The sequence below is a fragment of the Herbaspirillum sp. FG34 genome (genome assembly GCF_057809315.1).
This window is the reverse complement of record NZ_JBMDJS010000006.1, coordinates 111,086-226,428: the sequence shown is the minus strand read 5'-3', so window position 1 is coordinate 226,428 and position 115,343 is coordinate 111,086. Positions and strand designations below refer to the sequence as shown.

Genomic DNA, 115,343 nt, shown 5'->3' with positions numbered 1-115,343 from the left:
AGAGTCCGCATTGGAAATGTGGCCGACTTTGACAAAATAAGGACGATTGGGTTGTCCGTAGATGTTCTTTAGTTCTTTTTCAGAAACCAAATGTACTTCGTCACCTATTGTCGGATATTGGGACAAGCCTCGTTGAAATAGGCCGTTACGCTGGGCCTCTCCGATGAGTTGAATGGTCATCCATCGATTCCCATGATCCGCAATGTCAGCTTGAGCTTGAGGGATTGCGCTGGCACCCACCTGACTAACAATTCCGAACAAGTCTTGGAAACCGATTGGAATTCTTACAAAACTGCCAATTTGCCCTACACGATATCCTTGCCCATCAATATAGATAAATCCAGTGAGGGACTTTTTGGAAATAGATATGCTAACGGTGGTGCCATTAACATCTTGAACTTCGCCGAGATAGGTCTCTTTATTCATTCGAATCGTCCCTAGATCCAATGATCGCTTTTAAAAAATCGGTAAAGACAGCGAAGTCACCCATTTTTATATTGCGGCTGTTTAATTTCGGATCAAGGTCTGGACTGGCAGTTATAAACCGCCGGAGATCCGCATCAGCTTCTTCTTGAGGATTAGACGGGAATCTCCACTCTCCAATATTAGTGCCGATGATGGCTTTATCAAAAGCCCAGATATTTAGATTATGTTGATTTTTTGCGAGACGGTAAGCTTCCGGATAGCGCTCTTGGGCGGGCTTTGCATCAGTAGCTTCGGACTCGTAGCTGCCGTACATCAATCCGAGCGCCATAGCTGTAGGATTCGACTTCAGCGCGTTTACGATTGCATCGTTTAGATGTCCGTCATTGAAGGAGTAACCAGACAAGATAAGAAGTGCAGATTTCTTTCGGAGGAAACGATTTAGTTGATCAATCAATGCCAAATAAGGCATCTTCCGACTTTCCTCATATTTCAAGTGAGACGGGTAAATGAGATGTGAAGCATCGATTTTTACGTCGGAAGATCGATAAACTTTCTTGTGTTTATCATCGTTCTCTTGATACCAATTTATTGAGCCGTGGATTTTCCAGAGACGTGTCCAATGAACTGGAATGAGATTGTCTTCAACCGCGCGTAGGTCAAAGAATGCGCGTCGGGACCCAATGAAGCCATCAAAGTATGGAATCTCAAGATCGTCTAGAGCCTGCTCCATCAACAAGTCGTAGTTTGTCGTAAAAATCTCAATCGCGCTCTTCCTGTCAATGGAGCGAATCCAGTTTCCCAGTTTGTGATACGGAGTATCTTGGTTCGGCAAATCCACATTCAACTTGCTCACGATTACAGAGCAAATATCTTTCTGCAGCTGGATCAGATCGTTTTCACCCAAGCCTCTAACGTCCCCACCTTTGGCGACAGCCAGCATTCCACGTAAGAAGCTGAGCGTATCTTCAATGTTTTCTATATTTTTTTCGGCCTTTTGCAGCTCTTTTAGTAAGAGGGAAAAACTGGCATCTGTAGAGAGCTCTTGATTGATCGCTTTTGTCAGCGTCGCCACATCAGGAATCAGTGGCCAAGCATCTGCGGTCATTGGAACTGATAAAGGACAACCTGCGGAAAGAAAGAAACCTACAGAGCCTGCATCTTGAGACAAAGATTGACGCAAGTAACGTAAATGTCGAATTGGATCGTGACCAATGCTCATTTAATCCCCCAAGAGTTTTTTGAATTCTTCGACTCACAACTGGCGATAAAGTATAGTACACGGCAGCCAATCTTTCCGATTCGGCACTATGCAGTTAAATTTTTACTTGCGTATTTGTGCTATGAGTTAGCACATGTCCAGCTCTTTCCTATCAATGCGCCAAGGTTGGCAAGCGGCCAATTAAAAAGCGAAAATTACTATCGATAGACTCTTCCCAATCGAGACCAGTTTTTCTCGGCCGCGAACAACGACATTTCAGAAAGTGAAGTATCCAGTGAACCCTTGCTAACGCAAGCGTGGGCTCAGGTAAGGCCGATAACACGGCCAATACTCACGTCATTTTGCGAGCACCTAATCGGCATCACGCAAGAAGAAGTCAATCAGGCTCCTCTTTTTCCTATCGCCAGACCCATGCAGGAGCAGGGCAGATGCATGTTCGTTTATGTGCAAGTCGGGCATTGTCCGATTCGCAGCGGTGTGTGAGACCTCCAAAACAGTTGGACTACTAAGCTGTATTTTTATACAGTAGAATGTAAGCTCGACAGTTGAGCGGAGGGCTTATGCAGCGCAAGCAGCCGATTCGTAACACCAGCGATATTATTAAGCTTCAGTTCTACGTATCTAAGTTTGATGTCACGACAACCCCTATCATTCGTATCGTAGATTCCTACGATATCCGTCCGTCCAGTATTCGTTGTTCCCTTTGCGGCAAGGAACATCATGACGGCCGGATTGTTGAGTTAAGGGGTGGTAGTGTAAGCAACATTGGTCATATTTGTGGCAAGCGATATGGCGGGAAAGGCTATGGAGATGCGCTTGATGCCTATCTTTCTGCCATGAACCTTCCTCAGTTGAAGGCGCGAATTCGCGAAGGAGGCCATAAATTAGAATCTTTCCGTGTCCAAATAGGGGCTCTTCACGACAGCTGCCTGGAATTGCGCCGCTACATTCAAAGCTTCCAAAGCAGGTTTCCCGATACCTTCAGAGAATTGCAAAGAATGGCTATGGAAAACCGCCCCGAAGTCTTCGAATCGGTAGAAAGAACTGATGCACAAATCGCAGATTTAATGGCCGCGAATCCTCGGCAAAATCGCGAGGCGCTAAAGTATGGGCGGGTGTCCATCGGCGCGATCTCTGGCTATCGATTTGCCGCCACTGACTGGGATCCAACACACGGACTGATGAAATTCTTCAACGAAGTTTCTGAATTCGAGAAGTTCCAAGGGAGTGATCTCGGAAAAATGCGTCGATGGGCTAACTGGGTTGATGATTTGGAAGAGAATATGCAGCGACTCGGAGCAGTAGTACAGGATGGCTTTAGGTTCTTTTCCAGCGGGAACTTCAGACTGTTTGCTCACTTACCGGCCCCGCTCGCATTGCGGCGGCAGTTAGAAACCTTAACGATAGGGGATCTAAGAATGAGCGACAGCGGTAATACAAAGGTAAAACCGCAATCAGTGCTACCGGTTGGAATTCAGCGTGCTCGCAAAGCCAAGCCGACGGCGACAGCTAGAGAGCTGAGGAATCTGACAGGCGATAAGAAAATGCGTTGGTGATTGGACCTTTGTATAGGGCTAGGTTCTATTCAAAAATTGGTGCCGGGCGCAGAGGCTGGGAATCTCTGCGCTCTTCCAGATCTTTAATGCGTTCTTCAATCTGCTGGCGGCGATCCCACTTGTCATCAGAGTGCGGCAACGATGGCAATCCCACCGACGTACGCAAACGAGAAGCCATTTTCGCCACGTCTTGCGCTAGACAAGCGTAACCATACTGCCGTTCCCAGAAGGTTTCAGCAAAATCTGGTGGCAAATCATTTTCATTGACCGCGCTTAGCTTTTGCTTAAGCCGTTCTGTCCGATAAGGCAGGGACAAAATTTCATCCATGAGATCGGGTTGAAGTGTTTTCCAATTCACATCCAAACTTAGTGGGTCGATAGCGGGCGTGGGTACAGTGGCCTGGTGATAACCCGATTCTGCGTCAGCAGGACGGCCGTACTCAGTTCCATCATCGTACATTACTGCTACACATGCATTTGCAAAGTCTTCAAGGTACGAGCCAACGATGATAGCTAAATATATTGCGTCTTTCTTCTCTTGCTTAGCTTCTTTGTCCAACTCACGCCTTGCGGTCAACCCAGCCCCCCAACGCATTCCAATTAATCCTGCGCCAGCCGAGATGACAGCATTGATCACTCCCCAGGCGTTATCCATCTTTCCCTCCAGTTTTACGTGACATCTTCTTCGCGTCGCGTTTCGTCCGGATGACTGGGCTACTGCTACGAGTGCCGCGAAGTCGAGACCGAGTTGTTACGCTGTAGGCACAGGTGCATTTTTCGCAGATGACTGATCGTGAGCATCCGTCACATCGCAGCTCGCTTTATGCAATCGCTTGATCTCAGTGCAATCAGTCTCATCAAATATCACTACGTCCCATCCATCGCCTTTAGAACAATATCAGCCGACACAAAAAATGTGCAAATCAAACTCCCTTGGGTGTGCTTCTAGTAGCGCATGTAGTCTTCCAGTTTTTCAATTGCGTAGAGTGGCGAAGGCACTTTCACCCATATGTCTCCCCGCGCTTGCGGTACACCTACGCGGAGCATTTCGCAATAAGTTGCCAATCGATGCAGGTCATCCCCCGGACCAGCCTGAAGAATTACAAACTCGGTGCCTCTAGGAGTCTGATGTTGACCGTAATCTGGGGAAAAGAGCTTGGCCCCACCCTTTTGGTCTGGAAGCATCATCGGACGATAGCAGCTTGCCCCACGTTTATGTTGGCCGATTGGTGGTCCGAACGACCAATATGTGGGTGCGGTGGCATCGGAGACGGCGAAAAGCCTTTGAACAGAAGTGGAAACGCGTAATCTCTCCCCATTTTCAAGAGCATGATCCAGCGTTCTGAGGTTGACCATTGTGGGCGCTTGCTCCCGGACGCGGATAATGCGCAGGTTTCCCCAATGCTGGCGGGTTGATTGCTCGGAATCTAGAGTTTGCTTTCCAAATTCGCAGTTCTTGTCGGCAAGTCGTTTCCACAGTCCAGCGCTTCGTGTCGACTCAATGAAAACGACAGCGTGAGGATCTATCGCAGCGGCGTCATCAAGGACTTCCCCGATGAACTTCTGGTAGAACGCAGCAGCCTCTTTTTGAGCTGGGATGCGCAAGCTGGAACGCTTTGCGACATACGCTAAAGCTTCTTCGAACCGCATCCATGGTGTGTAAATAGGTTCGGCCTCAGCATGAGCCAAACGAATCTGCGGGCGGCCTGTTGTACTATCCACACGTGTAGCGGCGACGATTGTTCCAAGATAATCTCCCATAGTTACTTGGAGAGAGCCAATTGCGACTACTTGTTTAGGGCAGGTCCTTGGGTCAGCGAACGCTGCCGCTGCGGCATTTGCTAGGCCAAGCATAATGCCGGAGTGACCGTATACCAAGTCAAGGATGGCGGCCTGAAGGCGCATCAGATAATTGTCGAGTTTCTGAGCCCGTGCTGGCAGCAAGTATTGAACTGTGGCTCCAAGTTCTGACGCAAGAGCGCGACGAGCTGCAATCTTATTCACGGAGTCGTCCGGCATGCGCCGTCCGTTAACGTCATACCAGTCGTCAGCCTGAATTAGGAACATCGGATTTGGAGCAAATCGATTGCTCTTTGCGAACGCGTTCCAAGCTTGCATTCTTGCCGCCATACGCACCGGTTTCGAGTCACTCGAGTTTGGCAACTGAGACGAGTGTCCATGGACGTTACGCGGCAATTCACCAACAATCAAGTTTACAGAATCGCCCAACATTAAGCGTACTACAGCCTCAATCCATTGCTTTTCTGTCGTGGATTGTACGAGGATATATAAAGTACGGCGTTCCGTTTCAGAGTCAATGCCGCTGCGTTTGACAAGGTCGTTGACCACCCCCGCCAAATTTCCATATCGACGATCCAGTGTTGGTGTTTTTTTTCCGAACCAATCTCCCAATGAACGTTTGGTTAGTGCCACAACGTCCTGTTCAATACGCTGCAACGTTGGCAGTTCGTCGAGCTCCTCCTCATCCATATCAGTTTGACTAAGCAGCTTTGATAAGACGACTTGAGACCGGATGACGCTAATACGGGGAAGCTTTGGTGCTTTACGTGTGACCTCGGAGAAATTGCTCAGCTGTTTGAAACCAATTGGTTTCAATAAGTGGACAATGTTGCGATAGGCCGCCAGTTGATCTGCGATGGCCACGCCCGCCTTGATCATGGAACCCTTTGCTTCAGCCAAACCTGCCACATGCATTATCAGCGCGCCTGTGTCGGCTGTACGAGGATATCTTACGATGTGCTCGTTTGCGTAGCCGTGCTCCAACCCTAAAGCCAGCTCGATTTCGGTATAAGCTTGGGTTGAGGTCCAGCTAGATGTCTTGTAGTCGAAATCGAGGTCGAACCGGAATGCTAGTTCTGGATTTCGAATGCTAGAGTATGCAAAACCGCCAACCCGTTTCGCTCGAAACGGATTGGCTACGAGTGACGTTGCCCAGCGACGGCGAGTGAAATTCAAGAATATGAGGGGTTGCTTGGACCCAGGTAGTGTTTGAATAGAAAGCTTGCATACCAGACTAAAAGTGTCCGTACCTACTGAAATAGGCCGAGTCATTAGTTCGGCAGAATTACTATCGGGCGTATCGATGACGCGCATCATTGGTCCCAGCTCTGGGAACAGTTCCTTGCCAGCCAATAGTCGAGCAATTTCTCCCGCAGTCACTTGATACACACTTGGTGCGCCAGATGATGCGACGCCCCAAGGAAATAGTTGCACTTCTGAAGCACTGGTGGTCAGTAGCTGATTACTGGAGACTAGCTCGCGCATGCGTTGCAATGCATCGAGGCTGACTTCAAATTTCTGAATGTAATGCGTTAGCGGCCCATCGATCCAACGAGCTACTACGTCATTGAGTTCCGGCGCAAGCATTTGAGGCATGTGAAGGTAGCCGAAGACCAATGCCTTTGGACCGTTTGATTTCGAGATTCGTCCCATTCCTAGATCGCGGGATAGCGAAATCCATTGCGGTTGGGTTAACTGAAAACGTGCCCAGAGTGAGACGAACGGTAGATGCAAAGATGCATCCTCTTTCGATTTTCGGAGGGTCTTCACTGCTTGGTTGGCAATCCAATTAAGTGTCTCTGCTGCCTTGTCAGTCCAGCCTACGCTTACAAGCTCAGTAGAAAGTGGGGAGCCGGTGTTATCAAACTGCAGAGCCATCGCTATATGTTCGAATTCTGCTGCCATTTTTATTCCTCTCCTTCAACAGGACTGTCGGCCGCCCAAAGCGGACTTGCCTCAACATAATCGTCTTCTTCAGAGGGTTTCCGGTCCATAGAGTTAAGCCCTTTAACTTCTAAAAGGGGTTCTAGGAACGGACCGTAAAGTTCTTCGAATAACAATGCCACTCGCTTGTCCTTGGACTGAACACCTCGTTCAATAATCTTACGCAGTTGAACCAGCATGCTGCTCGATTCGTCATCTTGTTCGCCGATGCTGGATTTTTCTGCCCAAGCGCGATCTACAAAGAAGCACTGTACTGGACAGCCGTTTCGCATCCCTCGGCCTATTGTCTGCAATAAGGGAACAGCGACGTTGGCAGTAAATGGGGTAAACAAATCCGGCCCAAGAGAGCGGGCGTACAGCGGATGACGCAGAAGGTGACCAACTAATTTATATAGGCGTCCTCTTGCATACCGTAGCTCTTGCGTGAATTCATCGAGCCGATCAAACAAGCCGAGGTCGCGCTGGTCGAAGTCCATCGTCGCTCTGGCTCCCAAGCTAACGAGGAATCCTAAATCATCAGGCGATGGATGTGGGCGAGTAAGGAAGTAGAGAGTTCCAATGGTTGCATCGCGTTGGCGGGGCCCGCCGCTATATACAACGTTGGTGCCGCGACCTAGGGCTCCCATAGGGAAGATCAGAAGATCCCAATTTGGGTTGTCGCCTAGCGCCTCCACCATGCTTGGCGTCACATATCCGCCAAGTGCACCAGGTGGTATTTGGTCGACGACTGCGATTGTGCGATCACGCCAACTGGCAAACCGCTGGTCAATGAATTGTTTGATCGCCAGGCAATGAGCGTAGCTATTGACGACGAATGCTGCTTTGCGACCAATACCTTCCTTAATATCGAAATCTCGGCAATCCTCCGCAACCTTAGAGGAGCTTCCGCCTTCCAAGAGAAACGCGGCCATTTTCTGCAGGTTGTTGAGTCGAGCTCGTTCCGAGCGAACTCCGCTGTAACGGAGCGGCTCTCCATCGACAGAATCACGATCGATGATTGGCCGAAACGCGTATATAGATTTTTGCTTGACTGAGGCTGACGTCCTCGCGGGGCGGTGGAGAAGATATGATGGTTCTACGTCAACATGAAACGCAGGACTATCGGGCATGTAGCTAGTCGCACTGGTGAGCAAAACGGCAGGCCCCCCTAATGAGCCGTCCGGTCTGGTTACCCATTCGTGCAAGTGATACATAAATGCTCTTGGCGCACCAGAGAACACGATGTATTGCAATTGAACGTCGTGGTCCCGATCGTGCGCTGCATTTGCTCGCACTTCGGTGAAGAAGCGAACGCCAGATAAGCTACCTAAAAGATTGTCCGGGCATCCGATAAGGAGATCCTCAGAACAGCGCTCATCTACGCGTACGGCCCGAATCACACTATCTTTTTCGAGCTCATGGAGCCGCGCCACCATTCTACGATACGATAGTACGGTAAAGGTGACGGTGATGAGTAGCCGGACAAGCATCTTGATCGAACCGGGATCTGTAATCCGCAAGTAGGGCACAAGCAGCTGTTCAATAGCTTCCTCATGCTCCGTTCGGTCTCGGTTGGTCGCAGCGTTGAGCCAGATTGCCAAATAGCTTTGTAAGGCTGTAGCATCCTCAGCTAGTTTTTCCAATGGCTGTTGTAACGCTTCTGCGGAGCGACGCCACTGATCCATGCTCTTGGTTGATCTATCAAGCACTTCTCTACGCGATTGAAATGCTCTGATCGCAGCATACTCCCAAACAAAAGCGAGAGCTGCTTTCGCTCGAGCTTTTGTATCTTGGGTGTGGGCAGCATCGGACGAAGGATTCTTCCTCTTCGGTGTCAGCCAATCACCGATTAACCTTAGCGGGGTGAGAAGCAGTCCACTCAAAGAGTTGCGGTGTCCCTCATCGAGACGGTGAATCGCCGAAATTAGGTGAATATTTAGCTTTTCAAATTCGGCGCACTCCAGCGAGAATTGAACGAACGATTCATTTCGAAGCCTCCCGTTAGATCCTACCGCGATATTTTGCAGAGTCTCTTGCTGCACTTGCTCGTGAAATGAGGATTTGTACCCGGATAGTTTCAACTGCGAGATGCCACTCATATCTAGAGATTGCTGCGCATTGTCCGCCTCGTCAAAAATGACGACATCAAATTCCCGTGCAATGAGATCAAAATAGCGTTCATTGTATGGTGTTGAATGCAGGGGAACTTGGGTGTCTGCTGAGCGAATATGGCCCAACCAGATGGCTGCGTTTGGCAACTCACGTGCCGCTTTGTTTCTTGAGCAAAGAGACCAGACTGGGCACAATTTGTCCTCGAACTTTCGATCTTTCTGGCCCCCTAGGCCTTTATCGCTAGATTGCTTTATGTTGCGACAGAAGTGATCCTCAACGGAGAACGCGTCGGACGGCGCCGTAGTCAAACGTGGAAGTGCGCATACCCCTTCAAATAGGTCTGCCGAAGGCGCTGTTAGGCCGAATCCACGTAGTGGATCGTCGGTGGCTAGGGATTCAGCTAGTTTTAGCGCGTGCTTTTGCTTTGTATCTCTACCTTGACCAATCAGTAGTCCCGGCCTTACATCGTAGCGACGCAAATCCTCAAGGTACTGTCTGCAAACTTCTATCGATGGAAAAAATACAGCGGTCTTTATCCCTCTAAGGCCAAGGTATCTCAAAAGGCAGACTAGTAAAGTCGTCTTGCCGGCCCCCGGTAATCCAATGAGGTGCTTGAGACCTTCCAAGGTAATAGTCGATTCATCAAGAAGCTCTCCATTTTTCCCTGGTGATTTCAGCGAAGTTGCTCGTAAACGCTGCACCCAATTGCCGGGACGGGAGACTTTAAGCGCCATATCGATGGCATCCATCTGTTCGGCTTCCATCAAGAGATCAGTCCAACGGATCTGCAGCGCAGTTGTGCGACTTTTCTTTGATTTGTGCAACGTGGGCTTTGGAAGGTCTAGGGGGAGATGGTCGATGGCATATCGCTTTGCCTCCCCTTCATGCTGGATGCTGATGTGTATGGGCCGTTCAGTATCTGCCAACTGAAATTCGTGCGGTCGCGGCTGCGGAGGCTTGTGAAGCTCTTCAAGAGCTGCCTGCAATTTTTCACTGATAAGGTGGAACGTGGGCGAAAAGTCCAGAGTCTTTTCATTGATTTCAAATCGACATACAGTGTATCGCGATGAAGATAGCGCAATATCGTTGTAGCGACTGGCTGCAGCGCGAAGCGCAGCCAGCGTACCCAAGCCATGGCAGCAACGGCGGAGGTTTGCTAGCGCAGTACGCTTGCCTTTTAGCAGTGCGCTGCGCGCGACCGATTGGTAACCCATCAAAAGTGCTGGGGCATGAATGAGTGAATTCACGCCCAGCTCATGGTGCATAAAGGCGCAGAGTAAATCGAGGCGCTGCAGTCCAAGTTCTTGAAGACGTTGGGGTGTCAAAATGGTCGCTCCAATGTTTTGAGGAGCTCGCGGACGGATATGAATTCAAGCGTCAGGTCGCCTGTATACTGGCGACGCAGCACCTCTAAGTAACCGGAGAATCGCGAGATCGCTTGATCGTTAATTGCAACTATGCGTCGGCTGTAGATGGCAAGCCCTTGGGCTGAACGATTGAGCCGATCGGCCAAGATAAATGGGCTCGCGTAACTCTTGACGTCAATTCCTATGTTTCGACCGTCTAAACTTAAATCGCAGGCATCTTTAGCTGGGTACAGCCGTACCTCGTACTCATTTGCCGTTGCTGCGCGATAGAGGGTCAGTTCATCCAGTCCCGGTCCGATCCAGTAGGTCAGAATGGCTGGCTTGGCTATAAGCGTGTTGTCTCCAAATTGTCGCGGTAGCGTTTCCAAGGGACGGTCGTAGGATTTGCATTGCGGGGTTCTGCACGCAAGAAGGTGCTTGTCTCCGCTGGCGCGACGCATCGGGGTCCCACAGCTTTCGCATACATACAATTTTCCGTCTACTAGATGGTGGGGCTGAACTGCTTCGTAGCAACTACTCAGAAAGCTTGCAGCTAACTGCAAATTTTTCGAGCGTTCAAAATTCTGCATGTCCTGCACAGAGGTAATCGGAGTTTCGGTAACCCACAAACGAAGATCGGTATAAGCTTGCTCCTGGCGGCCAATGAACTGTTCGCTGGTGCTTCGCAACGACTCGAACGCCAGCTGCTCGCGAAGATCAAGTTCAGACTGAGTTTGACGAGCCATTTCCACACAGTCCAGCGTTGGAATTCGTCGATCTGGATCTAACAGGGTGATGCCATGGTATGGAAAGGTCGGGTCCGCAAAAGCAGGTAAATTCCAATCGTTTCGACCCAACGGCTGTCGGCACCGTTGTAGTATTTCGTGAACAGAGCCCCCGTGATCCTCCTTACCCGCCGAAATGTATAAACTGGCTAGAAGCATTAGTGCTTGCGCTAGTGGTCCGCTCATCGTCACGTCATGCACTGTGGGGATGCCGCTGCGTGCGAGGCGATATTGGGAGCAAACACCTGTTGCAAGCATTCGAGCGGCTGAGACCGCCTCTTCATTTTGAAAAATGGACGATAAAGGGGCTTCCGCTTGCGATAGTTGATCTTTAAGTGCGTCCTCGAGTGAATCCAAATGTTCTGCTAGGTAATGGACGGGGAATGTGTGAACTCGCTTGGCAATCGTATCTCGACTCCACCCTGCGGAAACGAGGGCTCGGGAGGCAATTAGTTGGACGAGGTGGTCCCAGATAAAGCGCTTACCCTGAGGAGGAGATAAGATCTGACGTGACCTGTAACTCATGACTAACGCTTTGGAGGTCACAGGCAAATGAAAGCCTGGTCGAAGCTCGTACGCACTACATAGAGAGGTTGCTTTGTCTGCGAGAGCGGACATTGAACCTGTCCAGTCCCGCTCCCGCAGCAATGCCTGTACTAGAGAAGTCATGAATAAGAGGCGAGTAGAATATATTACTCTCTACAGTAGAATATTTTACTTTCGTTGTAAAGGGCGAGGTCATCTTACATTTTATTATCAAACTTATAATAAAATAGATCTCCAGTTCATCCTTCCAGGTGCCCCCCCCCTCTCCAATTACTGATTGCAAACAAAGCGGCATCTTTCGGGATGTTGGGATTATTCGCTCAGCGCCTTCCGAACGTTGTGTCGAGGATGCCATTTGGAACGTGAGCGGGTGGAAATTAGAATGGGCATATTCATGGCAACGCTCACACAAATGGATCTGGACGCGCTTAGAAGCTCTCTTGGCCATGGCTTCTATTGATTCAGCCCATTGCAGTAATCGAGCTTCTTGCCGCGTTAGGGCTGTGAAATTGATGTCAAGCGATGTCAAGCGATGGCAAGTGCCATTCCATGATGGTCAAATGCAAAAAACCCAGCAGAAGCTGGGTTTTTTTGGAGGCCACTTAGGGCGGCGGTAATACCAAGGCCTCAAGGGCACGGCTATGACTGTACTTGAGAATCTACTCCTGGTCAATTCAAGCAAGTGTGGCAACAAAAGACACTCTCAAAGAGGGCGGAGGACGCAAATATTTCCAAATAAGTCCGCCGCTATTAATTCCCGTTTTCCACTTGGCCATTCGCGCACCATGGACCCGGAATAGTTTGGGTCGCGATATGTAATCCAGCGACCAGCCTCTAGATGCAATCTCGCTGCGGCCCCGTCGTCATGCTCAAGCTCTTCTTCAAATCCGAGCTCAAAATCGTCTTCAGGCGAGGCTGGCTTACCGACGTTGTATCTAGTCACTTTATCCCCTTAGCGTTACCTGCCCTTCAAGAACTCTCTCGAGCATCAGCCTTTGAGTAAATGAGCCTCCAAGCCTGAGTATATAAATGCACTCGTTTTCGAAATTGAGAAACTTCCTTCTGGTTTTTTGCGTTCGGAACAGGAGCATACAGCGGATGTAATGCAAAACAAAAGTGTAGTCCGTATCGTCCTTCGAGTATTCGAAACATTTTTTTCACGCGCAACTCCCAGGAAACGATTTGCCCGTTTTCTTCGGGAGCGGCAAGCTCATTTAATAAGAGACTGGATTCTATAAACTTCTCCGTCTCAATGTAAAACACGTATCCCTGCCATACGACAAGAGTAAATATCCTCTCGCTATAAAGCTGAACCAGTGAATCGGCTATTTTTCTCCCTTGGAATGCCGCTGCTAGCATAAGCAACACTTGGTACACGCGCAATGAGATTTCAAAGGCCAGCCTTTCTTCGCGAAGATAAGCTGCTTCTCGCAGAAGGATCGTGAGGCACGCTAAGCTGTCGAGGCTACATTTTTGAGCAATGACATCTAACCGTGTGGTATTGATTTGGGAGCGAACTCTTTCTCCTTCAGTGTCCGTGGTTCGAAAAACAACAGACTGGACGCACGGCGCTAGTTGCTCTAGCAATCGGCGGATGTTTTGAGGCGTACATCTGAATTTAGAGTGTAGCGATTTCCAGAGCACATGATTAATCTCCTGCGCAGATCCCGCATAAGCCAATTCGACAGAAGCTATCTTGCCTGACGAAGGCGTATGTTTTCCCAAGACATATTTTTGCCACTTACTACTGCCATAGCGGACGCCATCCTTCATGCCAAAAGTATGTGGATCAAACTTTTTGGCCAGATGGTATGCCGTTTTTCTCTCCGTTCTCAGTAGCAATCCCTCACACCAAAATATCGTCCGCAGTACATCCGTGACGTCCCGGCGGCGTCTGACTGCTATTAAATGGAGCTTTGCAGAGATCTGACTAAAGCCAGGCTGTGTCACATTTTTCCTTTCTAAATCAGGCATCTACCATTCGCAAAGCGAACGACTAAAGCCTCGCCCATGACTATCTTGGCGGCCATACCGCACTTGGATAGAGTATCAGGCGTAACGGCACGTGACGGAGATGGGATGACTACACAACCAAGTGACACGCTTGCAGGGGTCTTGGAAGAAGAGCTTACGCTTCGCTATGGGCCTCTTCTTTCAGGCGAAGCCCTAAGGCAAGTTTTGGGCTATACATCCAGTGAAGCGTTTCGACAAGCACTGTCCAGAAAGACGATGCCAATTCCTGTTTTTTCCATTCCGAATCGAAGAGGGAAATTTGCTTTAGCAAAAGACGCCGCCTGCTGGCTGGCCTCTCAGCGTGAAGCTGCTGCGAAGAAAATGACAAGGGGCTAAAAGCTAGGCGGCGCGGCACAGCCGCGATGCATCTCCAGTTGGACAACTAGCGGAGGAAACGCGATGAAACAATAAAAATTTATTGGCGCAAAAAGCACAAAACCCGAATTCCTTTGGCGAGGAGATTCGGGCCGTAAGTGTGCACAAGTGGGAACCTGTGCATCTATTTTGCTGAGCAGGCAGGACGGTGTCAAGCGAATTTTGGGTTCGAGGGCATTGCTTTGTCTCGCGTTGCGCCAGTTGGCAATTGCCAACATTCAGGAGGGCCTCAGTTCATTTGGCCTGGCCGAAAAAACCAAGCTCATGGAGCATTGGATGGCGCAGCATTTTATGCAAAGCAAAGCGTATCGAGATCTGTCCGATGCGGCAATTGCCGATATGACAGAGGACGAAGCTTGGGAATGGTTCTGCAATGCGCGTTGGGGCGGCAGCACTTGCGTAGTCTGCCCAACATGCAACCGACAAGATAAACATTATCCTATTCCAAAGCGAAAACAATGGCGCTGCAAATATTGCTATCGCCATTTCAGTGTTACCTCTGAAACTCCATTCGCGAAACGAAGATTATCGTTCAAAAAACTCGTACAACTGATTTATTGGGTCGCGATCGAGCCCCAAGGGCATTCATCTAACAAAGTGCCAGGCAGATTAGGAGTGACCTTTCGAACAGCATGGCAGAACATGAACAAGATCCGAGAGGCCATGTTTCATGCGCAAGACCGAACGAAAATGGCTGGTGTCGTACATGTGGACGGTGGTCATTTTTGCGGAAAGCCGCGCCGCCCCAGGGTACGACAAAAAATGACTAGCGATATTGCAAACAATCATTTGAAAAATCGTAAAGCCAATATTATTCCACCCAATGCTGGATATTCAATTACTTCAGCGAATAGAGAGCGGTTGAAAAAACGCCGAATTTTATTGGCGATTGTGCAAGGCATTCCGGGAGTTGGGTCACAAAGAACTATTACGTGCGTCTTGAAGGCGGAAAGCGAGAAAGAAGTCCTAGCCGCAATTCTTCGTAACGTATCGCCTGGCACGGTGATCTATACCGACTCAGGAAACGCCTATTCGTCGCTAACGGCCGCAGGATACAAGCATGAAGCTGTAAATCATTCCAAGGAATATGCGAGGGAGGATGGGGTTAACAATAACTGGGCAGAGGCGACTATTTCGCGTCTTCGGCGGGCAGAATACGGGATCTATAATGGGATGCGCCCGCAGTACTTTGCATTTTATTGCGCTGAAATGGCGTGGCGCCAAGATACAAAACTCCTATCGATAAAAACAAAGGTTTTATCGCTGATGAAATGCATTCTTTCTGCAGATCTCTCTCAAGCGTTCAGAGGCTATGCTCAAGGGCAACGCTTGGGTTTTGAATACCTTGGGTGAGTAGCGTCGATAATGACCACAAGCCTTGTTGCATCGAGGTCTTTGAATGATGTCGTTCAATTTTCCCTTCCCTGCATAGATTCTTTAGGCGATGGTGTATTCGGCGAGAGAGTTTGCTTTCGTACTTTACGCCTTCCTTTGCGTCGTTCTCTTGCAAGAACGGATGCCGCAGAATGACGAAGTCATTAATTTCCCTGGTAGAGACAGGAACGCCGTTTCCCATTCTTATTCTCTGGTAGATGAGCCTGGTCAGCTCACCATAAGGCAACTGAATTCTGTGCTTTTTTGAGTAAATAACAGGAATATTCGAAGGGTCGATTTGCACTTCGTGCAAGGACAAGGTGTGGTCAATCGCGAGCATTGTTGCCTTTAAATGAACAAGTTCATCGTTCAGTTCTTTGAACTTTTCAAATATACGTCGATGACGTTCGAAATATTTTTCAATTCTTTGAATTTCACCGTCAACACGGCCGCGATGGTCGGTTAACCAGACAAGAGAAGGAGGGAGTCTTAGCATAATACTGAGACTACCTCTTTTTTATTTTCAAAAAAATTGCAGTGGCGACATAAGAGCGGCCGATCAACAAAAAACCCGCAAGGCAGCTTGCGGGTTTTTTGTTGTCTGCGCGGCGCCGCGATCAGTGCTGGGCGCGCTTGAAGAAGAACAGGCCGGCGCCCACCAGCATGAGCACCCCGCCGAAGAAACGGTTCTGCGCCTTGATCGCCTTCTGGCTGCGGAAGAAGCGCTGCAGACGGCTGGCCGCGAAGGCATAGCCGTGCATGACCACCAGATCCACCGCCACCATGGTCACGGCCAGCACCAGCAATTGCAGCCACAGCGGGCGCTCGTGGTCGATGAACTGCGGCAGCACCGCCACCATGAAGACAATGCCCTTGGGGTTGGTGGCGTTGGTGAGGAAGCCCGTCATGCAGCGCTGCCACCAGTGCTGGCCGCGCTGGGCGCGGGCCACGGCATTGGCGGCGTCGATGGCTTCGCCTTCCTGCTCGGAAGGCACGTGCGCGCGCCACTGCGAGAAACCGAGATAGATCAGGTACAGGGCACCGGCAATCTTGACCACGTTGAAGGCGGTTTCGGAGGCCACCAGCAACGAGCCCACACCGGCACCGGCGATGATGAGAACCACCACCAGCGCAATTTCCAGTCCGAGAATGGTGGCCGTGGTGCGGCGCAGGCCGTAATTGAGACCGTGGCTCATCGACAGCACGGCGCCCGAACCGGGCGAGATGGCAATGAGGCAGGCAGCGAAGAAAAAGGTGATCCAGGTTTGATAAGCCATGAAGAACTCGGTCGGAGGGCGCAGCGTGGAATGGGGAGTCGACCATTATAAGCAAAGCTGCAACGAATGCTTACAAATACACGATGAATTGAAACACTTTGACGTCGTCCTTCAGGTCGACGGCTCGTTATAGGAAGCAAGGCGACACGAAACGATGAAGCGATTACGCAAAATCAAGCGCCGAGCGTAACAACCACTTTCTAAAGGACATTGCCATGAAAACCAAATCCGTCATCGTCGCTTCCCTGCTGACCGCACTGGCCCTGCCGGTGTTCGCCCAGACCGGCAGCACTGCGCCGGCCGCGCCAGCAGCAGCCACGGCCAAGGCGGAAGCCGGCAAGACCGACACCGCACACAAGGCCAAGACCAGCCATCACGCCAAGCACAAGAAGTCGGCCAAGAAGTCCGAAGCCAAGACTGAAAAGAAGGACGCCGCCGATACGGCAGCCAAGACCAAGTAAGACTGTACCGGGCCACTCCCGGTACACCTGACAGACACGCAGCACACACCGTACACACAGTACTACTGACGCAAACAGACACTTGTCTCTGAAAGGACATCACCATGAAAACCAAGACCATCATCCTCGCTTCCCTGCTGTCGGCCCTGACCCTGCCGGTGTTCGCCCAGACCGGCGCAGCAGCGCCCGCCGCTGCCCCGGCCAAGGCCGAAGCCGCCAAGACCGAGACCGCGCCGAAGGCCAAGGCGGAACATCACGCCAAGCACAAGAAGTCGGAAAAGAAGGCTGAAGGCAAGACTGCGAAGAAGGCAGAGAAAAAGGCCGAGAAGAAGGAAGCCGCCGGTACTGAAGCCAAGCCGGCAGCTGACGGCGCCGCCAAGTAAGCCGTCCGCAAGGAGCACCACCCCGGGCGCCAGTGTTCTCTGATGCCCGGACATGTCAGGGATGACAGGAGTATCGCCCCCGCACCACGAGGTACGGGGGCGATATTTTTTATATCATTTGGCGTTGTTGATCCAGGCAGCGCTTCGCATCACCGACTCGACTCAGTCCTGCTGCCAGCGCAAGGCGATGCGCTCCGATGCGGCAGCGGCGGCAATGTCGGCAAAATGCTCGCAGTCCATGCCCACCCCGGCCGCAAACAGCAAGGCTTCACCCGCCCATACCAGCGGCAGATAAGGGCGTTCCCAGGCGGGCACATCGGCGCTCTGGTACTGCTGCTTGAGGCTGCGCGCCGGACGGTTGACGGCCAGCCTGATGCGTTCGCCACCGCTGCGCCCGCACACCAGCAAGGATTGGGCACGCAGCCAGTGCGCATCGAAACCGGGCCGCGCATCCCCTGGCGCAATCGGGTCGAAGTGCAGCGTGCCGTAGAAGGCCGGCACCTGCACCTGCGCTTGCCCGCTCCAGCGCAGCGACAAGGCCGCGCCCTCATCGGGCAGACGGCGGCGCGGTGCCAGGAACACGCGATCGCGATAGCGATGCACTTCGCCATCGGGGTGGGAGACGCACAACTGGGCCTCCACATCGGCCTGCAGCAATTGCGTGCGCATCTCCTGCATCCACGCCGCCGAGGGCATGCGCATGCCGCGCAGCCCGAACCAGTGACGCATCAGATTGAGAAAGCGCTGCTCGCTCAAGGCGCGCAGCGCTGGCATGCGCAGATGATCGTCCTGGCGACATTGCGCCAGATCCTCTTGGGCCACTTCGCGCAGCAATACCTGCGCACCCTGCGCGTGTCCGGCGGCGCGTGCCAGACGTTGCTGATATCCGGGGAAGACCTGAGCGAGCGCGGGCATGACCTGATGACGCAAGGCATTGCGGGTGTAGCGCGGATCGCTGTTGGACTCATCCTCGATCCAGCTCAGCGACCAGGCACGAGCACACGCTTCCAGCTGCGCGCGCGCAAGTGCCAGGAAGGGCCGCGCAATCATGGTCTGCGGATCGCCCAGCAGCGCCGCAGCGGTACTGCATTGATCCATGCCCGACATCCCCGCCAGGCCACTGCCGCGCAGCAGTTGCAGCAGCACGGTTTCGGCCTGGTCGTCGAGATGATGGGCGGTGAGCAGCAGACGTGCGCCGTGCGCCCGGCACAGCCGCCCCAATGCAGCGTAACGCGCCAGCCGCGCCGCTTCTTCCACACCGCTGTCGGCTACCCGCTCCAGCTGCACACGCTCATGCGCGCAGGTGATGCCATGCCGCGCACAACGATCCTCGACATGGGCCAACCAGGCATCCGCATGGGGCGAGAGCCCATGATGCACATGCAGCGCCACCAGTGATGCACCCTGCTCACGTTGCCACTGCGCGGCCACTTCCAGCAAGACCGTGGAATCGAGCCCGCCGCTGAAGGCCACGGCCAGCGTGTCCCGCGCGGGATCGAAACCGGCGGCAGCCAGCGTGGCCTGCAATGCCTGCAATACCTGTGGCAGCTTGCCCGGGGAGGGAGAAAGAGAGGGATGATCGGACATGAGAAAAAGCGGTGCCGGAAAAGACAAACGCCAGCGAAGCAATCGCTGGCGCCTGCAATGACGTGAACGGAACGCGGACGATTACTCGGCCGAATTGAGTTCCTTGAACTTGCCATAGGCCATCAGCTTTTCGTGACGCGCAGCCAGCAGGTCCTTGGTCTTCATGCCCTGGAACTGGCGCAGCGAATCCGACAGCGCGCGCTTGAGCAGTCCGGCCATCTGCTTGGGATCGCGATGGGCGCCGCCCAGCGGCTCGTTGACGATCTTGTCGATGAGGCCAATGGCCTTCAGGCGATGCGCGGTCAGGCCCAGCGCTTCGGCCGCATCGGCGGCGCGGTCGGCGGTCTTCCAAAGGATGGAAGCGCAGCCTTCCGGCGAGATCACCGAATAAGTCGCATATTGCAGCATCAGCACCGAGTCGCCCACGGCGATGGCCAGCGCACCACCGGAACCGCCTTCACCGATGATGGTGGCAATGAGCGGCACCTTCAGCTCGGCCATCACGTAGAGATTGTGGCCGATGGCTTCGGACTGGCCGCGCTCTTCGGCATCGATGCCGGGGAAGGCACCGGGGGTGTCAACGAAGGTAAAAATCGGTAAACCGAACTTTTCGGCGACCTTCATCAGGCGCATCGCCTTGCGATAGCCTTCCGGCTTGGGCATGCCGAAGTTGCGCATGGCGCGTTCCTTGGTGTCGCGCCCCTTCTGGTGGCCGATCACCATGCAGGCCTGGCCGTTGAACCGGGCCAGACCGCCGACGATGGACTGGTCGTCCGCAAAGGTGCGGTCGCCGTGCAGTTCGTGGAAGTCGGTGAAGATCTCGCGCACGTAGTCCATGGTGTAGGGACGCTGCGGATGGCGCGCAATCTGGGAAACCTGCCAGGGCGTGAGCTTGGCGTAGATGTCCTTGGTCAGCTGCTGGCTCTTCTTGACCAGGCGCTCGATCTCTTCGGAGATGTCGACGGCCGAATCGTCCTGTACAAAACGCAACTCTTCAATCTTGGCATCCAGCTCGGCGATGGCCTGCTCGAAGCCCAGAAAAGTCGTTGTCGATTTACTCATTGTGTTCCTTTTTCAACAAGTCCGATCATGCGGCGAGAATCGCTGAAAACGCCGGCCCGGTGCGGGTTGCGGCTCGATGATCCCCGGATGTATCGGTTTGCCTTCAAATCTTGGGAGGTGCGGAGTATACACCAGCGCAGACCCTGCACGGCAGGTCTGCCCGCGCCCTCTTCCCCTTGGTTCAATAATCGGAGGGCACCGGATCGAGGCTGCGCCACAGATACCAGGTGGCCACGGTGCGCCACGGTTCCCAGTTCGCAGCGACTTCCCGCGCATCGCTGCGCGAGACCGGTTCTCCCGAGAAATAACTGACGCTGATGCCCTTGAGCAATCCCAGGTCATCCAGCGGCAGCACGTTCGGGCGCAGCAGATTAAATATCAAAAACATCTCGGCTGTCCAGCGGCCGATCCCGCGGATCTGGATCATCTCGGCAATGACGGCTTCGTCTTCCATCTCCGCCCATTTGTCGGGATGCACCGTCTTGGCCTTGAAATGCGCTGCCAGGTCGAGGATGTATTCGGCCTTGCGCTTGGACAGACCGCAAGTGGCCAGTCCATCGGCTCCGGTACGCATCACCTGGGCCGGCGTGCAGCGCGGACAGGCTTCCAGGAAGCGCTGCCAGACCGCATTGGCGGCCTTGGTCGAGATCTGCTGGCCGATCACCGAGCGCGCCAGCGTGGTGAAGGCGTCGCCGCGCACCGTCAGTTGCAGATCCCCGAACTGCGGGATGATCTTGCGCATGATGCGGTCACGCTTCATCAGCTCGGCCTTGGCCTCTTCCCAGTAGGCCGGCACGATCAGGCTGGGGTCGGCTTCGCTGGCTTTTCGGTTGGTATTCAAATCAAGCTCTCCGCCATTCGGTCAGGCCGCCCGGTTTGTCTTCCAGAATGATGCCGGCCTCGGTCAGCACGGCGCGAAGTCGGTCGGCTTCGGCGAAGTCCTTGCCTGCCTTGGCTGCCTTGCGCGCTTCAATCAAGGCTTCGATCTCGGCCTGGCCCAGACCGTCGGCCGCCGCCACGCCACCCTTGAGGTACTCGTCCGGTGCGCGCTGCAACAGGCCGAGGATACCGGCCAGCGCCTTCAACTGGCGCGCCTGCACCGGCGAACGGTCACGGTTGACTTCATTGGCCAGCTCGAAGAGCACCGACACCGCCATTGGCGTGTTGAAGTCATCGTTCAGGGCCTCTGTGAACCTTTGTGCATGGGACTCGTCGGCCAGCAGGCCGCCCGCTTCCGGCGGTACATCCTTCAAGGCCGTGTACAGGCGGGTGAGCGCCTGGCGGGCATCGTCCAGATGCGCATCCGAGTAGTTCAGCGGGCTGCGGTAGTGGGCGCGCAAGATGAAGAAACGTAACACTTCCGGGTCGTACTTCTTGAGCACGTCGCGGATGGTAAAGAAGTTGCCCAGGGACTTGGACATCTTCTCGTTGTCGATGCGCACGAAGCCGTTGTGCATCCAGTAGTTCACGAAGGTGTGCTGGTGCGCCCCCTCGGACTGGGCGATCTCGTTTTCGTGGTGCGGGAACTGCAGGTCCTGGCCGCCGCCGTGGATGTCGAAGTGGTCGCCCAGCAGATCGCTGGACATGGCCGAGCACTCGATGTGCCAGCCCGGACGACCGCAACCCCAGGGCGAATCCCACTTGGCCTCGTCCGGCTCGCTGGGCTTGGCCGCCTTCCAGAGCACGAAGTCCAGCGGATCGCGCTTGCCGGTGTTCACATCGACCCGTTCACCGGCGCGCAGGTCGTCCAGCGACTTGCCGGAGAGCTTGCCGTAGCCGGGGAAGTCACGCACCGAATAGTTCACATCGCCATCGCTGGCCTTGTAGGCCAGGCCGTTCTTTTCCAGCTTGCCGATCAGGTCCAGCATCTTCGGCACGTATTTGGTCGCACGCGGCTCATGGTCGGGACGCTGCACGCCCAGGGCGGCGGCATCCTCGTTCATGGCATCGATGAAGCGATTGGTCAGCTGGGCGATGGTTTCGCCGTTCTCGGCGGCACGATGAATGATCTTGTCGTCAATATCGGTGATGTTGCGCACATAGGTCACGGCATAGCCGCAGGCGCGCAGCCAGCGCTGCACCATGTCGAACACCACCAGCACGCGCGCATGGCCGATATGGCAATAGTCATACACGGTCATGCCGCACACGTACAAGCGCACCTTGCCGGGTTCGATCGGGGAAAAGGTCTGCTTGTCACGCGCCAGCGTGTTGTAAATCTTGAGCTCGCTCATGGGATGGGAATTCTGGGGTTGGCGTTGCCGCAACGGGCGACGGGTTCATGCAGTTTGCGTAGGGCTGACACCGGCATGAAGCGCGGCGCTGGCAGGCCCCTGCCTGGGATTCATTGTTCTAGCAGCAATTGCAACATGAACGGATCACGGTAGCCAAACCTCTTTTTGTATTACTTGTTTGATATAAAATGCCAGCTTTCTTCGAATTTCTTCGAGTATAGCATCGATAAAACCATGGCCCCAGAATCACAAGAACAGACATCCATTCATGGTTTGCGCGGTTTGATCAGCAAGACTGCCCACAAGACGGCAGTGTTGTCCAGCCTGGTGGCGGCCCTCTTCGGGGTGCCCGCCACGCTTGCGCATGCCAGTGAAATGTCTGACATCAACAAGCTGATGCGGGCCGGACAGTATGCCGAAGCACTGACCAAGACCGATGCCGTACTGGCCAAACACCCGCGCGATGCGCAACTGCGTTTCACGAAGGGACTGATCTTAGCAGAACAAAACCGTTCTGCCGAGGCCATTGCCGTGTTCACCAAGCTGACCGAGGACTTCCCCGATCTGCCCGAACCGTACAACAACCTGGCCGTGCTGTACGCGGCCGATGGCCAGTACGACAAGGCGCGGGCTGCGCTGGACATGGCCATGCGCACCAACCCGACCTATGCGACGGCACTGGAGAACCTGGGCGACGTCTACGCCAAGATGGCCAGCCAGGCCTATGACAAGGCCTTGCAGATCGATCCGGGTGCCAACGTCCCGCAGCCCAAGCTGACGCTGTTGCGCTCGCTCAACGGCAACACCACCGGTGGCACGGTACCACGCCTGGCCTCGGCCGCCTCCGCCCAGCGCGATGCCAAGGCCAAGGCCGACGCCAACGCCGCCGAGCAGCAGCAGCGCGCCAAGGCCCTGGCGGCCGAGAAGCTGGCCCAGCAGGCCGCCGCCGACCGCGCCGAGGCCGAGAAGACCGCCATCGCCAAGGCCACCAGCGAAAAGGAAAAGGCCGCAGCCGACAAGGCGGCAGCGGAAAGAGCCGCAGCCGAGAAGGCCGCGGCCGACAAGGCTGCTGCGGAAAAGGCGGCCGCCGAGAAGGCCGCCGCCGAGCGCGCCAAGGCCGAGAAAGCCCGTGCCGAGCAACTGGCCGCCGAACAGGCGCAGGCTCAGAAGGCCGCGGCCGACAAGGCTGCCGCCGAACAGAAGCAGAAGGAACTGCAAGCCCGCAAGGACAAGGAACAAGCCGACAAGCTGGCACGCGAGCAAGCCGCCCGCGCCGAGAAGGAAAAGGCCGCCCAGGCTGCCGCCGAAAAAGCCAAGGCGGACAAGCTGGCTGCGGCCGAGAAGGCAAAAGCCGAGAAGCAGGCTGCGGCCGACAAGGCCAAGGCGGAGAAACTGGCCGCCGCCGACAAGGCGCGTGCCGACAAGGCCCACGCCGACAAGGAAAAGGCCAGCGCCGAACAGGACAAGGCCGCCGTGCTGGCCGCTCTGAGTGGCTGGGCCAAGGCCTGGAGCGACAAGGACGTGCGCGGCTATCTGGGCCATTATGCCGGCGACTTCGATACGCCCCGTGGCGCCTCCCGCAAGGAATGGGCCGAAGAGCGCCGCGCCCGCATCGAGGACAAGGGCCACATCAGCGTCAAGGTCAGCAATGCCTCGGTCACCATCAATGGCAACACCGCGACCGTGCGCTATCGCCAGATATATAATTCGGATCGGCTGACGGTGGACAGCCGCAAGACCCTGATCTTCGTCAAACAGGGCAATCGATGGCTGATCAAACAGGAACGATCGGGAGGGTAATTGGTGGCTAGCGCTTTGCAAGGGCGTCCCGCGCGCATGCTGGGACGCCTGTTGATGTTGTGCCTGGCAGGTCTGCCTGCCATGGGCAGCGTGGCATCCTCGTCGGCCCTTGCGCCGCCCGCCAATACGGTGGGCGCAGCGGCCATCAAGCCGGATCCGGAAGCCCTGCTCATCGATATCTACAAGGATCTTGGCGCCGACCGCCTGCACCAGGCGCAGGCCAAGGCCGACGCCTTGGTCGCGGCCTATCCGACCTTCCGACTGGGCCACCTGGTGCGCGGCGATCTGCTGCTCATGCACGCGCGTCCGGTGCGCAATTTCGGCGCCATGGCCGATGGCCCCAGCGACAAGCTCAAGGAACTGCGCGATGAAGCCATGGTGCGCATTCGCTCGCTGCAGGAAAAACCGGATCCCGCGCTCATTCCCAAGCCCGTGCTGCAGCTGGGCGAGGACCAGAAGAACGTGCTGGTCGTCGATACCACCCGCTCGCGCCTGTATGTGTACGAGAACCAGGGTGGCGACCTGAAGTATGTGAGCGACTACTACATTTCGCAGGGGCGCCTGGGCGCCAACAAGACCAAGTCCGGCGACCAGCGCACCCCTATCGGGGTGTATTACATCAACAACCGCATCCCCGGCCCCAAGCTGCCGGACTTCTATGGCACGGGTGCGCTGCCGCTGTCCTATCCCAATGAATGGGACAAGCGCAATGGCCGCAGCGGCTACGGCATCTGGCTGCATGGCACGCCCTCGGACAACTTCAGCCGCCCGCCGCTGTCTTCGGATGGTTGCGTGGTGCTGGCCAACCCGGACCTGCAGAGCCTGTATTCGACCGCCGAGGTCGGCAAGACGGTAGTGGTCATCAGCCAGCACGTGCAGTTCGTCAACAAGGATGCGCTGATCAAGGAACGTGACGCCGCCTCGGCCATGCTGGAACAATGGAGCCAGTCGCTGGAAGATGCCGATGCCGAGAAGGTGCTGTCGTATTACTCGCCGGAATTCCGCTCGGCCCAGGGCGAGAACCTGGCCACCTGGTTCGGTCGCCAGCAGAAGAGTCTGAACGGCGCGCGCTATACCAGTGTCAAACTGCGCGATGTCAGCCTGTTCCGCTATCCCGGCGCACCGGAAGACATGATCGTCAGCACTTTCACCCAGGAAAGTGCGGTCGGCAAGAGCAAGAACGCGATCCGCAAGCGCCAGTACTGGGTGCGTGAAGGATCGCAATGGAAAATCATTTACGAAGGCAACGCATGATCCTCTCCCGTCGTCATCTGCTGCGCATGGCAGCAGCGTTTTCCCTGTCGGCCACGCTGGCCGCGCCGGTCCTGGCCGCCAATGCCCCGCGCGTGCTGCTCAAGACCAGCATGGGTGACATCACCCTGGAACTCAATCCAGAAAAGGCCCCGGTCTCGGTCGACAATTTCATCAAGTACGTCAAGAAGGGCCAGTACAACGGCACCGTGTTCCACCGCGTCATCAACGGCTTCATGATCCAGGGCGGCGGCTACGACCAGAACATGCGTGAGAAGCCCACCGAGGCCCCCATCAAGAACGAGGCCAATAACGGTTTGAAGAACGAGGTTTATACTGTGGCGATGGCGCGCACGTCGGCACCGCATTCGGCCACGGCCCAGTTCTTCATCAATGTGGCGGACAACCGCTTCCTGAACTACCCCGGCCAGGACGGCTGGGGCTATGCCGTCTTCGGCAAGGTCATCGCCGGCACTGACGTGGTCGACAAGATCAAGCAGGTGCGCACCGGCGCCGGCGATGTGCCGGCCACTCCCGTGGTGATCGAGTCGGCCACCCTGCTCAAGTAAGGCTGGCGTCGCGCAGCCAAGGCGGGCCCAAGTCGCCCGCCGTTTTTTTTTATTTCCCCCACCAGCAAAGGAATTCATCATGGCAGTTCTGCTCACCACCAACCACGGCGCAATCAAGATCGAACTGGATGCGGAAAAAGCCCCCAAGACCGTTGAGAACTTCCTGGCCTACGTCAACGCCGGTCACTACAACGGCACCATCTTCCACCGCGTCATCGACGGTTTCATGATCCAGGGCGGCGGCTTCGAACCCGGCATGAAGCAGAAGGAAACCCGCGATCCGATCGAGAACGAAGCCAAGAACGGCTTGAAGAACGAGCCCTACACCCTGGCCATGGCACGCACCGCCGCCCCGCACTCGGCCTCGGCGCAGTTCTTCATCAACGTCAAGAACAACAGCTTCCTGGACTACCCGGGCCAGGACGGCTGGGGCTACTGCGTCTTCGGCAAGGTCGTCGAAGGCACTGAAGTGGTCGACAAGATCAAGGGTGTCAAGACCACCCGCGCCGGCATGTTCGCCGACGTCCCGGCGGAAGATGTGGTGATCGAGAAGGCAGAAGTGGTCTGAGCCTGACCCCGACCGCTGACTTCATCGACCATGACTGATTTCCAGTTCATGCAGAAAGCGCAACCGACGGTTGCGCTTTTTGTTTCCGACCTCCATTTGCAGGCCGCCCTGCCCCGCACCACCGAGGCTTTCCTGGCCTTCCTGCAAAACCACGCGGTACAGACGCAGCAACTGTACTTGTTAGGTGACGTGTTCGAGTACTGGGCCGGTGACGACGACCGTACTGCTCCCTACAACCAACTGATTGCTGATGCACTGAGAACTGTACAGGGCCACGGCGTGCAACTGTACTGGATGGCGGGGAACCGCGATTTCCTGGTCGGACAGGATTTTGCCGATGCCGCCGGGCTGACGCTGCTGGCGGACCCGCACGTCATCACCGTGGCAGGCCGCACCCTGGCGCTGGCACACGGCGACGCGCAATGCACCGATGACCAGGCCTACATGGCCTTTCGCGCGCAGGTGCGCCAGCCGGCCTACCAGCAGCAGTTCCTGTCCATGCCGCTGGCGCAGCGCAAGGCCATCATCGAAGGCATCCGCAAGAACAGCCAGGACGCCAACCAGAGCAAGGACATGGCGATCATGGATGTGAACGCCGGCGCCATCGATGCGCTCTTCGCGCAGACCGGCACCGACGTGCTGATCCACGGGCACACGCACCGCCCTGCCCTGCATCGACTCGGTGATGGCAAGCTGCGCTATGTCTTGCCGGATTGGGAATATGACGTGGAGACGCCGCGTGGCGGCTGGATCAGCCTGACAGCCGATGGCGTACTGCATCGGCATGGCGTGGACGGACGCGAGATCGCCTGATCCCGCGTTGCACTTCATCGCAGCCGGATTGTACCGGCTGCGCTTTCCTCATCAATCGACCAGCCGGTTCAGTTGCGCGGCGTCGAATTGCCCAGCCTCTTCCAGGCGTCGACAGCCTATCCCCGCACCCTGCAAGGCGGCCAGCACGGCTTCCAGTTGCTGCTCCTGGGCGGCGACTTGATTGATGAGTCCGTGCAATGCCTTGGAAAGCGGATCATCGCCATTGGGCATCACCCCGTAGGCTGCGAACAGGCGGGCTGCCGCCTGTTCACGCGCGGTCGGCGCGGCATTGCGCTCGACGATGCGCGCCGGGTTGCCTACCGCCGTCGCTCCCGCCGGCACTTCCTTGGTGACCACCGCATTGGAGCCGACCTTGGCGCCATCTCCCACCGTAAAGCCGCCCAGCACCTTGGCTCCGGCACCGATGATGACGCCGCGTCCCAAGGTGGGATGACGCTTGGCGCCCTTGGCCAGCGACGTCCCGCCCAGGGTCACACCCTGGTAGATGGTGGAATCGTCGCCGACAATGGCAGTCTCGCCGATCACCACGCCCATGCCATGGTCGATGAAGACGCGGCGGCCGATGGTTGCGCCCGGATGGATCTCGATGCCGGTGAGCGTGCGGCCGATCTGCGAGATGAAGCGGCCCAGCCATTTCAGATCGGCCTGCCAGCAAGCCTGGGCCCAGCGATGCAGGATCACCGCGTGCAGACCGGGATAACAGGTCAGCACCTCCCAGCTGTTGCGCGCGGCGGGATCGCGCTCGCGGATGCTGGCGATGTCTTCTCTGAGTCGGCTGAACATGGTGTGTTTCCTGAAACGTTGAAAGAAAAAGTGCTGCAAAAAAAAATCGCCGGACGCAAAGTCCGGCGATGGTGTCATGCGGGGATGACCGGACTTACCTGGGCAAGCGCTGGCGTCGCGCCTCGTACAGACAGACGCCGGAGGCCACGGAGACGTTGAGGCTCTCGACCGAACCGAACATGGGGATGTTGACCAGCACGTCGCAGGTCTCACGGGTGAGACGGCGCATGCCTTCGCCTTCGGAGCCCATCACCAGTGCGGTGGGGCCGGTGAAGTCGCCTTCGTACAGCCCCTTCTCGGCATCATCCGTGGTACCGATGATCCACACGCCGCGCTCCTTCAGGTCGCGCATGGTGCGCGCCAGGTTGGTGACGGTGATGTAGGGCACGGTGTCGGAGGCACCGCTGGAGACCTTCATGGCCGTGGCATTGAGCCCCACGGCGCGGTCCTTGGGAGCGATCACGGCATGCGCGCCGGCACCGTCGGCCACGCGCAGGCAGGCACCCAGGTTGTGCGGATCGGTGATGCCGTCGAGGATCAGCAGCAGCGGCGGACCGACCACGGCGTCCAGCAGTTCATCGAGGGTGCGCGCCAGCGACAGCGCGGCGGCCTTGGCCACCACGCCCTGGTGACGGCGCGTGCCGACCATGGCGGCCAGGCGCTGGTCGTCGGCCTGGATGATGCGCACATTGGCTTCCTTGGCGGCATGCAGCAAATCCAGCATGCGGCGGTCGCGGCGCTCGGCATCCACGTAGATCTCTTCCACCGAGGACGCCTCGTGGCGGATGCGGGAGGTCACGGCATGGAAGCCGAAAATCATTTTGCTCTTCATAGATCCTGCTTGTGTCTTTCGTCTTGCTTGGGGCATCTGCCCATCGTTCCATCAAACCCGGCCTGTGCGGTACCCAAGACCGGGGACATGCTCATCGCTTCTTCTTGCCCTTGCTGTAAGCCTTGGCGGCTGCGCGCTTGCGGTCAGCGTCGCCAGGACGTGCCGCGCTGGTGCGCGCCGCACCGGCCTTGGCCTTGGCACCGCCCTTGGGCTTGCTGCCGGCGGCGGCGGCGGCCGGCTTGGCCGCCACGCCCTTCTTGCCGCGCGCGGCGGGCTGTGCGGCGTCCTGGGCCTGCCTGCTGCCACCGGACTTGCCACGCGCAGCGTTTTCGGCGCGTTTGGCTTCGTTCTTGATCAGCGTGCGGATACCCGGTTCGTTGACCAGGGCCAGATCGATCTTGCGCGCATCCAGATCCACCCGGCTGACCTGCACGGTGACGCGGTCGGTCAACTGGTAGCGGATGCCGGTACGTTCGCCGCGCAGTTCGTGGCGCGCCTCGTCGTACTGGAAGTAATCGGCGCCCAGTTCGGTGACGTGCACCAGACCCTCGATATACAGCGCATCGAGCTGCACGAAGATGCCGAAGGTGGCCACACCGGCGATGGTGCCGGTGAACTCCTCGCCCAGCTTGTCGCGGATGAAGTAGCACTTGAGCCAGGCTTCCACGTCCCGCGAGGCCTCGTCGGCACGGCGCTCGTTGGCCGAGCAGTGCAGGCCCAGCGCTTCCCAGATCGCCAGCGCGCTTTCGCCGCGCGGCTTCTTGCCGGCCGCCTTGTCGGTGGCACGCTGCAGTGCCTGCGCCTTGCGCGCCGCCGTTGAGATCGAGGTGTTGAGCGCACTGCTGTCGATGCCCTTGGGCTCGTAGCGCTTGCCTTGCAGCACGGCCTTGATGGCACGGTGCGTCAGCAGATCGGGGTAGCGGCGGATCGGACTGGTGAAGTGCGCATAGGACTCATAGGACAGGCCGAAGTGACCGATGTTGTCGGGGCTGTAGACCGCCTGCTGCATCGAGCGCAGCAGCATGGTCTGGATCAGCACTGCATCCGGACGCGCCTTGACCTTGGGCATGAGCTCGGCATAGTCCGACGCGCTGGGGGTGTCGCCACCGCCCAGAGTCAGGCCGACCTGCTTGAGGAAGGTACGCAACTGGGTCAGCTTTTCCTTGGTCGGGCCGGCGTGGATGCGATAGAGCGCCGGGTGATCGTGGCGCTTGAGGAGGTCGGCCGCACAGACGTTGGCGGCCAGCATGCACTCTTCGATCAGGCGGTGTGCATCGTTGCGGGTGCGCGGCAGGATCTTCTCGATCTTGCCGGCGGCGTTGCAGACGATGTAGGTCTCGGTGGTCTCGAAGTCAATGGCACCGCGCGCCTGGCGGGACGTCAGCAGCGCCTGGAAGACTTCGTAGAGGTGCGTCAGGTGCGGTACCAGACCGATGCGGCGCGCCGCTTCAGGGCCCTTGGTGTTGGCCAGGATGGAAGCCACTTCGGTATAGGTCAGGCGCGCTGCCGAGTGAATCACGGCCGGGTAGAACTGATAGGCCTTGATCTCGCCCTTGGCGGTGATGACGGCATCGCACACCAGGGTCAGGCGGTCGACGTCCGGGTTCAGCGAGCACAGGCCGTTGGAGAGTTTTTCCGGCAGCATCGGGATGACCCGGCGCGGGAAATACACCGAGGTGCTGCGCTCCAGCGCATCCGCGTCGAGGGCGTCATTGGGCTTGACGTAGTGGCTCACGTCGGCAATCGCCACGATCAGGCGATAGCCCTTGGTGCGGCCGATCTTGACCGGTTCGCAGTAGACTGCATCGTCGAAGTCGCGCGCGTCTTCGCCATCGATGGTGACCAGTGGCACGTCGCGCAGGTCGACGCGATCCTTGAGGTCGGCGGCCTTGACTTCGCTGGGCAGCTTGGAAGACAGCTTCTTGGCGGCTTCCGAGAATTCGTGCGGTACGCCGTACTTGCGCACGGCGATTTCGATTTCCATGCCGGGGTCGTCGATGTCACCGAGGATCTCGACGATCTTGCCCACCGGTTGCGTGTAGCGGGACGGATGCTCGGTCAGCTCCACGCTCACCACCTGCCCGGCCTTGGCCTTGCCGGGGGGGCCGGCCAGCAGCACATCGTGGCCGATGCGCTTGTCTTCGGGGGCAACCACCCAGACGCCGTTCTCATTCAACAGGCGGCCGATCACGTGGGTATTGGCGCGCTCGACCACTTCGACGATGGTGCCTTCGGGGCGGCCGCGGCGGTCGGTGCCGGTGATGCGAGCCTGCACGCGGTCGCCGTGCATGACCTTCTGCATTTCCTTCTCGGGAAGGAAGAGGTCATCGGTCCCTTCATCGGGCAGCAGGAAACCGAAGCCATCGCGATGGGCCGAGACGCGGCCCAGGATGAAATCGGGCGAGTGGGTCAGCTTGTAGTTGCCGGCGCGGTCCGGCTTGATCTGGCCGTCGCGTTCCATGGCGTTGAGGCGGCGCGTCAGGCCATCCATTTCTTCAGGCTTGACGCCAAGCGCAGCGGCCAGTGCGGCAACGTTTTGCGCGCCCGAGGAAGTACGCAGGATGCCGAGGATCTCTTCCCGGCTGGGAATGGAATAGGGGAATTGGCTCAAAAGTTTCGTTTCGCGCAATTGTTATAAATGCCGAGGCGAAGACTGCCCAGGCGAACGGAAGTCCTTAGTGTAACGGAGTTGCGCCCATTTACCTAACCGCAATACGGGGGTAAAAAGCCGGGTCGGCATCGTATTGCAACGAAATTTGCGTCATGGGGATGAAAATGTTGTTGACAGCAGCTTCAGACCGACTATAATCACGGTCTTCGCTTTACAGCGCAGCCCACGTGGCGGAATTGGTAGACGCGCATGGTTCAGGTCCATGTGCCGCGAGGTGTGGGGGTTCGAGTCCCTCCGTGGGCACCAAAATAGAAAAGGTCGATTGATGAAAATCAATCGGCCTTTTGTATTTTGGGGACCGCGAGCAAAGGCCCCCACCCTCCCCACCCCATCTTCATTACGAATCCAAGCAGTCCGCGTCAAAGCAGGTTCATCGCCATCTCAGGCAAATTGGCGGGTGCGAAATCTTTTATCATGCGCAAGGTCTGCCCATGGCAGCGGCACGCTCTTCGCGTCCGCTCATCCTGCGACACACCGCCAACTCTGATCGCCACGCAATGCCCCAATTCGACAAGTCCCTGGTCTGGTTCCGCCGTGACCTGCGCCACACCGATCATGCCGCCCTCTACTATGCGCTCTCGCAGAGCCGCTCCGTGTGGTGCGTGTTCGTCTTCGATACCGACATCCTCGATGCACTCAAGGCCGAGGGCGTGGTGCAGGATCGCCGTGTCGATTTCCTGCTGGCCAGCGTGGCCGAACTGGACCAGGCCCTGCAGAAAGCGGGCGGCGGACTGATCGTGCTGCATGGACCGGCCGCCAGCTGCATCACCAACCTGGCTGCCGAACTGGAGGTGCAGGCAGTCTTCACCAACAGCGACTACGAACCCGCCGCGGTAGAACGCGATGCGGCGGTCGCCCAGGCCCTGAAGAAACAAGGCGCACAACTGCTCAGCTACAAGGATCAGGTGATCTTTGAAAAGGATGAAGTGCTGACGCAGTCGGCCAGGCCCTTCTCCGTCTTCACGCCCTACAAGAACGCGTGGATGGCCAGGCTGGCCGCGGCGGGCGGCGACTTCTACCTCAAGCCCTACCCGGTCGAAAAATACTTCAAGGCGCTGGCCAGGCCAGCCGCCAAGACGCCCCACGGGCTGCCCTCGCACGAGGCACTGGGCTTCAGGCCCAGCAATCTGGACGAACTGAAGATTCCAACCGGCATGTCCGGTGCCGAGGCCCTGCTGGAGGACTTCCTGGGCCGTATCGGCGCCTATGGGACGGCGCGCGATTTCCCGGCAGTGAAGGGTCCTTCCTATCTGTCGATCCACCTGCGCTTCGGCACCGTCTCCATCCGCACCCTCGCGCGTGCGGCGATGCAGGCGATGCACGCGGGACAGGGCGCCGCCGGCGCCGCCGTGTGGCTGTCGGAACTGACCTGGCGCGACTTCTACTTCATGATCCTGCATCATCATCCGCGCGTGACTGCCCACGCTTTCAAGCCCGAGTACGACGCCATCCGATGGGAGCAAGGCCAGCACGCCGAGGAACTGTTCGCCGCCTGGTGCGAAGGCCGCACCGGCTATCCGCTGGTCGACGCCGCCATGGCCCAGATCAACCAGACCGGCTACATGCACAACCGTCTGCGCATGGTGGTGGCCAGCTTCCTGACCAAGGACCTGGGCATCGACTGGCGCCGCGGCGAAAAATATTTTGCACGCCACCTCAACGACTTCGACCTGTCCGCCAACAATGGCGGCTGGCAGTGGGCCTCGTCCTCAGGCTGCGATGCCCAGCCCTACTTCCGCATCTTCAATCCGGTCACACAGTCCGAGAAATTCGATCCGGATGGCAAGTTCATCCGTCGCTATCTGCCGCAACTGGCCAGGCTCTCCGACAAGCGCATCCACGCGCCCTGGACGGCCACACCCGATGAACGCCTCTCGGCCGGGGTGACACTGGGGCAAAACTATCCGCGTCCCATCGTCGATCACGCCGAGGCGCGCGAACGCACGCTGGCACGCTATGCGGTGGTCAAGAAGTCCGAACCGGCAGAGTAAGGGGGATAAAAAAACGGACTGCACCCAGTCCGTTCCTGACCGCCATCGCAACAGGGCCGCCAGGCAGCCGAGCCGCCGTTCATTCCGACATCACCGGCTCCACCTTCTTGTCCTGGTCGAAGCGGATCGGCGGCACCCGGCGAACCATCCACAGTCCGACCAGCGCGGCCACGATGGCAATGGCGATCCCCATGTGAATGGCACCCACCAGTGCCTCGCGCGCGGCTTCCAGCAGGGCCGAGCCATCATGTCCGGCCTGCATCAGCCGGGCCAGCAGCACCGACTGGATGTCATGATTGACCAGCACTTCGGGGTCACTGAAGTCCTTGAGCCATTGTGCCGCGTGATCCCCTTCCAATGCCTTCTGCACGCCCGCACCATACATCTGGCTGACCAGCGTGCCGGTGATGGCCGTACCCAGCATCCCGCCGATCATGCGCAGCGATTGCAGCAAGGCCGTGGCGATACCCAGATGTTCGCGCGCGGCGGCCTGCTGGGCAAATACGGTGAGATTGGGCAGCACCAGTCCCAGTCCGAAACCACCGGCCAGCATCACCACCAGCAGGAAGGTATTGCCGGTGTTACGGTCACACAGCACCACACCCAGACAGGATGCGGCGATGAGCGCAAAGCCGAGATTCATCATCAGGTTGGGATTGGGAATGCGCGTGATGATGCGACCATTGACGATGCTGGCCACGGTGATGCAGGCCACCAGCGGTGTAATGAGCAGGCCCGCCTCGCGCGGACTCAGGCCGAATCCGCCCTGAAACAGCAGCGGCGCATACATCAGCAAGGAGAACATCGCAAAACCCGCCAGCACCGACAACACGAACAGGCTGGCCAGTGCCTTGTCGCGCATCATCTCGAAGGGCAGGATCGGTTGCGCAGCGCGCTGCTCCCACTTCCACAGGGCATAGAAGGCCGCCACCGAGACTGCCAGCAAGACCATCATGCCGCCGGTGATGCCGCGCTTGGGCAGCAGTTCCACCAGCAATTGCAGGCTGCCCAGCGAGAGCGAAATCAACAGCGCACCGGGCCAGTCCAGCCGCATCTTGCCGGCGTGCTGCATGTGGCGGATGTGCGGCACGAAGCGCCAGACGAAATACAGCGACAACACGCCGATGGGCAGGTTGCAGTAGAACACCCAGCGCCAGCCCAGCCCCTGGGTGAGGAAGCCGCCGAGCGAAGGACCGACTGCAGTGGCGATACCGAACGAGACCGACAGGATGATCTGCCAGCGCAAGCGCACGCGCGGATCGGGGAACAGGTCGGCCACGGAAGCGAAACAGGTCCCCACCAGCATGCCGCCACCGATACCCTGCAAACCGCGCGCGATGACCAGGAAGAGCATGCTGTTGGCCATCCCGCACAAGGCGGAAGCGCCGACAAAGACGATGATGGAAGCGATCACGAAGGGCTTGCGGCCGAAGTAATCGCCCAACCGCCCGAAGATGGGCACGGTGATGACCGAGGTCAGCAGATAGGCCGTCGCGACCCAGGCATAGAGTTCGAAGCCCTTCAGTTCGGCCACGATGGTCGGCAGCGCGGTGCCGACGATGGTCTGGTCCAGGGCCACCAGCATGATGACGAAGCAGATGCCCAGAGTGGCCAGCAGGGATTCGCGAAAAGGCAGGACTTGGCCGCTGGAGTGAGCGGCATCGGTGTGTAGGGCCATGTTGCGGGGAGCGGATGTCCGAAGTTGCGCGTATGCGCCAAACCATCATTTTAGCGCTGCCCGGCCGGGCCTGCCGTGTGCCCTACAAGAGCAGTTCGTAACGCTGCTCGTTGAGCTTGACGCCCCAATGCGAGCCGATGCGCTCTTCGGTGAGGACGAAGCCGTGGCGCTGATAGAGCTTGTGGGCCGCGTGCAGTCCCTCGAAGGTCCACAGGTAGATCGAAGGGAAATCACATTGCGCGCAGAAGCGGACCGCTTCGCTCAGCAGGGCATCGCCCACGCCGCGTCCGCGCAGTTTTTCGGAAGCGATGAACCAGCGCAGCCAGGCACCTTGCTGCTGCGCATGCTGGCCGTCGATGGTCAGCGAACCCTCGACGCGACCATGCACGGTGGCGGTCCAGAATCCGTCGCGACTGTCATCGTAGCGGCTCATGAAGGCTGCCAGTTCAGTGGCGATGCGCGCTTCGAAGTACACCCCGAAGCTCCAGTTCTCGGTGTAGTAGGCCGCGTGCAGTTCGGCTACACGCCCGATGGCGCCTGGCAGATAGCCGCGCCGGATGTGGATGTCGTCCATGGCTTGCCTCCCCGGGTGGGCAGCGCTGGCCGTGGCGCCGCCGGTCTCCCGGCGGCGTGCGGCACGATCAGTCGCCAGCGATGGTCATGTTTTCCAGCAGGATGGAACCCGTTTCCTTGGTACCGCGAATGAGCGTGTCATTGCCCACGGCCACGATCTGGCGCAGCATGTCCTTCATGTTGCCGGCGATGGTGATTTCTTCCACCGGATACTGGATCACGCCATTCTCGACCCAGTAGCCCGAGGCGCCGCGCGAATAGTCGCCCGTCACGTAGTTCACGCCCTGCCCCATCAGCTCGGTCACCAGGAGGCCGCTACCCATCTTCTTCAACATGCCCCTGAAGGTATCGGCCTTGGTGGTCAGGTCTGAGCGCAGCGTGAGGTTGTGCGAGCCCCCCGAGTTGCCGGTGGTCTGCATGCCCAGCTTGCGGGCCGAATAGGTCGACAGGAAGTAGCCCTGCACTACGCCATCCTTGATCACCTCACGCTTGACGGTACGCACGCCTTCTTCGTCGAAGGGAGCCGAACCGACACCGCCGACCACGTGCGGATCTTCCAGGATCTGGATGTGCTCGGGGAAGACCTGCTGGCCCAGCGAGTCAAGCAGGAAGGTCGACTTGCGGTACAGCGCACCGCCCGACACCGCCTGCACGAAGGCACCCAGAAGACCCGCCGCCAGCGGGGCTTCGAACAGCACCGGGCACTTGCGGGTCGTGAGCTTGCGCGCGTTCAGGCGCGCCAGCGCGCGCTCGGCGGCGTAGCGGCCGATGGCTTCGGGCTGGGCGAGTTTCTTCGGATCGCGTTTGGAGGAATACCAGTCATCGCGCTGCATGCCCGCGCCCTTGCCGGCGATGGGCGCCACCGAGATGGTGTGGCGCGAGAACGGGTAGCCGCCCATGAAGCCACGACTGTTGGCCGCGATGAAATGCGAGTGCTGCACGTAGACGCCGGCCCCCTCGCTGTTGGTGATGCGCGGGTCGGTCTCGAGGGCGGCAGTTTCGCAGCGTTGGGCCAGTGCAACGGCTTCTTCGGCGGAAATGTTCCATGGCGAAAACAGTTTCAGGTCGCGCGGGGCCATTTCCAGCATCTCGGCGTCGGGCAGGCCGGCGCAGTCATCGATGGCGGTGAAGCGGGCGATGTTGTAGGCCGCCTCGACGGTTTCCTTCAACGCCTGCTGCGAAAAGTCCGAGGTGCTGGCGTTGCCGCGCCGCACCTGGCGGCCTTCTCCGAGGAACACCGTCACGCCGATGCCCTTGTCCTTGTTCTGCTCGATGGTCTCGATCTTGCCCTTGCGCACCGCTACCGACAGACCACTGCCCTCGCTGATGTCGACGGCGGCGTCCGAGGCGCCCTTGTCCCGGGCATAACGCAGGACATCCTGCGCCAACTGCTTCAACTGGTCCTGACTGTGCGTGAATGGGGTATCGCTCATGAGCCTGTTTTCTCTGAAATGCGGGTAAAACGGTTATCATAGCAGCCGTTAAGCTTTATTTCTCGACCTCACGATATGCCCAATGCCAACCGCGGTGCTGTCGGATTCCAATCCAGCGAATTCGAACAGGAATACGACCGCCCCTCCAAGTCCCAGCTCAAGCGCGAGATGGATGCCCTGCAAAAGCTGGGCGAATCGCTCGTCGCCGAACCGCGCGACCGCGTCAAGCGCGTCCCGATGCCCGAAGATGTGCGCGACGCCATCCTCGAATGCCAGCAGATCAAGGACCACGAAGGCCGTCGCCGCCAGATGCAGTACGTGGGCAAGAAGATGCGCACCCTGGAACCCGACGAACTGGCCATCATCCAGAAGACCATCGACAGCTGGCACGGCGCCTCCAAGGCGGAAACCGCCGCCATGCACGCCCTCGAACGCCGCCGCGAAAAGCTGCTGGCCGACGACCAGGCGCTGACCGAACTGCTGAACCGCCATCCCGAAGTCGATGTGCAGCACATGCGTACGCTCATCCGCAATGCCCGCAAGGAGCAGGCGGAAAACAAGCCGCCCAAGGCTTACCGCGAAATCTTCCAGATCCTCAAGCAGTTGCAGGCCCAGGCCGCACGCGCCAAGAGCGAAGCCGCCGAGGATGAGGCCCACGAGCAGGATGACGATGAGCGCTGAGGCCGTGACGCCCGTCGCCCGTGAAGTGCTGCGGGTCGGACTGGTCTCCGTCTCCGACCGCGCCTCCGGCGGCGTCTACCAGGACCAGGGCATCCCTGCCCTGCAGGAATGGCTGGGCAAAGCGCTCACCAGCGCCTTCGAAGTCGAGACCCGCCTGATCCCCGATGAACGCGCACAGATCGAACAGACCCTGGTGGAACTGGTCGATGTGGCCCGTTGTGACCTGGTGCTGACAACGGGTGGCACCGGCCCGTCGCGCCGCGATGTCACGCCCGAAGCCACGCTGGCCGTCGGTACCAGGGAAATGCCGGGCTTCGGCGAACAGATGCGCCAGATCAGCCTGCAGTTCGTGCCCACGGCCATCCTCTCGCGCCAGGTCGCCGTCATCCGCGAGACCGACGACCATGCCGCGCTGGTGCTGAACCTGCCCGGCCAGCCCAAGTCCATCCGCGAGACGCTGGAAGGCTTGAAGGACGAGGACGGCAAGGTCAAGGTACCGGGCATCTTCGCCGCCATCCCCTACTGCATCGACCTCATCGGTGGCCCCTACATCGAGACCGATGACACCGTCTGCAAGGCCTTCCGCCCCAAGTCAGCGATCCGGCCCGCCAGCAGATAAGCCATCTGCGGGCCGCACTGCGATGCGCGCCCGCCCTCCCTCCTTCAGTTCGGACACTTCCCCTCATCCGGTCCGCCGCACAGCGTGGCTGCATTGAGCAGATCCAGGTACTGTTGCAGTCCGGCCGGCGAGATCCGGTAGGGATATTGCCGGAAACTGTTTTCGGTCGGCGGACGCCAGCTGAACTGCACCACGAACAGTTGCTGCTTGCCCTGATACACCGCCAGTACAGTTCCCTCGCCATAAGGCGCAACTGGACCGGTACGGTCGCAGAAGCCACCGCTGACAGAGACCGGAATGTTGTTGGTACTGCCGTCCTTCTGCGCCATGGCCACGAAGCGGCCCGGGCAGTTGCGCTGGGCACCCTGCATCACTTCACTCAGGGCCACCTGCGCCACGCTCAGGTTGCGCGCCTGGATGTTGGCCAGCAGGCCGGCTGCAGGAAAGCCGCGGCGCTGTACGCCCATGTAGCCCTCGCGCCAGGAATCGTGGGCTTCGTTGGGCGGCAGGAAATCGACCACGTAATTGCCGTCGGGATCGCCATCCATGTAGGCCAGGCGCCAGCCGGGTGGCGGCGAGATCATGAGGTTTTCGCCGCGTGGCTGGAACAGCCGGCCCTCGGCCTCGGCGTGACCGGCCAACGGTGCGAAGGCCAGTGCAGCGGCCAGTAGCGAGGACAATAGCGACGACGCCGACAGGCGGCGCGATGGAATGCGGATCATGGGTTTTCCTTGTACGGCACCGCCATGAGGGCGGCGTTCATCGTATGATGTCAGCCCATTGCAGCACAGACGCTCTGCATGACAAGGGGCAAGGCCGTATTGTGCTCCCGCGCAAGGACAGACACAAATGCCGCGCCCTGCCCTTCCCTACAACGACCGCAACAGGAACCGCACATCCATGTCCGCTCCCCTCGAGACGATACAGATCGATACCGCTCCCAACCCCACCGCCTCCGTCATCTGGCTGCATGGCCTGGGCGCCGATGGCTCGGACTTCGTGCCCATCGTGCGCGAGCTGGACCTGTCCGGCTGTCCGGCGATCCGCTTCATCTTCCCCACTGCGCCGACCATGCCGGTGACCATCAACGGCGGTTACGTCATGCGCGCCTGGTACGACATCTTCGCGCCCGACCTGGTGCGTCGTGAAGACGAACCCGGCCTGCGCGCCTCGCAAGCCGCCATCGAAGCGCTGATCGCCCAGGAGCGCGCGCGTGGCATCCCCGCCGAGCGCATCGTGCTGGCCGGTTTCTCGCAAGGCTGCGCCATGACGCTGCAGACCGGCCTGCGCCATCCTGAGCGACTGGCCGGCCTGATGTGCCTGTCCGGCTATCTGCCGCTGGCCTCCACCATCGAGGCCGAGCGTCACGCCGCCAACCACGATACGCCGATCTTCATGGCCCACGGCACCATGGACCCGGTGGTGGTGCTGGAGCGCGCGCTCAAGTCACGCGAGCTGCTCACGCAACTGGGCCACAAGGTGGAGTGGCACGACTATCCGATGCAGCACTCGGTGTGCGGCGAGGAAGTCGAGGATATCGGCACATGGCTGACCAAGGTGCTGGCCTGAGTCCGATTACCCGGCGCCTGCAACTACACTGGCAATGACAACGCCCCCGCACGATGCACGCGTGCGGGGGCGTTGTCGTTTCTCCTGCGCCAATGCTGGCACAGGAAAATCTTGCGATTACTTCAGGTGGAACTTCAGTTCCTCGCCAGCCTGGCGCATCGCGGTCTGCACGGCGGGCACCTTGGCCAGCACGTTCAACAGACCGAAGTCGTGGATCATGCCGTCATAGCGCACCGTGGTCACGGCCACGCCAGCGGCTTGCAGCTTGCGGCCGTATTCTTCGCCTTCGTCACGCAGAACATCCTTTTCGGCGGTCTGGATCAGGGTCGGCGGCAGGCCGGCCAGTTGGGCCGGGGTGGCGTTGAGCGGCGAGGCGGTGATTTCCTTGCGTTTGGCGGCATCGGTGGTGTAGCTGTCCCAGAACCACTTCATCATGTTCTTGGTGAGGAAGTAGCCATTGGCGAACTGGTTGTAGGAGGCCGTTTCGAAGTTGGCATCGGTCACCGGCCACAGCAGCACTTCCGAACGCAGGGCGGGGCCGCCCTTTTCCTTGGCCATCAGCGCCACGACGGCGGCCATGTTGCCCCCGACGCTGTTGCCGGCCACGGCCAGGCGCTTGCCGTCGACCTTGATTTCACGGCCATGCTCGGCCACCCATTTCGTGGCAGCGTAAGCCTGATTGATGGCCACGCCGTAACCGGCTTCCGGCGAGGGGGTGTAGTTCACGAACACGGCCACCGCACCGGAGTTGGCCACCAGGTCACGCACCAGGCGCTCGTGGGTCGGGAAATCGCCCAGCACCCAGCCGCCACCATGGAAGAACATGAAGGCCGGCAAGGTCTTGGTCACACCGGCCGGACGCACGATGGTCAGCTTGATCTGCTGGCCGTCGGCGGTGATGGTCTTTTCCGAGACGTCGGCCTTGGGCAGGTCCAGCTTCACGCTGGCTTGCGCACCGACCAGGACGGCGCGCGCATCCTGTGGCGAGAGCTGCTCCAGGGGCTTGCCACCGCCGGCTTCCAGCGCCTGCAGGAAGGCTTGGGTGGTCGGTTCCACGCCGGCGTCACCGGCAGCGTAGGCGTTGCCAACAACCAGGCCGATGGCGGCGACGGTAGCGAGTTGCTTGAACGAGGTCATGATCTTCTTCCTTTTCTCTGATGATCGGATCGGTGAGGTTCACCGGGTAGGTGCTGCGAGGGAACTGCTTTCGTATTGCGTGGTACTGCGGTGCTGCCCTGGCGTACGACGCCAGAAAATCGCGCCTTGCGGCAATAAACATAAAACACTATTAAATAGCAAACTACTTATTTGATGCTATTGGCTCTGCGTATAACGGTGCATTCAGGCGATGCCACCTGACCTGCATGCCGGGAGCGAAGGTTTTCCCGCATCGCTCCAGTCACAATAACTTAATAAACTATTTAATAGCGCACTATATATTCAATTTTCAAAAAGGGACTCGGCTTGGCCACCTCATCCCTTCAAACCACCCTGCTCACTCGCCCGTATTCTTGTGCAGGCGGGCACGCAGGGCCATCAGTTCTTCCTTCATCGCTGTCAGCTCGGCGGTGCTCGACTCGGTGGCGCGCAAGACTTCGCGCGGCAGATCGGCTGCCTGTTCACGCAGCTTGTCGCCCTCGGCGGTGAGCGAGATGACCACCTGCCGCTCATCGCTGGCGGCGCGTTCCCGGCTCACCAGGCCCTGCGCCTGCATGCGCTTGAGCAGCGGCGTGAGCGTGGCCGAATCCAGCACCAGGCGCTCACCGATCTCGGAGACGGTCAACTCATCCTGCTCCCACAACACCATCAGCACCAGGTACTGCGAATAGGTGATGCCCATGTTGCGCAAGAGCTTGCGATAGAGCTTGCTCATCGACAGCGAGGTCGAGTACAGCGCAAAACACAACTGGGCATCCAGCAGCGGGGCCGACTTACGTTTGTCTGTTTTCGAATTCATGCAGCGCAGTTTAGCGAGGCCAAAATTAAATAGCAAGCGATTTAATTAAAAATGGATGGACAGCCGTCGCGGCAGCGCCACGTCCCGTCTTGGGGCCAGCCACTCCGCCCGTGTGCACCTTCACTGGGCATGCCTGCCCCGCAAGGTCGGGGCACGCCCGCCATCGGGGCAGAAGCAAGGCGTGCACCCCATCCTCAAGGAGGACCCAGTCCATCACTTTCCCAACCGGCGATACACCCTTGCCAACTGACGCGACGCTGACGCGATGGCACGCTTCCTGCATGTCTTCTTTGTTGTATACATTGACGTATCCGTCCTTGCCTTCACCGTTTCCATCGCCTAAGCTGGCCCGATGGCCGCGGCAGGCGGGCTTGCCGCCCAGGCCGGTTGCGCTCCATCCGTGATGACTTCTGAAAGGAAAAACGAATGAACCAGCGTGTCTCCCGTTTCCTGCTGTCCGCGATGTCCTCGGCCGTGCTGGCCACCTGCGCCCTGCCCGCGCTGGCGGTGACGCTCAACATCTCCCTGGATGCCGATCCCGGCAAGCTCGACCCGACGCAGTCATCCATGCTCAACGAGCGTATCGTCTACCAGAGCATCTTCGACAAGCTGCTGGACCTGGATGGGGAAGGCAAGATCGTTCCCATGCTGGCCGAGCGCTGGACCGTCTCCGACGATCAGAAGACCTACACGCTCTACCTGCGCAAAGGCGTCAAGTTCCAGGACGGTACGCCCTTCGATGCCAAGGCGGTGGAGTTCAATCTGCTGCGCGGCCAGGAGAAGACCTCCCTGCGCCGCAACGAGCTCAAGTACATCAGCAAGATCACGGTGGTGGACGAGCACACCATCAAGCTGGATCTGTCCACGCCCTTCGCCCCTTTCCTGTCCGTTCTCACCGACCGTTCGGGCATGATGTCGTCACCGGCCGCCGTGAAGAAATACGGCGAGGACTACGTCAACCATCCGGTCGGCACCGGCCCCTTCATCTATGAAGGCCGGCTCAAAGGCGCCACCATCACCTTGAAGAAGAATCCCGACTACTGGCGCGCCGGCCTGCCCAAGGTGGATGAAGTGGTCTACAAGATCATGCCGGACGTCAATGTGGCCTTCAACAACCTGCGCAGCGGCCAGGTCGACATCAGCAACCGCTTCCCCTACAAGGAAATCACCAACGTCCCGGCCAATGCCAGCTACACGGTACTGAACAAGCCGTCGCTGGGCTTCCGCGGTTTCTACATGAATACCGCCAAGCCCCCGTTCGACAAGAAGGAAGTGCGTGAAGCCGTCGACATCCTGATCAACCGCAACGCCATCGCCAAGGTGGTCTACAACAATGCGGTGGCACCGGGCCACTCCCCCTTCTCCAAGGCGCAGTTCGCCAACGGTCCCAGCGATGTGCCGCCCAAGGTGGATGTGGCCCGCGCCAAGGCCCTGCTCAAGGCCGCCGGCAAGGAAGGTGGTTTCAGCTTCAAGCTGACCCTGCCGACCACGCCCGATGAATTGCAGGTCGGCCAGATGATCCAGGGCATGCTGCGCCCGGCCGGCATCACCGTCACACTGGAGAAGACCGAACTGGCGACCCAGATCGAGGCCGGCAAGACCGGCAACTTCGAGGGCCTCTTCGTGGGCTGGAGCGGACGTCCCGATCCGGACCAGAACATCTATGACTTCGTCACCACCAATGGCTCCCTGAACTACTCCCACTTCGGCGCCAAGGAAGTGGACGACCTGCTGCAGCAGGCCCGGGTGGAAGGCGACCAGGCCAAGCGCAAGACGCTCTACGAGCAGGCCATGGCGATCCTGGTCAAGGAAGTGCCCTACATCTACATCGTGCATGACAACGTGCTCTTCGGCATCGCCAAATCGGTCAAGGGCTTCCAGTACGTGCCCGATGGCGTGATCCGGACCGCCACCGTCTCCAAGTAAGTCATGGCCAGCTCGCTCAAGCCGCTGGCGTTGCCGCGCCTGCCCAAGCTGGTCCGGCGACTGCTGCTGTCAGTCCCCACCCTGCTGCTGGTGAGCATGGTGGTGTTTTCCCTGCTGGCGGTGCTGCCGGGCGATCCGGTGGCCGCCATCCTCGGCATGGAAGCCACGCCGGAAGCCGCAGCCGCCCTGCGCCTGAAACTGGGGCTGGATGATCCGCTGCTGGTGCAGTACGGGCACTGGCTGTGGGCGGTGCTGCATGGCGACCTGGGGCGGTCCTTCATCGACAACACCCCGGTGGCCGATGCCCTCTGGCAACGCCTGCCGGTGACCATCGAGCTGGCCATCGGCAGCTTCCTGGTGGCCGTGCTCATTGCGGTGCCGGCCGGCATCCTGTCGGCGGCACGTCCGCGCGGCTGGGCCAATGCCATCGGTACCTTGATTGCATTGTTCGGCATGTCGGTGCCGCACTTCTGGCTGGGCATGCTGTTCATCATTCTGTTTGCGGTCAAGCTGGGCTGGCTGCCCGCCTCGGGCTTCGTGCCGCTGTCGGTGGACTGGCATGCCAACCTGATTGCCATGATCATGCCCATGGTCGTGACCGGCCTGCGCGAATCGGCCATCCTCATGCGCATGGTGCGCAGCAGCCTCCTGGAAGTGCTCAACGAGGATTACATCCGCACCGCCTTCTCCAAGGGCCTGCGCGACTGGCAGGTAGTGCTGGGCCATGCGTTGCGCAATGCCATGATCCCGGTGGTCACCGCCAGCGGACTGATGGTCTCGGGCATGCTGGGCGGGCTGGTGATCACCGAGAGCATCTTCGGCATTCCCGGCATGGGCAAGATGATCGTCGATGCCATCTTCCAGCGCGACTACGTCACGGTACAGGCCGGTGTACTGGCCGCAACCGTCATGGTGGTCATCGTCAACCTGTGCGTGGATCTGCTCTACAGCGTGATCGACCCGCGCATCGCCCGCTGACTGTCTGCTGCACGCACCCAACCATGACGTCTCCCGACATGAACCCTCCCTCTCCTGCACAGGCCCTGCCAGCGCTGCCGCGCTGGCGCACCCTGCGCCGCTTCAGCCGCAACCGTCTGGCGGTGATCGGTGCGGTGATCATCACCGTACTGGTCCTGTTGGCGATAAGTGCACCGGTACTGGCCCGGTACGATCCGATTTTTGACCAGGACTACGGCAATCTACTGTCTGGTCCCAGTGCCGCGCACTGGCTCGGCACCGATGACCTGGGCCGCGACATCTACACGCGCATGCTCTACGGTTCGCGCATCTCGCTGCAGGCAGCGCTGATCTCGGTCGGGCTGGCCTTTTCGCTGGGCGTGCCCATCGGCATCGTCAGCGGTTACTATCGCGGCGCCGTCGATGCCATCGTCATGCGCGTGGTCGATGCCCTGCAAGCCTTTCCCTCGCTGATCCTGGCGCTGGCCCTGGCGGCGGCGCTGGGTGGCGGCTTCTACAATGCCATGGTGGCGGTGGGCATCGGCTTCACCTCTTCCTTCGTGCGCCTGGCGCGCGGCCAGGCCATGACCATCCGCAATCTCGACTACGTGATGGCGGCGCGCTCCATCGGTGCCGGGCACCTGCGCATCATGTGGCGCTACATCCTGCCCAATTCACTGGCGCCATTGGTGATCCAGGCCACCTTCGCCATGGGCACGGCCATCATCGCCGAAGCCGGGCTCTCCTATCTCGGCCTGGGCGCCAAGCCGGAGGACCCGAGCTGGGGGTCCATGCTGCATATCGCACAGGGCTACCTGAACACCACGCCAATGCTGGCCATGTGGCCGGGGCTGGCGATCTTCCTGGTGGTGCTGGGGTTCAACCTGCTGGGCGACGGCATCCGCGAAGTGTTCGACCCTAAACTGAGCCGCTGAGGAACACCCATGCTCACCATCGAGAATCTCAAGATCGAATTTCTCAGCCACGGCCGCCGCGTTGCGCCGGTTGACGGCGTGTCCTTTTCTCTGGGCCAGGATGAAACCGTGGGTCTGCTGGGGGAATCCGGCTGCGGCAAGAGCGTCACCGCGCTGTCCATCCTGCGCCTGTTCCCCATGGCCAGCCAGGCCAGGTTGTCGGGGGCCATCCGCTTCGGCGAGCGCGATCTGCTGCAGGCCGATGAGGCCACCCTGCGCGGCATCCGTGGCAAGGAGATCGCCATGATCTTCCAGGAGCCGATGACCTCGCTGAACCCGCTGCATCGCATCGGCGACCAGCTGGGTGAAATGCTGCGCATCCACACCCCGTTGCCGCGCCAGGAGATCCACGCCAAGGTCATTGGCATGCTCGAACGTGTGGGCCTGTCCCGTGCCGCACAGCTGGTGGACGAATATCCGCACAGCCTCTCGGGCGGCATGCGTCAGCGCGTCATGATCGCCATGGCCCTGCTGTGCCAGCCCCGGCTGCTGGTCTGCGACGAACCCACCACGGCGCTGGATGTGACCATCCAGGCGCAGATCCTGGACCTGATGCGCGACCTCAAGCGCGAGCAGAAAACCTCCATCCTGATGATCACCCACGACCTCGGCGTGGTGGCCGAGATGTGCCAGCGCGTGGTGGTGATGTATGCCGGCCAGGTGGTCGAACAGAGCAGCGTGGAGGACCTGTTCGACCGTCCCGCCCACCCTTACACGCACGCCTTGATGCGCGCCCGTCCCGCCCTGGACGCCACGCCCGGCGCGCCGCTGACGGCCATTCCCGGCAGCGTGCCGCCGCCCGGCACCGTCACGCAAGGCTGCCGCTTCGCCGCCCGCTGTAGCCGCGCCCAGGACATCTGCCGCCAGGAGATGCCAGTGCTGGAAGATCTGGGCAATGGTCACAGCGTGCGCTGCTGGTATCCGCATTGAAGGCGAGAACATGACCCCACTTCCTCCCCTGCTCGAAGTCCACGGACTGAAAAAACATTTCGCCGCCGGTGGCAGCATCGTCAAGGCAGTCGACGACGTCTGCTTCAGCATCGCCGAAGGCCGGACCCTGGGCCTGGTCGGCGAATCCGGCTGCGGCAAGTCCACCACCGGGCGCAGCGTGCTGCGCCTGATCGAACCCAGCGAAGGCAGCGTGCGCTTCATGGGCCAGGAACTGACCCTGCTGCCCGAAGGCCAGCTGCGCGCCATGCGGCGGCATATGCAGATGGTGTTCCAGGATCCGTACGCCTCGCTGAACCCGCGCATGACCATCGGCGAAGTGCTGGAAGAACCGCTGATCGTGCACAAGCTGCACGACCGCGCCACCCGCAAGCGCAAGGTGGCCGAGGCGCTGGAGATGGTCGGCCTGAACCCGGCCTACGCGGCGCGCCATCCGCATGAATTCTCCGGCGGCCAGCGCCAGCGCGTGGGCATCGCCCGCGCCATCATCACGCGGCCCAAGCTGGTGGTGGCCGATGAAGCCGTGTCGGCGCTGGACGTATCGATCCAGGCGCAGATTCTCAATCTGCTGCGCGAGCTGCAACAGGAACTGGGCCTGACTTACCTGTTCGTCTCGCACGACCTGGCCGTGATCCGCCATGTCAGCGACAGCATCGGCGTGATGTACCTCGGTCGCATGGTGGAATCGGGCACATGTGAAGAGGTCTACACCCAGCCGCGCCATCCCTACACCCAGGCGCTGCTCTCAGCCATTCCACGTGAACATCCGCGCGAAAAACGCGAACGCATCGTCCTGCAGGGCAGCATTCCCAATCCGGCAGCGCCGCCCACAGGCTGTCATTTCCATCCGCGCTGCCCGTCCTGCATGGAGGTATGCAGGACCGAGACGCCACCGGCAGTGAAGATCAGCCCCACCCATACCGTGGCCTGCCATCTGAGCCGGCCTGAGTTGACGCTGCGCCCGACATGAGGCGCGAGCGCCCCGCTAAAATACGCCCCTGAACCAAGAACGAGAGACTGCCATGCCCGCCTTCCCCGACTTCAGCAGCAACCACTATCCCTATTTCTCGCGCCGCAGCGCCGTCTATGCCCGTCGTGGCATGGTGGCGACCTCGCAGCCGCTGGCCGCGCAAGCGGGCCTGGAAGTCCTGCAGCGCGGTGGCAATGCCATCGATGCGGCCATCGCCGCCGCGGCTGCGCTGACGGTGGTCGAACCTACCGCCAACGGCATCGGCGGCGATGCCTTTGCGCTGGTCTGGCATGGCGGCAAGCTGCATGGACTCAACGCCAGCGGCCCGGCGCCACAGTCGATTTGCGCCGACAAGCTCACCGGTGCCGGCCTGAAGGACGTCCCGAAATATGGTGCCCTGCCCGTCACGGTGCCCGGTACGCCCAGCGCCTGGGCTGCCATGGCCAGGCGCTTCGGCAAGCTGGCCCTGACCGATTCCATGGCCGGTGCCGTCACGCTGGCGCGTGAGGGCTTCCCGGTCTCGCCGATGGTGGCGCATGCGTGGCAGGTGGCGCAGCAGAACTTCAGGCGCGAATTCAAGGAAGCGCATTTCCAGTCCTGGTTCGACACCTTCTGCATCGATGGGCAAGCCCCGCAAGCCGGCCAGCTATGGCGCTCGGCGGGTCATGCCGCCACCCTGCAGGCGATTGCCGAAGACAACGCCGAGAGCTTCTATCGCGGTGCCCTGGCAGAACAGATTGCCGGCTTCGTGCAGCAGGCCGGAGGATATATGCAGGCCTCCGACCTGGCGGCCTTCCAGCCGGAGTGGGTGGACCCCATCGGGGTGAACTATCGCGGCTATGACGTCTGGGAAATTCCGCCCAACGGCCACGGCATGGTGGCCCTGATGGCGCTGAACCTGCTGAAGGCCTACGACTTCAGCGAACGCGACACCCTGACCACTTATCACCGCCAGATCGAAGCCATCAAGCTGGCCTATGCCGATGGCCTGGCCCACATCGCCGATCCGGCGCACATGAAGGTGACGGTGGAGCAATTGCTGTCGGACGCCTATGCCGATGAGCGCCGCAAGCTGATCGGTCCGCGCGCCACGCTGCCGGTGGCGGGCGACCCTTCGCGCGGCGGTACGGTGTACCTGTGCACGGCCGATGCCGAGGGCAACATGGTGTCCTTCATCCAGAGCAACTACATGGGCTTCGGCTCGGGCCTGGTGGTGCCGGGCACGGGCATCGCGCTCCACAATCGCGGCAACAATTTCACGCTGGAAGCCGGGCATCCCAATGTGCTGGCACCGGGCAAGCGACCGTATCACACCATCATTCCCGGCTTCATGACACGCAATGGCCAGGCCGTCGGCCCCTTCGGCGTGATGGGCGGCTTCATGCAGCCGCAGGGCCATGTGCAGATGGTGATGAACACCGTCGACTTCGGCCTCAATCCACAAGCCGCGCTGGACGCACCGCGCTGGGAATGGGAGAAAGGAAACAAGGTCAGCATCGAGCACACCACGGCCGAACATCTCTTCCGTGGCCTGGGCGGGCTGGGACACGAAGTGTCGTGGTCGGGCAACCAGCTCGGTTTCGGTCGCGGCCAGATCATCTGGCGCAATGATGAAGGCGTGCTCTGCGGCGGGACCGAACCGCGTACCGATGGCAGTGTGGCGGCATGGTAAGAAAGTCTCCATCGTGAAAAGCCTGGCTGCCTCCACCACCGAACCCGCTGCTGCCGCCCTCGTCCCCGACGCCGAGGGCGAGGAGGCACAGGTGCGCAATGGTTCCCTGCCCGAATATGTCTATGCGCAACTGCGCCAGGACATCTTCGACATGCGCCTCTTGCCCGGTGACCAGATCACCGAGACCGAGATTGCGGCGTATTTCAAGGTCTCGCGTACGCCGGTGCGGCAGGCGCTGCAACGCCTGCAGAACGATGGCCTGATGCAGGGCTACGTGCGCGGTGGCTGGGAGGTGGTGCCGATCGACTTCAAGCGCTTTGCCGATCTCTACGAAATGCGCAAGCTCATCGAGACCCACGCCGTGCGCCGCCTGTGCACGCAGGCAGGTGACCAGAGCGTGCTGGCCGGTCTGCGCAGCACCTGGTGCGTGGCCGCCGGCTTGCGCGAACTGGATGGCCCCAAGGCCGCGCAGCTCGATGAGGTCTTTCACCAGACGCTGGTGCGGGCGGCCGGCAACCAGGAGATGGCCGAAACCTTCGACCGTCTCACCGACCGCATCCGCATCGTGCGGCGGCTGGATTTTCTCTATGGCGATTGCCTGCATTCGACCTACGAGGAACATGCCGCCATCCTCGACTGCATCGCCGCAGCAGACGCCGATGCAGCGATGCGTCTGATGGGTGAGCACATCGATGGCAGCCATGCCGATGTCAATCAGATCACCCTGCACCGCCTGCACAGTGCGCGGGCCACGGCCACTACCAAGCCGCCTGCGTATGTGTCGGTGCGGGTGCGGCGGTCTTTCTAGAACCCATTTCATCAATAGGCGTGAGATGCGTTCTGTCCAGAAAGGGCGCTGGCAAGGCGCGCGACGCGTCGTGTGGCGGTGCCACACGCAAGGAGCGCAACGCGGCCAGCGCCCTTTCTGGACAGAACCCGGAGGGAGCGGCCCGTTTGGGCGAATTGCTCGCACTCACGCCTATTTATGAAATGGGTTCTAACTTCAAAGTGCGACTACCAAGCGGCGTCGCACGTCTTCTGCATCGGCGCAGTATCGCCTCGTGGTAGCTGACTACAAGCGGCTACTAGGGCCTGTTCACATTAAATCTGCGAGATGCGTTGCCTGCCGTTGTTGCAGCTCCTTGCCGTGGCACCACCACGGCGCGTCGCCGCGCCTAGGCAGTCAACGCTTGGCGACCTCTCGCACTCGCAGATTTAATGTGAACAGGCCCTAGGGTGACATACAAAACTTTCGACTTCCTCCCGTGTATTTGCTCCTCGATCGTGAACGGCCCTTGAGACAGTAGTAAGGTCACCAAGCTCGCCGGCCTGTGGCGAGGGTTGGGCACAAAGCGGTTCCGCGAACACGAGAGGTCAAGATCATGTCTGCAGATGAAAAGAGCAAGAGCATCAATGACGAATTATTCGGGCTCTGCGAGAAGCTGTATTTCCACGAAGTGGATATTCGGGACAAGGTAAATGCACGGCTCCAAATGCCATTCGCCATCGGGGTTGCGATGGTCGGCATCCTGGGCTTCATGCTGCAAAATCTTGATCGGACCGCCTCTGGAACCTGGCTCCATGTTTTTTACGGATGTTATTTTTTCTCAGGCTCTTTCATCTTTCTTGGCACCTCGTATTTCATCAAGGCTGCATGGGGAACCGAGTATCAATTCGTAGCGCCTGGCGTGTTCTGGACTCGCTACAAATCAGAATGTTACGGCTTCTATCAGCATCTCGAAAACGCTGACGAGCTTGCCAGAGACGCGTTTCGCTCCATGTTATCCGAACAATACGGTCGCACATCGTCAGCCAATGCGATCGCCAACGATACGAGGGCTTATCATCTGCACCTCACGCTGAAATTTCTCATTCATGCCGGAATGTATGCCACGTTTGCCCTGATGGTGTTTTACTTTTCCGGATTGAACAAGCAGGAAAAAGACTCACCCGTACGTGTATTGATCACCGCACCCATCAAACTGGAGAAGTCAATGAGCGAAACAAAGAAGATTCCACCGCCCCCGCCCCCGCCGCCCATTCGATACGTTCAAGATAATCGACCACCTGCTCCACTCAAACCGGTGCCGTCCGAGCCTTCTTCGTCGGGACGATAGACCTTCGTCGGGTGCGTCCTCGGTCTGCTCACGTGAAGATTGGCCTGAGCTTTATCGATGCAACGACAGCTGTCTGACTCCCGGCACGCCCCTCTCCCCTGTCCAATGCTGACCCGCCGCTGAAAGCGCGCCGGTGCTGTGTTAGGCTTCCCGCCTGACTTCAATTTTCCAGGCAGGGAGACACACATGAAAGTAGCCGTGATGGGCGCAGGTGCCGTGGGATGTTATTTCGCCGGGATGCTGGCGCGGGCGGGACACGAAGTGGTCCTGATCGGCCGGCCACAGCACGTGGAAGCCTTCAACACCAAGGGCTTGCGACTGGAAGCCAGGACCTTCGACGAGACCATCCCCGTCAAGGCCAGCACCGATCCGGCCATCGCAGCCGGGGCCGATCTGGTCCTGTTCTGCGTCAAATCCCCCGATACCGAAACGGCCGGCGCGCAGCTGCGAGCGCACCTCGCGCCCGACACGCTGGTGCTGACATTGCAGAACGGCACCGACAATGCCGAGCGCCTGCGCACCGTGATCCCGCAACCGGTGTCGGCCGCCGTGGTCTACGTTGCCACCGAGATGGCCGGCCCTGGCCACGTCAAGCACCATGGCCGTGGCGAACTGGTGATCGAACCCGCTGCACGCAGCCAGCAGGCAGCCGATGCGTTCATCGCCGCCGGTGTGCCCACCGAGATTTCCGACAACGTGCGTGGTGCGCTGTGGCTGAAGCTCATCATCAACTGCGCCTACAACGCCCTCTCGGCCATCACCCAGCTGCCTTACGGCAAGCTGGTCGAAGGCGTGGGCGTGCTGGAGGTGATGGGCTACCTGGTAGCCGAATGCAAGGCCGTGGCGGCGGCTGAAGGCGTGACCCTGACGGGCGATGTGGACGTGGCCGTACGCAAGATCATCGAGACCATGCCCGCGCAGTTTTCTTCAACGGCTCAGGACGTGGCGCGCGGCAAGCCCAGCGAGATCGATCACCTCAACGGCTACATCGTGCGGCGCGCGCAGGCGCATGGCATCGCTACCCCCGTCAACCTGACCGTGCATGCGCTGGTCAAGCTCATCGAGAGCAAGGCACGCTGACGACAGAAACGGGAAGACCGCTCAGCCGAACAGCCGGGCGTCAAACCGGAACGGCTTCTTTTCCAGCACCTTGACGCTCGCCATCTGTGGATGCAAGGGATTGAGCAAGAGATTGAAATCGGTCGGGCTGACCACCGAAGGCAGCTTCATCACCAGGTGCTTGCCCTGTTCGATCCAGTGCTGGCCGAGGGCGGCCGTACTGGCCGGATCGCGCGCGATATCGGCCCAGTCCGGCGGCAGGCCTGGCACGTAGGCCTTGCGCACCTCGGCATCCGGGACTTCCAGCACGACCAGGCAGTAATGCGCCCGAGGCATCAGCCCGGCCATGTGCACCAGCGATTCCAGCAAGGCCGTCGACGCGCTGCAGCAGGTGTAGAGCACGCGCGATCCGCGCGGATTCCAGCGCCCGCCGCTCAAGGCAGCGCCATTGCCGGACAAGTCATCGGCAGCGTAATGCCCCGGCTTCTCCTTGGCCAGGCGATAGACTTTCAAGCGGCGATCCCGAAGGCAATGCGCGACAGAATGTCACGGACCCGGTCATAACCCGGCTGGGTATCGAGCACTTCCAGCGGCGTCAAGCCACCGAGCGCGGCATTGGCGCGGCGCATCCATTCTGCAGCCAGGCCCTCATCCTCGAACACATCGGCCGCCTGCTCGCGGATGTAGAGCACGCGGGCGATACGGTCCGATTCCGAACCGGACAGCCGTTCCTTGCGGGAAATCTTGCGCAGGATGGTGGAACTGGGCAGGCCCAGGCCAGCCAGCAGGGTCTGCAAAGGAATCTGCAACAGCTCCCGCGCCACGCGCTCGGCGATGATGGCGTCCATGCCGTCGCGGATGATGCGGCCCTGGCTGATCGGGTCCATCCGGGCGAAACGCTCGAAGTCGCGCGGCTTGGCCCCCAGGCCGGCAGAACGCTTGCTGGCAGCGGATGCGACAGCGGCGCGTGTTGCCATGATCAACCTCTCATTTGGTCAGGTTCAGACTCTCATCTTAGAATCTTCCCAAATGAGCGTCAACGTCCCATCAAATGAGAGTTGACGTGATCAGCGCAGCATGGCCGACATCGCCGACAAACTGTTGAGCACACGCACCGCATATTCCGCAGTCGGGGCATCGAATTCGACGGTGACGTTATCGCTGCGCTCCAGGATCGGCAACTGACTGAAGAGATCGGCCTGCGCCACCGTCTGCGTCTGCAGGCGGCAACGCAGCGGGCCGCGCAGGGGCAACACCGGCATGGCAGCCGGGTTGGCAACCAGTGCGGCCACCGCCTGGCGGGCCCGCTCTTCCAGTAGCACGCAGGATTGCTGCGGCGTGAGCGAGTCGCCACTGTTGGCGCCGTAGGCCTTCTTGGTCTCGGCAAACACCGCATGCGGGAACAGGGGCTGGTTCTCTTCGATGAAGGCATCATCGCCGCTGCCAAAGATCACCGGCACGCCATGCTCGGCGGCCAGCGCACCGTAGAGCCCGGCCTCGCCCAGCTCCTGCCCGTCCAGCCAGACGCGGGCAAAGGCGAAGCTGTTGGTGGTGTGCGCCAAAATGCCGCGCCCCTGGGCGCGCGAATGGTAGCCCACCAGCATGACGGCATCGATCTCCTGATCCACCCCGCCCATCATGCCCAGCACGCGCGGCTTGCCCAGCACCATGCGCGCCTGCGGGTGCAGCAGGTCGGGCAAGAGATTGCGATAGCCGCCGTGCGCGTCGTTGACCTTGATGGCCGTGGCACCGGCAGCCAGCGCGCCACGGATGACGGCATTGGCTTCCTCGGTCATCCAGCGGCGCGCACGTTCATATTCGCCATTGCCGGTGCGGGTCTGCTCGGGATGGAAGACCCCCGCCACGCCTTCGATGTCGACGGAAACCAGGATGTTGACGCGTTTGTTCATAGAGAGGTTTTTCCAGGTAAATCGGGGTGCTCAGCCAGCCGATCACGCAGGCTGATCCGCACGTTGCCATCGCGCCCGCGCACCGTCTCGGCCGCGAAGAGCGCATGCACGATGGCCTGCTCCACGCTGTCGGCGGCGGCATGGAACAGCGGGTCCAGCAGGTGATCGGCCAGCAGGGTCATTTGCAGGCAGTCGGCATCTGCCTCGATGCGTTGGGCGGTCGAGAAGGCCAATGCGATATCGCCGCTGCCATGTCCATAGGCCGATCCGGTCCGCGCCAGACCGGCACCGGCGCGGGTGGCCAGGCGCTTCAGCTGCCGTGCATCCAGCGGCGCATCGGTCGCCAGGACCATGATGATGGAGCCCTTCTCGGGCGCCGCATCGGGCGTTTCGGCAGCGGCCAGTCGCGCGCCGAGCGGATCACCGGCCAGGATCAGTTCTGACAGGCGGCCGAAGTTGGACAAGACCATTGCCCCGACGGTATAGGTCTGCGACGAAGCACCGGGACTGGCCACGCGTGAAGCCGTCCCGATGCCGCCCTTGAGACCGAAGCTGGACATGCCCCGCCCTGCCCCGACCGAGCCTTGCATCACTTCAGTCGACAAAGCCTGCAGGGCCGCCTCGAAGTGCGCGGGCTGTACCGCCATGGCCTGCAAGTCATTCAGATAGCCGTCATTGCATTCCAGCACCAGCGCATTGACCGTAGGCAGGCTGCGCCCGCATTCAGGATTGGCCCGCAGCGCATGCGCGATCTGCGCATTGAGCAGCGCACCGACAGCAAAGGTATTGGAGAGCGCAATGGGCGTTTCCAGCAAACCCAGCTCCTCCAGCTGCACCAGCCCGGCGCTCTTGCCGAAGCCATTGATGACGGCCGCAGCAGCGGGCAGCTTGTGGGTGAAGAGATTGCCGCCATGCGGGGCAATCACGGTCACACCGGTCTGCACTGCACCGGCCGCCAGCGTGCAATGACCGACCGTGACGCCGGCCACATCGCAGATGCTGTTGCGTGGACCGGCCGGCAGTGGGCCGATATGCGGGACCTGCAAGTTCATCATCAACGCTGGTCGATCTTGGGATCAAGCGCGTCACGCAAGCCGTCCCCCAGCAGATTGAAGGCCAGCACGGTGAGGAAGATGGCGATGCTGGGCACCAGCGCCACGTGCGGCGAGGTGACCATGTCGGCACGGGCTTCGTTCAACATCAACCCCCATTCCGGCGTCGGCGACTGCGCCCCCAGGCCCAGGAAGGACAGGCCGGCCGCGGTGATGATGGAGGTACCGATGCGCATGGTGAAATACACCACGATGGCCGAGATGGTGCCGGGGAAGATGTGCTTCCACATGATGGTCATGTCGGACGCGCCGATGCTGCGGGTCGCCTCGATGTAGGTGAGGTTCTTCAGTTGCAGGGTATTGCCGCGCACCAGGCGCGCAAAGGCCGGGATGCTGAACACCGACACCGAGATGATGACGTTGATCATGCCACCGCCCAGAATGGCAACGATGCCAATGGCCAGCAGGATACCGGGGAAGGCGAACAGCACGTCGCAGATACGCATGGTGATGCGGTCCCACCAACCTTCGTAGTACCCGGCCAGCAAACCGAAGACGGTACCGATCACCGCGCCGATGGCCACCGAGAAGAAGCCCGAGGCCAGCGAGATGCGGGCTCCCATCAGGATCCGACTGAAGATGTCACGGCCCAGCGAATCGACGCCGAACCAGTGGACCCAAGTGGGCGGCGAGTTCAGTGCATCGTAGTCGAAGAAATTCTCGGGATCGAAGGGAACGATCCAGGGCGCGATGATGGCGACGAGGATCAGCAGCAGGATGAACACGCCCGCATAGACAGCCAGGCGCTGCTTCTTGAACTTGCGCCAGAACTCGCGCCAGGGAGTGCGAATCTTCTGGCCGGAGGCCGCAACGGCGGCCGGATCGGGCGGCGGCAGGGGCGCACCGGTTTCGGATGTGGCGGCCAGAGGCGAATTGGAGAGCGACATGATTCCCCTCACTTGAAACGAATGCTGGGGTTGATCACGGCATAGAGCACGTCCACCACCAGGTTGATGAAAATGAATTCCAGCGAGAACAGCAGGATCTCGGCCTGGATGATGGGGTAGTCACGCATCTCGACGGCATCCACCAGCAGGCGTCCCATGCCCGGCCAGTTGAACACCACCTCGACCAGGATCGAGCCGCCCAGCAGGAAGCCGAACTGCAGACCCATCATGGTCACCACCGGGATGAGTGCATTGCGCAGGCAGTGCTTGATGACCACCACGGTTTCGGTCAGGCCCTTGGCGCGCGCGGTACGCACGAAGTCTTCCTGCAGGATCTCGATGAAGGAGGAACGGGTGAAGCGCGCCATCACCGCCGCCACCGCCGCCCCCAGGGTGAGCGAAGGCAGGATGTAGTGGCGCCAGGTATCGTCGCCCACGGTGGGCAGCCAGCCCAGCTTGACCGAGAAGATCTGCATGAGCAGGATGCCCAGCGAAAAGGCCGGGAAGGAAATGCCGGATACCGCCAGCGTCATGCCCAGGCGGTCCGGCCACTTGTTGCGCCAGACGGCCGAGGAAATGCCGATGATGAGACCGAACAGCACTGCCCAGATCATCGCCACGATGGTCAGCCACAATGTGGGCCAGAAGCGCGCGGCGATCTCTTCGGAGACCGGGCGCTTGCTGCGGATGGAGCGGCCAAAGTCGCCCTGGGCGGCCTTGACGAAGAAATTCACGAATTGTTCAGGCAGGGGCTTGTCCAGGCCGAGGTCGGCGCGCACCAGCGCCACCGTCTTGTCGTCGGCTTCGGGACCGGCCGCCAGCCGCGCCGGATCACCGGGCAACAGGTGCACGAACAGGAAAACCAGGACCGCCACCAGCAACAGCGTGGGGATCAGGCCTAACAGGCGTTTGATGACGAAGGAAAACATGATGCTCTCTGAAGAAGGCCGCTGCCACGGTGGATCGAAGCCTTGCTTGTTGCGGCAACGGGCGCAGGCCCGTCGCAGGAATGCTGCCGGCGGCGCGCATGAGCACGCCGCCAGCCGGGTACTGCCGTCTTACTTGGTCAGCTCGATGTTCTCGAAATCGATCGCCTGGTCAGGCATCACGTAGACACCCTTGAGGTTCTTGTTGCGAGCATAGAGCAGCTTTTCGGTGACCAGGAAGGCCCATGGCGCATCTTTCCAGACTTGCTGCTGGGCGTCCTTGTAGAGCGCTTCCTTTTCCTTGCGGTCGGTCAGGGTCAGGGCCTGGGCGATGTCGGCATCCACCTTGTCGTTCTTGTAGTAGGCGGTGTTGTACAGACGCGGCGGCATGGACTCGGAGGCCAGCAGCGGACGCAGTGCCCAGTCGGCTTCGCCGGTGGAAGAGGACCAGCCGATGTAGAGCAGGCGCACCGGTGCGGTGGCCGGGTCCTGCCAGCTTTCCACACGCTCCACGCGCTGGCCGGCTTCCAGGGCCTGGATCTTGGCCTTGATGCCCACCTGCGCCAGTTGCTGCTGCAGGAACTGGATGATCTTCACGGCAGTGCTGTGGGTATAGGCCGACCACAGTTCGGTTTCGAAACCGTTGGGATAGCCCGCTTCGGCCAGCAGGGCCTTGGCCTTCTTCACATCGTACGGCCACGGACCGGTCTTGAAGGCGTAGTCCACACCCTGCGGCACCACCCCTTCCATCGGCGTGGCATAGCCATTGAAGGCCACCTTCACCAGTGCCTGCTTGTTGATGGCGTAGTTGATGGCTTCGCGTACCTTGGGGTTGTCGAAGGGCTTCTGCTTGGTGTTCATCGACATGTAGCGCTGGATGATCGAGGGCGCCGAGATCACGTCCAGGTTGGACTTGCTCTTCAACAGGTCAGCCTGTTCGTAGGGCAGCGGATAGGTGAACTGCGCCTCGCCGGTCTGCATCATGGCCGAGCGGGCGTTGTTGTCGACCACCGGTTTCCAGATGATTTCATCGACCTTGGGATAGCCCTTCTTCCAGTAGCCGTCAAACTTCTCAACCTTGACGTAATCGGTCTGCTTCCATTCCACGAACTTGAAGGGACCGGTACCGACCGGGTGGAAGGCGATGTCCTTGTTGCCGTATTGCTTCAGGGCGGTGGGCGAGATCATCACGGCCGAGGGGTGGGCCAGCACGTTGATGAAGGCCGAGAACGGTTCCTTCAGGACGATCTTGACGGTGTAGTCGTTGAGGATCTCGGTCTTGGCGATGCGGTTGAAGAGGTTGTAGCGCTTCAACTTGTTGTCCGGGTTGGTCACGCGGTCGAAGACGGCCTTGACCGCATCGGCCTTGAAATCGGTGCCATCCTGGAACTTCACGCCTTGCTTCAGGCGGATGGTGTATTCCAGGCCATCCTTGCTGACCAGGTAGCCTTCGGCCAGTACCGGCACCAGCTTCATGTCCTTGTCGAAACCGAACAGGCCCTGATAGAAGGACTTGGCCATGGACAGCGAGAGCGTGTCGTTGGCGTCATAAGGATCCATGGTGGTGAAGGTCGAATACACCGCCAGCGTCACGGTCTTGGCCGCAAACGCGTGCGCTGCGGCGAACTGCAGCGTGGTCCCGAGGGCCGCGACTGCCAGCCATTTGGCCGCCGATACACCCTTTTGAGTTGCTGTTGTAGACATGTGGTCTCTCCTGATCAGTAAAGCGAGGTTGGTACGACGTAGTTGGGTTTTACTGCGCTGACTGCATTTTGGTACAACAAGAACACGGACCGCCGCTCAAAAAGCGCCGGCAATACGGTGCTGGGCCACGAAGTGCCCGGGAGCCACTTCCCGCAAAGGCTCCACTTTGGGCTCATCGCCCACCAGCCGGATCGGGCTGGGAATTTCATCGGTCATCAGTTTCTTGCCCGGCTGGCGCAGGGTCGGATCGGCCACCGGCACGGCCGCCATCAGCTTGCGCGTATAGGGGTGCTGCGGATTCTCGAAAATCGCCCGGCGCGGACCGATCTCCACGATCTGCCCCAGGTACATCACCGCCACGCGGTGGCTGATGCGTTCCACCACCGCCATGTCGTGCGAGATGAAGATGAAGGAGATGCCCAGCTCGGCCTGCAGGTCCAGCATCAGGTTGACGATCTGGGCCTGGATCGACACGTCCAGCGCCGATACCGATTCATCGGCGATGACGATCTTGGGGTTCAGCGCCAGGGCGCGCGCAATGCAAATGCGCTGGCGCTGGCCGCCGGAGAATTCGTGCGGATAGCGCTGGCCGTGCTCGGGCGTGAGACCCACGCGGGTGAGCAAGGCATCCACGCGTTGCTGCGCGCCCTCCTTCATGCCGTGCACCAGCATCGGCTCCATGATGGAATAGCCGACCGTCATGCGCGGATCCAGCGAGGCGAACGGGTCCTGGAAGATGAACTGGATGTCGCGGCGCAGCTGGCGCAATTCCGAACGCGGCAGTTGCGCCAGGTCACGACCACCGAACTCGACCTTGCCACCGGCGATGTCGACCAGGCGCAGCAGCGAGCGCCCGGTAGTGGACTTGCCGCAACCGGATTCACCGACGATGGCCAGGGTCTCGCCGGAGTAGAGATCGAAGCTGACCTTCTCCACCGCATGCACGCGCTGTCTGACGCGCCCGAAGATGCCGCTCTTGACATCGAAACGCGTGGTCAGGTCGCGCACCTTGAGGATGGGCTGGCGCTGGGCGGCAATCTCCGCCTGGGCCTGCAGTTCGCTGGCGATCAGGTCGGGGCGCACCTCGGCCTGGGGGGCGATGCCAAAGCGCAGCGGTTTGTCGGTGCCGCGCATGGAGCCCAGGCGCGGCACGGCGGCCAGCAGGGATTGGGTATAGGGATGGGCAGGGGCGGCAAAGAGTTGCCGGACTTCGTTCTCTTCCACCTTCTCGCCACGGCACATGACCACCACACGGTCGGCCACTTCGGCCACCACGCCCATGTCGTGGGTGATGAAGATCACGCCCATCTGCATCTCCTGCTGCAGCGAGCGGATCAGTTGCAGGATCTGCGCCTGGATGGTCACATCCAGAGCGGTGGTCGGTTCATCGGCGATCAACAAGGAGGGCTTGCAGGACAGTGCCATGGCGATCATCACGCGCTGGCGCATGCCGCCCGACAATTGGTGCGGATGGCGACCCAGCACACGCTTCGCTTCGGGGATACGCACCATCTCCAGCATGCGCAGCGCCTCGGCCTGGGCGGCAGCGCGGCTCATGCCCTGGTGCAGGCGGATCGATTCGGCAATCTGCTCGCCGACGGTGAAGACCGGATTGAGCGAGGTCATCGGTTCCTGGAAGATCATGGCGATCTCCGCGCCCCGGATGCTGCGCATGGTGGCGTTGTCTGCCTGCGCCAGGTCCAGCGACTGGCCGCTGCGACGCAGGAACTGCAGGCTGCCGCTGGCGATCTTGCCGCCGCCGTGTTCGATCAGGCGCATGATGGCCAGCGACGACACCGACTTGCCCGAGCCCGATTCACCGACGATGGCCAGGGTCTCGCCCTGATCGACGTGGAAGGACAGGTCACGCACCGCATCGACGGTGCGCTCGGAAGTGGCAAAGCGCACGTTGAGGTGACTGACGTCGAGCACGCGTTGGGACTGTTGCATCTTGATTCTCTCCTGCTCGGCCGTTCAGGCCGGTGCTGCGTAAATGGCGGTGACCGGAGCCAGTTCACCACGACCATAGGCGCGGTACATGCCTTCGGTATTGAAGGGCAAGGCCAGGTTGCCGTGGGCATCGATGGCGATCACGCCACCGCGTCCGCCCACCTTGGGCAAGGTCTCGAAGACCACGGCACGGCTGGCCTCTTCCAGCGACTGGCCGGCGTAGGCCATGCGCGCACCGATGTCATAACAGGCGGCAGTGCGCATGAAGGCTTCGCCGGTACCGGTGGCCGACACGGCTACGGTGGCGTTGTTGGCATAGCAGCCAGCGCCGATGATGGGCGAATCGCCCACGCGGCCAGGTTGCTTGTTGGTGATGCCACCGGTCGAAGTCGCCGCTGCCAGATTGCCGAACTGATCCAGCGCGACAGCGCCGACAGTGCCGAACTTGTGGTCAGGGTCGATGGGTTCCTTGGGCGCGGCGGCTTTTTCAGCGAAGGCGAATGAGGAAGCATCATGATCCAGCATGGCGCGCGACTGGCCGCGTACGCGCAGCCATTGCTCATGGCGGGCATCGGTATGGAAGTAAGCGGGTTCGACCGTGACCGCACCGTGGCGCGCCGCAAAGGCTTCGGCGGCAGGGCCCACCAGCAGGACGTGTTCGCTGTTTTCCATCACCGTGCGTGCGGCCAGGATGGGGTTGCGCAGATTGGTCACGCAGGCCACCGCGCCCGAGGCGAGGTCGGCACCGTTCATGACACAGGCGTCCAGCTCATGCTTGCCTTCGCTGGTGTAGACGGCACCATGGCCGGCGTTGAAGAGCGGGCAGTCTTCCAGCAGGCGCACCGCTTCGGTGACGGCTTCCAGAGCCGAACCACCGGCATTGAGTACGGCCTGGCCGGCGGCCACAATGTCGGAGAGCGCCTGGTGATAGCGGGCCTCGTCCTCGGCCGTGAGCGATGCGCGCGTGATGGTGCCTGCGCCGCCGTGGATGACAATTACCGGAGTGGTCATGCGTTGGTCTTCCCTTTGATTGGAGCGCGCCTGGCAGTCGCCCGCACGGGCTTGGCGACCGGCGTGGAGCCACCGCGCTGTTGCTGCTGGGCCAGGTACAGCCAGGGCAGCACGAATTCAGTCATTTGCGTAGCCGCCTGCACCGAGCGGCGCGCACGGTGCGCCACGGCATCGCACAGCGCCTGGATCAGGATCAGTGCAGCCGCATCCGAGGTCGGCGAGAGGCGGCCATCGGTCTGGGCATACAGGGTGACATCGGCCAGCGGCACCAGAGGTGAGCCGGGCGTATCGGTCAAGGCCAGCACGCGCGCGCCCTTCTCCACCGCGCGCTGGGTCAGCCAGACGGTGTCGGCGGCATAGCGCGGAAACACCATCGAGATCACCAGGTCATCGCTGTCGAGCTTGAAGAACTGCCGCGCCGCCTGCGACGGCCCGCCCGCCATGGCCACCGAACTGACGGTGCGCACATAGGGTTCCAGCGTATGGGCCATCAACCCGGACAGGTAGGCCGAAGCGCCGAAGCCGGTGATGAAGACGCGCTGCGCCGAGAGGATCATGTCGACCGCCTGCTCGCAATGCTCGGCGGTGAGCATGCGGCGCGTGGCTTCGATGTTGGCGATGTCGCTGTCGAAGGCCGCGGCCATGATCTCGGCGCTGGTGGCGCTGCGCTGTACCTGCTCGCGCAGTTTTTCCACCGGTGCCAGGGTGGTGGCGAAATCCGACACCAGCGCGGCACGAAAAGAGGCATAGCCATCGAAGCCCAGCGCATGGGCGAAGCGGTTGGCGGTGGCCACCGAGATCCCGGCTGCTTCCGACAGTTCGTCGATGGTCATGGTGGCGGCGCGGAAGGGATTGCCCAGCACATAATCGGCTGTCTTGCGGTGCGACTTGGACAGTTGCGGATACAGCTTGCCCACGGCCTGTGCTACCGCACCGGCACCCTGCAAACTGATGTTCTTCGGCTGATGTGTCACCGTCCGCTACCCCGTTGTCATTGAACTCACCGCCCTCCGCAAACAAAACGCAAAAGAAATAAATCGTTTACATCATTTAAATCATTTATTTCGTTTGCAGAGAGCCCTGCCACCACTATTCTTGTCCTGTTGCGCCCGCTGATGCGGACGTCTTTATCATCGTGCAGGACATGTCATTTGCTTAAGTCCCGCCGAAAAAATGTAAATATATTTTCATTTTCTCCGAGAGTAAAGAAAAAATACTTTCAAAATTCGAATATCGATATAACGCACCAGAAGCACGCGATTGAGCGCATGAAATGCAGCAGATGTGCACCAGATGAAGGAAGATTCATGGCGCGGCGCACCAAAAATGACGCGGCGCGCGCGCTGGCGAAGACGATAAAATACGCTTCTTCATACCGTCCTGCCCGCCCATGAATATCCGTTTTCTTGAAACCTTCGTCTGGCTGGCCCGGCTGCGCAATTTCAGGCTCACCGCCGAGCGCCTGCACACCACGCAGGCTGCCGTTTCCAGCCGCATCGCCTCGCTCGAACAGGATTTCGGCGTACGGCTGTTCGACCGCAGCGCGCGCGAAGTGGCGCTCACTGCCGATGGCAGCAAGGCACTGGTCCACGCCGAGCGCATGGTCAAGCTCATGCGCGAGATGAAGGACGACATGTCCGACCGCGAAGTCTTTGCCGGCGTCATTCGCATTGGCGTCATCGAATCCATCGTGCACAGCTGGTTTCCGGATTTTCTCGGGCGCCTGCACCGGGCCTTTCCACGTCTGCAGATCGAGATCGTCAGCGACACCACCATCCACCTGCACGAGCAGTTCAGCAAGAGCAACCTGGACCTGGTGCTGCAGGCCGAACCGGTGATCGGTCCGCAGGTCAGCAACATTGCGCTGTGTGAATTCCCCATGCGCTGGGTCGGCAGCCCCAAGCTCGACATCGGCAGCGAGACGCTCTCGCTGAGCGACCTGGCGGCCTTCCCCATCATCAGCTTCGCCCGCAATTCCGGTCCGCACGCGGTGATCGAACGACTGTTCTCGGGCAGTGAGCGCGCAGAGCGCACCTTGCACATCAACTGCATCGCCTCGGTGGCCACCATGATCCGGCTGGCCACCGATGGCTTCGGCATCACCGCCGTGCCGCCGGCCATCATCCAGCGCGAACTCAACGAAGAGAGCCTGCATCTGCTGCGGGTCGATACCGAGTTCCCGGCGCTGGCGCTGATCGCCTGCTTCCGCTCGGACCATGAGAATCCGCTGACCGAAACGGTGGCGCGCATCGCCCAGGAAACGGCTTCCGACTTCGCACTCAATTGGGGCCAGGAGATTGCGCGACTGCCCGCCCCGCTTGGCTGACATGGCCCGTCCTCCCGCCTGCAGGCTGCGCTGCGCGCCGATCTGCACCGGCGTGCGGGCAGCACCATGCTGAGGCAAAACGCGCCCTTCTTTTGCTCATAAGATTTTTCAATCAATCCTGTTCAGATTTTCTTGTTGGACAGCGCCCGCCCTGCCTCTCCATACTGAATTGAGACCGGCGCCTTTGCCTTTGGGCGGCAACCGGCACCTGACCGGTCCTGCCGTACCGGCACCGACACCCTACCCGTCCGTCCATCCATGCAGAACACAACACGGCGCCGCATAGCGGACGCCGGCCACACTTGAGGAGGTTTTCCATGTCGTATTCCCCATCCGCTGCGGCCACCGCAGCGCCCTCTGCCAGCGCTGCAGCCAGCCTGGAAGCCACCTACGGCAAGATCGCCTGGCGCCTGATTCCCTTCCTGGTTTTCCTGTTCGTGCTGGCCTGGATCGATCGCGTCAACGTCGGCTTCGCCAAGCTGCAGATGCTGCAGGACCTGCAGTTCTCGGAAGCGGTGTACGGGCTGGGCGCGGGCATCTTCTTCATCGGCTATTTCCTCTTCGAGGTGCCTAGCAACCTGCTGCTGGAAAAGATCGGCGCCCGCAAGACGCTGGCGCGCATCACCATCCTCTGGGGCCTGGCCTCGATGGCCATGGCCTACGTCACCACGCCGACGAGCTTCTACGTCCTGCGCTTTTTGCTCGGCATCTTCGAGGCCGGCTTCTTCCCGGGCGTGGTGCTGTATCTCACTTACTGGTTCCCGGCACAGCGCCGCGCCCGCGTCAATGGACTGTTCATGACCTCGTTCGCCATCGCCGGTGCGGTCGGCGGCCCCATTGCCGGCTTCATCATGAGCAGCATGGAAGGCGTGGGCCATCTGGCCAACTGGCAGTGGCTCTTCATCATCGAAGGCATTCCTTCCATCCTGGCCGGTTTTGCCGTGCTGGCCTGGCTGCCGGAAAAGCCGGCCAATGCCAAATGGCTGACCGAAGCCGAGAAGAGCGCCGTCACCCAGGTGCTGGCCGCCGAGAACAGCGCACCGGGCAAGCATTTCTCCTTCAAGGATGCCTGTAGCAATTACCGTGTCTGGATCTGCGCGGCCGTGTATTTCTGCGTAGTCAGCGGCAATGCCACCATCGCCTTCTGGGCCCCCTCGATCATCAAGGAAATCGGCATCAAGGGTAACCTGCACATCGGTCTGATCTCCGCCATCCCCTTCGTGGCCGGCACACTGGCGATGATCTGGAACGGCTTCCACTCCGACAAGACCGGCGAGCGCCGCCTGCACAGCGCCATCGCCACGCTCATCGCCTGCCTCGGCCTGATCGCCACCGGCATGACACTGGGCAACGCCACCCTGGCCCTGTGCTCGCTGACCCTGGCAGCCATCGGCATCCTGGCGGCCTTCCCGGTGTTCTGGTCGATCCCCGGCGCCTTCCTGGCCGGCACCGCAGCGGCCGGCGGCATCGCCCTCATCAACTCCATCGGCAACCTGGCCGGCTTCGTGGCCCCCTACATGATCGGCGCATTGAAGACCAGCACCGGATCGCTGTCCTCGGGCCTGTACTTCGTGGCGGCATTGGAGTTCCTCGCCAGTTTCCTGGTGGTGGTGTGCGTCAAGAAGCACTGATTTCCCCTGGCTGGCCGCCTCCCCCGGCCAGCCTCTCCTGATTCACCCTGTTGGAATGAAACCTCATGAAGCTGACTTTTACCCTCCCCGACCAATCCACCCTCCAGACCGACATCGACAGCCTGGTCATCGCCGGCTGGGCCGGCCGCGACATGGCGGCCATCGAGCATCACATCGAAGAACTGGAAGCGCTGGGCATTTCACGTCCCAGTGCGGTGCCCCTGTTCTACCGCGTCTCGGCCAACCAGCTCTCGCAGGCGGCCCGGGTGCAGGTGTTGGGCGAAGCGTCCTCAGGCGAAGTGGAGACCTTCGTCTTCAACAGCGGCGGCGAGCTCTATGTCTCGATCGCCTCCGACCACACCGACCGCAAGCTGGAAGCGCACAGCGTGGCATTCTCCAAGCAGGCCTGCGTCAAGCCCGTGGGCAGCAGCGCGTGGAAGCTCTCGGAGGTGGCCGACTACTGGGATGAACTGGTGATCCGCTCCTGGATCGAGGAAGACGGCACCACCCGGCTCTATCAAGAAGGCACACTGGCCTCGCTGCGCACGCCGGCCGACCTGATCGCGCGCTTCACCGATGGCAGGGCCACCCTGCCCGAGGGTTGCGGCATGACCTGCGGCACCGTGGGTGCCATCGGCGGCATCCGTCCTGCGGCGGCCTTCACGATGGAATTGTTCGACCCGCGCCGCGAGCGAGCGCTGCGGCACCACTACGTGTCCGAGTCGCTGGCCGAAGTGGCCTGATCCGCTTGGTGGGATGCGCTTGGCAATGCGATACTTGCGCATCCTTCTGCCTGTCTTCGCCCGACCTCACCGAATTGCCTCATCATGCCCAGCACACTGTCCCAACTGGCCGCCGACCTCGATGCCGGCCGCATCACTTCCCTGCAACTGACCGAACAAGCCCTGGCCCGCATCGCCGATCCGGCGGGCGAAGGCGCCCGTGTCTTCACCAGCGTCTACGCCGAACAGGCGCGCGCTGCCGCCCGCGCCTCCGATACCCTGCGCGCGGCCAAGCTGTGCCGCTCGCCGCTGGAAGGTGTACCGGTCTCGGTCAAGGATCTGTTTGACGTCGCCGGCGAGACCACGCTGGCCGGTTCGGTCGTCTTGCGCGGCAAGCCCGCCGCCGCCGCGCATGCGGTCGTGGTGCAGAATCTGCTCAAGGCCGGTGCCATCGTCATCGGCAAGACCAACATGACCGAGTTCGCCTACTCCGGCCTGGGCATCAACCCGCATTACGGCACCCCGCAAAATGCCTGGGAGCGCAACGTGGAAGGTGGCCGCATTCCCGGCGGCTCCTCTTCCGGTGCGGCCATCTCGGTCACCGATGGCATGGCCTTCGCCGCCGTCGGTTCGGATACTGGCGGCTCGGTGCGCATCCCCTCGGCGCTGAACGGCCTGACCGGTTTCAAACCCACGGCAGCGCGGGTGTCCATGCAGGGTGTACTGCCACTGTCCGCTTACCTGGACTCGATTGGCCCGCTGGCTGTATCGGTAGAATGCTGTGCCATCATGGATGCTGTACTGGCCGGTGAAGCGTATGTGTCTGTGGTGGCTCACCCGCTGCGCGGCCTGCGTCTGCTGGCCCCGACCAACATCGTGCTGGACGGCATGGATGAGACCGTCGGCAAGGCCTACCATGCGGCCCTCGACAAACTTGCCGCTGCGGGTGCCGTCATCGTCCAAACCGAAGTCCCCGCCTTCAATGCCCTGGCCACCATCAATGCCAAGGGCGGCTTCACGGCAGCCGAAGCCTATGCCTGGCACCGCGCGCTGATCGCCGAGAACGCGGCCGGCTACGACCAGCGCGTGGTCTCGCGCATCCTGCGCGGCAAGGACATGAGTGCGGCCGACCTGCTGGACGTGCTGCATGCCCGCCCGCGCTGGATCGCCGAGGTGCAGGCGCAACTGGCCGGCTACGATGCGCTGGTCATGCCCACCGTGCCCATCGTGGCGCCACGCATTGCCGAACTGCAAGCCAGCGACGATGCCTACTATGCCGCCAACGGCAAGATGCTGCGCAATCCCACGCTGATCAACTTCCTCGATGGCTGTGCGGTCTCCCTGCCCTGCCATGCCGCAGGCAGCGCCCCGGTTGGCTTGTCGCTGGCTGCCGCCGGTGGCGAGGACAAGCGCCTGCTCTCGATGGCCCTGGCGGTGGAAGGACTGCTGGCTGCCTGAGCCCCGCGTGGGCCCCTCTGATTGCCCCTCTGACAAGGCTTGCGTGCGCGCAAGCCTTTTTTGTGCGCGTTTTTAACAGGATTTACGGGCTGTTACCGACAAGTATTGTCCCGTAGGGAACATTCCGCCGCGCCGGACGCCGAATCCCCGTAATTTTCATTAGAATGCGCTTTTGCAGCGCACGATGGCCCTCTGCCGGGCCGGCGCTGAATGAACAGACAACAACCCTCCGGCATCAGCCACGACCACTCATCTGCATGGCAACCAAAAAAACCACCCCGTCCGATTACAGTGAATCATCGATCCGCGTCCTCAAGGGACTGGAGCCGGTCAAGCAGCGTCCGGGCATGTACACCCGCACCGAGAACCCGCTGCACATCCTCCAGGAAGTGATCGACAACGCCTCCGACGAAGCGCTGGGCGGCTACGGCAAGAGCATCATCGTCACCATCAATGCCGACGGCAGCGTCAGCGTGGAAGACGATGGACGCGGCATCCCGGTCGGCCTGCACCCGGAAGAAAAGGTCCCGACCGTCGAGATCGTCTTCACCCGCCTGCATGCGGGCGGCAAGTTCGACAAGGGCTCGGGCGGCGCCTATGCCTTCTCCGGCGGCCTGCACGGCGTGGGCGTGTCGGTCACCAATGCCCTGGCCACGCGCTTGGAAATCACGGTCTGGCGCGAAGGTGGCGTGCATACCCTGGCCTTCTCGGGCGGCGACGTCATCGAGAAACTACAGTCGCGCCCCGCCACCCGCGACGACAAGAAATCCGGCACCCGCGTCACCGTCTGGCCCGACGCCAAATATTTCGACTCGGCCACCATTCCGCTGGGCGAGCTGCAACGCCTGCTGCGCTCCAAGGCGGTGCTGCTGCCGGGCGTGAAGGTCACGCTCATCAACGCCAAAACCGGCGACACCCAGAACTGGCAGTACGACCAGGGCCTGCGCGGCTATCTGATGGAGCAGTTGGCCCAGACCGGCAGCGGTGAAACCCTGATCCCGCTGTTCGAAGGCGAACAGTTCGCCGGCAAGGATGCCGAAGGCTTCGCCGAGGGCGAAGGCGCCTCCTGGGTGGTGGCCTGGACCGAGGAAGGCGCCGTGGTGCGCGAGTCCTACGTCAACCTGATCCCCACCTCCAACGGCGGCACCCACGAATCGGGCCTGCGCGAGGGCCTGTTCTCGGCGGTCAAGAGCTTTGCGGAAATGCACTCGCTGCTGCCCAAGGGCGTGAAACTGCTGGCCGAGGACGTCTTTGCGCGCGTCTCCTTCGTGCTCTCGGCCAAAGTGCTGGACCCGCAATTCCAGGGCCAGATCAAGGAGCGCCTGAACTCCCGAGATGCCGTGCGACTGGTCGCCGGTTACTCGCGTCCGGCGCTGGAACTGTGGCTGAACCAGCACGTGGAATACGGCAAGAAGCTGGCCGAACTGGTCATCAAGCAAGCCCAGAGCCGCCTGCGCTCGGCGCAAAAGGTCGAAAAGAAGAAATCTTCAGGTGTGGCCGTGCTGCCGGGCAAGCTGACCGATTGCGAATCCTCGGATGTGACGCGTAATGAAATTTTCCTGGTCGAGGGCGACTCTGCCGGTGGCTCCGCCAAGATGGGCCGCGACAAGGAATTCCAGGCCATCCTGCCCTTGCGCGGCAAGGTCTTGAACGCCTGGGAAACCGAGCGCGACCGCCTCTTCGCCAACAACGAAATCCACGATATCGCGGTGGCCATCGGCGTCGATCCGCATGGCATCAACGACACGCCTGATCTCTCCGGCCTGCGCTACGGCAAGATCTGCATCCTGTCCGACGCCGACGTGGACGGCTCGCACATCCAGGTACTGCTCTTGACGCTGTTCTTCCGTCACTTCCCCAAGCTGATCGAGAACGGCAACATCTGCGTGGCGCGCCCGCCGCTCTATCGCGTGGATGCGCCCGCACGTGGCAAGAAGCCGGTGCAGAAGCTGTATGCGCTGGACGATGGCGAACTCGAAGCCATCGAAGACAAGCTGCGCAAGGATGGCCTCAAGGAAGGGGCGTGGAGCATTTCCCGCTTCAAGGGCTTGGGCGAGATGAATGCCGAGCAGTTGTGGGAAACCACCATGAACCCCGACACCCGCCGCCTGTTGCCGATCAGCTTTGGCGAGCCTGGCGTGCAGACTTCCGAAGAGCGCTTCAACATGCTCATGGGCAAGGGCGAAGCGGCCTCGCGCCGTGCCTGGATCGAAGAGCACGGCAACGAAGCCGAAGCAGACATCTGACATGCCCCGCGCCGCGTTCCTGTCCACCAGCGTGTTCGCCACCGCCCTTCTGGGCGGGGTGACACTGCTGTGTACTGGACCGGTACAGTCGCAGCAAGTGGTCCGGTACACCGATGCCGATGGTGTATCGCACATGCGGGTGGAAGCAACGGACACCGGCAAGGATGGCAGCAGCAAGGACAGCGGCAGCAAGAAGCCCAGGACCATTGTGTACCGGTACACCGACGCCGATGGTGCGGTCCACTTTTATGCCCAGGCGCTGGACGATCCGGACAAGCTCATGGCCAGCAGCGCCTCACTGTTGAACCATCCTGGCAGCAAGGAAGCGGTCACCCCCGCCGATCCGCCCTTCGTACATACCATGCTGGCCCATCGCGATGCGCGCAAGTACGATGGCCTGCTCACCGATGCGGCCAGGGAATTCGGTCTGGATGCCGCGCTGCTCAAGGCGGTGCTGACGGCTGAATCCGGCTTCAATGCCAAGGCGGTATCCAGCAAGGGCGCAGTCGGCCTGATGCAGATTCTGCCCGACACCGCCGAGCGCTACGGCCTGCAAGGCGACCGCCGCAAGACCCTGCACCAGAAGCTGACCGACCCGAAGATCAACATCCGCCTGGCCGCGCGCTACCTGCGCGATCTGTTGGCGATGTTCCCGCAGCATGTGGAACTGGCCATTGCGTCCTACAACGCCGGGGAAGGCACAGTGCAGAAATACGGCAACAAGATTCCGCCCTATCCCGAGACCCAGGGTTATGTGCGGCTGGTGTCGCGCTTCTATGAACTGTATCGCCCGGCCGGTGCGCTGCGCATTGCCGCCGGTGAGCGCGGTCATGCCGACGCCCCCGGCAATGCGCGCCTGAAGGTGACACTGCCGCCGCGCGAGCCGACCCTCAACGATTAACCCTGTCATCACGAACACAACAAGACAAGCTCCATGACCGATCAACCGACCCTGTTTGACCAAGCTCCGACTGCGCCCGATGGCCAATCGCTGACGCTGTCCACCTTCGCCGAACGCGCCTATCTCGATTACGCGATCTCGGTGGTCAAGGGCCGCGCCCTGCCCGACGTGGCCGACGGCCAGAAGCCGGTGCAGCGCCGCATCCTCTACGCGATGAATGAACTGTCGCTGAACTCGGCGGCCAAGCCGCGCAAGTCCGCCGCCGTGGTCGGCGATGTGCTGGGCAAGCTGCACCCGCACGGCGACCAATCGGTGTATGACGCGCTGGTGCGCATGGCGCAGGATTTCTCGCTGCGCTATCCCTTGATCGACGGCCACGGCAACTTCGGTTCGCGCGATGGCGATGGTGCCGCGGCGATGCGCTACACCGAAGCGCGCCTGACACCGATCAGCAAGTTGCTGCTCGATGAAATCGACATGGGCACGGTGGAGTTCCAGCCCAACTACGACGGTTCCACCGAAGAACCGCGCCTCTTGCCGGCGCGCCTGCCCTTCCTGCTCTTGAACGGCGCCTCCGGCATTGCGGTGGGCATGGCCACCGAGATTCCTTCGCACAATCTCACCGAAGTGGCCAGGGCGGCCGTGGCGATGATCCGCAATCCCAAGATCACGCATGCCGAGCTGATGGAACTGATCCCCGGCCCGGACTTCCCTGGTGGCGGCCAGATCATCACCCCGACGTCGACCATCGCCGAGATGTACCAGAGCGGCCGTGGCAGCCTGAAGGTGCGTGCGCGCTGGAAGATCGAAGACCTGGCGCGCGGCCAGTGGCAGGCGGTCATTACCGAACTGCCGCCGGGCGTGTCCTCGCAGCGCGTGCTGGAAGAAATCGAAGAACTGACCAACCCCAAGCTCAAACTCGGCAAGAAGTCGCTCACGCCCGAACAGCAAAACCAGAAGGCCACCATCCTCGGCCTGCTCGACGCCGTGCGTGACGAGTCCGGTCGCGAAGCGCCGGTGCGCCTGGTGTTCGAGCCCAAGTCCAAGAACCAGGACCAGACCGAGTTCATGAACACGCTCCTGGCACAGACCTCACTGGAGACCAGCGCCTCGCTGAACCTGGTGATGATTGGCGGCGATGGTCGTCCACGCCAGAAGAGCCTGAACGACATCCTGACCGAGTGGATCAGTTTCCGCTTCGAGACGGTGACCCGGCGCACGCAGTTCCGCATGCAGAAGGTCAACGACCGCATCCACATCCTCGAAGGCCGGGAAGCGGTGCTGTTGAACATCGACAAGGTCATCCGGATCATCCGCGAATCGGACGAACCGAAGCCGGCCCTGATGGATGCCTTCAAGCTCTCCGACCGTCAGGCCGAAGACATCCTGGAAATCCGCCTGCGCCAGCTGGCGCGACTGGAAGCCATCAAGATCCAGCAGGAACTGGCCGAGCTGCGCAGCGAGAAGACCACCCTGCAGGATCTGCTGGACAATCCTTCCTCGATGAAGCGTCTGGTCATCAAGGAAATCGAAGGCGACGCCAAGACCTATGGCGACGCCCGCCGCACCATCATCAAGGAAGCCGAGCGCGCCACCTTCGAGCAGAAGGTGATCGATGAACCGGTGACGGTGATCATTTCGCAGAAGGGCTGGGTGCGTGCGCGCACCGGCCATGGCCACGATGCGACGCAGTTCACCTTCAAGGCCGGCGACAGCCTGTATGGCGCCTTCGAGTGCCGCACCGTGGACAACCTGCTGGCCTTTGGCTCCAATGGCCGGGTCTACACGATTGCAGTCAATGCGCTGCCCAATGCGCGTGGTGATGGTGTGCCTGTGACGACCCTCATCGAGCTGGCCAGCGGCAGCAGCATCCAGCATTATTTTGCTGGTCCGGCTGATACCACGCTGTTGCTGGCGTCTGACGCGGCGGCTGGTTTCATCGCCAAGGCGTCCGACATGTTTGGCCGGGTCAAGGGTGGCAAGAGCTTCTTCACGCTGGACGAAGGCGCCCTGCCGCTGGCACCCAGCGTGGTGGCCGCTGACGCCAGCGCCGTGGCCTGCGTCTCGGCCAATGGCCGCTTGCTGGTGTTTGGCCTGGACGAGATGAAGACGCTGTCTTCCGGTGGCCGTGGCGTGAACCTGATGGAGCTGGAAAAGAACGAGAAGCTGGTCGCCGCCCAGGCCATCAGCCAGAAGGGTGTGGTGGTCCATGGTACCGGCAACATGAGCAAGCCCAAGGAGATTGCCTTGAGCGGCGAGAAGCTGCTGGCGCACGTGGGCAAGCGTGCCCGCAAGGGACGTGTGCTTGAGTCGCGGATCAAGGCGACGGGGTTGCGTTCGCAGGGTTGATGCCCGGTTTCTTTTTGCGATGAAGTCGCCCCCTGTGCAGTTTGGCAGGGGGCGATTTTTTTGATGGCTTGCATAACTGATTGCTTCGTGGGCAAGGGGCGTTCGAAGCATTTCGAATGCGGGGATGAGTTTGGGGTGTTGGCGTGGAAGAGCCAACGCCTGCTGGGGAGAATGCGCGCTCATTGTTGAAAGCGAGGAGCGTGCAAGATGAAAATCATCGGATGGATTCGTGAAGGCGACCGGGCCGCTTGCGGCGCAACGGTTATCGAGGGCGACCCGACCTGTCGCAGTCATGGACGCGCTTATGCGTTCGTCGGTGCGCGAATGGCTTGCCCCAAGAATTGCGTCATTGCGCAAGGGTTCGTGCGCTCGACGCCGACCAATGGACGTGCGCAGGTTATTCATGGCATGAAAACCAGTGGCGGCTGCCCCTGCCTGTCCACGCTAAACGACATTGATGGTGTAGGGAATAGCGGTGACGAACAGATCCACCTCACAACTCCACAGATTGAAGGAGTCCCGTACTACGCCGAAACAGCAGATGGATGCAGATTTTCCGGCCGCATTGAAGTTGAAGGACTGCTACCTCGGATCGCTACTGATGACGAAGATGAATACGCAGTTTATTGGGGGGATGAAGCCCTCGCCAAGATGCAAAAGGCCGCATCATGACGACCAAAAAGCTGATGCAGCAGGCCAGGGTGCGCACAAACACGATCAAGGACTCGGTGTGCCAGATTGAGGTCCCTTCCGTAAGCTTCTCCGATCTGTGGAACGCCTACCCCGGAGGCAATCCCTGCGATGGAAAAAACAAGAACGGAGAGCCAGCCTTTAGCGATCAGTGTGCTATTCGGGTTGGCGTCGCGTTAAAGAACGCCGGAGTGACCTTCAAATCCTACCCAAGTAAAGGAAAGTGCTGGTTCAAAGGGCATACTGATCACGTCTTGAGGGCCAAGGAGCTTGCCGAATGGCTGAAGCTTCAACCCTTTGTAGGCTGCACAAAGCCCATCGACATAAAAGGCACTGGTTGGCAAGGCCGAATCAAGGGCAAAACGGGGATCGTCTATTTCGCAGATTACTGGCGCCGAACAAATAGCAATGGTGCTGCAGAACGTCAACCCACTGGCGATCATATTGATCTCTGGAATGGCAGCAGGTTGACGACAGGTAGCGGTAGCTTGCGAGCAAGACTTACGACATTCAGCAGATTTACGCTAGGTTTCGATAACGGCCTCATCTATTCGGATCTCGGCCAGGCGACCCAGATTCTCTTTTGGGAGATCAAATGAAAGGCTGCTTTGCACTGCCATTGCTAAGCATATGGGGCCTTGCGTGCGGCAGCGTCGTGGGAACCCTCAGCGCCGCGTTCGTCGCCAATTGTGGAGAAAGCTGTCCCGATGATCCTCTTCTGTGGGCGCTGGGATGCTTTCTCGCTTTTCCCGCTATCGCCCACATTATCCGCAGCAAGACGCCGCACACGTTAGCCAATACAGCATTGATCGCCATGGGCCTTGCAGCAATCGTTCTGTTGCCGGCCCTCTCGATCTACGGCTACAAGCTTCACAAGGGATATTGGAAACTGTACGCGAAGCAGGTGCATCCAGATATCGAATACAGCCTCATGGTAATTTCTGAAGTGCCGCTCCCCTCTCTTGGCATCGCTGAGGCTGAACGGTGCGTCATCAGTAACGACCTGCGTTGCGGCGAGAACCCGGAAGTGATTCCAGCCCTTTGCCAAAGCGGATTCGTATCACTACCACGAAAGCATTGGCCCTCTTTCAAGCGACTGCCGAAAGAAGATCTGCAAGGTCTCGTACCTGACGATGATGGCCAAAAATATTTTTTAAATGATTTATGCCGACAATAACAGGCATCAGTGACTCAAACATGAATAACATCACGGCTGCGGTTTCTCGTCATGAGCCTGAAATCACCGAACTGCGCGCTGATCCTGCGTTGGCAGCCGAATACCTGAAAGCGGCTGCAGAATTGCTCGACAAGCCGGATGACCGCCCTGCCGCATTGCCGGCATTGCGCGCAGTGTGCGAAGCGTATGGTGGCACTGGCGTCCGAAGCCGCCCTCACCCAATCGCCACCGACACCCGATACACCAACACCCCCAGCAATCCAAACGCCCCCGCCAGCATGCAGTACGGCCCCCACGCGCGGGCGCGCATGCCATAGCCGATCAGGAGCAGCGCAATGCTGATGACGGGTATCCAGGTGGATGGGCTGTTGAAATCCATGATGCTTGCTCCTTGTCGATGACGTCGCTAATCAACCATCTCCGTACACGGGCGCTGCCGCTGCACGCCCGCTTCTCCATCACGCCATCTGGCTGATGGTCTTCCTGAACCGGCCCAGTGCAGCTACAAACAGGACCAGGCCAATTGCCAGGATAGCCAGTAGCTGCGGCCAGATCACTTCCAGGCCAGCGCCCCGGTACAGTATGGCTTGCCCCGCCGCTACAAAATGCGTCGTCGGGGCGGCCAGCATGATGTCCTGTACCGGTACAGGCATGCTCTCGCGCGGCGTGGAGCCGCCCGACAGCAATTGCAGCGGCAGCAGCACCAGTACAGTCAACATCCCGAACTGCGGCATCGAGCGCGCCAGCGTGGCCATGAAGATGCCCATCGAGGTGGTGGCAAACAGGTGCAGCACCGTCACCAGCATGAACAACGCCAGCGAACCTTCAATCGGTACCTGCAACGCCATGCGTACGATCAGCAGCAGCGAAGTCAGCGCCGCCAGGGCCACGACCGAGCCCATCGCCCACACCTTGGCCAGCATGATCTCGGCTGGACTGACCGGCATGACCAGCAGGTGTTCGATGGTGCCGTGCTCGCGCTCGCGGATGAGCGCAGCACCGGTCAGGATGATGGAGAGCATGGTGACGTTGTTGATGATCTCCATGAGCGAACCAAACCAGGATTGCTCCAGATTGGGATTGAAGCGCATGCGCAAGGCCAGCCCGACCGGCGTCTCGCTGGCGGCCTCGCTACGGCGCACGAATTGCGTCACCTCGCTGGTCACCATCTGCTGGATGTAGCTGTTGCCGGTGAAGGCCTGGCTCATGCGCGTGGCATCCACGTTCAACTGCACCGCCGGGGCGCGCCCGGCCAGCACATCGCGCTGAAAGTCAGCCGGGATGTCCAATACGAAGGTGTAGTCGCCCGCATCCAGCCCGGCATCGGCCTGGCGCGCCGTCACCAGCCGTGCCACCTTGAAATGCGGCGGATAAAACAATGACGCAATGCGCGCCGACAGCGGCGAACCATCATTGTCGACGATGGCGATGGCCGCGTTGTGCAGACTCTCCGGCATGGCCGTGGCGGCCACATAGATCGAGAGCGTGAAGGTGTAGGCGATCAACACCAGCATGGCCGGATCGCGCAGCAGGCTCCACAGCTCCTTGATGCCGAGGCGAAAAATATTGGACAGGCTGGCCGCGGCGCGTCGCATCTCATTGCTCCTGCTTCTTCAACAGCAACACCGACAAACCCAGGATCACGGGTGCGGCCAACAGCAGCGGCCAGAACGAAGCGTTCAGGTCGCCCAGGCCAAGCGCCTTGCTGAACACGCCTCGGCTGATGGTGAGCAAATGCGTGGCCGGATAGACCTGCCCGATCAGGGCGCCCATGCCTTCGAGCGAGGAAACCGGATTCAACAGGCCGGCAAACTGTACGCAGGGAATGATGGTGCCGATCATGGTCACGAACACGGCCGCAATCTGGCTGCGGGTGAAGGTCGAGGCCAACAGCCCAAAACCGGTGGAGCAGATCACGAAGACCAGCGCCGCCAGCGTCAGCGTGAAGAGACTGCCCTTGACCGGCACCCCGAACACGGTCACCGCCAGCAACGTCAGCATGGCGAAATTGAGCATGCCCAGGACCAGATAGGGCAACTGCTTGCCGAGCAGGAATTCGATGCGCGTGACCGGCGTGACGTAGAGATTGAGGATAGAACCCAGCTCCTTCTCGCGCACCACCGACAGCGCAGTCAGCATGGCCGGGATCATCATCAGCAGCAGCGGGATGATGGCCGGCACCATGGCCGGCAGGCTCTTCACATCCGGGTTGTAGCGATAGCGCGTCTCGATGGCGGCGGCCTGCGCCAGTGGCTGGCCCAGGCGGTGTGTGGCCATGTCGGCCAGCCACAGTTGATGGATGCCCTGCACGTAGCCGCGCAAGGTCTCGGCACGGGTGGGCATGGCGCCGTCAACCCAGGCCCCGATTTCCACCGGCTTGCCACGGGCAATGTCGCGGGCAAAGCCTGAGGGGATCTCGATGGCCAGCGAAATCTCGCCGCTGCGCATGCGGCGGTCCAGGTCCGGGTAATCGCTGATGGGCGGCCGTTCGATGAAGTAGCGCGACCCCGAGAGATTGAGCGCATAGTTCTGGCTCAGGCCGGTCTGGTCGCGGTCGAGCACGGCGTAGCTGAGGTTTTCCACATCGAGGTTGATGCCATAGCCGATGATGAACATCAGGATCACCGACCCCAGCAAGGCCAGCGTGGCACGCACCGGGTCACGCCGCAGTTCCAGGCTCTCGCGCTGGCTGTAGCTCAGCGCCCGGCCCAGGCGGGTACGCAGGCTTGCGCGGCGCAAGGCGGGCTGCATGGAGGGGCGGTTTGAGGTCGATGTGAACTTTGCTTCAGGTACCGACGTCGCCGCGCCCTTCCCCGCCGCCTCTTCCAGATAGGCGATGAAGGCTTGTTCCAGATTGGCAGCACCGCGCTGGCGGATCAGTTCGTCGGGGGTGGCGCTGACCAGCACACGGCCGGCGTGCATGAGCGAGATGCGATCGCAGCGCTGGGCCTCGTTCATGAAATGGGTGGAAATGAAAATGGTCACCTGGTCGCGGCGTGCCAGATCGATCATCAGCTGCCAGAACAGGTCGCGCGCAATCGGGTCCACGCCCGAGGTGGGCTCATCCAGGATCAGCAGTTCCGGCTTGTGCACCATCGCCACGGCCAGCGACAGGCGCTGGCGAATACCCAGGGGCAAGCTCTCGGGCAGGCTGTCCATCACCGCCAGCAGGCCGAAGCGCTGCGCCATCTCCTCGGTACGCGCATCGATCTGCTCGGGTGGTACGCGGTACAGGCGCGCATGCAGGATCAGGTTCTGGCGCACGCTCAGTTCGCCATACAGCGAAAAGGCCTGCGACATGTAGCCCACGCGCGCACGCGTGGCCATGTCGCGCGGATCGACGGCCTGGCCGAACAGCCAGGCCTGGCCTTCGCTGGCGGGCAGGAGGCCGGTCAGCATCTTCATGGTGGTGGACTTGCCGCAACCGTTGGAGCCGAGAAAGCCGAAGATCTCGCCGCGCCGGATGCGAAAGTCCACATGATCCACCGCCATGAAGTCGCCAAAGCGCATGGTCAGACCGCGCGCTTGGATGGCGATGTCGGCCTCGCGTGCCGGGTCCGGCGGTGTCACCTGCACCGGCTGATGGCCGCGCCGCTGGTCGGGCGGCAGCAAGGCGATGAAGGCCTCTTCCAGCGCGGCGGTGCCGGTGCGGGCGTGCAGTTCAGCGGGGGTGCCGGTGGCCAGCACCTGGCCAGCGTTCATGGCGACCAGGAAATCGAAGCGGTCAGCCTCCTCCATGTAGGCGGTGGCGACGATGACGCTCATGCCGGGACGTTGCTGGCGGATATGTCCGATCAGGGACCAGAACTGCGCGCGCGAAAGCGGATCGACGCCGGTAGTGGGCTCGTCCAGGATCAGCAGATCGGGATCATGGATCAGCGCGCAGCACAGTCCCAGCTTCTGCTTCATGCCGCCGGAGAGCTTGCCCGCTGGCCGTGCCAGGAAAGGCGCCAGGCCGGTGCCGGTAGTGAGCGTATCGATGCGGCTGCGGCGCTCCTGTGCGGACTGGCCAAACAGGCGTCCGAAGAATTGCAGGTTTTCTTCGACGGAAAGCGTGGGATAGAGATTCTTGCCCAGCCCTTGCGGCATGTAGGCGATGCGCGGACAGACCTGCTCACGATGCGCGGCGCGGCGCATGTCGCCGCCCAGCACCTCCACCTCGCCCTGTTGCAAGGCGCGCGCACCGGCCACCAGTGACAGGAGGCTGGATTTGCCCACGCCATCGGGCCCGATCAGGCCGACCATGCAGCCAGCCGGAATCTCCAGCGATACCGCCTGCAAGGCCGGCTTGCTGCCATAGTGCAGCGACACGCCCGACAGGCGCGCCACCGGGCCCTGGCCGCGCGACTCCTTCATCGCGGGACCTGCACCGCCAGCGTGGCCGGCCAGTCGCGCGCCTCATCGGTACGCACCCAGGCCACGCCTGGCAAACCGGTCTTGACCAGCGTCAGGTGCTGGCGCAGCAGCGCCGGATCGATCTGCGCCTTGACGCGAAACATCAGCTTCTGCCGCTCGCTGGCCGTTTCCACCGTCTTGGGGGTGAACTGGGCAGTGCTGGCGACAAAGGAAATCCGGGCCGGGATCACATACTGCGGCGCTGCATCGAGCAAGATGCGGGCCTCGCCGCCCAGTGCCAGCCGGCCGGCCACCGCCTCTGGCACGAAGAAGGTCATGTAGACGTCGCTCAGGTCCACCAGGTTGAGCAGCTTGCCGCCACTGCCCAGCACTTCGCCGGGCTGGGCGATGCGATATTGCACACGGCCGGCGCGCGGCGCGGTGAGCGTGCTGTCATCGATGTCGACCTTGATGCGCTGAACCGTGGCCACGGCCGCAGTCACCGTGGCGCGCGCACCGCTGACCTGGGTGCGGGCGGCGGCCACGGCAGCCCGGGCGGCGGTCACCTGAGCACGGGCGGCGGTCACGGCGGCCTGCATGCCCACCACGCGGGCGCGGTCATCGTCCACTTCCTGCAAGGACGATGCGCCCTCCTTGACCAGCACCTCGGAGCGCGCCAGCCGACGCCGGGCTGCATCGAGCTCGCTCTCGCGCTGGGCGAGCTGGGCCAGTGCGGCCTGGTGGTCGCTCTCGCGCACGGCCACCTGGGCTTCGGCACTGGCCACGGCCTCAACCGATTGCTGCTGACGCGCCTGGGCTTCGTCGCGCTGGGCTTGCAGCGACAGCACCTGCATGCGCGCCAGCGGCTGGCCGGCACTGACGAAATCGCCCTCATTGACGAGCATGGCATCGACCCGTCCAGCCAGCTTGGTGGCCACGTCCACCTCGGTGGCTTCGATACGGCCATTGCCGCTGGCAAAGCCCTCGCCCGGGCCGCTCTGATGCAGGCGCAGCCAGGCATAGGCGGCACCGCCTGCAAGGATGACGGCCAGGGCAGCGGCCAGCAGGGGTTTCTTGGCGTGAGGGAGCGTCATGGTCGAGGTCCGGAAGAAAGGGGGAAAGCCGTGGGCGCATTGCTGTCGCCGCCCAGCGCCGCATACAGCGCCACGGCCGAGGACAGCAGTGCGCGCCGGATCTGCACCCGTTGCTGGCGCGCGCTCAGCAGCTCACGCTGGGCGTCCAGCACGTCGAGGAAAGGTGCGGCGCCGTTGTCATAGCGCAGCGTGGACAGGCGCGCGCGCTCGGCCTGGACCCGCTCGGCCGTCTCGGCGATGGCCAGCTGGCGGGCCAGCCACTGGCGCGCGGCCAGGGCATCGGCGACGTCCCGGAAGGCGGCTTGTACGGTCTTCTCGTAATTGGCCACGGCCAGATCGCGGCGTACTTCGGTCAGGTCCAGGTTGTTGCGCAAGCGGCCTGCCGTGAAGATCGGCACCGAGATGCCGGGCGAGAAGCTCCAGGCATGGCTGCCATCGCGGAACAGCCCGCTCAGTTCGGCACTGGCGGTGCCGAGCGTGCCGGTCAGCGAGATGCTGGGGAAGAAGGCGGCACGTGCGGCGCCGATATTGGCGTTGGCGGCCTGCAGGCGATGCTCGGCGGCGGCCACATCCGGGCGTCGCGTGAGCAATAGCGACGGCGTGCCCGGAGCCATCTCGGGGAAAACGGTCTCCAGCGCAGTGCGCGCCTGGCCGACTGGCAGATCCACCGGAGCACCGACCAGCAGCGTCAGGGCATTCAGGCGCTGCGCGCGCTGCTGTTCCAACTGTGCGCCCAACGCCTGGGCCTGGGTCAGCAGGGTTTCGATCTGGGTCAGGTTCAGGCGCGAGGTGGCACCGACCTCGACCCGGCGCGCAAAGATGCGATAGCTCTCCTGGCGGCTGGCGATGGTGTCGCGGGCGATGGCCAGGCGCTCGTCGATCTCGGCCAGTTCCAGCCAGGCGTCGGCCACCTGCGCCACCAGGCTCAGCGCGGCGGCGCGGCGCGTGGCTTCGCTGGCCAGGGCGTTTTGCAGGGCAGCGTCATTGAGGCTGCGCAGGCGACCCCACAGGTCCAGCTCCCAGGTGCTCAAGCCCAGCCCGGCCTGATAGGCGCTGCCAACCAGCGGACGGCCGGTCAGGTTCAGATCAGCCGGGGTGCGCGAGCGATCCAGTCCCGCTTGCGCGCCGATGGCCGGAAACAGGTCGGCGCGCTGGATGCCGTAGAGCGCCCTCGCCTCTTCTACCCGCAATGCCGCCACGCGCAGGTCGCGGTTGTTGACCAAGGCCTGCGCAATGAGCGCTTGCAGTTGCCGGTCGCGGAAGAAATCCTCCCAGCGCAGCGCCACCGTCAGTGCGTCCGTGGCGTCTTCCTGCCGGGGATAGTGCGCGGCCACGGGCGCTGCGGGACGCTGGTAGTGCGGTGCCATCGACTGACAGGCGGCCAGCAGGAGCGGCAAGACGGCCAGCAAGGGACGGATTCGCAGGGAGGGCTCGCACATCGTGATTCTCGACATCGGCAGGAAATGTGGCGACAAGATGCTGCATCCGAAGCTTTGTTTAAAGCTTCGTCTTTCGTGTCCACATTATGAAGAGACCTGCTGAAAAGCCGATTGATGTACGTCAGGTTACTGACTGATGAGTCGGTAATTCATGAAGGAATTGACGGAGCACTCCCGGCCCTGCGCGCCTTGCGGGGGGATGCCCGACCGGTGCGGGAGGAGGCGTGTGCAATGCGGCCTTGGCCTTACTGGGCCACGCCGATCTGGTCGACGTAGTGACGCACTTCGGCGGCGACGGCAGCGAACAGGCTCTGCAATTCGGACAGGCGCGGCTGGGCGCTTTGCGGCGGTTCGGCGCGGGACTGGCTTTCCACGCTCTTGAGCAGGTCGGTCAGAACGCCCGCGCCGACCAGGGCGGTCATGCTCTTGAGGCTGTGCGCCTCGCGTTTGACCTGGGGTGCATCATCGGCGCGGATGGCCTGTTCGAGCCGGGCAAAAGTGGCGGGGGCGCTCTGGGCGAAGGTACCGAACATGTGGCGGCAGGCGGCGACATCCCCACCCATGGCATCGAGCAGAGGTTCGGGATTGATATGCTGGTATCGGTGGTCGTTCACGCGTTTCTCCCTGTGGCCGACGCAATATACGCAAGATATTGCTCCTGTGCCAATCTCTTTTGAGCAGTTGGTCCGGCCTTGGAGCACGTGCCGGGTCGTGAGCGGTGAAGTTGAAGTGCAAGCTGTAACGTAACCAAGCCGCCAGGTGGCGTCAATCACAAGCGTCGTGAAGCATGCAAAAAACCGCCCGGTGAGACGGGCGGTGCAGACCAGGGCGATCCTGCGCGAGGATCGCCGTTGGGCGGGGGGCTGCGATCAGGCGGCGCGTTCCAGGCGCTGGATGTTGCCGTCTTCGGCGGCGCCGATCTCGATCTTGCGCGGCTTGAGCGCTTCGGGAATTTCACGGACCAGCTCGATATTGAGCAAGCCGTTTTCCAGGTTGGCGCCGACCACCTTGATGTGATTGGCCAGCTGGAAGCGCTGTTCGAAGTCACGGGCAGCGATGCCGCGGTGCAGGAAGTTGACCTGCTTGTCTTCCTTCTGCTTGCGGCCGGTAATTTTGAGGGTTTCGTTTTCGGTCTCGATATCGATTTCGCTGCGGGCGAAACCGGCCACGGCCATGGTGATCCGGTATTTGTCCTCGGCCACCAGTTCGATGTTGTAGGGCGGATAGCTGGGCTGATCAGTGCGCTGGGCGTTGTCGAACATCTGGGCCAGGCGATCGAAGCCGATAGCGGTACGGTACAGGGGGGAGAGATCAAAAGTACGCATAAAAATATCCTTTCAGTTAAGCGATGTTTTCGTCGCAGACCTCAACGTCGAGCATCTGCTGGTACCGATCTAGGGATGGGGATTTTGGTTTTCAAGGGATTTTTTCGAAAAAATGTGAGGATCACGTTGGCGATAGCGCGCGGGGTCTCGCCACGAAATTCTTCGAGGAAAGTCCAGTGATTCTGTGAGGACGGCATGTCCTTAGCGCCCCCCACCCTCTGCCAAGCCGTCAGCATGGGCGCTATGCGATGCGGTCGGTCACGTAACGATCGGCGTGGTTGCGCAAGCGACGGCAAAAAACGCGCCCAGTCGCTCAACCCGCCTTCAACGCCGCTACCAGCGTACGCAACGCCGCTTGCGTACGCGCCTGCTTGACCCGGGAATGCAGGCGTACCTGCGCCAGCGGCAATGACGGCAGTCCCAGCCGCTGGCCAACCTCCACCGATCCAGGCGGTGCGCAGCGATGCAGCAGGGCCGAGACCGCCAATCCTGCACTGACCGCCGCCCCCACGGCCAGGATGCCGCCGCCGACGAACACTTCCACCCACGCAACACCGGCGGCGTCGAGCCTGCGCAAGGACAATTCGCGAATCCGGCAGGCCGAGGAAAAGGTCGCCACGCGCAGGGCTGCGCCCGACCAGCATTGCGCATCCGGATGGGCAAACCAGCCGATGCGTTCTTCCATCACTAATTTGCCGCCCCGATCCTGCGGTTCACGGCGCACGATGACGGCATCGAGCTCACCGCGTTCATAGGCCGGCATCAGCTCATGCGAGGAGCCCACGCGCACCTCCACCACCACGCCGGGATCAACTGCATGCAGCTGCGCCAGCGCACGCGGCAGGGCGGCACCGGCCACGTGGTCGCTGATGCCTACCGAAAAGCGTACCGGCCCCTGGTCCAGTTGCTCCAGCGCACGTTCATGTGCGGCCAGCAGGTTGCGCGCAGCCGGCAGGAACTGCTGGCCTTCGGTCGACAGCCGCACCTGACGCGGCGTGCGCTCCAGCAGGCGACGGCCCAGACGATGCTCCAGCTTCTTGAGTTTGAAACTGATGGCCGATTGCGTACTGTCCAGCGCTTCGGCCGCGCGCGTGAAGCTTTGCAGGTCGGCGGCCAGGACGAAGGCTTGAACGGTGTCCAGATCCAGCGGTTTTTCCATGACGTGTGGCCTCTTGTGGTCAGATATCCATGATGATGAATTTCAATCATTGAAATCATCCATCAGTGGTTTTTGAAATCATCGCACCAGCATAGCATGCAAGGCATGGAGACCACCCGCCCCAGCTTTTCATCAACCTGCAAGGAGAACGTCATGCCCCTGGTCCACATTTCCCTGTTGCGCGGCAAGTCCCGCGCCTATCGCAGCGCCATCGCCGACAATGTCTATGAGGCGCTGCGCGAGAGCTTCAATGTGCCGGAGGACGACCGCTTCATGGTCATCACCGAGCATGACCCGGAAGAGCTGGTCTTCAGCCGCAGTTACATGGGCATGGCCCGTACGGATGACTTCGTGCTGATCCAGCTTACAGTCAGCAATACGCGTACCCAGGCGCAGAAGAATGCACTCTATGCACGCATCGTGGAACGCCTCCAACAGAACCCTGGGATCGGTCCGGATGACGTGATGATCAGCCTGGTCGAGGGCGACAAGGGCAACTGGTCATTCGGGCGCGGGCTGGCGCAATACGTGATTTAAACCGGAGCGACAGCATGCGCCCTGCCCTGCATGCCGCGCGCTCAACTGCGAGGCCGGATTGCCGCAGGAGCAGTTCGTCACGCTCAAGCATGACGAGACGCTGAAGCAGGATCAGTAACGCTCGGCAGGCCGCCTCAAATGCTCCCAACCGTCACGGAAATAGTGGCGCCAAATTGACACCACAAAGGCGACAATTTGGCACCACATGCTATGATGTTGTTTACCGCCGTTTCAAGGGAACAAATTTGTTTCGAGAAAGTGGCGGCAATTTCCCACCCTGCACCGGCAGGGAATATGGCTCGGGATATTCTCCGCAAGAAAGCGAGATCACCATGACCGATATCGTTGAAAGGGGCCGGATCACGGCCCGGGTACCACTGGCCGTTGAAGAAAGGCTGAGGGAAGCTGCCGATCTGGTCGGAGCGACGATGAACCAGTTTCTGGTACAAGCTGCACTGGAAAAGGCCAATGAAATCATCGACCGCGAGCGCTTCATCGCAGTAACCCCGCGAGATGCTGACTTTTTGTTGAACCTGCTTGACGACCCATCGCCTGCCAATGCCAAGCTGATGCGCGCGCGCGAGCGTTATCATCGGGCCCGACATGAACGAGTACTTCGTAGCACCGCTGAACAAGACGCACCATCAGACTGAGCACTTCGATTGCGGCACCCCGGCGCTGAACCACTGGTTGCGCACGACGGCAGGCCAGCATCAGGACAAGGGGATTTCCCGCTCGTTCGTCCTCGCTTCGGAGCACGCACCTCATGTCGTCGACGGCTACTATGCACTGGCCATCCGCCAGATGGTCGCCACTGCTGCCCAGCCCGTCGCATTTTCAAAGCGCCTGCCCCGCGAAGTCCCTGCATTGACCTTGGCGCGATTGGCGATATGCCAGACTCTGAAGGGCCGAGGACTTGGCGAGTTTCTCCTTTATGACGCGCTATGGCGCGCCAAGGAAGCGAGCAAGCAGGTCGGTGGAACGCTGCTCTTCGTGGACGCCAAGGATGGTAACGCCGCCAGTTTTTACGCTCAGTACGGATTCAGGCCCATGCCGGACGCTCCATTGACGCTGGCCATCTCCTTGTCAAAAATTACTTGAGACGCCTGACCATCAGGATCTTCAAAAAAGAAAAAGGCGGGATCTGCTTTACAGATTCCACCCACCTACTTCATGCGCGGGCCAGCGCGCGCTGATTACAGCTTGGACGCAATCAGCTTGCCCAGGCGCTCCACACCGGCGCGGATCTGCTCCGGCGGCACGGTCACGAAGGACAGGCGCAGCGTGTTCTTCTGCGCCACGTTGGCGTAGAACGGTGCGCCCGGAACGAAGGCGACCTTCTCCTGTTCCACGGCTTCATTCAACAGCGCGCTGGCGTCCAGGTGCTCGGGCAGGGTCACCCAGATGAACATGCCGCCCTCCGGCTTGCTCCAGCTGCAGCTGGCCGGGAAGTACTGTTGCAGCGCGTCCAGCATGGCCTGGCACTGGTCGCCGTAGAGCTTGCGGATGGTCGGCACGTGCTGGTCCAGGAAGCCGTCCTTGATGGCTTCGTACACCACCATCTGGGTCAGCTGCGCAGTGTGCAGGTCGGTGGCCTGCTTGGCCTGCTCCATCTTCAGGATCAGCGGGCGCGGTGCGACCACGTAACCCAGGCGGATGCCGGGGGTCAGCACCTTGGAGAAGGAACCCATGTAGATCACGCCCGACGGATTCATCGACAGCATCTTGGGCAGCGGTGCATTCTGGTAGCTCAGGGCACCGTAGGGATCATCTTCGATCAGCGGCAGACCCAGGCGGGCACAGGTTTCCACCAGCTTGAAACGGCGCTCGGTGGGCAGGGTGCGACCGGTCGGGTTCTGGAAATTGGGCAGCGAATACAGCATGCGCGCACCAGCGGCGATGGCGTCGATGGTCTCGGGTTGCAGGCCGAACTCGTCACTCGGCACCGATTCGAACTTGGCACCGTACAGCGAGAAGGCTTGCAGCGCACCCAGATAGCTGGGGGTCTCGACCAGCACCTTGCTGCCTTCGTCGATCATCACCTTGCCCAGCAGGTCCAGGCCCTGCTGGGAACCGGAAACCATCAGCACCTGCTCGGCGGTGATCTGCGCGCCGTTGGTGGACAGCGACGCCGCGATCCATTCACGCAGCGGCAGGTAGCCATCGGTCGGGCCGTATTGCAGGGCCATCTTGCCCTGCTGGCTCAACACGCGGTCGAAGGCGGTCTTCATGTGCTCGACCGGGAAGGTCAGCGGCGAGGGCAGGCCACCGGCGAAGGAGGTGATGTCGGGACGCATCGTCACCTTCAGGATTTCACGGATGGCCGAGCTCTTCATGGCTTCGGCGCGCTGGGAGAACTGCCACTGCAGCGGTGCGGGATTTTCGAGTTTCATACGGGTCGTAGAGTCTGTGTCGGTGTGAGAGTGCTTCGGGCCGTGCGGCTTCTGCGGCCGCAACAGCCGGGCAGTGCATGGGATCGGCGATCAGGCGATCTCGGCGATCATTTCGATTTCCACGCAGGCGCCCATGGGCAGTTGCGCCACGCCAAAGGCGGAACGGGCATGCTTGCCGACTTCGCCAAAGACTTCACCGATCAGCTCGGAGGCGCCGTTGGTCACCAGATGATGTTCGGTGAATTCGCCGGTCGAATTGACCAGGCTCATCAGCTTGACGATGCGCTTGACGCGGGTCAGGTCGCCACCACAGGCGGCCTGCAGGGTGGCGATCAGGTCCACGGCCACGGCGCGCGCAGCCAGTTTGGCGTCATCGGTGCCGATGTCGCGTCCCAGCTGACCGACCCAGACCTTGCCATCCTTCTTGGCCAGGTGGCCGGAGAGGAAGACGGTATTGCCGGTTTGTGCATACATCACATAGGCTGCTGCCGGGGTGGCCACGGCGGGCAGTTCGATGTTCAGTGCTTTCAGCTTTTCATAGACGGACATGCGGTACTCCCAGTTGGACAGCGCCCGCTTGCGGCCAAAAGACAGTTGGCTCGCGCGTTGCGCGTTGACAAAATGTGAAAAAACAAGTGCTCGATTATCTCAAAAAACGGCAGCTTTAGCCCGTACCGGCTGAACTATTTCGGCTCGCAAACCCGGTCAGCGCCGTGTCAGCGGCGCACCGCCATGCGACGGCCGATGGCCACCACCACGATCACGGCCAGGGCAAAGAGCATGTTGCTCGCATCCAGCGCCTCATGGGCGATCACCGCCGCGCCCAGCAGGCTCATGAAAGGTTGCAACAATTGCACCTGCCCGACACGGGCAATACCGCCCAGGGCCAGGCCCTTGTACCAGAAGAAGAAACCGATGAACATCGAGAACAGCGATACATAGGCAAAGGCCAGCCAGGCCGGTGCCGACGCCCTCACACCGTACTGCCAGCCCAGCCACACCGAGACCGGCAACATCACCGGCAGGGCCACCACCAGCGCCCAGGCGATCACGTTCTGTCCGCCCATGCTCTGAGCCAGGCGTCCGCCTTCGGCATATCCCATGGCGGCGGTCACCACGGCGGCGAACAGAGCGAAGTCGGCCAGATGGAAACTGCCGCCGCCCTCGCGCAAGGCAAACGCGATCACGATGCCGGAGCCCGCCAGCGCCGCCAGCCAGAAACCCTTCGAGGGCCGCTCGCCGAAGCGCAGCGCACCGAACAGGGCGGTCGCCAGCGGCAGCAGGCCCACCACCACGGCGCCATGGGCGGCCGGGACATAGCGCATGGCGATCGAGGAAAACAACGGAAAACCCACCACCACGCCCAGCGCCGTGATGATGAGACCGCGCAGTTGCTGGCGCGTCGGACGCGGGGCCTTGATCCAGGCCAGCAGCGCGAGCGCACAGACGCCGGCCACCACCGCGCGGCCAAAGGCGATGAAGGCCGGATTGAGCTCGGCCACGGCGACCCGGGTAAAGGGCAGCGTGAGGCTGAAGATGGCCACGCCGATCAGGCCCAGCCACATGCCGCGACTTTCGTGACGGATGACGCCGGAAGTTCTTGCTGCGGGGTGGCGGGTCTTGCTGCTGGCTTGCATGAGGGTCCCCTGTCGTCAAAACGCGTTATTGCACCAAATTTTTCATTTGCCGATGCTGCTACAACCAGATTGCCAGCGCCGAATAGAGTGTCAGCGAGACCATCATGCCCGCAAAGATCGCGCGCCACCGGGGCTGTTCGAGATAGCGCCGCAAGACCGCACCGGCGCCGGCCCACACCGACACGCAAGGCAGGTTGACCGCGCAGAACACCGTACAGTAGATCAGGATGGCCAGCCAGCCGGCGCGTTCATGCAGTAACGGCATGAACGCCGAGGCACCGGTAATGGCCATCACCCACCCCTTGGGATTGGCGAACTGGAACATCGCCGCCCCCAGGAACGACATCGGCTGCACCGCCCGCTCACCCGCACCGGCAATGCCCATGCGGCGCAACTGCCAGGCCAGATGAAGCAGATAGGCGCATCCCAGCGCCTTCAACAACAGCACCACTTGCGGCAGCGCCACCACCAGTTGACCTATACCGAATGCGCATACGGCCAGCAGCACGCCGAAGCCGAAGGTGATGCCCAGCATGTGCGGCAGGGATCGCCGGAAGCCGAACCAGATGCCCGAGGAGGTCAGCATGATGTTGTTCGGCCCCGGCGTGATGGAGGAGACGAAGGCAAACGACATCAGCGGCAACAAGGCTTCGATCATGCGTTTCTCCTGTGCGCAGCCTGCGCCAGCGACACCACCTGCGCCGGTGCCAGAAGCGCATCGGCCACAGCGCTCGGGCGTGCCAGCACACGGGCGAAGACGTCGTGATCGACGTTGCCGCCGGAGAGCGTGACACCGATCTTCTGGCCGCGCAGACGCGCGCGCAGTTGCAGGGCGGCGGCCAGCGCACAGGCACCCGCGCCTTCGGCCACGTTGTGGGTGGCGATGAAGGCCAGCTTCATGGCATCCATCACTTCGTCATCAGTGACGGCGACGACCTCGTCAACGTCGCGGAGCATCACGTCCAGCGAAGCCTGGTCCGGCACGCGACAGGCCACGCCATCGGCGATGCAGGTCGAGACCGGCGCTTCGATCTTGCGGCCCGCCTCGAAAGAGAGCTTGTAGGCCAGCGCATGGGCCGAGACCACGCCGATTATGCGCGTCTTCAAACCCAGCGCATTGCGGGCCGCAACCGCACCACACATACCGGAACCTTGCCCGATGGGCACCAGCACCACATCCAGCCCCGGATGGGCGGCGAAGAGCTCCATCCAGTAGGTCGACACGCCCGCCACCAGGTCACGGTGGAAGGAAGGGATCATGTGCAGTTGCTGCTCGCCGGCCAGACGCTGGGCATGTTCGCGACTGTCCTGGAATTCGCGGCCATGCTCGATCAGGTCCACGCCCAGGGCGCGCATGGCGGCATTCTTTTCGCGGCTGTTGCCTTCGGGGACCACGATGGTGGCGGGGATGCCAAAGCGCCGCGCCGACAAACCGACCGACTGGCCATGATTGCCGCGTGTAGCGGAAATGACGCCGGACAGTTGCGGCTGCTGCCGGGCCAGGTGATGCAGATAGACCATGCCACCGCGCACCTTGAAGGCACCGGTCGGAGCGTGGTTCTCATGCTTGACCCACACCTCGGCAGCCAGCGCCTGGTTCAGCAACGGCCAGCACAGTTGCGGGGTCGGAGCCATGCCGGCGTAGACGATGCCGGCCGCCTGTTCGATCTCTTCCAGGCCGGGCAGCAGTTCGCTGGCAGTCCGGGTGGCTTGGCTGGCTTGGATGGACAGGCTGGTCATGACGATGGTCTCCTCGAAAAGATGCGAAACAAGAGCACTGATCGCAGCCCGGTCCGGCGCATTCCCGCCAGGCCGCTTACTCTTGCATTGGCTGACATCCTAGCCGACAATACCAGTACAGTACCTGTACACTTTTCCAAATAGTTTCAAACATTGTCACGGTAAAATGACCAATACAGTCAAGCATCTGCGCAGTATTCCCTCCAAGACACTGGCCAGTGACAGCGCCCTGCCCGGCTGGCCGCTGCTCATTCGCGAGAGTGGCGAGTCGCTGGTGGACCAGATCGTGCGCGGCGTACGCGCCCGCATCGATGACAAGCTGCTGCGTGGCGGCGCGCGCATGCCCTCGATCCGGCAGTTTGCCGATGCCCACGAGATCTCGCGCTTTACCGTGGTGGAAGCCTTTGACCGGCTGGTGGCCCAGGGCTATCTGGAGTCACGCCGGGGCTCGGGATTCTTCGTCAAGGAACGGGTGGCCGTCGCCAACGGCTACGGCAACCTGGCCGCGCAGGCTGAGGCGGTGGCCGAGGCCGAACGCGGGCTGGATGTGGTCTGGCTGGTCCGCAACATGTTCCGCCAGATGCCGCCGCACAAGATGCCCGGGGGCGGCCTGCTGCCGCCGGACTGGCTCGATGGCGAACTGATCGCCAATGCCCTGCGCGCCATCAGCCGTGACAATCCTTCCCTGCTGCTGGGCTACGGCACACCGCTGGGTTTCCTGCCGCTGCGCCAGCAATTGCAATTGAAGCTGGCCGAGCTGGAAATCGCGGCCGCGCCCGAGCAGTTCGTGCTGACCACCGGCGTGACCCAGGCCATCGATACGGTGGCGCGCCACTTCCTGCGGCCGGGCGATGTGATCTTCGTGGATGATCCGGCCTGGTTCCTGATGTTCGGTTCCTTTGCCGCGCTGGGGGCCAGGATCGTCGGTATCCCACGCCTGGCCGATGGCCCGGACATCGCCCAGCTGCGCGAGCTGGCGGCCATCCACAAACCCAAGCTGTACGTGATCAACTCGGTGCTGCACAACCCGACCTCGACCTCGCTGTCAGCTGCCAAGGCGTTCCAGGTGCTGCGTATCGCCGAGGAGCATGACTTCATCATCGTCGAGGACGACATCTATTGCGACATGCACCCCGGCTCGGCCGTGCAGGCCGCCACGCGCATTGCGGCGCTGGACCAGTTGCAGCGGGTGATCTATCTCGGCGGGTTTTCCAAGACCCTCTCGGCCAACCTGCGCGTGGGCTTCATCGCCACCTCGGCCGAACTGGCGCGCAGCCTGGCCGACCGCAAGCTGCTCTCCACACTCACCACCGGCGAGATCGGTGAACGGGTGGCCTACCGGGTGCTTTCCGAAGGGCATTACCGCAAGCATGCGGAACGGCTGCGGGCGCGTCTGAACGGTGCGCGCGACAAGGTGATGCGCCAGCTGGAGAGGATGGGCATGGAGGTGGAGGATCCGCCGCCCTGCGGCATGTTCCTGTGGGTCGATACCGGGCGCGATACCAACGTGCTGACCGAAGAGGCGATGGAACAGGGATTCCTGCTGGCGCCGGGCAGCCTGTTCTCGCCCTCGCAACTGCCCTCAACCCGCATGCGCATCAACGTCGCCGGGATGTCGGACCCCGGCATCTGGCGCTTCCTGGAAAAGGCGATGGACCGCTGACCATCGCCCTCTTCCCGCACGGCAGGCCGGCCCCGGCTCATCGTTCCATCAGGCCGTCACCAGATGGATGCGGGCAATTTCCTGATTGCTGGCGTTGTAGAAGGCATAGTCGGTCGAACCGGGGAAGTAGACGTAGTGGTCAGAACCATTGGCCATGATCTGCAAGCTCTCCGAGGAACTCATCTTGACGGTCAGCACCTTGGAGATGCCGCTGCCGTCCATGCCCATCTGACGCACGTCATCGGCCGTGATGATGACGTTGGTACCGCTGCCGGCACTCACGTCCAGTGTGGTGATGCCGGTGACCTTGCTGGAGAAGTTGCTCAGATTGAGCGTCGAACCCAGATCGGCGAAATGCAGCGTGGTCACGCCGGCGCCACCGCTGATGCTGTGGATGTTGGCGCTGCCGGTGGTCTGGTTGACCATGTCGCTCTGCGCCCCCGCCGAACTGTGCGAGCCGGCACTGACGTTGATCAGGTTGCTGCCGCTGCCCACCGTGACCGAATTGCTGCCGCCATCGACCACGTTGAAGATGTCGGTGCCCGAACTGGCGCCGCCGCCATCGAGTACGTTGGTGGTGGTGGTGCCACGCGCAGAGAGCACGTTGGCCGCACTGTTGCCGGTCAGGGTGCTATCGACGTTGGCACTCCCTTCCAGGTTGGCAATGCCGATGTAGCTGTCGCCGCTGGCATCGCCGCCGCTACCACCCGACACCAGGCTGGCGGAGATCGTACTGCCGGTCGAATACAGGTAGCTGACCGTATCGCTCCCCCCTGCCCCGCCGTTGAAGATGTTGGCCGCACTGCTGGCATAGAAGGTATCGCTGCCGGCACTGCCGGTAGCGTTCTGGATGTTGGCGTAGGTATCCCCGGCTGCATAACCGCCACTGCCGGTGCCATGGAACAGATCCACCACCACCGCCGAGCTGCCCGAGCGTGCATAGTTGACGGTGTTGTTGCCCGCCCCGCCATCGAAGAAATTGGCGACGCCGCTGGCATAGAAAGTATCGTTGCCCGCGCCGCCGGTGAGGTTGTCGATGTTGGTGAAGGTGTCACCCGCCGCATAGGTGCCGGTGGCCGCCAGGGTATTGGTCAGGTCCACGGTCACGCCGCCGGTATCGTATTCGTAGCTGACGGTGTCCACGCCATTGCTGCCGCCGTCGAACTTGTTGGCCTGGGTACTGGCCTTGAAGAGGTCGTTGAAGGCGCTGCCGATGACGTTGTCGATGTTGACCAGGATATCGCCCTGGGCATCTCCTCCCGTACCGGATCCGTTCTTGAGGTCGATGGTCACGGCCGAGCCGGAACCGGCATACGAGGCATAGGTCGACGCACGATTGCCGTTGACCGCGGTGATGGTGTCCGCGCCTGCACCGCCCTCCAGCACCGACTGCGTACCCGCCGTGGCGAAGCCGGTCAGGGTGTCGTTGAAGGCACTGCCGACTGCATTTTCGATGCTGACATAGGTGTCGCCCTGCGCATAGTTGCCGCTGCCGGTGCCCGTGGACAGGTCCACGGTCACGCCGGTAGTACCGTCACCGCTGGTGGAGAGCGAGTAGTTGACCGTATCGGAGCCCCCCGCGCCACCACTGAGCTTGTTGGCATTGGCACTGGCGAAGAAGGTGTCGTTCTGGCTGCTGCCGATGAGGTTGTCGATGTTGAACAGCGTATCGCCCTGGGCATCGCCGCCGCTGCCGGTGCCGGCCTGCAGGTTGATGCTCACGCCCGCTGACGAGCCGGCATAGGACGCATAGGTATCGGCACGGTTGGCGAGCACGGCAGTGAGGCTGTCAGCGCCCTTGCCGCCGGTCAGCACCGAGCTCACACCCGCCGTGGCGAAGCCGGTCAGGGTATCGGCCCAGTCGCTGCCGATCACGTTCTGGATGTTGGCGTAGATATCGCCCTGGGCGTAGTTGCCGCTGCCGACACCGGTTGAGAGATTCACCGTCACGCCGGTGGAACTATTGCTGCTGGCCGAGCCGGCATAGCTGACGGTATTGGACCCGGCACCGCCATCCATGAAGTTCACCGCCAGGCTGGCCACGATGGTGTCATTGCCGCTGCCGCCAGTGGCATCCTGGATGTTGGCGTAAGTATCGCCATTGGCCAGGCTGCCCGTGCCGCCGCTGCCACTGCCGGTGAGCAGGTTGATGGTTTCATCGGCGCTGGAATTGACGTAGCTCACGCGGTTGTGCAGCGAACCGGTGCCGCCATCGAGAGCGTTGGCCGCTGCGCTGGCGATGAAGACGTCATCGGCGGTGCCGCCGGTGGCGTCCTGGATGTTGGTGTAGGTATCACCGTTGGACAGGCTGCCCGTGCCGCCGCTGCCGCTGCCGTTGAACAGGTCGATGGTCTCCGAGACGCTCGAGGTACTGTAGTTGACGCGGTTGTGGCTGCCACCACCGCCATCGAATTTGTTGGCCGCGCTGTTACCGTAGAAAGTGTCGTTGCCGCCGCCACCGGTGACGTCCTGAATGTTGATGTAGGTATCGCCATTGGCCAGGCTGCCCGTGCCACCACTGCCGGTGCCGGTGACCAGGTTGACGGTTTCGTCGGCACTGGAATTGGCGTAGCTGACCAGGTTGTGCGAACTGGCCGTACTGGTGCCGCCGTCGAAGAAGTTGGCCGCGCTGTTGGCGATGAAGACATCATCGGCCGAGCCGCCTGTGACGTCCTGGATGTTGGTATAGGTATCGCCATTGGCCAGGCTGTTCGCGCCACCGCTGCCGGTGCCGTTGAACAGGTTGACCGTTTCGGCCACGGTGGAACTGCTGTAGTTGACGCGGTTGTGACTGCCGCCACCGCCATCGAAGAAGTTGGCGGCACTGGTGCCGTAGAAGGTGTCATTACCGCTGCCACCGGTCACGTCCTGGATGTTGGTGTAGGTATCGCCATTGGCCAGGCTGTTCGTACCGCCGCTGCCGGTGCCTGCGATCAGGTTGACGGTTTCATCGACCGTGGAGTTGGAATAATTGACCCGGTTGTGCGTACCGCCACCGCCATCGAAACTGTTGGCGGCGCTGTTGCCGTAGAAGGTGTCATTGCCGCTGCCGCCGGTGGCATCCTGGATGTTGGTGTAGGTGTCGCCGGCTGCCAGCGTGCCGCTGCCCAGTCCGGTGACAAGGTTGATGGTCTCATTGGTCGTGGAGTTGGCATAGCTGACACGGTTGTGCGAACTGGCCGTACTGGTGCCGCCATCGAAGTTGTTGGCCGCCGCGCTGGCTACGAAGAGATCATCGGCCACACCGCCGGTAACGTCCTGGATGTTGGTGTAAGTATCGCCATTGGCCAGACTGCCGGTGCTGCCACTGCCATTGCCGGTGAACAGGTCGACCGTTTCGGAGACCGTGGAGCTGCTGTAGTTGACCCGGTTATGGCTGCCCCCACCACCATCGAAGTTGTTGGCCGCCGTGTTGCCGTAGAAGGTGTCATTGCCGCCCCCGCCGGTGACGTCCTGGATGTTGATGTAGGTGTCGCCGTTGGCCAGACTGCCGGTGCCACCCGTGCCCTGGCCGGTGACCAGGTTGACGGTTTCATCCACGGCGGAATTGGTGTAACTCACACGGTTGTGCAGCGAGCCGCTGCCACCGTCGAAGGCGTTGGCCGCCGCGCTGGCGATGAAGACGTCATCGGCCGTACCACCGGTCACATCCTGGATGTTCGTGTAAGTGTCGCCATTGGCCAGACTGCCCGTGCCACCCGACCCGGTACCGGCGAACAGGTTCACGGTCTCGGCCACGGTGGAGCTGGCGTAGTTGACCCGGTTGTGACTGCCGCCGCCACCATCGAAGCGGTTGGCCACCGTGTTGCCATAGAAGGTGTCGTTGCCGCTGCCACCGGTGGCATCCTGGATGTTGGTGTAGGTGTCGCCTGCTGCCAGGCTGCCGGTGCCGCCGCTGCCCTGGCCGGCGAGCAGGTCGATCGTCTCGTCGACACTGGAGTTGGCGTAGCTGACCTGGTTGTGCGTGCCGCCGCTGCCGTCGAAATGATTGGCCGCAGCACTGGCGATGAAGGTGTCATCGGCGCTGCCACCGGTGGCGTCCTGGATGTTGACGTAGGTATCGCCATTGGCCAGGCTGCCGGTACCGCCTGTGCCCACGCCATTGAACAGGTCCACCGTCTCGGCCACGCTCGAGTTGACGTAGCTCACGCGATTGTGCGAGCTGGCCGTGCTGCTGCCGCCATCGATGAAGTTGGCGGCGGCGTTGGCGATGATGAGGTCGTCGCCCGAACCACCGGTCACGTCCTGGATGTTGGTGTAGGTATCGCCCGCAGCGTAGGTGCCGCTGCCGCTGCTGGTGAAGAGGTTGATGGTCTCGCTGGTGGTCGAGTGCGCATAGCTGACCCGGTTGTGCAGCGACCCGCTACCGCCGTCGAAATTGTTGGCCGCCAGACTGGCCACGAAGGTGTCATCGTAGATGCTGCCGGTGAGGTCCTGCACATTCACCAGCTTGTCGCCCGCCGCATAGCCGCCGGAGGTGCCGCTACCATTGGTGAAGCTCAGGTCCACCGTGACGGCGGCGTCGGAACCGGCATAGCTGACGCGATTGTGCGAACTGGCCGTGCTGGTGCCGCCATCGATGCTGTTGGCCTCGCTGCTGGCGATGATGACGTCGTCGAGCGAGGAGCCGACCACGTTCTGGATGCCGGTGTAGGTATCGCCCGCGGCAAAGCCGCCACTGCCGCTGCCGGTCACCAGGTTGACGGTGACTGCCGCCGTCGAGAAGGCATAGCTGACCGTATTGGAACCCAGCCCGCCGGCAAGGACATTGCTGTTGCTGTCGGCGATGAAGGTATCGTCGTAGGCCGAACCGATCACGTTCTGGATGCCGCTGTAGGTGTCGCCCCCGGCGAAGCCGTTGCTGCCGGTTCCATGGAACAGGTCGACGGTGACGCCGTTGCCGTCGCTGGCCTTGGCATAGCTCACCGTATTGGTGCCGGCCCCGCCGACGAAATCATTGGCAGCCAGGCTGGCGATGAAGGTGTCGTCGGAGGCGCTGCCGGTGACGTTCTGGATGTTGACGTAGGTATCGTTGTCGGCATAGCCGCCGCTGCCGCTGCCCAGCACCAGATCCACCGTGACGCCGGCGTTCGATGCGGCATAGCTGACCCGGTTGGATCCGGCTCCGCCGTCGAAGTTGTTGGCCGCGGCACTGGCCACGAAGCTGTCATTGCCAACACCGCCGGTGAGGTCCTGGATGTTGGAGAGCTTGTCGCCCTGGGCGTAGCCGCCTGAGGTGCCGGTGCCGTCGGTGTAGTTCAGGTCCACCGTGACCGCCGTGGTGGAGGCGGCATAGCTGACGCGGTTGTGATTGGAACCGGCGCCATCGAAGGTATTGGCATCGGCGCTGGCTACGAAGGTATCGTCGTAGGCACTGCCGATCAGGTTCTGGATGTTGCTGAAGGAGTCGCCCGCCGCATAGTAGCCGCCGGTACCGGTGCCGATGGCATTGGTGAGATCGACCGTCACGCCACCTGTCGAGTAGATGTAGCTGACCGTATTGGAGCCAGCGCCGCCGTCGAAGTTGTTGACGTCGGCGCTGGCAATGAAGGTATCGTTGAAGCTGCTGCCGACCAGGTTCTGGATGTGCGCCAGCACGTCACCCTGGGCATAACCGCCAGAGGTACCGGTGCCATCCGAGTGCGTCAGGTCGACCGTGACGGCGGCATTGGAATTGGCATAGCTGACCGTATCCGAACCGCCCAGCCCACCGTTGAAGTTGTTGGCGGCAGCACTGGCGATGAAGGTATCGGAATATGAACTGCCGACGATGTTCTGGATGTTGGTATAGGTATTGTTCTGCGCATAGCCGCCGCTGCCGCTCAGGGTGATCATGTTCACCGTGACCGCGCCGGTCGATGCCCCGTAGTTCACCGTATCGGACCCGCCGCTGCCGCCATCGAAGTGCACGCTGTCCACCCCGGCGATGAAGACGTCGTCAAAGGCCGAGCCGATGGCATTCTGGATGTGGTTGTAGCTGTCGCCCTCGGCATAGCCGCCGGTACCGCGTCCGGAGACGAAGTTGATCGATACTCCCGTCGTCGACCCGGCATAGCTGACCGTATCGCTGCCGCCGCTGCCGCCATCGAAACTGTTGGCGTCGGCGCTGCCCACGAAGGTATCGTTGTAGGCGGTACCGATGACGTTCTGGATGCGCACGTAGCTATCGCCCGCCGCCGCCCCGCCGCTGCCCACCCCGCTTTGCAGGTTGACGTTCACCCCGGCATTGGAGTTGACATAGGACACCGTATTGGAACCCAGCCCGCCATCGAAGCGGTTGGCGTCGCCACTGGCGATGAAGATGTCGTTGTAGTCGCTGCCGATGGCGTTCTGGATATGTGTATAGGTGTCGCCCTGCGCGTATCCGCCCGACCCGGTGCCGGTGACCAGGTTGACTGTCACGGCACTGTTCGATGAAGCGTACGACACTGTATCGGACCCGCCGCTGCCACCGTCGAGTCGGTTGACCGCTGCATTGACCACGAAGGTATCGTCGAAGGCACTGCCGCGCAGGTTCTGGATATTGCTCAGCTGGTCGCCCTGGGCATCCCCGCCCGTGCCCGCCCCGGTGACCAGGTTGACTGTCACACCGGCGGAGGACCCCGCATAGCTGGCCGTGTTCACGTTGGTGCCGGTGCTGTTGAGGCCGCCCACGATCTGGTCGGCGCCGGCGCCCCCTTCGAAGAAGGTATTGCCGCTGCCGCCGATCAGCACGTCGTTGCCGGTGCCGCCATAGAGCAAGTCATTGGCGTTGCTGCCATAGACGGTCACGCCACCGTTGCCGGCATGGATCTCGTGCGGCAGGCCCTGGGCCGGCAGCACCAGCACCGGGTCGCCGGTGGCCGGGTCGAGATAGCTCAGGTCACCATAGGCACTGGCATCCTTGATGGCCACGTGGCGAGTGTCGTTCAGGGTGAGCTGGCCATTGGAGGTAGCCACCACGGTGGTGAAGCTCAGATCGAAAGCCTGGTGTACCGGTGAGGCTGAATTGGCTTCCACCGTACCGTACTGGAACTGTAATGGGAAGTCGGTTTGACCGGCCGCCACCGACACCTGGAAACGTCCGCCACCGAGGTCGGTACCGTTGACGATGGACATGCCCGCCGGTACTCCCGAGACCGTCACCGACACCACCGTGCCACTGCCGGTGATGGTGACGTCGAACACCTTGATGAAGGTGCCGGCATTGTTGCCCGCCGCGTAGATCGTATGCACGCTGTCGGGGGCATTGATGACCTGGGTACTGAACTGCAGCGGCAGCCCGGCATCGCTAGCCGAAGCGGCCACGCCACCGCTCCCCCGGAGAACATCGCCGCTCTGCGTGGTCGTGGCGAGGTTGACCAGCTTGATCGCCATCGATGGCTGCGAAGGATCGACCACGATGGTGGAGGGCTGGCTGCCGGGGCGTTCCGGCGGCAGCTGCAGATCGCTCGGCTTGACGGGGGCGTCGTTGGAATTGGGATTGATCTGGGGCGAAAACACCGGGGGAGTGTTGGACACCAGATCCTGCGCCGCCGCTGCCGTGGCCCCCACGGTGGTGTGGGTGGTATCGCCGCCGACGACAGGACCTGCCGAGGTGGCCGACTTGGAGCTGGCGCTGCTGCTGGTCAGGGACGCCGCATTGTCACTGATGATCTGGGCGAACTGGGTGGCGCCCTCGCCGCCGATGCTGGCCGAGTTGCGATCCACCGTCACCGTCTGGGCCGGGGCCACGTTGGGCGCCGAGCTCACGGGATCGGAATTGAGCACGCGCGACTGATCGTTGGGCTTGAGCGCGATCTTGCCCACGGTATCGAGCAGCTTGCCGGTATCGGCGCTGGTGTCGGTGAACTTGACCTTGGACTTGTCGTCCATCGCCTCCATGGCGCCGCCGGCCAGCACCACCTTGGTGCCATCGGCCATGTGCAGCACCATGTCCACGTCGACCACCTGCACGTGCTGCACGGCCGCGCGGGTGGCGCTGACCTGGAAGCTGCCGGCCTGGTCGGGCATGACCACCTTGACGGGGCCTGCCACCTTGTCCGCGGAGTTCGCTTGTGATGAGCTTGCGGTTGCCATGTTTCCTCGCTATCGAAGATCGTTCGAGTTTCGAATCTGGTTCGGTGTGATCCTGCCTGGCAGAGTCACTGCAAAATCTGGTCGCGCGGTCCGTCTGCCACGATGCGCCCGCCCTCGATGACGATGATGCGGTCCACGTGGCGCAACAGCGCCGGGCTATGGGTGGCCACCACCAGCGTGCGCGGGCCTGCATAGGCCGCCAGCCGCTCGATGATGCGGGCCTCGGTCTGCTGGTCCACGCCGGTCGTCGGTTCGTCCAGCAGCAGGATGCGCGGGGTGCAGGCGATCACGCGGGCCAATGCCACCATCTGACGCTGGCCGCCGGAGAGATTGCCGGGCGCCTTGATGGCCTGATCCAGGCGCAGCTCGCCGCGCGCGATCAGGTCATCCAGTGACGATACCGCCAGCGCCGCTTCATAAACCTGCCCCGGCACGCGGTCGCCCACAAAAATGTTGGCCGCCACCGTGCCATCGAAGAGGAAGGGTTCCTGCGGCTTGAAGCCGATGCAGCGCATGCGCACTTCGGGGGCATAGGCCGTCACGGCCACGCCATCGATGAGGACGTGGCCTTCGTCGGGCTTGTGCAATCCGGCCAGCGCCCGCAGCAGCGTGGACTTGCCGGAGCCGGAACGTCCTACCAGGCCGACCTTCTCGCCAGGCTGGATGGTCAGCGAAATATTCTTCAGGGTCGCATTTTCCTTCTGGTCCAGGTGCAGCAGCAGATTGCCGACCTGGATCAGGCCGCGCATTTCCTGGCGTAGCACGTCGGCGGTCGGGGTTTCTTCCTGCTCTTCGAACAGCTGGTCGAATTCGGCGCGGGCACGGCGGAACATCTCGATGCGCCCCAACAGCGCGGCCAGCGAGGACAGCACCGTGGTGGCGCGACTGATCAGCAGCGAACAGGCGATGAGCGCACCGACGGTCAGCAGGTTGTCTTCCACCAGATAGACACCGACCACCAGCGTGGCCACCGAGATGAAGGTGTAGCCGACGGTGGAGATGGCGTAGCTGGTGTTCATCCAGAAACGGCTCTTGGCCTGGGCCACGGCATTGGCGCCGGCATCGGCCAGGAAGGCGCGCATGAGGCGGTCCTGCAGGGGCGTGGTCTTGAGCGTTTCCATACCGTAGACGATGCTGGCCAGCTTGTCGACCTTGCCGGTGCCGGCCTTCATGGCGGCATGGGCGTAATCGTTGGCCGGCACCTTCAGCAGCAGTTGCAGCCCCACCAGCAAGGCACCGCCCACCAGCAGCACCCACACCATGTGGCCGCCGATCAGGCCCAGCACCACCAGATACAGCGCCAGGAACGGCAGGTCCACCAGCAGCAGCATGTAGTTGGAGGACAGCAGGTCGCGTGCGGCCGACAGATCGCGGTAGCGCGCCAGCACCACGCCCACCGGGGCCTGTACCTTGGCTGTCAGCAGGCGGCGTGCCGAGACTTCGTCGAATTCGCCATCCAGGCGACCGGCCAGTTGCTCGGTGTAATACACGCGGATGATGCGCAACACCAGCTCCAGCCCGATGAAGAGCAGCATGCCCAGCGTCAGCGCCCAGAGCGTTTCCGGGATGTGATTGCCCAGCACCTTGTCGTAGATCAGCCGCGAATACAGCGGCATCAACAAGCCCAGCAGATTGACCAGGATGCCGGCGACGATGATCTCGACGAAACGGCTGCCATAGGCACGCAACAGCGTCAGGTAGGACGGATCGGCGCGCAGACCCGCGAGCACTTGCGGCTGATCGATGTGGACCTGTTCGCTGGCGTTCATGGTGCGCGGTGATCGTCGTCAGGCCGGCATCAGGCCTGGCCGCCGCGATTGGTCGCGGTGAGTTCGCGGATCGCTTCGCGCAGCTCCAGACGCAGGTCCTTGACCATGGTCTGGCGCCCGCTGCGCATTTCTTCGATGACGGTCTGCCAGTTGATGTTCTGGCGCATCAGCGCTTCGGTGATGGAGGTCAGCGATTGCGGGATGGCCCCCAGGTTCTTGACGCGGTCGTTCTGGGTCGCCATGTGCTTGGCCAGGTCGATCTGCAGCTGGCGTGCGGAGAGCGCATCGCGCGCCATGTTGCTGGAGTTCTCGCCGATGGTGTTGCCCAGTTCGTTCAGACGAGCCGCCACGGTGGCCTGCAGTTCGCCCTGGTACTGGATGGCGCCCATCTCGTCGGCCAGGCGTACCGAGATCTGGTTCAGCAGCGCCGGCAGTTGCGCAATATTCTGCGCGTTCTTCTCGTTCATGCTGGAGATTTCGCCCTGCTGCGCCTGCAAGGAATTGAGCGCCGTGGACAACGCCAGTTGGCCGGTCTGGATGGTAGTGACGATCTGCGGCAGCACTTCGAAGGTGCGATTGGCGATATCGCCATTGACGGAGAGGCGCTCTTCCAGCGAGGACAGGCTGTCGGAAAGATCGCGCGCCGAGGTGATCTTGGTGTTGATCAGCTGGCCGACGTTGCGGATTTCTTCCAGCGTCTGCTGCGCGGTTTCGTGCATGCGCGGGCCGAAGGCCACCAGTTGGCGCAGGCTGCGCGACTCTTCCATGCTGTCGTTGAAGAGCTGGACGATGTTGTTCAAGCGATCGTTCAGACCTTCCAGCTTGATGCCGGCCTGCAGCGAGGCTTCCGAACTGTTGCGCGCAGCCATGATCGATTCGCGCTGCAACACCATGAGGTCCTGCAGGAATTCGGCGAGGAAGGTTTCGGAGACGCCCTGGCGCTGGGTGGCGGCCGGGCCGCTCATGTCGTGCACCACGTGCTGCACCATGTCGCTGATACATTCGCGGGCCCGGGTGACCAGCTTCTTGCTGGCCGCGCGCAGGGGCGTCAACGTCAGGCCCAGGGCCAGCGAACCGATCAGACCGAACATCGACGCCGAGAAGGCCGTCCCCATCGACGCCAGCGGCTTTTGCAGGTCGGCCACCAGGTGCATGAAGGAGGCATCCATGTCGCCACCGGCACTGGCCTTGCCGAAGCCGTCGATGAGCGCCGCCGTGCTGACCAGCGTTTCCAGCAGACCGATGAAGGTGCCCAGCAGGCCCAGCGCGATCATGAAACCGGTCAGGAATTGCGGGAACTCGGTCTTGGCATCGAGATGGGCGCGCAAGTCATGCAGCGAGCCCTCGATGGTTTCCTGTTCGATACGCGAGGTCAGGCGACCCTTGGTGCTGGCCACCGAGACCAGCACCTGGCCGATCTCCGTGCCCTCGAACTCGGGCGCCTTGACCAGGCTGTCCATCGATTCGCCGGCCTTGGTGCGGTCGTAGAACTGCATCAGCTTGTCGTATTCCCAGTTGACGCGATAGAGGTTGTAGAAGATCAGGCTCACCCCGAACACCGCCACGGCGATGATGAAGAGATTGAGGAAGGGATTGATCTGGATCGCATGCCCCACGAAGGCCCGGAACAGGAAGGCCCCGAACAGCAGCAGGAGCGTCGGGATGGCGGCAAGTGCGTAGAACTGGCGAAGATTTTTCATACGTGCGAGGTTCCGGAGAAAAGAACGCAGGGAAAATGGCTGGTGCAGAAAACGTCAACTGCCGCAAAGCCTTGGTGGATGAGGCTTTGCGGCGAAGCATAAGTCACTGCGGGGATGGCGGCGCAGTTCATCGCGGCTCCCGCAGGGCACCCTGGCCGAAGCGCGACAGCGGCGACATCAGGTATTGCCACACCGTGCGGCGGCCAACAATGATGTCGGCGCTGGCGGTCATGCCGGGCATCAGGGCCAGCTTGCGCTGCAGTTCGTTGTCGCCGCGCTGCACGGCGATCTTGATGCGGTAGCTGCGCTCGCCGCGCGGATTGTTGTCATCGGGGACGGTGTCGGCGCTGATCTCGGTGACCACGCCTTCCATGGCGCCATAGACGCCATAGTCATAGGCCGATACCTTCACGCGCGCCTTGGCACCGGTGACCAGTTCGGCGCGGTCGGTGGGGGAGATGCGGGCTTCGATCACCAGCTTGTCATCGCTGGGGGTCATCTCGATGATGGGGTCGCCCGGGCGGACCACACCGCCGACGGTATTGATCAGCACGCGGTTGACCACGCCATCCATGGGCGCCTTCACCTCCGAGCGCGAGACGCGGTCATTGCGCGACTTGATCTCTTCCTGCAGGCGGGCCAGTTCGTTTTCGGCGGCGGTCAGCTCGGTGCGGGCATCCGATCGGAAGCGCGACGACGCTTCTCCCATCTTGGCCTGGGACTCGGCGATGGCGGCCTTCAGGCGCGGGATCATGGCTTCGTTGGCGGAGAGCTTGCTCTGCGCATCCTGCACGCGGGCAGCGGCCTGGATGTCTTCCAGCTGCGAGGCGGCATTGCGTTCGAGCATGTTGTGGATCAGCTTGTACTGGCGCTGTGCCAGATCCAGTTCGCTGGTCTGGCTCTTCTGGCGACTGATGGCTTCACCCAGTTCGGCCTGGCGTTGCGCGGACTGTTCGCGCAATACCGACATTTCCTGCGTGAGCTTGGCCGAGCGCGCAGCGAAGGCGGCCTGTTCGCTTTGCACGGCGGGGTCGTCGTGTTCCAGGTCGGCCGGCATCTGCAGGCTGGCGGCTCCGGCGGCTTCGGCCGAGAGGCGTGCGATCTTGGCGCGCAGGCCGAGAATCTTCACGCGGCCTTCGCCGAGGTCGGCATTGGCGCGCACGTCAGCAATCGAGACCAGGGTCTGGCCCTTCCTGACCACCGCACCCTCGCGCACCAGGATGGCCGAGACGATGCCGCCTTCCAGATGCTGGATGATCTGGTTGTGTTCGGAGGCGACGATGCGCCCGTTGCCCCGCACCACCATGTCGATGGGGGCCAGCATCGACCAGATCACCAGCAAGACCAGCAACAGCGCGCAGGCCAGCACCGCCAGGCGCGGTCGCGGCATGCTCTGCAACTGGCCCAGGCGACGGTCCAGCCGCGGCGCCACGCGGCGCATGAAGCCCTTGCTGCGGGAACTGATCCCGTGGCCGGTGCCGGGCTTGAGCGAGAGCGTCATTTTGGCTGGGCCTGGTATTGCACGATCACACGAGCATCGTTGCCGTTGCCGTTTTCATCGGTAGCCACGCGACTGGTGACGCGCGCCTTGTCCACGCCGGCGTCGATGAGGTAGTTGCGTACCGCCACCGTACGGTAGTAGGCGCGGCGCCGGCTCTCGCTGTAGGCGCCGCTGCCGATGACGCCCGTGACCACGATCTTGCCCTGGCTGGACTTGGCGCGGCGCACCCAGTCGCCGATGCTCTTGTCGAGGGCACGGCTACCCTCCTCGTTCAACTGGGTGGAGTCGGCGTCGAAGTTCAGGGTCACGGCCTTTTCGTTGGCATCGATGCGCAGGCCGGGCGCAACTTCCTTGTCATTGGGTTCGGTCTTGACCTGGATGGCGTTGGGGCTGGACGGCGCGGCGGCGCTGCGCAGGCTGCCATTGTCGGATTGCAGCGGCGGCGCCGCCAGCCTGGCTTTGAGGCTGGCCACTTCGCGCTTCAACTGTTCGATCTCCTGCGCCTTCTCGCGCTCGCCCGGGGTCTCGGCACTGTTGGTGCTGTTGCTGTCGGCGGTGGCGATGGTATCGGTCTTGGTTGCCTTGGATTGGCCCACAACCTGCACCTGGCCCTGCGAGATCAGCTTGCTGACCTTCATCTGCGCCAGCTTCTGGGAGTAGTAAAACAGCGTCACCACGAACACCACCACCACGAAGATCATCACCAGCACCACGTTGGACAGTGCGTCCACGAAGCCTGGCCAGAAATTCTGCTCACGTCCGCCCTCCATGGTTCCCCCGTCCTATTTGGCTGCCCGCGCGGGCAGAGTTTCCAGCGCCGATGCGCGACCGGTGTTGCGCAGGATCTGGTAGCTGATATCGGCCTGCTGGAACAACAGGTTGGCAAAGTCCATGCGCGCCTGGTAGGCCTGCTGGTAGGCGTCCAGCACGTCCAGCAATTGCTTGCTGCCGGTGGAGAGCTGCTCCAGGAAGACGTCGGCCACGTTGGCGTTGGTGAGATAGGCCTGGCGCGAGATCTCCATGCGCTTTCGCACCGCGCCCAGGGTGCGGTAGTTGATCTCGATCTGCTCACGCAATTTGCGTTCCAGGTCGAGCGCGGTATTGCTCTTTTCCACGTACTTGGCGCCGGCCTGCTTGCTGTAATACAGGTCGGACCCGCCATTGAGCAGGTTCATGGTCACCACCATCATCAGGCGACGATCGGTGGTCAGCTGCAGGCTGTTGTCGGTGGTGTCGATGGCGCCACCGGCACCCCGGGTCTTGGTCTGGGTCCATTCCAGCGCCAGCGTGGGCGAGAACCTGGCGCGCGCCGACTTCAGTTCCTGATTGGCGGCATCGACATCACGCCGCGCCGCGCGCACGCCGGGGTTGGTGTCGTAGACATCCTGCAGGGCCAGCTTGGAGGTGTCGGGCACGACCGGCATCATGTGGTCCGGCACCTCGATCTGCTCGATCTTGCGGCCGGTGATCTGGTTCAGCGTCACCATGGCGCTTTCCAGCGCGCCTTCGGCCTCGGCCACGGCCGACTGGGCCGTGAGCGAGCGCCCGCGCACCCGTTCAAAATCGATGCGGCTGGCGCCGCCGCCCTGGAGGCGCTTGTTCATGTAGTCCAGCAAGGCGGCCATACGTTGCGCATAACTGCGCGAGAACGACAGCGTGGCATAGGCGCGCATGACGTCGTAATACGCCTTGATGGCGTTGTAATACAGGGTCTCGCGGGCATCGTCGCGGCGCAGGTCGGCGGCATCGGCCAGCGCGCTGCTCTTGCGGTAGTCGTAATACGAACCGGGTGCGAAGATGGGCTGGCGACCGATCACGGTCACGTCCCAGCGCTTGTGATAGGAGGCGCGCTGGATCAGGCCGGTATTGGGATCGATCACCGAGGACGGCGAGGAATATTCATTGCCCTTCTGCGCCCGCACATCCAGAGTCGGCCCCAACTGGCCGGCCGTGGCCTTGGAAGCATAGCGCGCCTGGTCGGCCTGGGCCGCCGTGGCGGCGTAGCTGTAGCTGTTGTTGAGGGCAAGGTCCAGCACGCTGCGCAGACTCAGGTCCGCTACGGTCTCGCCTTCGGTGACGATGCTGATCTGCGGCAGGGCGATCCGGTTGCCGGCAAAGTCCGGATCGGACTGGCGCAGCAACAGCAGGATTTCATCCTGCGGCGAGCCCGGCGGGGTGTCGGCCGGCAAACCCGGCAGGCGGTAATCGGCGGCGGACGGCCCGGCAGGATCGGCACCCAGACGGATCTGGGGCGGCGTATCGAGCTTGTTGTCGGCCGTGGACGGTGTGGCCTGCATGGCTGTGGCGGCGGCCAGCGGCGGCTTGTCCGCCGCCAGCAGCGCATGATGCGCGGCCAAGCCAAGTGAAACGCCCAGTATGAAACGCTTGCTTTTAAGAACTCTCATCAACACGATCAGCCGGTATCCCACCGGCCTCCCCTACCCAACCCGCATCCCAGGAAAGAATCTGCAGCCCTCGCCGCGATTCCCGTCATCAAGCCGGGGAACTCCTGTTCTTTTTCTTGTGAAGCACCGGCCTGCACATCCGTTCGATCAGCCTGATCGAATTTGTTACTATTTTGTTAAAACAATTCTATCACCGGCGAATTGCAGCTCAATTACAAAAAGACGGGAAAAATCGTTTAATTTCAATTGACTTGATAAAAGTTAACTTCGGCAATTATGGTCAGCTTGTTGCCGTCATGCCATCGGGAAATGCCGGAGGGGCAACAGAGAGAACAAAAACAACAAAAATGCGGTTGAAAAACCACAAGTCTCTCCCTATATCCTGCCCACAGACGATTAGCTCTGCCTATTTCACTCATCCCTTTCTTCAATAAGGACAACCGCATGGCAACCGAAAAACAGACCATGGGCTTCCAGGCCGAAGTCAAGCAACTGCTGCAATTGATGATCCACTCGCTGTATTCGAACAAGGAAATCTTCCTGCGCGAGCTGGTCTCCAATGCCTCGGATGCGGCCGACAAGCTGCGCTTTGAGGCCATCAACGATGGCAGTCTGTTCGAGGACGATCCGGAACTGAAGATCAAGATCAGCTTCGACAAGGCGGCGCGCACCATCACCATCTCCGACAACGGCATCGGCATGAACCGTGACGAGGCCATCTCGCACCTGGGCACCATCGCCAAGTCGGGCACCAAGGAATTCTTCTCGCGCCTGTCGGGTGACCAGCAGAAGGACGCCGCCCTGATCGGCCAGTTTGGCGTGGGCTTCTATTCGGGCTTCATCATCGCCGATCGCATCACGGTCGAGACGCGCCGTGCCGGCACGCCCGCTTCCGAAGGCGTGCGCTGGGAATCCGAAGGTGCGGGCGACTTCAGCATCGAGCAGATCGACAAGCCGGGTCGCGGGACCGACATCATCCTGCACCTGCGTGAGGGCGAAGATGAATTCCTTTCCGCATGGCAACTGAAGTCCATCATCCGCAAGTATTCCGACCACATCTCCCTGCCCATCCTGATGAACAAGGAAGAATGGGATGAGGAAAAGAAGGAAACCGTGCTGAAGGACGAGCTGGAAACGGTCAACCAGGCCAGCGCCCTGTGGACCCGCAGCAAGTCGGACATCACGCCCGAGCAGTATGAAGAGTTCTACAAGCACGTCTCGCACGACTTCGGCGCGCCGCTGGCCTACACCCACAACCGCGTGGAAGGCCGCAGTGAATACACCCAGCTGCTCTACATCCCGGCGCGCGCCCCCTTCGACCTGTGGGACCGCAACAAGCGCGGCGGCATCAAGCTGTATGTCAAGCGCGTGTTCATCATGGATGATGCCGAGCAGCTGATGCCGGTGTATCTGCGCTTCGTCAAGGGCGTGATCGATTCGGCCGATCTGCCGTTGAACGTCTCGCGCGAGATCCTGCAGGAGTCACGCGACGTGCGCGCCATCCGCGACGGTTCGGCCAAGCGCGTACTGAGCCTGCTGGAAGAACTGGCCAACAGCGAAGAGCAGGCGCAGAAGGACAAGTACACCACCTTCTGGACCGAGTTCGGCCAGGTGTTGAAGGAAGGCATCGGCGAGGATGCGGCCAACAAGGATCGCATCGCCAAGCTGCTGCGCTTTGCTTCCACCCACAACGACAGCGAGGTGCAGAATGTGTCGCTGGCCGATTACGTGGGCCGCATGAAGGAAGGACAGGACAAGATCTACTACGTCACCGCAGAGACGTTCCAGGCCGCCAAGAACAGCCCGCACCTGGAAATCTTCCGCAAGAAAGGCGTGGAAGTGCTGCTGCTGACCGATCGCGTGGACGAGTGGATGCTGTCCTTCCTGACCGAGTTCGAGGGCAAGGAACTGGCGTCGGTGGCCAAGGGTGGCCTGGACCTGGGCAAGCTGGAAAACGAAGACGAGAAGAAGCAGCACGAAGAAACGCAAGCCGAGTACAAGGATCTGGTCGAGAAGATGAAGACCGCCCTGGGCGACAAGGCCAAGGAGGTACGCGTGACCTTCCGCCTGACCGACTCCCCGGCTTGCCTGGTGGCCGACGAGAACGAGCTCTCGGGCAATCTGGTGCGCATGTTGAAGGCGGCCGGCCAGGCTGCACCGGAGTCCAAGCCGACCCTGGAAATCAACCCGGACCACCCGCTGGTGCAACGCCTGAAGTACGAAGAGGCGCGCTTCGACGACTGGTCGCACATCCTGTACGACCAGGCCCTGCTGGCCGAAGGCGGTGCGCTGGCCGACCCGGCCAGCTTCGTCAAGCGCCTGAACGACATGCTGCTGGCCATGGCCGCGAAGTAAGTCTGTTCATCTGTTGCCGCATGCCCGCCGCCCTCGCTGGCCTGGCGGGCAGGAACGCCGCCTGGGGGACTATCCGGGCGGCGTTTTCTTTCATATCGGCGTTTAGCCACCCGGTTGGCGGCAGGTGGGTGCCCAAGGCAGGCAAGACGGCCCAGGGAGACCGGCCGGCGGACGCCTCATCGCAGCAAGAACCTGCTGATCCTTGGGCACGGAACTGAATGAATGGGCGAAATCGGCGAAAAAAAAGCAGGACCGCAGTCCTGCTTCTTCATATGCCTGGCAACGATCAGTGCGTCACGCGGGTAGTACGCCCGTTGGACAGCAGGCGCACACGCTCGCCGACGCGGAAAGGTTCATCTGCATCCTGGGTGATGGCGCGCAGTTCGCCGTTGTCCAGGCGCACGGTGATTTCCAGGCCCGGACGGTTGTTCAGGTGGGCTTCGGCCTGGTTGCCCAGGACACCACCGGCCAACGCACCGACAATGCCGGCCGCCAGCGCGCCGTTGCCGCCGCCGATGTTGGAGCCGGCAGCGATGCCACCCAGCGCGGCGCCACCGAGGGTGCCGATGCCGCTTGAACCCTTGTCGATAGTGACGTTGCGGATCGACTCGACCACGCCCATGCGCACGGTCTGCTCGCCCTGGGCCTGGCGGGTGTTGTAGACGCTGGCCGAGTTGGGTGTCACTGCGCAGCCGGCTACCAGGGAGCCCAAGGCTGCGATCAAAATCAATTTCTTCATACTGAAAACTCCGACTGAGAACTGTTTGGCCCGTCTCCGGGCGGCGGGGGAATTCGGGCGTCCGCGCGAACGCAACATGATCGCGCATCCGGCGCGGATGCACACATTCCTTTACATCTTAATACAAAGATGTCCCGCGCCGACAATCTGTCCTCTGTGGCGCGCCTCAATACGTGATGTGCCAGCGGCGGTACAGGAAGGCCAGCACGAACAAGGGCCCAATCAGCAAAAACCGCAGGTCCTCGAAGAAGGATGGCTTCTTGCCCTCGATGCGGTGGCCGATGAACTGGCCGATCCAGGCCAGCACGAAGACCGTCGCCGACACCGGCAGCACGGCCCCCAGCGGCAATCGCGCCAGCACCACCAGCATCACCGCCGACATGGCCAGCATGCCTACGGCAAAGGGCGGCGACAGGCGCAGGTAGTAGGCCAGCGCAGCGGCGGCCACCACCAGGGCCACGGCGGGCGACACGATCCAGCACAGGCCGAACAGCGAAAATACGATGGCCGGCACACAGATGCAGTGGATCAGTTCATTCATCGGATGGCGATGGCTCTCGGCATAGCGGGCCAGCAGCACATCGATGCGGCGCGGGGAGACGGTGCTGGTGCTGTCCATGGGAGCTCCTCGTTCAATGAGCGGGCGTAGCTTCAGCGGCCGCCGGAGACGTCAATGAAGGTGCCGGTGGCATAGGAAGACTCTTCCGACAGCAGCCAAAGGATGGCGTTGGCCACTTCCTCGGCGGTGCCGCCGCGCTTCATGGGGACGGCATCCTTGAGCCGGTCGACACGGCCCGCTTCGCCACCACTGGCGTGGATGTCGGTATAGATCAGGCCGGGACGCACGGCGTTCACGCGAATGCCCTCGGCAGCCACTTCCTTGGCCAGGCCGATGGTGAAGGCATCGATGGCGCCCTTGGAGGCGGCATAGTCGACGTATTCCCCCGGACCACCCAACTTGGCCGCCATCGACGAAAGGTTGACGATGGCCCCGCCCTGCCCGCCGTGACGGGTGGACATGCGCTTGACCGCCTCGCGCGCACACAGCAGGCTGCCGGTGACATTGGCCACCAGCACGCGGGTGATGCGCTCGGCGCTCATGGCTTCCAGGCGGGACTGGTGCTCCAGGATGCCGGCGTTGTTGACCAGGGCGGTGACGCGGCCCAGCTCCTGGTCGGTGGTGGTGAACAGGCGCAGCACGTCCTCCTCTTTGGAGACGTCGCCCGCGACGGTGATGGCGCGGCCGCCGCCGGCGCGGATCTGCCCGGCCACCGATTCGGCAGCCTCACGGTTGGAGACGTAGTTGACGCAGACCGCGTAGCCACGTTGGGCTGCCAGCAGCGCGGTGGCCGCGCCGATGCCACGGCTGCCGCCGGTGACGATGATGACTTTATCTGTCATGTTCAGTTTCCCTTGAATGAATGGCCCGGCGCGTGACGCCAAGGCAGCTTACGCTAAGATGTGAATTCTTGTGCATTTTGCCGCAAGCCTGACGCCTCTGCAGCCGCGCCATTGTGCACGCACTGCGATGCGGGTAGCGCTTGCTGAAATTCTTTTCATCCCAGCCGTTTCCATGCCTGCTCGCCCTTCCTCCGCCGCTGATGCTGACCACGATGCAGATACATCTGCAACTGATCCCTTGCTGGCCAGCTTTGCGCCGGTGGTGGCACCCGATACGCGCATCCTGATCCTGGGCAGCCTGCCGGGAGCGGCTTCGCTGGCGATCCGGCAGTATTACGGGCATCCGCGCAATGCGTTCTGGCGGCTGGTCGGCGAAGTGATCGGGGTCGACCTTTACGCAATGGACTATGCCGCCAGGCTGGCCAGCTTGCTGCAGCATCGCATCGGCTTGTGGGATGTGATCGCCCAGGCCAGGCGTATCGGCAGTCTGGACAGCGAAATCAGGGATCACAGCGGCAATGACTTGCTGACGCTGATCGCCAGACTGCCTGCACTGGAGACCATCGCCTTCAATGGTGGGACCGCCGGCAAGATCGGGACCAAGGCGCTGGGCGCCAAGGCGCAGGACTATCGGGTGGTGGTGCTGCCGTCGAGCAGTCCGGCGCATGCGGCGTTGGGGTATGAAGACAAGCGGGCGCGCTGGCGGGCTGCATTGCGCTGATCGTCAGTGGCTTCGCATACCGGCATCCCGCCGGGTGATCAAGGTCACATCGGCATCTTCGACAACAAGCATTCTTTAAATCACTTCCTGAGGAACAGGTAGTCATAAAACTCCCCCGAAAACCCGCCATTGAAGATCAAATACTGCAACGCCTTCGCGAAAAACACGATGGCGCAGAAGACGATGGCCAGCTTCAGGCAGAGGATGAGGTTCTTGAACATGGTCGAAGTGTAATGGAGGCCGAGCAGACTGAGCAGTATCGATGCGCAAAATGGAGGCAAAAACTGCCTGGATCACCTTTCCCGGCCACCGGATGGCCATGCGCTGGATGATGGCCGTGTCGGACAAGTCGCCAAGGCAAGGTATCATTCGGCATCCGCAGGCGGCCTCCCCGGCTGCCGCGCCGTTTCATTCATATCATGCTCATCCGAAGAAAATCCATCGAAGCCCAGGCCAACACCAAGGCCGGCCCCAATCGTCGCCGCCAACAGCTGGAAGCTGACGCCAGCAAACCGCGCAAACCCAAATATGCCCCCGTGACGCTCTCCGAACTGGAAGGCGTACGCTACCTGCATTTCGGGACCGAGTGGGTGCAGGGTGCGATGCGCATCCGCAAACCCGATTGGATCGAACTGGAATACGCCCAGCAGATGATGGCGTGGATGCTCTTCAACCGCGCACCGCGCCACATCGTACAGCTCGGCCTGGGCACGGGTGCACTGACCAAGTTCAGCTACCGTCAATTCCCGCAGGCACAGGTGACGGCCGTGGAGCTGAACCCGGCCGTCATTGCGATCTGTCACAGCATGTTCAAATTGCCGGAGCCGGACGAGCGCCTGATGATCATCGAAAGCGATGCCATGGACTTCATCGTCCACGCTGCCAGCCACGGCATCATCGACGCCCTGCAGGTCGATCTCTATGACGCCACCGCGCGCGGACCGGTGCTCGACAGCGCCGAGTTCTACCAGGCCTGCCATGACAGCCTGGCACCGGGCGGGGTGATGACGGTCAACCTCTTTGGCGATCATCCCAGCTACGCCAAGAACCTGCGGGCCATGGAATATGCTTTCGATACCGTGGTCTCGCTGCCCGAAGTCCATGACGGCAACGTCGTGGCACTGGCCTTCAAGGGCGCGGTGACATTCGATTTCCCCGAACTGTATGCGCGTGCGGCACTCATCGAGAGCCAGACCAGGTTGCCGGCCAAATCCTGGGTCAACGGGATCAAGGCCGGCTTCTAGGGCGAAAAATGCGGCGCGGCGTGGTGTCGATGCGCAAGAGATAAAATATTTTCATCTTTTTCGAGAAAAGACTTGCGCCACCCCGACCTCCCTCCTATAATGCGCTCTCTCTTGCAGCACTGAAGCAACAAGGAAGTGCAGCAACGGGGCGTTAGCTCAGCTGGTAGAGCAGCGGACTCTTAATCCGTAGGTCCACAGTTCGAATCTGTGACGCCCC

The 115,343-nt window shown here is 61.3% G+C and carries 95 protein-coding genes and 2 tRNA genes (2 of these 97 running past the window's edge); 42 read left to right on the top strand and 55 right to left on the bottom strand.

Going from position 1 to position 115,343, the window contains the following annotated elements:
* Together ACODSZ_RS10435 and ACODSZ_RS10430 are read right to left on the bottom strand one after the other, a co-directional pair.
* Nucleotides 1–426: the start of an ATP-binding protein gene (locus tag ACODSZ_RS10435; RefSeq protein ID WP_441318667.1), read on the bottom strand. The gene continues 1,440 nt to the left of window position 1, outside the view; 426 of the gene's 1,866 nt are visible here — the first part of the coding sequence; the start codon lies at nucleotides 424–426; the stop codon falls past the left edge of the window.
* Nucleotides 419–1,645, bottom strand: coding sequence for an SIR2 family protein (locus ACODSZ_RS10430; RefSeq protein ID WP_441318666.1), 1,227 nt, complete (start codon nucleotides 1,643–1,645; stop codon nucleotides 419–421). The genes ACODSZ_RS10435 and ACODSZ_RS10430 overlap by 8 nt, the downstream gene beginning before the upstream one ends.
* Nucleotides 1,646–2,205: 560 nt before the next feature.
* Between ACODSZ_RS10430 and ACODSZ_RS10425 the strand changes: the two genes are divergently transcribed.
* Nucleotides 2,206–3,201: a hypothetical protein gene (locus ACODSZ_RS10425; protein WP_441318665.1), complete on the top strand. Its 996-nt coding sequence runs from the start codon at nucleotides 2,206–2,208 to the stop codon at nucleotides 3,199–3,201.
* A gap of 25 nt (nucleotides 3,202–3,226) precedes the next feature.
* Here the strand turns inward: ACODSZ_RS10425 and ACODSZ_RS10420 are convergent, their stop codons facing one another.
* From ACODSZ_RS10420 to ACODSZ_RS10400, 5 genes are all read right to left on the bottom strand, one after another.
* The gene (locus tag ACODSZ_RS10420) at nucleotides 3,227–3,856 is read right to left on the bottom strand and encodes a hypothetical protein (RefSeq protein ID WP_441318664.1); all 630 of its coding nucleotides are present in this window, start codon (nucleotides 3,854–3,856) and stop codon (nucleotides 3,227–3,229) included.
* A gap of 290 nt (nucleotides 3,857–4,146) precedes the next feature.
* Nucleotides 4,147–6,906 carry a pPIWI_RE module domain-containing protein gene (locus ACODSZ_RS10415; RefSeq protein WP_441318663.1) on the bottom strand — a complete coding sequence of 920 codons (2,760 nt, stop codon included), beginning with the start codon at nucleotides 6,904–6,906 and terminating at the stop codon, nucleotides 4,147–4,149.
* A 2-nt stretch (nucleotides 6,907–6,908) separates the two neighbouring features.
* The gene (locus ACODSZ_RS10410) at nucleotides 6,909–10,361 is read right to left on the bottom strand and encodes a pPIWI_RE_Z domain-containing protein (RefSeq protein ID WP_441318662.1); all 3,453 of its coding nucleotides are present in this window, start codon (nucleotides 10,359–10,361) and stop codon (nucleotides 6,909–6,911) included.
* The gene (locus ACODSZ_RS10405; protein ID WP_441318661.1) at nucleotides 10,358–11,524 is read right to left on the bottom strand and encodes a restriction endonuclease-related protein; all 1,167 of its coding nucleotides are present in this window, start codon (nucleotides 11,522–11,524) and stop codon (nucleotides 10,358–10,360) included. Before ACODSZ_RS10405 ends, ACODSZ_RS10410 begins: the two co-directional genes overlap by 4 nt.
* A gap of 1,158 nt (nucleotides 11,525–12,682) precedes the next feature.
* The gene (locus ACODSZ_RS10400; protein ID WP_441318660.1) at nucleotides 12,683–13,687 is read right to left on the bottom strand and encodes a hypothetical protein; all 1,005 of its coding nucleotides are present in this window, start codon (nucleotides 13,685–13,687) and stop codon (nucleotides 12,683–12,685) included.
* Nucleotides 13,688–13,792: 105 nt separating this feature from the next.
* Between ACODSZ_RS10400 and ACODSZ_RS10395 the strand changes: the two genes are divergently transcribed.
* Together ACODSZ_RS10395 and ACODSZ_RS10390 are read left to right on the top strand one after the other, a co-directional pair.
* Entirely contained in the window at nucleotides 13,793–14,062 is a 270-nt protein-coding gene (locus tag ACODSZ_RS10395) for a hypothetical protein (protein ID WP_441318659.1), read from the top strand.
* Between the two features lie 240 nt (nucleotides 14,063–14,302).
* Nucleotides 14,303–15,454: an IS1595 family transposase gene (locus tag ACODSZ_RS10390; RefSeq protein WP_488927529.1), complete on the top strand. Its 1,152-nt coding sequence runs from the start codon at nucleotides 14,303–14,305 to the stop codon at nucleotides 15,452–15,454.
* Here the strand turns inward: ACODSZ_RS10390 and ACODSZ_RS10385 are convergent.
* Nucleotides 15,405–15,971, bottom strand: coding sequence for a hypothetical protein (locus tag ACODSZ_RS10385; RefSeq protein ID WP_441318657.1), 567 nt, complete (start codon nucleotides 15,969–15,971; stop codon nucleotides 15,405–15,407). The two genes, ACODSZ_RS10390 and ACODSZ_RS10385, sit on opposite strands and share 50 nt — an antisense overlap.
* Nucleotides 15,972–16,092: 121 nt before the next feature.
* Nucleotides 16,093–16,752, bottom strand: a complete 660-nt coding sequence (locus ACODSZ_RS10380; RefSeq protein WP_175342373.1) for a LysE family transporter — start codon at nucleotides 16,750–16,752, stop codon at nucleotides 16,093–16,095.
* Nucleotides 16,753–16,967: 215 nt separating this feature from the next.
* On the opposite strand from ACODSZ_RS10380, the gene ACODSZ_RS10375 reads away from it, so the two are divergent.
* The gene (locus tag ACODSZ_RS10375; RefSeq protein ID WP_008327851.1) at nucleotides 16,968–17,213 is read left to right on the top strand and encodes a hypothetical protein; all 246 of its coding nucleotides are present in this window, start codon (nucleotides 16,968–16,970) and stop codon (nucleotides 17,211–17,213) included.
* 104 nt (nucleotides 17,214–17,317) lie between these two features.
* Nucleotides 17,318–17,596, top strand: coding sequence for a hypothetical protein (locus ACODSZ_RS10370; protein ID WP_008327850.1), 279 nt, complete (start codon nucleotides 17,318–17,320; stop codon nucleotides 17,594–17,596).
* 162 nt (nucleotides 17,597–17,758) lie between these two features.
* On the opposite strand, the gene tilS is transcribed toward ACODSZ_RS10370, so the two are convergent.
* The 4 genes from tilS to cysS all read right to left on the bottom strand — a co-directional run bounded on the left by tilS (nucleotide 17,759) and on the right by cysS (nucleotide 22,479).
* On the bottom strand, nucleotides 17,759–19,183 hold the full coding sequence (gene tilS / locus ACODSZ_RS10365) for a tRNA lysidine(34) synthetase TilS (protein WP_488927528.1): 1,425 nt from the start codon (nucleotides 19,181–19,183) through the stop codon (nucleotides 17,759–17,761).
* Between the two features lie 81 nt (nucleotides 19,184–19,264).
* Nucleotides 19,265–20,245, bottom strand: a complete 981-nt coding sequence (locus ACODSZ_RS10360) for an acetyl-CoA carboxylase carboxyltransferase subunit alpha (protein WP_008327848.1) — start codon at nucleotides 20,243–20,245, stop codon at nucleotides 19,265–19,267.
* Between the two features lie 181 nt (nucleotides 20,246–20,426).
* Nucleotides 20,427–21,086: a DNA-3-methyladenine glycosylase family protein gene (locus ACODSZ_RS10355; protein WP_008327845.1), complete on the bottom strand. Its 660-nt coding sequence runs from the start codon at nucleotides 21,084–21,086 to the stop codon at nucleotides 20,427–20,429.
* 1 nt (nucleotide 21,087) lies between these two features.
* Nucleotides 21,088–22,479 (bottom strand): cysteine--tRNA ligase, encoded by a 1,392-nt coding sequence (gene cysS, locus ACODSZ_RS10350; RefSeq protein WP_008327831.1) that lies wholly within the window; start codon nucleotides 22,477–22,479, stop codon nucleotides 21,088–21,090.
* A 234-nt stretch (nucleotides 22,480–22,713) separates the two neighbouring features.
* On the opposite strand from cysS, the gene ACODSZ_RS10345 reads away from it, so the two are divergent.
* From ACODSZ_RS10345 to ACODSZ_RS10325, 5 genes are all read left to right on the top strand, one after another.
* Entirely contained in the window at nucleotides 22,714–24,279 is a 1,566-nt protein-coding gene (locus ACODSZ_RS10345) for a YybH family protein (RefSeq protein WP_488927527.1), read from the top strand.
* A gap of 36 nt (nucleotides 24,280–24,315) precedes the next feature.
* On the top strand, nucleotides 24,316–25,533 hold the full coding sequence (locus ACODSZ_RS10340) for a L,D-transpeptidase family protein (protein WP_008327828.1): 1,218 nt from the start codon (nucleotides 24,316–24,318) through the stop codon (nucleotides 25,531–25,533).
* Nucleotides 25,530–26,099, top strand: a complete 570-nt coding sequence (locus ACODSZ_RS10335; RefSeq protein WP_008327827.1) for a peptidylprolyl isomerase — start codon at nucleotides 25,530–25,532, stop codon at nucleotides 26,097–26,099. The genes ACODSZ_RS10340 and ACODSZ_RS10335 overlap by 4 nt, the downstream gene beginning before the upstream one ends.
* 79 nt (nucleotides 26,100–26,178) lie before the next feature.
* Entirely contained in the window at nucleotides 26,179–26,667 is a 489-nt protein-coding gene (locus tag ACODSZ_RS10330) for a peptidylprolyl isomerase (protein ID WP_175342370.1), read from the top strand.
* Between the two features lie 30 nt (nucleotides 26,668–26,697).
* Nucleotides 26,698–27,480 carry a UDP-2,3-diacylglucosamine diphosphatase gene (locus ACODSZ_RS10325; protein ID WP_488927526.1) on the top strand — a complete coding sequence of 261 codons (783 nt, stop codon included), beginning with the start codon at nucleotides 26,698–26,700 and terminating at the stop codon, nucleotides 27,478–27,480.
* A 51-nt stretch (nucleotides 27,481–27,531) separates the two neighbouring features.
* On the opposite strand, the gene cysE is transcribed toward ACODSZ_RS10325, so the two are convergent.
* The 3 genes from cysE to rnr form a co-directional block, all read right to left on the bottom strand.
* Nucleotides 27,532–28,284, bottom strand: coding sequence for a serine O-acetyltransferase (gene cysE, locus ACODSZ_RS10320; RefSeq protein WP_175342368.1), 753 nt, complete (start codon nucleotides 28,282–28,284; stop codon nucleotides 27,532–27,534).
* 94 nt (nucleotides 28,285–28,378) lie between these two features.
* Nucleotides 28,379–29,116: a 23S rRNA (guanosine(2251)-2'-O)-methyltransferase RlmB gene (gene rlmB / locus ACODSZ_RS10315; protein WP_008327819.1), complete on the bottom strand. Its 738-nt coding sequence runs from the start codon at nucleotides 29,114–29,116 to the stop codon at nucleotides 28,379–28,381.
* A 91-nt stretch (nucleotides 29,117–29,207) separates the two neighbouring features.
* Entirely contained in the window at nucleotides 29,208–31,727 is a 2,520-nt protein-coding gene (rnr, locus tag ACODSZ_RS10310; RefSeq protein ID WP_488927525.1) for a ribonuclease R, read from the bottom strand.
* A gap of 221 nt (nucleotides 31,728–31,948) precedes the next feature.
* On the opposite strand from rnr, the gene ACODSZ_RS10305 reads away from it, so the two are divergent.
* Together ACODSZ_RS10305 and ACODSZ_RS10300 are read left to right on the top strand one after the other, a co-directional pair.
* Nucleotides 31,949–32,033 (top strand) — tRNA-Leu (locus ACODSZ_RS10305).
* A 251-nt stretch (nucleotides 32,034–32,284) separates the two neighbouring features.
* On the top strand, nucleotides 32,285–33,778 hold the full coding sequence (locus ACODSZ_RS10300) for a cryptochrome/photolyase family protein (RefSeq protein ID WP_488927524.1): 1,494 nt from the start codon (nucleotides 32,285–32,287) through the stop codon (nucleotides 33,776–33,778).
* Nucleotides 33,779–33,857: 79 nt separating this feature from the next.
* Here ACODSZ_RS10300 and ACODSZ_RS10295 read toward each other — a convergent pair whose 3' ends face one another.
* From ACODSZ_RS10295 to pmbA, 3 genes are all read right to left on the bottom strand, one after another.
* Nucleotides 33,858–35,456: an MDR family MFS transporter gene (locus tag ACODSZ_RS10295; RefSeq protein ID WP_175345048.1), complete on the bottom strand. Its 1,599-nt coding sequence runs from the start codon at nucleotides 35,454–35,456 to the stop codon at nucleotides 33,858–33,860.
* A gap of 82 nt (nucleotides 35,457–35,538) precedes the next feature.
* Nucleotides 35,539–36,030: a GNAT family N-acetyltransferase gene (locus ACODSZ_RS10290; RefSeq protein ID WP_008327800.1), complete on the bottom strand. Its 492-nt coding sequence runs from the start codon at nucleotides 36,028–36,030 to the stop codon at nucleotides 35,539–35,541.
* Between the two features lie 67 nt (nucleotides 36,031–36,097).
* Nucleotides 36,098–37,462, bottom strand: a complete 1,365-nt coding sequence (gene pmbA / locus ACODSZ_RS10285; protein ID WP_488927523.1) for a metalloprotease PmbA — start codon at nucleotides 37,460–37,462, stop codon at nucleotides 36,098–36,100.
* 75 nt (nucleotides 37,463–37,537) lie between these two features.
* Between pmbA and yjgA the strand changes: the two genes are divergently transcribed.
* Both yjgA and mog read left to right on the top strand, forming a co-directional pair.
* Nucleotides 37,538–38,143, top strand: coding sequence for a ribosome biogenesis factor YjgA (yjgA, locus tag ACODSZ_RS10280; RefSeq protein WP_488927522.1), 606 nt, complete (start codon nucleotides 37,538–37,540; stop codon nucleotides 38,141–38,143).
* Nucleotides 38,133–38,762, top strand: a complete 630-nt coding sequence (mog, locus tag ACODSZ_RS10275; RefSeq protein ID WP_175345051.1) for a molybdopterin adenylyltransferase — start codon at nucleotides 38,133–38,135, stop codon at nucleotides 38,760–38,762. The genes yjgA and mog overlap by 11 nt, the downstream gene beginning before the upstream one ends.
* Nucleotides 38,763–38,806: 44 nt before the next feature.
* Here mog and ACODSZ_RS10270 read toward each other — a convergent pair whose 3' ends face one another.
* Nucleotides 38,807–39,484, bottom strand: a complete 678-nt coding sequence (locus ACODSZ_RS10270) for a hypothetical protein (RefSeq protein WP_008327796.1) — start codon at nucleotides 39,482–39,484, stop codon at nucleotides 38,807–38,809.
* A 178-nt stretch (nucleotides 39,485–39,662) separates the two neighbouring features.
* Here ACODSZ_RS10270 and ACODSZ_RS10265 point away from each other — a divergent pair, with 178 nt between their 5' ends.
* Nucleotides 39,663–40,331, top strand: a complete 669-nt coding sequence (locus ACODSZ_RS10265) for an alpha/beta hydrolase (protein ID WP_175345052.1) — start codon at nucleotides 39,663–39,665, stop codon at nucleotides 40,329–40,331.
* 117 nt (nucleotides 40,332–40,448) lie between these two features.
* Here ACODSZ_RS10265 and ACODSZ_RS10260 read toward each other — a convergent pair whose 3' ends face one another.
* Together ACODSZ_RS10260 and ACODSZ_RS10255 are read right to left on the bottom strand one after the other, a co-directional pair.
* Nucleotides 40,449–41,468 (bottom strand): alpha/beta hydrolase, encoded by a 1,020-nt coding sequence (locus tag ACODSZ_RS10260; RefSeq protein ID WP_008327794.1) that lies wholly within the window; start codon nucleotides 41,466–41,468, stop codon nucleotides 40,449–40,451.
* A 358-nt stretch (nucleotides 41,469–41,826) separates the two neighbouring features.
* Nucleotides 41,827–42,288 carry a MarR family winged helix-turn-helix transcriptional regulator gene (locus ACODSZ_RS10255; RefSeq protein ID WP_175345053.1) on the bottom strand — a complete coding sequence of 154 codons (462 nt, stop codon included), beginning with the start codon at nucleotides 42,286–42,288 and terminating at the stop codon, nucleotides 41,827–41,829.
* 426 nt (nucleotides 42,289–42,714) lie between these two features.
* Here ACODSZ_RS10255 and ACODSZ_RS10250 point away from each other — a divergent pair, with 426 nt between their 5' ends.
* The 9 genes from ACODSZ_RS10250 (at nucleotide 42,715) to ACODSZ_RS10210 (ending at nucleotide 52,932) form a co-directional block, all read left to right on the top strand.
* On the top strand, nucleotides 42,715–44,214 hold the full coding sequence (locus ACODSZ_RS10250) for an ABC transporter substrate-binding protein (RefSeq protein ID WP_008327792.1): 1,500 nt from the start codon (nucleotides 42,715–42,717) through the stop codon (nucleotides 44,212–44,214).
* A 3-nt stretch (nucleotides 44,215–44,217) separates the two neighbouring features.
* Nucleotides 44,218–45,192 carry an ABC transporter permease gene (locus ACODSZ_RS10245; RefSeq protein WP_008327791.1) on the top strand — a complete coding sequence of 325 codons (975 nt, stop codon included), beginning with the start codon at nucleotides 44,218–44,220 and terminating at the stop codon, nucleotides 45,190–45,192.
* Between the two features lie 38 nt (nucleotides 45,193–45,230).
* Entirely contained in the window at nucleotides 45,231–46,106 is an 876-nt protein-coding gene (locus ACODSZ_RS10240) for an ABC transporter permease (RefSeq protein ID WP_249777066.1), read from the top strand.
* 9 nt (nucleotides 46,107–46,115) lie between these two features.
* Nucleotides 46,116–47,075 carry an ABC transporter ATP-binding protein gene (locus ACODSZ_RS10235; protein WP_175345056.1) on the top strand — a complete coding sequence of 320 codons (960 nt, stop codon included), beginning with the start codon at nucleotides 46,116–46,118 and terminating at the stop codon, nucleotides 47,073–47,075.
* 10 nt (nucleotides 47,076–47,085) lie between these two features.
* Entirely contained in the window at nucleotides 47,086–48,063 is a 978-nt protein-coding gene (locus ACODSZ_RS10230) for an ABC transporter ATP-binding protein (RefSeq protein ID WP_488927521.1), read from the top strand.
* Nucleotides 48,064–48,115: 52 nt separating this feature from the next.
* A complete protein-coding gene (locus ACODSZ_RS10225) occupies nucleotides 48,116–49,735 on the top strand; it encodes a gamma-glutamyltransferase family protein (protein WP_175345058.1) in 1,620 nt (539 codons plus the stop codon).
* A 13-nt stretch (nucleotides 49,736–49,748) separates the two neighbouring features.
* Nucleotides 49,749–50,543 (top strand): GntR family transcriptional regulator, encoded by a 795-nt coding sequence (locus ACODSZ_RS10220; RefSeq protein WP_008327786.1) that lies wholly within the window; start codon nucleotides 49,749–49,751, stop codon nucleotides 50,541–50,543.
* 574 nt (nucleotides 50,544–51,117) lie between these two features.
* Nucleotides 51,118–51,852 (top strand): hypothetical protein, encoded by a 735-nt coding sequence (locus ACODSZ_RS10215; RefSeq protein ID WP_241822748.1) that lies wholly within the window; start codon nucleotides 51,118–51,120, stop codon nucleotides 51,850–51,852.
* Nucleotides 51,853–52,038: 186 nt separating this feature from the next.
* Nucleotides 52,039–52,932, top strand: coding sequence for a ketopantoate reductase family protein (locus ACODSZ_RS10210; protein WP_008327783.1), 894 nt, complete (start codon nucleotides 52,039–52,041; stop codon nucleotides 52,930–52,932).
* Nucleotides 52,933–52,953: 21 nt separating this feature from the next.
* Here the strand turns inward: ACODSZ_RS10210 and ACODSZ_RS10205 are convergent, their stop codons facing one another.
* The 10 genes from ACODSZ_RS10205 to ACODSZ_RS10160 all read right to left on the bottom strand — a co-directional run bounded on the left by ACODSZ_RS10205 (nucleotide 52,954) and on the right by ACODSZ_RS10160 (nucleotide 63,385).
* Nucleotides 52,954–53,424, bottom strand: coding sequence for an RES family NAD+ phosphorylase (locus tag ACODSZ_RS10205; protein ID WP_008327769.1), 471 nt, complete (start codon nucleotides 53,422–53,424; stop codon nucleotides 52,954–52,956).
* Nucleotides 53,421–53,888, bottom strand: coding sequence for an Xre family toxin-antitoxin system antitoxin (locus tag ACODSZ_RS10200; RefSeq protein ID WP_008327767.1), 468 nt, complete (start codon nucleotides 53,886–53,888; stop codon nucleotides 53,421–53,423). The genes ACODSZ_RS10205 and ACODSZ_RS10200 overlap by 4 nt, the downstream gene beginning before the upstream one ends.
* Nucleotides 53,889–53,978: 90 nt before the next feature.
* Nucleotides 53,979–54,821: a M55 family metallopeptidase gene (locus ACODSZ_RS10195; RefSeq protein ID WP_488927520.1), complete on the bottom strand. Its 843-nt coding sequence runs from the start codon at nucleotides 54,819–54,821 to the stop codon at nucleotides 53,979–53,981.
* Nucleotides 54,818–55,876: a DmpA family aminopeptidase gene (locus ACODSZ_RS10190; RefSeq protein ID WP_008327764.1), complete on the bottom strand. Its 1,059-nt coding sequence runs from the start codon at nucleotides 55,874–55,876 to the stop codon at nucleotides 54,818–54,820. The genes ACODSZ_RS10195 and ACODSZ_RS10190 overlap by 4 nt, the downstream gene beginning before the upstream one ends.
* Nucleotides 55,876–56,820, bottom strand: a complete 945-nt coding sequence (gsiD, locus tag ACODSZ_RS10185; protein ID WP_008327763.1) for a glutathione ABC transporter permease GsiD — start codon at nucleotides 56,818–56,820, stop codon at nucleotides 55,876–55,878. The genes ACODSZ_RS10190 and gsiD overlap by 1 nt, the downstream gene beginning before the upstream one ends.
* Before the next feature lie 8 nt (nucleotides 56,821–56,828).
* On the bottom strand, nucleotides 56,829–57,749 hold the full coding sequence (gene gsiC / locus ACODSZ_RS10180) for a glutathione ABC transporter permease GsiC (protein WP_008327762.1): 921 nt from the start codon (nucleotides 57,747–57,749) through the stop codon (nucleotides 56,829–56,831).
* Between the two features lie 129 nt (nucleotides 57,750–57,878).
* Complete coding sequence (gsiB, locus tag ACODSZ_RS10175) at nucleotides 57,879–59,450, bottom strand: glutathione ABC transporter substrate-binding protein GsiB (RefSeq protein WP_488927519.1); 1,572 nt, start codon at nucleotides 59,448–59,450, stop codon at nucleotides 57,879–57,881.
* A 96-nt stretch (nucleotides 59,451–59,546) separates the two neighbouring features.
* Nucleotides 59,547–61,400: a dipeptide ABC transporter ATP-binding protein gene (locus ACODSZ_RS10170; RefSeq protein WP_008327759.1), complete on the bottom strand. Its 1,854-nt coding sequence runs from the start codon at nucleotides 61,398–61,400 to the stop codon at nucleotides 59,547–59,549.
* A gap of 24 nt (nucleotides 61,401–61,424) precedes the next feature.
* A complete protein-coding gene (locus ACODSZ_RS10165; protein ID WP_488927518.1) occupies nucleotides 61,425–62,411 on the bottom strand; it encodes an isoaspartyl peptidase/L-asparaginase family protein in 987 nt (328 codons plus the stop codon).
* Entirely contained in the window at nucleotides 62,408–63,385 is a 978-nt protein-coding gene (locus ACODSZ_RS10160) for a MurR/RpiR family transcriptional regulator (protein ID WP_034350173.1), read from the bottom strand. Before ACODSZ_RS10160 ends, ACODSZ_RS10165 begins: the two co-directional genes overlap by 4 nt.
* Nucleotides 63,386–63,801: 416 nt before the next feature.
* Here ACODSZ_RS10160 and ACODSZ_RS10155 point away from each other — a divergent pair, with 416 nt between their 5' ends.
* From ACODSZ_RS10155 to ACODSZ_RS10110, 10 genes are all read left to right on the top strand, one after another.
* Nucleotides 63,802–64,737 carry a LysR family transcriptional regulator gene (locus tag ACODSZ_RS10155; RefSeq protein ID WP_008327752.1) on the top strand — a complete coding sequence of 312 codons (936 nt, stop codon included), beginning with the start codon at nucleotides 63,802–63,804 and terminating at the stop codon, nucleotides 64,735–64,737.
* A gap of 317 nt (nucleotides 64,738–65,054) precedes the next feature.
* Complete coding sequence (locus tag ACODSZ_RS10150; protein WP_008327747.1) at nucleotides 65,055–66,368, top strand: MFS transporter; 1,314 nt, start codon at nucleotides 65,055–65,057, stop codon at nucleotides 66,366–66,368.
* A gap of 65 nt (nucleotides 66,369–66,433) precedes the next feature.
* Nucleotides 66,434–67,111 (top strand): DUF2848 domain-containing protein, encoded by a 678-nt coding sequence (locus ACODSZ_RS10145; protein ID WP_488927517.1) that lies wholly within the window; start codon nucleotides 66,434–66,436, stop codon nucleotides 67,109–67,111.
* An 84-nt stretch (nucleotides 67,112–67,195) separates the two neighbouring features.
* On the top strand, nucleotides 67,196–68,548 hold the full coding sequence (locus tag ACODSZ_RS10140; RefSeq protein WP_488927516.1) for an amidase: 1,353 nt from the start codon (nucleotides 67,196–67,198) through the stop codon (nucleotides 68,546–68,548).
* 257 nt (nucleotides 68,549–68,805) lie between these two features.
* Complete coding sequence (locus ACODSZ_RS10135; RefSeq protein ID WP_008327740.1) at nucleotides 68,806–70,794, top strand: DNA topoisomerase IV subunit B; 1,989 nt, start codon at nucleotides 68,806–68,808, stop codon at nucleotides 70,792–70,794.
* 1 nt (nucleotide 70,795) lies between these two features.
* Nucleotides 70,796–71,695 (top strand): lytic transglycosylase domain-containing protein, encoded by a 900-nt coding sequence (locus tag ACODSZ_RS10130; protein ID WP_488927515.1) that lies wholly within the window; start codon nucleotides 70,796–70,798, stop codon nucleotides 71,693–71,695.
* 33 nt (nucleotides 71,696–71,728) lie between these two features.
* On the top strand, nucleotides 71,729–74,044 hold the full coding sequence (gene parC, locus ACODSZ_RS10125) for a DNA topoisomerase IV subunit A (RefSeq protein WP_488927514.1): 2,316 nt from the start codon (nucleotides 71,729–71,731) through the stop codon (nucleotides 74,042–74,044).
* Between the two features lie 207 nt (nucleotides 74,045–74,251).
* The gene (locus ACODSZ_RS10120; RefSeq protein ID WP_488927513.1) at nucleotides 74,252–74,716 is read left to right on the top strand and encodes a PAAR domain-containing protein; all 465 of its coding nucleotides are present in this window, start codon (nucleotides 74,252–74,254) and stop codon (nucleotides 74,714–74,716) included.
* Nucleotides 74,713–75,333, top strand: coding sequence for a T6SS effector amidase Tae4 family protein (locus ACODSZ_RS10115; RefSeq protein WP_488927512.1), 621 nt, complete (start codon nucleotides 74,713–74,715; stop codon nucleotides 75,331–75,333). Before ACODSZ_RS10120 ends, ACODSZ_RS10115 begins: the two co-directional genes overlap by 4 nt.
* 56 nt (nucleotides 75,334–75,389) lie before the next feature.
* Nucleotides 75,390–75,911: a hypothetical protein gene (locus ACODSZ_RS10110; RefSeq protein ID WP_488927511.1), complete on the top strand. Its 522-nt coding sequence runs from the start codon at nucleotides 75,390–75,392 to the stop codon at nucleotides 75,909–75,911.
* Between the two features lie 214 nt (nucleotides 75,912–76,125).
* Here the strand turns inward: ACODSZ_RS10110 and ACODSZ_RS10105 are convergent, their stop codons facing one another.
* From ACODSZ_RS10105 to ACODSZ_RS10070, 8 genes are all read right to left on the bottom strand, one after another.
* A complete protein-coding gene (locus ACODSZ_RS10105; RefSeq protein ID WP_008327733.1) occupies nucleotides 76,126–76,290 on the bottom strand; it encodes a hypothetical protein in 165 nt (54 codons plus the stop codon).
* A gap of 79 nt (nucleotides 76,291–76,369) precedes the next feature.
* Nucleotides 76,370–77,506, bottom strand: coding sequence for an ABC transporter permease (locus tag ACODSZ_RS10100; RefSeq protein WP_488927510.1), 1,137 nt, complete (start codon nucleotides 77,504–77,506; stop codon nucleotides 76,370–76,372).
* A gap of 1 nt (nucleotide 77,507) precedes the next feature.
* Nucleotides 77,508–80,267: a ribosome-associated ATPase/putative transporter RbbA gene (rbbA, locus tag ACODSZ_RS10095; RefSeq protein ID WP_488927509.1), complete on the bottom strand. Its 2,760-nt coding sequence runs from the start codon at nucleotides 80,265–80,267 to the stop codon at nucleotides 77,508–77,510.
* Nucleotides 80,264–81,340 carry an HlyD family secretion protein gene (locus ACODSZ_RS10090; RefSeq protein ID WP_175343266.1) on the bottom strand — a complete coding sequence of 359 codons (1,077 nt, stop codon included), beginning with the start codon at nucleotides 81,338–81,340 and terminating at the stop codon, nucleotides 80,264–80,266. Before ACODSZ_RS10090 ends, rbbA begins: the two co-directional genes overlap by 4 nt.
* Nucleotides 81,337–82,779: an efflux transporter outer membrane subunit gene (locus ACODSZ_RS10085; RefSeq protein ID WP_488927508.1), complete on the bottom strand. Its 1,443-nt coding sequence runs from the start codon at nucleotides 82,777–82,779 to the stop codon at nucleotides 81,337–81,339. Before ACODSZ_RS10085 ends, ACODSZ_RS10090 begins: the two co-directional genes overlap by 4 nt.
* Nucleotides 82,780–83,024: 245 nt before the next feature.
* A complete protein-coding gene (locus ACODSZ_RS10080; RefSeq protein WP_175343264.1) occupies nucleotides 83,025–83,393 on the bottom strand; it encodes an Hpt domain-containing protein in 369 nt (122 codons plus the stop codon).
* A gap of 255 nt (nucleotides 83,394–83,648) precedes the next feature.
* Nucleotides 83,649–84,104: an Hsp20 family protein gene (locus ACODSZ_RS10075; RefSeq protein WP_175343263.1), complete on the bottom strand. Its 456-nt coding sequence runs from the start codon at nucleotides 84,102–84,104 to the stop codon at nucleotides 83,649–83,651.
* A 313-nt stretch (nucleotides 84,105–84,417) separates the two neighbouring features.
* On the bottom strand, nucleotides 84,418–85,263 hold the full coding sequence (locus ACODSZ_RS10070; RefSeq protein ID WP_488927507.1) for a LysR family transcriptional regulator: 846 nt from the start codon (nucleotides 85,261–85,263) through the stop codon (nucleotides 84,418–84,420).
* A 153-nt stretch (nucleotides 85,264–85,416) separates the two neighbouring features.
* On the opposite strand from ACODSZ_RS10070, the gene ACODSZ_RS10065 reads away from it, so the two are divergent.
* From ACODSZ_RS10065 to ACODSZ_RS10055, 3 genes are all read left to right on the top strand, one after another.
* Nucleotides 85,417–85,800, top strand: a complete 384-nt coding sequence (locus ACODSZ_RS10065) for a tautomerase family protein (RefSeq protein ID WP_488927506.1) — start codon at nucleotides 85,417–85,419, stop codon at nucleotides 85,798–85,800.
* Between the two features lie 332 nt (nucleotides 85,801–86,132).
* A complete protein-coding gene (locus ACODSZ_RS10060) occupies nucleotides 86,133–86,453 on the top strand; it encodes a type II toxin-antitoxin system TacA family antitoxin (protein ID WP_175343260.1) in 321 nt (106 codons plus the stop codon).
* The gene (locus tag ACODSZ_RS10055; protein ID WP_488927505.1) at nucleotides 86,404–86,901 is read left to right on the top strand and encodes a GNAT family N-acetyltransferase; all 498 of its coding nucleotides are present in this window, start codon (nucleotides 86,404–86,406) and stop codon (nucleotides 86,899–86,901) included. Before ACODSZ_RS10060 ends, ACODSZ_RS10055 begins: the two co-directional genes overlap by 50 nt.
* 95 nt (nucleotides 86,902–86,996) lie before the next feature.
* Here the strand turns inward: ACODSZ_RS10055 and ACODSZ_RS10050 are convergent, their stop codons facing one another.
* The 5 genes from ACODSZ_RS10050 to ACODSZ_RS10030 all read right to left on the bottom strand — a co-directional run bounded on the left by ACODSZ_RS10050 (nucleotide 86,997) and on the right by ACODSZ_RS10030 (nucleotide 91,570).
* Entirely contained in the window at nucleotides 86,997–88,193 is a 1,197-nt protein-coding gene (locus ACODSZ_RS10050) for an aminotransferase-like domain-containing protein (protein ID WP_008327713.1), read from the bottom strand.
* A 90-nt stretch (nucleotides 88,194–88,283) separates the two neighbouring features.
* On the bottom strand, nucleotides 88,284–88,742 hold the full coding sequence (locus tag ACODSZ_RS10045) for a RidA family protein (RefSeq protein ID WP_008327712.1): 459 nt from the start codon (nucleotides 88,740–88,742) through the stop codon (nucleotides 88,284–88,286).
* A gap of 167 nt (nucleotides 88,743–88,909) precedes the next feature.
* A complete protein-coding gene (locus ACODSZ_RS10040) occupies nucleotides 88,910–89,830 on the bottom strand; it encodes a DMT family transporter (protein ID WP_008327711.1) in 921 nt (306 codons plus the stop codon).
* 58 nt (nucleotides 89,831–89,888) lie between these two features.
* Nucleotides 89,889–90,488: a LysE family translocator gene (locus ACODSZ_RS10035; protein WP_488927504.1), complete on the bottom strand. Its 600-nt coding sequence runs from the start codon at nucleotides 90,486–90,488 to the stop codon at nucleotides 89,889–89,891.
* Nucleotides 90,485–91,570 carry a threonine dehydratase gene (locus ACODSZ_RS10030; protein ID WP_175343257.1) on the bottom strand — a complete coding sequence of 362 codons (1,086 nt, stop codon included), beginning with the start codon at nucleotides 91,568–91,570 and terminating at the stop codon, nucleotides 90,485–90,487. Before ACODSZ_RS10030 ends, ACODSZ_RS10035 begins: the two co-directional genes overlap by 4 nt.
* A 166-nt stretch (nucleotides 91,571–91,736) precedes the next feature.
* Between ACODSZ_RS10030 and ACODSZ_RS10025 the strand changes: the two genes are divergently transcribed.
* Complete coding sequence (locus ACODSZ_RS10025) at nucleotides 91,737–93,233, top strand: aminotransferase-like domain-containing protein (RefSeq protein ID WP_175343256.1); 1,497 nt, start codon at nucleotides 91,737–91,739, stop codon at nucleotides 93,231–93,233.
* A 48-nt stretch (nucleotides 93,234–93,281) separates the two neighbouring features.
* Here ACODSZ_RS10025 and ACODSZ_RS10020 read toward each other — a convergent pair whose 3' ends face one another.
* The 6 genes from ACODSZ_RS10020 to ACODSZ_RS09995 form a co-directional block, all read right to left on the bottom strand.
* On the bottom strand, nucleotides 93,282–101,225 hold the full coding sequence (locus ACODSZ_RS10020) for a calcium-binding protein (protein WP_488927551.1): 7,944 nt from the start codon (nucleotides 101,223–101,225) through the stop codon (nucleotides 93,282–93,284).
* 131 nt (nucleotides 101,226–101,356) lie between these two features.
* A complete protein-coding gene (locus tag ACODSZ_RS10015) occupies nucleotides 101,357–103,060 on the bottom strand; it encodes a peptidase domain-containing ABC transporter (RefSeq protein ID WP_488927503.1) in 1,704 nt (567 codons plus the stop codon).
* Between the two features lie 29 nt (nucleotides 103,061–103,089).
* Complete coding sequence (locus tag ACODSZ_RS10010; protein ID WP_008327704.1) at nucleotides 103,090–104,760, bottom strand: hypothetical protein; 1,671 nt, start codon at nucleotides 104,758–104,760, stop codon at nucleotides 103,090–103,092.
* A gap of 127 nt (nucleotides 104,761–104,887) precedes the next feature.
* Complete coding sequence (locus tag ACODSZ_RS10005; protein WP_008327703.1) at nucleotides 104,888–106,261, bottom strand: HlyD family type I secretion periplasmic adaptor subunit; 1,374 nt, start codon at nucleotides 106,259–106,261, stop codon at nucleotides 104,888–104,890.
* Nucleotides 106,258–107,031, bottom strand: coding sequence for an OmpA family protein (locus ACODSZ_RS10000; RefSeq protein ID WP_175343253.1), 774 nt, complete (start codon nucleotides 107,029–107,031; stop codon nucleotides 106,258–106,260). Before ACODSZ_RS10000 ends, ACODSZ_RS10005 begins: the two co-directional genes overlap by 4 nt.
* 12 nt (nucleotides 107,032–107,043) lie before the next feature.
* Complete coding sequence (locus tag ACODSZ_RS09995) at nucleotides 107,044–108,666, bottom strand: TolC family protein (RefSeq protein ID WP_217509837.1); 1,623 nt, start codon at nucleotides 108,664–108,666, stop codon at nucleotides 107,044–107,046.
* A gap of 444 nt (nucleotides 108,667–109,110) precedes the next feature.
* On the opposite strand from ACODSZ_RS09995, the gene htpG reads away from it, so the two are divergent.
* On the top strand, nucleotides 109,111–111,021 hold the full coding sequence (htpG, locus tag ACODSZ_RS09990; RefSeq protein ID WP_488927502.1) for a molecular chaperone HtpG: 1,911 nt from the start codon (nucleotides 109,111–109,113) through the stop codon (nucleotides 111,019–111,021).
* Nucleotides 111,022–111,307: 286 nt separating this feature from the next.
* Here htpG and ACODSZ_RS09985 read toward each other — a convergent pair whose 3' ends face one another.
* The 3 genes from ACODSZ_RS09985 to ACODSZ_RS09975 all read right to left on the bottom strand — a co-directional run bounded on the left by ACODSZ_RS09985 (nucleotide 111,308) and on the right by ACODSZ_RS09975 (nucleotide 113,161).
* A complete protein-coding gene (locus ACODSZ_RS09985) occupies nucleotides 111,308–111,760 on the bottom strand; it encodes an outer membrane lipoprotein (protein WP_008327699.1) in 453 nt (150 codons plus the stop codon).
* Between the two features lie 166 nt (nucleotides 111,761–111,926).
* Complete coding sequence (locus tag ACODSZ_RS09980) at nucleotides 111,927–112,379, bottom strand: Mpo1 family 2-hydroxy fatty acid dioxygenase (protein ID WP_488927501.1); 453 nt, start codon at nucleotides 112,377–112,379, stop codon at nucleotides 111,927–111,929.
* A 32-nt stretch (nucleotides 112,380–112,411) separates the two neighbouring features.
* Entirely contained in the window at nucleotides 112,412–113,161 is a 750-nt protein-coding gene (locus ACODSZ_RS09975) for an SDR family oxidoreductase (RefSeq protein WP_488927500.1), read from the bottom strand.
* Nucleotides 113,162–113,399: 238 nt separating this feature from the next.
* Between ACODSZ_RS09975 and ACODSZ_RS09970 the strand changes: the two genes are divergently transcribed.
* Nucleotides 113,400–113,882, top strand: a complete 483-nt coding sequence (locus ACODSZ_RS09970) for a DNA-deoxyinosine glycosylase (RefSeq protein WP_175343288.1) — start codon at nucleotides 113,400–113,402, stop codon at nucleotides 113,880–113,882.
* Between the two features lie 80 nt (nucleotides 113,883–113,962).
* Here the strand turns inward: ACODSZ_RS09970 and ACODSZ_RS09965 are convergent, their stop codons facing one another.
* On the bottom strand, nucleotides 113,963–114,103 hold the full coding sequence (locus ACODSZ_RS09965; RefSeq protein ID WP_008327695.1) for a hypothetical protein: 141 nt from the start codon (nucleotides 114,101–114,103) through the stop codon (nucleotides 113,963–113,965).
* Between the two features lie 198 nt (nucleotides 114,104–114,301).
* Between ACODSZ_RS09965 and ACODSZ_RS09960 the strand changes: the two genes are divergently transcribed.
* Nucleotides 114,302–115,126: a class I SAM-dependent methyltransferase gene (locus ACODSZ_RS09960; protein WP_008327694.1), complete on the top strand. Its 825-nt coding sequence runs from the start codon at nucleotides 114,302–114,304 to the stop codon at nucleotides 115,124–115,126.
* A 145-nt stretch (nucleotides 115,127–115,271) separates the two neighbouring features.
* Nucleotides 115,272–115,343, top strand: a tRNA-Lys gene (locus ACODSZ_RS09955) (it continues 4 nt past the right edge of the window).

Bases quoted from the DNA above. Each gene is read 5' to 3' on its own strand.
- parC (WP_488927514.1), top strand. From the start codon at position 71,729: ATGACCGATCAACCGACCCTGTTTGACCAAGCTCCGACTGCGCCCGAT.
- ACODSZ_RS10120 (WP_488927513.1), top strand. From the start codon at position 74,252: ATGAAAATCATCGGATGGATTCGTGAAGGCGACCGGGCCGCTTGCGGC.
- ACODSZ_RS10370 (WP_008327850.1), top strand. From the start codon at position 17,318: ATGAAAACCAAGACCATCATCCTCGCTTCCCTGCTGTCGGCCCTGACC.
- gsiC (WP_008327762.1), bottom strand. From the start codon at position 57,749: ATGTTTTCCTTCGTCATCAAACGCCTGTTAGGCCTGATCCCCACGCTG.
- ACODSZ_RS10290 (WP_008327800.1), bottom strand. From the start codon at position 36,030: ATGGACGACATCCACATCCGGCGCGGCTATCTGCCAGGCGCCATCGGG.
- ACODSZ_RS10375 (WP_008327851.1), top strand. From the start codon at position 16,968: ATGAAAACCAAATCCGTCATCGTCGCTTCCCTGCTGACCGCACTGGCC.
- ACODSZ_RS10225 (WP_175345058.1), top strand. From the start codon at position 48,116: ATGCCCGCCTTCCCCGACTTCAGCAGCAACCACTATCCCTATTTCTCG.
- ACODSZ_RS10025 (WP_175343256.1), top strand. From the start codon at position 91,737: ATGACCAATACAGTCAAGCATCTGCGCAGTATTCCCTCCAAGACACTG.
- pmbA (WP_488927523.1), bottom strand. From the start codon at position 37,462: ATGAGCGATACCCCATTCACGCACAGTCAGGACCAGTTGAAGCAGTTG.
- ACODSZ_RS10420 (WP_441318664.1), bottom strand. From the start codon at position 3,856: ATGGATAACGCCTGGGGAGTGATCAATGCTGTCATCTCGGCTGGCGCA.
- ACODSZ_RS10135 (WP_008327740.1), top strand. From the start codon at position 68,806: ATGGCAACCAAAAAAACCACCCCGTCCGATTACAGTGAATCATCGATC.
- ACODSZ_RS10400 (WP_441318660.1), bottom strand. From the start codon at position 13,687: ATGCCTGATTTAGAAAGGAAAAATGTGACACAGCCTGGCTTTAGTCAG.
- ACODSZ_RS10210 (WP_008327783.1), top strand. From the start codon at position 52,039: ATGAAAGTAGCCGTGATGGGCGCAGGTGCCGTGGGATGTTATTTCGCC.
- ACODSZ_RS10295 (WP_175345048.1), bottom strand. From the start codon at position 35,456: ATGGCCCTACACACCGATGCCGCTCACTCCAGCGGCCAAGTCCTGCCT.
- ACODSZ_RS10030 (WP_175343257.1), bottom strand. From the start codon at position 91,570: ATGACCAGCCTGTCCATCCAAGCCAGCCAAGCCACCCGGACTGCCAGC.
- ACODSZ_RS10380 (WP_175342373.1), bottom strand. From the start codon at position 16,752: ATGGCTTATCAAACCTGGATCACCTTTTTCTTCGCTGCCTGCCTCATT.
- rbbA (WP_488927509.1), bottom strand. From the start codon at position 80,267: ATGAAGGAGTCGCGCGGCCAGGGCCCGGTGGCGCGCCTGTCGGGCGTG.
- ACODSZ_RS10130 (WP_488927515.1), top strand. From the start codon at position 70,796: ATGCCCCGCGCCGCGTTCCTGTCCACCAGCGTGTTCGCCACCGCCCTT.
- ACODSZ_RS10190 (WP_008327764.1), bottom strand. From the start codon at position 55,876: ATGATGAACTTGCAGGTCCCGCATATCGGCCCACTGCCGGCCGGTCCA.
- ACODSZ_RS10085 (WP_488927508.1), bottom strand. From the start codon at position 82,779: ATGTGCGAGCCCTCCCTGCGAATCCGTCCCTTGCTGGCCGTCTTGCCG.
- gsiD (WP_008327763.1), bottom strand. From the start codon at position 56,820: ATGTCGCTCTCCAATTCGCCTCTGGCCGCCACATCCGAAACCGGTGCG.
- ACODSZ_RS10050 (WP_008327713.1), bottom strand. From the start codon at position 88,193: ATGAAACTCGAAAATCCCGCACCGCTGCAGTGGCAGTTCTCCCAGCGC.
- ACODSZ_RS10430 (WP_441318666.1), bottom strand. From the start codon at position 1,645: ATGAGCATTGGTCACGATCCAATTCGACATTTACGTTACTTGCGTCAA.
- ACODSZ_RS10255 (WP_175345053.1), bottom strand. From the start codon at position 42,288: ATGAATTCGAAAACAGACAAACGTAAGTCGGCCCCGCTGCTGGATGCC.
- ACODSZ_RS10105 (WP_008327733.1), bottom strand. From the start codon at position 76,290: ATGGATTTCAACAGCCCATCCACCTGGATACCCGTCATCAGCATTGCG.
- ACODSZ_RS10000 (WP_175343253.1), bottom strand. From the start codon at position 107,031: ATGGAGGGCGGACGTGAGCAGAATTTCTGGCCAGGCTTCGTGGACGCA.
- cysS (WP_008327831.1), bottom strand. From the start codon at position 22,479: ATGAGCGAGCTCAAGATTTACAACACGCTGGCGCGTGACAAGCAGACC.
- ACODSZ_RS10040 (WP_008327711.1), bottom strand. From the start codon at position 89,830: ATGCAAGCCAGCAGCAAGACCCGCCACCCCGCAGCAAGAACTTCCGGC.
- ACODSZ_RS10045 (WP_008327712.1), bottom strand. From the start codon at position 88,742: ATGTCCGTCTATGAAAAGCTGAAAGCACTGAACATCGAACTGCCCGCC.
- ACODSZ_RS09965 (WP_008327695.1), bottom strand. From the start codon at position 114,103: ATGTTCAAGAACCTCATCCTCTGCCTGAAGCTGGCCATCGTCTTCTGC.
- ACODSZ_RS10005 (WP_008327703.1), bottom strand. From the start codon at position 106,261: ATGACGCTCTCGCTCAAGCCCGGCACCGGCCACGGGATCAGTTCCCGC.
- ACODSZ_RS10250 (WP_008327792.1), top strand. From the start codon at position 42,715: ATGAACCAGCGTGTCTCCCGTTTCCTGCTGTCCGCGATGTCCTCGGCC.
- ACODSZ_RS10200 (WP_008327767.1), bottom strand. From the start codon at position 53,888: ATGGCAACACGCGCCGCTGTCGCATCCGCTGCCAGCAAGCGTTCTGCC.
- ACODSZ_RS09975 (WP_488927500.1), bottom strand. From the start codon at position 113,161: ATGACAGATAAAGTCATCATCGTCACCGGCGGCAGCCGTGGCATCGGC.
- ACODSZ_RS10265 (WP_175345052.1), top strand. From the start codon at position 39,663: ATGTCCGCTCCCCTCGAGACGATACAGATCGATACCGCTCCCAACCCC.
- ACODSZ_RS10075 (WP_175343263.1), bottom strand. From the start codon at position 84,104: ATGCGTACTTTTGATCTCTCCCCCCTGTACCGTACCGCTATCGGCTTC.
- ACODSZ_RS10195 (WP_488927520.1), bottom strand. From the start codon at position 54,821: ATGAACAAACGCGTCAACATCCTGGTTTCCGTCGACATCGAAGGCGTG.
- ACODSZ_RS10330 (WP_175342370.1), top strand. From the start codon at position 26,179: ATGGCAGTTCTGCTCACCACCAACCACGGCGCAATCAAGATCGAACTG.
- ACODSZ_RS10010 (WP_008327704.1), bottom strand. From the start codon at position 104,760: ATGAAAAATCTTCGCCAGTTCTACGCACTTGCCGCCATCCCGACGCTC.
- ACODSZ_RS10385 (WP_441318657.1), bottom strand. From the start codon at position 15,971: ATGCTAAGACTCCCTCCTTCTCTTGTCTGGTTAACCGACCATCGCGGC.
- ACODSZ_RS10015 (WP_488927503.1), bottom strand. From the start codon at position 103,060: ATGAACGCCAGCGAACAGGTCCACATCGATCAGCCGCAAGTGCTCGCG.
- ACODSZ_RS10240 (WP_249777066.1), top strand. From the start codon at position 45,231: ATGAACCCTCCCTCTCCTGCACAGGCCCTGCCAGCGCTGCCGCGCTGG.
- ACODSZ_RS10145 (WP_488927517.1), top strand. From the start codon at position 66,434: ATGAAGCTGACTTTTACCCTCCCCGACCAATCCACCCTCCAGACCGAC.
- ACODSZ_RS10415 (WP_441318663.1), bottom strand. From the start codon at position 6,906: ATGGCAGCAGAATTCGAACATATAGCGATGGCTCTGCAGTTTGATAAC.
- ACODSZ_RS10360 (WP_008327848.1), bottom strand. From the start codon at position 20,245: ATGAGTAAATCGACAACGACTTTTCTGGGCTTCGAGCAGGCCATCGCC.
- ACODSZ_RS10090 (WP_175343266.1), bottom strand. From the start codon at position 81,340: ATGACGCTCCCTCACGCCAAGAAACCCCTGCTGGCCGCTGCCCTGGCC.
- ACODSZ_RS10325 (WP_488927526.1), top strand. From the start codon at position 26,698: ATGACTGATTTCCAGTTCATGCAGAAAGCGCAACCGACGGTTGCGCTT.
- htpG (WP_488927502.1), top strand. From the start codon at position 109,111: ATGGCAACCGAAAAACAGACCATGGGCTTCCAGGCCGAAGTCAAGCAA.
- ACODSZ_RS10170 (WP_008327759.1), bottom strand. From the start codon at position 61,400: ATGCAACAGTCCCAACGCGTGCTCGACGTCAGTCACCTCAACGTGCGC.
- ACODSZ_RS10340 (WP_008327828.1), top strand. From the start codon at position 24,316: ATGCTGGGACGCCTGTTGATGTTGTGCCTGGCAGGTCTGCCTGCCATG.
- ACODSZ_RS09960 (WP_008327694.1), top strand. From the start codon at position 114,302: ATGCTCATCCGAAGAAAATCCATCGAAGCCCAGGCCAACACCAAGGCC.
- ACODSZ_RS10055 (WP_488927505.1), top strand. From the start codon at position 86,404: ATGAACGAGTACTTCGTAGCACCGCTGAACAAGACGCACCATCAGACT.
- ACODSZ_RS10215 (WP_241822748.1), top strand. From the start codon at position 51,118: ATGTCTGCAGATGAAAAGAGCAAGAGCATCAATGACGAATTATTCGGG.
- ACODSZ_RS10100 (WP_488927510.1), bottom strand. From the start codon at position 77,506: ATGCGACGCGCCGCGGCCAGCCTGTCCAATATTTTTCGCCTCGGCATC.
- ACODSZ_RS10425 (WP_441318665.1), top strand. From the start codon at position 2,206: ATGCAGCGCAAGCAGCCGATTCGTAACACCAGCGATATTATTAAGCTT.
- ACODSZ_RS10115 (WP_488927512.1), top strand. From the start codon at position 74,713: ATGACGACCAAAAAGCTGATGCAGCAGGCCAGGGTGCGCACAAACACG.
- ACODSZ_RS10155 (WP_008327752.1), top strand. From the start codon at position 63,802: ATGAATATCCGTTTTCTTGAAACCTTCGTCTGGCTGGCCCGGCTGCGC.
- ACODSZ_RS10035 (WP_488927504.1), bottom strand. From the start codon at position 90,488: ATGATCGAAGCCTTGTTGCCGCTGATGTCGTTTGCCTTCGTCTCCTCC.
- ACODSZ_RS10060 (WP_175343260.1), top strand. From the start codon at position 86,133: ATGACCGATATCGTTGAAAGGGGCCGGATCACGGCCCGGGTACCACTG.
- ACODSZ_RS10260 (WP_008327794.1), bottom strand. From the start codon at position 41,468: ATGACCTCGTTCAAGCAACTCGCTACCGTCGCCGCCATCGGCCTGGTT.
- gsiB (WP_488927519.1), bottom strand. From the start codon at position 59,450: ATGTCTACAACAGCAACTCAAAAGGGTGTATCGGCGGCCAAATGGCTG.
- tilS (WP_488927528.1), bottom strand. From the start codon at position 19,183: ATGTCCGATCATCCCTCTCTTTCTCCCTCCCCGGGCAAGCTGCCACAG.
- mog (WP_175345051.1), top strand. From the start codon at position 38,133: ATGAGCGCTGAGGCCGTGACGCCCGTCGCCCGTGAAGTGCTGCGGGTC.
- cysE (WP_175342368.1), bottom strand. From the start codon at position 28,284: ATGTTCAGCCGACTCAGAGAAGACATCGCCAGCATCCGCGAGCGCGAT.
- ACODSZ_RS10150 (WP_008327747.1), top strand. From the start codon at position 65,055: ATGTCGTATTCCCCATCCGCTGCGGCCACCGCAGCGCCCTCTGCCAGC.
- ACODSZ_RS10270 (WP_008327796.1), bottom strand. From the start codon at position 39,484: ATGATCCGCATTCCATCGCGCCGCCTGTCGGCGTCGTCGCTATTGTCC.
- ACODSZ_RS10070 (WP_488927507.1), bottom strand. From the start codon at position 85,263: ATGGAAAAACCGCTGGATCTGGACACCGTTCAAGCCTTCGTCCTGGCC.
- ACODSZ_RS09985 (WP_008327699.1), bottom strand. From the start codon at position 111,760: ATGAAGAAATTGATTTTGATCGCAGCCTTGGGCTCCCTGGTAGCCGGC.
- ACODSZ_RS10140 (WP_488927516.1), top strand. From the start codon at position 67,196: ATGCCCAGCACACTGTCCCAACTGGCCGCCGACCTCGATGCCGGCCGC.
- ACODSZ_RS09980 (WP_488927501.1), bottom strand. From the start codon at position 112,379: ATGGACAGCACCAGCACCGTCTCCCCGCGCCGCATCGATGTGCTGCTG.
- yjgA (WP_488927522.1), top strand. From the start codon at position 37,538: ATGCCCAATGCCAACCGCGGTGCTGTCGGATTCCAATCCAGCGAATTC.
- ACODSZ_RS10345 (WP_488927527.1), top strand. From the start codon at position 22,714: ATGGCCCCAGAATCACAAGAACAGACATCCATTCATGGTTTGCGCGGT.
- ACODSZ_RS10235 (WP_175345056.1), top strand. From the start codon at position 46,116: ATGCTCACCATCGAGAATCTCAAGATCGAATTTCTCAGCCACGGCCGC.
- ACODSZ_RS10230 (WP_488927521.1), top strand. From the start codon at position 47,086: ATGACCCCACTTCCTCCCCTGCTCGAAGTCCACGGACTGAAAAAACAT.
- ACODSZ_RS10300 (WP_488927524.1), top strand. From the start codon at position 32,285: ATGCCCCAATTCGACAAGTCCCTGGTCTGGTTCCGCCGTGACCTGCGC.
- ACODSZ_RS09995 (WP_217509837.1), bottom strand. From the start codon at position 108,666: ATGAGAGTTCTTAAAAGCAAGCGTTTCATACTGGGCGTTTCACTTGGC.
- ACODSZ_RS10020 (WP_488927551.1), bottom strand. From the start codon at position 101,225: ATGCCCGACCAGGCCGGCAGCTTCCAGGTCAGCGCCACCCGCGCGGCC.
- rlmB (WP_008327819.1), bottom strand. From the start codon at position 29,116: ATGAAGAGCAAAATGATTTTCGGCTTCCATGCCGTGACCTCCCGCATC.
- ACODSZ_RS10245 (WP_008327791.1), top strand. From the start codon at position 44,218: ATGGCCAGCTCGCTCAAGCCGCTGGCGTTGCCGCGCCTGCCCAAGCTG.
- ACODSZ_RS10395 (WP_441318659.1), top strand. From the start codon at position 13,793: ATGACTACACAACCAAGTGACACGCTTGCAGGGGTCTTGGAAGAAGAG.
- ACODSZ_RS10165 (WP_488927518.1), bottom strand. From the start codon at position 62,411: ATGACCACTCCGGTAATTGTCATCCACGGCGGCGCAGGCACCATCACG.
- ACODSZ_RS10335 (WP_008327827.1), top strand. From the start codon at position 25,530: ATGATCCTCTCCCGTCGTCATCTGCTGCGCATGGCAGCAGCGTTTTCC.
- ACODSZ_RS10065 (WP_488927506.1), top strand. From the start codon at position 85,417: ATGCCCCTGGTCCACATTTCCCTGTTGCGCGGCAAGTCCCGCGCCTAT.